Source organism: Kribbella speibonae, from assembly GCF_004331375.1.
GTDB lineage: Bacteria > Actinomycetota > Actinomycetes > Propionibacteriales > Kribbellaceae > Kribbella > Kribbella sindirgiensis.
Window position 1 is genome coordinate 112,468 of record NZ_SJKC01000007.1, and the last position, 114,618, is coordinate 227,085.

The 114,618-nt window shown below is 68.8% G+C and carries 103 protein-coding genes (1 of these 103 only partly in view); 43 read left to right on the plus strand and 60 right to left on the minus strand.

Annotated features, from left to right (window positions below):
- The 3 genes in view from E0H92_RS37305 to E0H92_RS37315 are tightly spaced (each overlapping or abutting the next) and all read left to right on the plus strand, a layout consistent with a single transcriptional unit that may run on beyond the window.
- A protein-coding gene (locus tag E0H92_RS37305) for a neutral/alkaline non-lysosomal ceramidase N-terminal domain-containing protein (protein ID WP_131499598.1) crosses the window boundary here: on the plus strand, positions 1-452 show its end. It extends 1,495 nt beyond the left edge of the window; only the last 452 of its 1,947 coding nucleotides appear in the window; the start codon falls outside the window, past its left edge; it ends in the stop codon at positions 450-452.
- The gene (locus E0H92_RS37310) at positions 427-1,302 is read left to right on the plus strand and encodes a 2-oxo acid dehydrogenase subunit E2 (protein ID WP_131499599.1); all 876 of its coding nucleotides are present in this window, start codon (positions 427-429) and stop codon (positions 1,300-1,302) included. Before E0H92_RS37305 ends, E0H92_RS37310 begins: the two co-directional genes overlap by 26 nt.
- Positions 1,299-2,738 carry a wax ester/triacylglycerol synthase family O-acyltransferase gene (locus tag E0H92_RS37315; protein ID WP_131499600.1) on the plus strand — a complete coding sequence of 480 codons (1,440 nt, stop codon included), beginning with the start codon at positions 1,299-1,301 and terminating at the stop codon, positions 2,736-2,738. The genes E0H92_RS37310 and E0H92_RS37315 overlap by 4 nt, the downstream gene beginning before the upstream one ends.
- Positions 2,739-2,760: 22 nt before the next feature.
- On the opposite strand, the gene E0H92_RS37320 is transcribed toward E0H92_RS37315, so the two are convergent.
- The 4 genes from E0H92_RS37320 to E0H92_RS37335 are packed head-to-tail and all read right to left on the minus strand — an operon-like array spanning position 2,761 to position 5,291.
- Positions 2,761-3,279: a DsrE/DsrF/DrsH-like family protein gene (locus E0H92_RS37320; RefSeq protein ID WP_238173762.1), complete on the minus strand. Its 519-nt coding sequence runs from the start codon at positions 3,277-3,279 to the stop codon at positions 2,761-2,763.
- Between the two features lie 14 nt (positions 3,280-3,293).
- Positions 3,294-3,587 (minus strand): TusE/DsrC/DsvC family sulfur relay protein, encoded by a 294-nt coding sequence (locus tag E0H92_RS37325; RefSeq protein ID WP_131499601.1) that lies wholly within the window; start codon positions 3,585-3,587, stop codon positions 3,294-3,296.
- Positions 3,584-4,813 carry a type III sulfide quinone reductase, selenoprotein subtype gene (gene sqr / locus E0H92_RS37330; RefSeq protein ID WP_131499602.1) on the minus strand — a complete coding sequence of 410 codons (1,230 nt, stop codon included), beginning with the start codon at positions 4,811-4,813 and terminating at the stop codon, positions 3,584-3,586. Before sqr ends, E0H92_RS37325 begins: the two co-directional genes overlap by 4 nt.
- A gap of 52 nt (positions 4,814-4,865) precedes the next feature.
- Complete coding sequence (locus tag E0H92_RS37335) at positions 4,866-5,291, minus strand: Hsp20/alpha crystallin family protein (RefSeq protein ID WP_202874015.1); 426 nt, start codon at positions 5,289-5,291, stop codon at positions 4,866-4,868.
- A 167-nt stretch (positions 5,292-5,458) separates the two neighbouring features.
- On the opposite strand from E0H92_RS37335, the gene E0H92_RS37340 reads away from it, so the two are divergent.
- From E0H92_RS37340 to E0H92_RS37365, 6 genes are all read left to right on the plus strand, one after another.
- The gene (locus tag E0H92_RS37340; RefSeq protein ID WP_131499603.1) at positions 5,459-6,469 is read left to right on the plus strand and encodes a lysylphosphatidylglycerol synthase transmembrane domain-containing protein; all 1,011 of its coding nucleotides are present in this window, start codon (positions 5,459-5,461) and stop codon (positions 6,467-6,469) included.
- A gap of 65 nt (positions 6,470-6,534) precedes the next feature.
- Positions 6,535-7,434, plus strand: a complete 900-nt coding sequence (locus tag E0H92_RS37345) for a lysylphosphatidylglycerol synthase domain-containing protein (RefSeq protein WP_131499604.1) — start codon at positions 6,535-6,537, stop codon at positions 7,432-7,434.
- A gap of 5 nt (positions 7,435-7,439) precedes the next feature.
- The gene (locus E0H92_RS37350; RefSeq protein WP_131499605.1) at positions 7,440-8,048 is read left to right on the plus strand and encodes a glycerophosphodiester phosphodiesterase; all 609 of its coding nucleotides are present in this window, start codon (positions 7,440-7,442) and stop codon (positions 8,046-8,048) included.
- A 101-nt stretch (positions 8,049-8,149) separates the two neighbouring features.
- The gene (locus E0H92_RS37355) at positions 8,150-8,467 is read left to right on the plus strand and encodes a hypothetical protein (protein WP_131499606.1); all 318 of its coding nucleotides are present in this window, start codon (positions 8,150-8,152) and stop codon (positions 8,465-8,467) included.
- 5 nt (positions 8,468-8,472) lie between these two features.
- Positions 8,473-8,826, plus strand: coding sequence for a hypothetical protein (locus tag E0H92_RS37360; protein WP_131499607.1), 354 nt, complete (start codon positions 8,473-8,475; stop codon positions 8,824-8,826).
- Positions 8,823-11,408 (plus strand): cation-translocating P-type ATPase, encoded by a 2,586-nt coding sequence (locus tag E0H92_RS37365; protein WP_131499608.1) that lies wholly within the window; start codon positions 8,823-8,825, stop codon positions 11,406-11,408. Before E0H92_RS37360 ends, E0H92_RS37365 begins: the two co-directional genes overlap by 4 nt.
- Here E0H92_RS37365 and E0H92_RS44480 read toward each other — a convergent pair.
- Positions 11,350-11,586, minus strand: coding sequence for a hypothetical protein (locus tag E0H92_RS44480; protein WP_165550198.1), 237 nt, complete (start codon positions 11,584-11,586; stop codon positions 11,350-11,352). The genes E0H92_RS37365 and E0H92_RS44480 overlap by 59 nt on opposite strands.
- Complete coding sequence (locus E0H92_RS45870; protein ID WP_131499610.1) at positions 11,528-12,511, minus strand: ATP-binding cassette domain-containing protein; 984 nt, start codon at positions 12,509-12,511, stop codon at positions 11,528-11,530. Before E0H92_RS45870 ends, E0H92_RS44480 begins: the two co-directional genes overlap by 59 nt.
- A gap of 290 nt (positions 12,512-12,801) precedes the next feature.
- On the opposite strand from E0H92_RS45870, the gene E0H92_RS37380 reads away from it, so the two are divergent.
- A complete protein-coding gene (locus tag E0H92_RS37380; protein WP_131499611.1) occupies positions 12,802-13,299 on the plus strand; it encodes a flavodoxin domain-containing protein in 498 nt (165 codons plus the stop codon).
- Positions 13,300-13,308: 9 nt separating this feature from the next.
- On the opposite strand, the gene E0H92_RS37385 is transcribed toward E0H92_RS37380, so the two are convergent.
- The 5 genes from E0H92_RS37385 to E0H92_RS37405 all read right to left on the minus strand — a co-directional run bounded on the left by E0H92_RS37385 (position 13,309) and on the right by E0H92_RS37405 (position 18,259).
- A complete protein-coding gene (locus E0H92_RS37385; RefSeq protein WP_131499612.1) occupies positions 13,309-14,034 on the minus strand; it encodes a hypothetical protein in 726 nt (241 codons plus the stop codon).
- Positions 14,035-14,175: 141 nt separating this feature from the next.
- Positions 14,176-14,937, minus strand: coding sequence for an esterase/lipase family protein (locus tag E0H92_RS37390; protein WP_131499613.1), 762 nt, complete (start codon positions 14,935-14,937; stop codon positions 14,176-14,178).
- Positions 14,938-14,988: 51 nt separating this feature from the next.
- Positions 14,989-16,152 carry an ABC transporter permease gene (locus E0H92_RS37395; protein WP_131499614.1) on the minus strand — a complete coding sequence of 388 codons (1,164 nt, stop codon included), beginning with the start codon at positions 16,150-16,152 and terminating at the stop codon, positions 14,989-14,991.
- Positions 16,149-17,312 (minus strand): ABC transporter permease, encoded by a 1,164-nt coding sequence (locus tag E0H92_RS37400; RefSeq protein ID WP_131499615.1) that lies wholly within the window; start codon positions 17,310-17,312, stop codon positions 16,149-16,151. The genes E0H92_RS37395 and E0H92_RS37400 overlap by 4 nt, the downstream gene beginning before the upstream one ends.
- 2 nt (positions 17,313-17,314) lie before the next feature.
- Positions 17,315-18,259 (minus strand): ABC transporter ATP-binding protein, encoded by a 945-nt coding sequence (locus E0H92_RS37405; protein ID WP_202874016.1) that lies wholly within the window; start codon positions 18,257-18,259, stop codon positions 17,315-17,317.
- A 175-nt stretch (positions 18,260-18,434) separates the two neighbouring features.
- Here E0H92_RS37405 and E0H92_RS37410 point away from each other — a divergent pair, with 175 nt between their 5' ends.
- Positions 18,435-18,725: a DUF2188 domain-containing protein gene (locus E0H92_RS37410; protein ID WP_131499617.1), complete on the plus strand. Its 291-nt coding sequence runs from the start codon at positions 18,435-18,437 to the stop codon at positions 18,723-18,725.
- Positions 18,726-19,008: 283 nt separating this feature from the next.
- On the opposite strand, the gene E0H92_RS37415 is transcribed toward E0H92_RS37410, so the two are convergent.
- Complete coding sequence (locus E0H92_RS37415) at positions 19,009-19,602, minus strand: DUF4118 domain-containing protein (RefSeq protein ID WP_131499618.1); 594 nt, start codon at positions 19,600-19,602, stop codon at positions 19,009-19,011.
- Positions 19,603-19,767: 165 nt separating this feature from the next.
- Between E0H92_RS37415 and E0H92_RS37420 the strand changes: the two genes are divergently transcribed.
- The 3 genes from E0H92_RS37420 (at position 19,768) to E0H92_RS37430 (ending at position 23,045) form a co-directional block, all read left to right on the plus strand.
- The gene (locus tag E0H92_RS37420; protein WP_131499619.1) at positions 19,768-20,214 is read left to right on the plus strand and encodes a pyridoxamine 5'-phosphate oxidase family protein; all 447 of its coding nucleotides are present in this window, start codon (positions 19,768-19,770) and stop codon (positions 20,212-20,214) included.
- 33 nt (positions 20,215-20,247) lie between these two features.
- A complete protein-coding gene (locus E0H92_RS37425; protein ID WP_202874017.1) occupies positions 20,248-21,993 on the plus strand; it encodes a GAF domain-containing sensor histidine kinase in 1,746 nt (581 codons plus the stop codon).
- A gap of 77 nt (positions 21,994-22,070) precedes the next feature.
- Positions 22,071-23,045 (plus strand): Acg family FMN-binding oxidoreductase, encoded by a 975-nt coding sequence (locus E0H92_RS37430; protein ID WP_131499620.1) that lies wholly within the window; start codon positions 22,071-22,073, stop codon positions 23,043-23,045.
- 81 nt (positions 23,046-23,126) lie between these two features.
- On the opposite strand, the gene ppdK is transcribed toward E0H92_RS37430, so the two are convergent.
- Positions 23,127-25,841 carry a pyruvate, phosphate dikinase gene (gene ppdK, locus E0H92_RS37435; protein WP_131499621.1) on the minus strand — a complete coding sequence of 905 codons (2,715 nt, stop codon included), beginning with the start codon at positions 25,839-25,841 and terminating at the stop codon, positions 23,127-23,129.
- A 166-nt stretch (positions 25,842-26,007) separates the two neighbouring features.
- On the opposite strand from ppdK, the gene E0H92_RS37440 reads away from it, so the two are divergent.
- Positions 26,008-26,586, plus strand: coding sequence for a flavodoxin domain-containing protein (locus E0H92_RS37440; RefSeq protein ID WP_131499622.1), 579 nt, complete (start codon positions 26,008-26,010; stop codon positions 26,584-26,586).
- A 24-nt stretch (positions 26,587-26,610) separates the two neighbouring features.
- On the opposite strand, the gene E0H92_RS37445 is transcribed toward E0H92_RS37440, so the two are convergent.
- Entirely contained in the window at positions 26,611-27,264 is a 654-nt protein-coding gene (locus tag E0H92_RS37445) for a response regulator (protein ID WP_131499623.1), read from the minus strand.
- A 215-nt stretch (positions 27,265-27,479) separates the two neighbouring features.
- On the opposite strand from E0H92_RS37445, the gene E0H92_RS37450 reads away from it, so the two are divergent.
- Positions 27,480-28,121: a helix-turn-helix domain-containing protein gene (locus E0H92_RS37450; RefSeq protein WP_131499624.1), complete on the plus strand. Its 642-nt coding sequence runs from the start codon at positions 27,480-27,482 to the stop codon at positions 28,119-28,121.
- Positions 28,122-28,173: 52 nt separating this feature from the next.
- Here the strand turns inward: E0H92_RS37450 and E0H92_RS37455 are convergent, their stop codons facing one another.
- From E0H92_RS37455 to E0H92_RS37475, 5 genes are read right to left on the minus strand one after another with little or no spacing between them, the layout of a single operon-like run.
- The gene (locus E0H92_RS37455; RefSeq protein ID WP_131499625.1) at positions 28,174-28,413 is read right to left on the minus strand and encodes an SHOCT domain-containing protein; all 240 of its coding nucleotides are present in this window, start codon (positions 28,411-28,413) and stop codon (positions 28,174-28,176) included.
- A gap of 13 nt (positions 28,414-28,426) precedes the next feature.
- The gene (locus E0H92_RS37460) at positions 28,427-28,969 is read right to left on the minus strand and encodes a flavodoxin family protein (RefSeq protein ID WP_165550214.1); all 543 of its coding nucleotides are present in this window, start codon (positions 28,967-28,969) and stop codon (positions 28,427-28,429) included.
- Positions 28,970-28,982: 13 nt separating this feature from the next.
- Positions 28,983-29,903 carry a universal stress protein gene (locus E0H92_RS37465; protein WP_131499626.1) on the minus strand — a complete coding sequence of 307 codons (921 nt, stop codon included), beginning with the start codon at positions 29,901-29,903 and terminating at the stop codon, positions 28,983-28,985.
- Positions 29,904-29,913: 10 nt separating this feature from the next.
- On the minus strand, positions 29,914-30,792 hold the full coding sequence (locus E0H92_RS37470) for a universal stress protein (protein WP_131499627.1): 879 nt from the start codon (positions 30,790-30,792) through the stop codon (positions 29,914-29,916).
- Between the two features lie 17 nt (positions 30,793-30,809).
- Positions 30,810-31,370, minus strand: a complete 561-nt coding sequence (locus E0H92_RS37475; RefSeq protein WP_131499628.1) for a hypothetical protein — start codon at positions 31,368-31,370, stop codon at positions 30,810-30,812.
- Between the two features lie 184 nt (positions 31,371-31,554).
- Between E0H92_RS37475 and E0H92_RS44485 the strand changes: the two genes are divergently transcribed.
- A complete protein-coding gene (locus tag E0H92_RS44485; protein ID WP_165550215.1) occupies positions 31,555-31,794 on the plus strand; it encodes a hypothetical protein in 240 nt (79 codons plus the stop codon).
- A 75-nt stretch (positions 31,795-31,869) separates the two neighbouring features.
- On the opposite strand, the gene E0H92_RS37485 is transcribed toward E0H92_RS44485, so the two are convergent.
- Complete coding sequence (locus E0H92_RS37485) at positions 31,870-32,919, minus strand: zinc-dependent alcohol dehydrogenase family protein (RefSeq protein ID WP_131461260.1); 1,050 nt, start codon at positions 32,917-32,919, stop codon at positions 31,870-31,872.
- A 162-nt stretch (positions 32,920-33,081) separates the two neighbouring features.
- Here E0H92_RS37485 and E0H92_RS37490 point away from each other — a divergent pair, with 162 nt between their 5' ends.
- Genes E0H92_RS37490 through E0H92_RS37500 form a run of 3 tightly spaced genes read left to right on the plus strand, consistent with a single transcriptional unit; the run spans position 33,082 to position 35,122 of the window.
- A complete protein-coding gene (locus tag E0H92_RS37490) occupies positions 33,082-33,996 on the plus strand; it encodes an ABC transporter ATP-binding protein (RefSeq protein WP_131499630.1) in 915 nt (304 codons plus the stop codon).
- Entirely contained in the window at positions 33,975-34,778 is an 804-nt protein-coding gene (locus E0H92_RS37495) for an ABC transporter permease subunit (protein ID WP_131499631.1), read from the plus strand. The genes E0H92_RS37490 and E0H92_RS37495 overlap by 22 nt, the downstream gene beginning before the upstream one ends.
- 2 nt (positions 34,779-34,780) lie before the next feature.
- The gene (locus E0H92_RS37500) at positions 34,781-35,122 is read left to right on the plus strand and encodes a hypothetical protein (RefSeq protein ID WP_131499632.1); all 342 of its coding nucleotides are present in this window, start codon (positions 34,781-34,783) and stop codon (positions 35,120-35,122) included.
- A 52-nt stretch (positions 35,123-35,174) separates the two neighbouring features.
- On the opposite strand, the gene E0H92_RS37505 is transcribed toward E0H92_RS37500, so the two are convergent.
- The 11 genes from E0H92_RS37505 to E0H92_RS37555 all read right to left on the minus strand — a co-directional run bounded on the left by E0H92_RS37505 (position 35,175) and on the right by E0H92_RS37555 (position 45,592).
- Positions 35,175-35,843, minus strand: coding sequence for a CBS domain-containing protein (locus E0H92_RS37505; protein ID WP_238173763.1), 669 nt, complete (start codon positions 35,841-35,843; stop codon positions 35,175-35,177).
- Complete coding sequence (locus tag E0H92_RS37510; RefSeq protein ID WP_131499633.1) at positions 35,840-36,400, minus strand: universal stress protein; 561 nt, start codon at positions 36,398-36,400, stop codon at positions 35,840-35,842. Before E0H92_RS37510 ends, E0H92_RS37505 begins: the two co-directional genes overlap by 4 nt.
- Positions 36,394-36,690 (minus strand): universal stress protein, encoded by a 297-nt coding sequence (locus tag E0H92_RS37515; RefSeq protein WP_131499634.1) that lies wholly within the window; start codon positions 36,688-36,690, stop codon positions 36,394-36,396. Before E0H92_RS37515 ends, E0H92_RS37510 begins: the two co-directional genes overlap by 7 nt.
- A 103-nt stretch (positions 36,691-36,793) precedes the next feature.
- The gene (locus tag E0H92_RS37520; protein WP_202874019.1) at positions 36,794-37,693 is read right to left on the minus strand and encodes a universal stress protein; all 900 of its coding nucleotides are present in this window, start codon (positions 37,691-37,693) and stop codon (positions 36,794-36,796) included.
- Between the two features lie 29 nt (positions 37,694-37,722).
- Positions 37,723-39,351: an NAD(P)-binding protein gene (locus E0H92_RS37525; RefSeq protein WP_131499636.1), complete on the minus strand. Its 1,629-nt coding sequence runs from the start codon at positions 39,349-39,351 to the stop codon at positions 37,723-37,725.
- Complete coding sequence (locus E0H92_RS37530) at positions 39,352-40,341, minus strand: thiamine pyrophosphate-dependent enzyme (RefSeq protein WP_131499637.1); 990 nt, start codon at positions 40,339-40,341, stop codon at positions 39,352-39,354.
- A gap of 9 nt (positions 40,342-40,350) precedes the next feature.
- Complete coding sequence (locus E0H92_RS37535) at positions 40,351-41,526, minus strand: transketolase C-terminal domain-containing protein (protein WP_131499638.1); 1,176 nt, start codon at positions 41,524-41,526, stop codon at positions 40,351-40,353.
- Positions 41,510-42,100, minus strand: a complete 591-nt coding sequence (locus E0H92_RS37540; RefSeq protein ID WP_131499639.1) for a 2-oxoacid:acceptor oxidoreductase family protein — start codon at positions 42,098-42,100, stop codon at positions 41,510-41,512. The genes E0H92_RS37535 and E0H92_RS37540 overlap by 17 nt, the downstream gene beginning before the upstream one ends.
- Positions 42,101-42,105: 5 nt before the next feature.
- Positions 42,106-43,080, minus strand: a complete 975-nt coding sequence (locus E0H92_RS37545) for a PEP/pyruvate-binding domain-containing protein (protein WP_131499640.1) — start codon at positions 43,078-43,080, stop codon at positions 42,106-42,108.
- Positions 43,081-43,102: 22 nt separating this feature from the next.
- The gene (gap, locus tag E0H92_RS37550; RefSeq protein ID WP_131499641.1) at positions 43,103-44,110 is read right to left on the minus strand and encodes a type I glyceraldehyde-3-phosphate dehydrogenase; all 1,008 of its coding nucleotides are present in this window, start codon (positions 44,108-44,110) and stop codon (positions 43,103-43,105) included.
- A gap of 33 nt (positions 44,111-44,143) precedes the next feature.
- Complete coding sequence (locus E0H92_RS37555; protein ID WP_131499642.1) at positions 44,144-45,592, minus strand: DUF4389 domain-containing protein; 1,449 nt, start codon at positions 45,590-45,592, stop codon at positions 44,144-44,146.
- A 152-nt stretch (positions 45,593-45,744) separates the two neighbouring features.
- On the opposite strand from E0H92_RS37555, the gene E0H92_RS37560 reads away from it, so the two are divergent.
- On the plus strand, positions 45,745-46,053 hold the full coding sequence (locus E0H92_RS37560; protein ID WP_131499643.1) for a 2TM domain-containing protein: 309 nt from the start codon (positions 45,745-45,747) through the stop codon (positions 46,051-46,053).
- A gap of 48 nt (positions 46,054-46,101) precedes the next feature.
- Here E0H92_RS37560 and E0H92_RS37565 read toward each other — a convergent pair whose 3' ends face one another.
- Together E0H92_RS37565 and E0H92_RS37570 are read right to left on the minus strand one after the other, a co-directional pair.
- Entirely contained in the window at positions 46,102-46,713 is a 612-nt protein-coding gene (locus tag E0H92_RS37565) for an Rv1733c family protein (RefSeq protein ID WP_131499644.1), read from the minus strand.
- 271 nt (positions 46,714-46,984) lie between these two features.
- Entirely contained in the window at positions 46,985-48,940 is a 1,956-nt protein-coding gene (locus tag E0H92_RS37570; protein ID WP_238173765.1) for a heparinase II/III domain-containing protein, read from the minus strand.
- Positions 48,941-49,203: 263 nt separating this feature from the next.
- On the opposite strand from E0H92_RS37570, the gene E0H92_RS37575 reads away from it, so the two are divergent.
- The gene (locus E0H92_RS37575; protein ID WP_131499645.1) at positions 49,204-49,401 is read left to right on the plus strand and encodes a hypothetical protein; all 198 of its coding nucleotides are present in this window, start codon (positions 49,204-49,206) and stop codon (positions 49,399-49,401) included.
- 462 nt (positions 49,402-49,863) lie between these two features.
- On the opposite strand, the gene E0H92_RS37580 is transcribed toward E0H92_RS37575, so the two are convergent.
- Positions 49,864-50,181, minus strand: coding sequence for a hypothetical protein (locus E0H92_RS37580; protein WP_131499646.1), 318 nt, complete (start codon positions 50,179-50,181; stop codon positions 49,864-49,866).
- 103 nt (positions 50,182-50,284) lie between these two features.
- Here E0H92_RS37580 and E0H92_RS37585 point away from each other — a divergent pair, with 103 nt between their 5' ends.
- Positions 50,285-50,758 (plus strand): anthrone oxygenase family protein, encoded by a 474-nt coding sequence (locus E0H92_RS37585; RefSeq protein ID WP_202874020.1) that lies wholly within the window; start codon positions 50,285-50,287, stop codon positions 50,756-50,758.
- Positions 50,759-50,902: 144 nt separating this feature from the next.
- Here E0H92_RS37585 and E0H92_RS37590 read toward each other — a convergent pair whose 3' ends face one another.
- The 4 genes from E0H92_RS37590 to E0H92_RS37605 all read right to left on the minus strand — a co-directional run bounded on the left by E0H92_RS37590 (position 50,903) and on the right by E0H92_RS37605 (position 54,638).
- Entirely contained in the window at positions 50,903-51,187 is a 285-nt protein-coding gene (locus E0H92_RS37590) for a hypothetical protein (RefSeq protein ID WP_131499647.1), read from the minus strand.
- A gap of 136 nt (positions 51,188-51,323) precedes the next feature.
- Entirely contained in the window at positions 51,324-53,612 is a 2,289-nt protein-coding gene (locus E0H92_RS37595) for a lanthionine synthetase LanC family protein (protein ID WP_165550216.1), read from the minus strand.
- The gene (locus tag E0H92_RS37600; RefSeq protein ID WP_131499649.1) at positions 53,612-54,370 is read right to left on the minus strand and encodes a carbon-nitrogen hydrolase family protein; all 759 of its coding nucleotides are present in this window, start codon (positions 54,368-54,370) and stop codon (positions 53,612-53,614) included. The genes E0H92_RS37595 and E0H92_RS37600 overlap by 1 nt, the downstream gene beginning before the upstream one ends.
- The gene (locus tag E0H92_RS37605) at positions 54,357-54,638 is read right to left on the minus strand and encodes a hypothetical protein (RefSeq protein WP_131499650.1); all 282 of its coding nucleotides are present in this window, start codon (positions 54,636-54,638) and stop codon (positions 54,357-54,359) included. Before E0H92_RS37605 ends, E0H92_RS37600 begins: the two co-directional genes overlap by 14 nt.
- Before the next feature lie 386 nt (positions 54,639-55,024).
- Between E0H92_RS37605 and E0H92_RS37610 the strand changes: the two genes are divergently transcribed.
- The 3 genes from E0H92_RS37610 (at position 55,025) to E0H92_RS37620 (ending at position 57,238) form a co-directional block, all read left to right on the plus strand.
- Positions 55,025-55,360, plus strand: coding sequence for a hypothetical protein (locus E0H92_RS37610; protein WP_131499651.1), 336 nt, complete (start codon positions 55,025-55,027; stop codon positions 55,358-55,360).
- 122 nt (positions 55,361-55,482) lie between these two features.
- On the plus strand, positions 55,483-56,013 hold the full coding sequence (locus E0H92_RS37615; protein WP_131461335.1) for a hypothetical protein: 531 nt from the start codon (positions 55,483-55,485) through the stop codon (positions 56,011-56,013).
- 280 nt (positions 56,014-56,293) lie between these two features.
- A complete protein-coding gene (locus E0H92_RS37620) occupies positions 56,294-57,238 on the plus strand; it encodes a hypothetical protein (protein ID WP_131499652.1) in 945 nt (314 codons plus the stop codon).
- Positions 57,239-57,358: 120 nt separating this feature from the next.
- Here the strand turns inward: E0H92_RS37620 and E0H92_RS37625 are convergent, their stop codons facing one another.
- Together E0H92_RS37625 and E0H92_RS37630 are read right to left on the minus strand one after the other, a co-directional pair.
- Entirely contained in the window at positions 57,359-59,935 is a 2,577-nt protein-coding gene (locus E0H92_RS37625) for a DUF4153 domain-containing protein (protein WP_131499653.1), read from the minus strand.
- Positions 59,932-60,630, minus strand: coding sequence for a response regulator transcription factor (locus E0H92_RS37630; RefSeq protein ID WP_238173766.1), 699 nt, complete (start codon positions 60,628-60,630; stop codon positions 59,932-59,934). Before E0H92_RS37630 ends, E0H92_RS37625 begins: the two co-directional genes overlap by 4 nt.
- Positions 60,631-60,777: 147 nt before the next feature.
- On the opposite strand from E0H92_RS37630, the gene E0H92_RS37635 reads away from it, so the two are divergent.
- Both E0H92_RS37635 and E0H92_RS37640 read left to right on the plus strand, forming a co-directional pair.
- Positions 60,778-62,115 (plus strand): type I glutamate--ammonia ligase, encoded by a 1,338-nt coding sequence (locus E0H92_RS37635; RefSeq protein ID WP_131499654.1) that lies wholly within the window; start codon positions 60,778-60,780, stop codon positions 62,113-62,115.
- Positions 62,112-63,251: an amidohydrolase family protein gene (locus tag E0H92_RS37640; protein ID WP_131499655.1), complete on the plus strand. Its 1,140-nt coding sequence runs from the start codon at positions 62,112-62,114 to the stop codon at positions 63,249-63,251. Before E0H92_RS37635 ends, E0H92_RS37640 begins: the two co-directional genes overlap by 4 nt.
- 1 nt (position 63,252) lies before the next feature.
- Here the strand turns inward: E0H92_RS37640 and E0H92_RS37645 are convergent, their stop codons facing one another.
- The 3 genes from E0H92_RS37645 to E0H92_RS37655 are packed head-to-tail and all read right to left on the minus strand — an operon-like array spanning position 63,253 to position 66,211.
- Positions 63,253-64,176 carry a TAXI family TRAP transporter solute-binding subunit gene (locus E0H92_RS37645; protein WP_202874022.1) on the minus strand — a complete coding sequence of 308 codons (924 nt, stop codon included), beginning with the start codon at positions 64,174-64,176 and terminating at the stop codon, positions 63,253-63,255.
- Between the two features lie 11 nt (positions 64,177-64,187).
- The gene (locus E0H92_RS37650) at positions 64,188-65,558 is read right to left on the minus strand and encodes a sensor histidine kinase (protein WP_131499656.1); all 1,371 of its coding nucleotides are present in this window, start codon (positions 65,556-65,558) and stop codon (positions 64,188-64,190) included.
- On the minus strand, positions 65,555-66,211 hold the full coding sequence (locus E0H92_RS37655) for a response regulator transcription factor (protein WP_131461240.1): 657 nt from the start codon (positions 66,209-66,211) through the stop codon (positions 65,555-65,557). Before E0H92_RS37655 ends, E0H92_RS37650 begins: the two co-directional genes overlap by 4 nt.
- A gap of 266 nt (positions 66,212-66,477) precedes the next feature.
- Here E0H92_RS37655 and E0H92_RS37660 point away from each other — a divergent pair, with 266 nt between their 5' ends.
- The 7 genes from E0H92_RS37660 to E0H92_RS37690 all read left to right on the plus strand — a co-directional run bounded on the left by E0H92_RS37660 (position 66,478) and on the right by E0H92_RS37690 (position 82,295).
- Positions 66,478-69,756, plus strand: coding sequence for a LamG-like jellyroll fold domain-containing protein (locus tag E0H92_RS37660; protein WP_131499657.1), 3,279 nt, complete (start codon positions 66,478-66,480; stop codon positions 69,754-69,756).
- Between the two features lie 52 nt (positions 69,757-69,808).
- Positions 69,809-75,940, plus strand: a complete 6,132-nt coding sequence (locus tag E0H92_RS37665) for an RHS repeat-associated core domain-containing protein (RefSeq protein WP_131499658.1) — start codon at positions 69,809-69,811, stop codon at positions 75,938-75,940.
- 309 nt (positions 75,941-76,249) lie between these two features.
- On the plus strand, positions 76,250-78,124 hold the full coding sequence (locus tag E0H92_RS37670) for a TRAP transporter permease (protein WP_238173767.1): 1,875 nt from the start codon (positions 76,250-76,252) through the stop codon (positions 78,122-78,124).
- 11 nt (positions 78,125-78,135) lie between these two features.
- The gene (locus tag E0H92_RS37675; protein WP_238173769.1) at positions 78,136-79,098 is read left to right on the plus strand and encodes a TAXI family TRAP transporter solute-binding subunit; all 963 of its coding nucleotides are present in this window, start codon (positions 78,136-78,138) and stop codon (positions 79,096-79,098) included.
- A 184-nt stretch (positions 79,099-79,282) separates the two neighbouring features.
- Positions 79,283-80,185: an AraC family transcriptional regulator gene (locus E0H92_RS37680; RefSeq protein WP_131499661.1), complete on the plus strand. Its 903-nt coding sequence runs from the start codon at positions 79,283-79,285 to the stop codon at positions 80,183-80,185.
- Positions 80,186-80,222: 37 nt separating this feature from the next.
- Positions 80,223-81,179: an NAD(P)-dependent alcohol dehydrogenase gene (locus tag E0H92_RS37685; RefSeq protein WP_131499662.1), complete on the plus strand. Its 957-nt coding sequence runs from the start codon at positions 80,223-80,225 to the stop codon at positions 81,177-81,179.
- A gap of 27 nt (positions 81,180-81,206) precedes the next feature.
- Positions 81,207-82,295: a Gfo/Idh/MocA family protein gene (locus tag E0H92_RS37690; RefSeq protein WP_131499663.1), complete on the plus strand. Its 1,089-nt coding sequence runs from the start codon at positions 81,207-81,209 to the stop codon at positions 82,293-82,295.
- Between the two features lie 51 nt (positions 82,296-82,346).
- On the opposite strand, the gene E0H92_RS37695 is transcribed toward E0H92_RS37690, so the two are convergent.
- The 6 genes from E0H92_RS37695 to E0H92_RS37720 form a co-directional block, all read right to left on the minus strand.
- The gene (locus tag E0H92_RS37695; protein WP_131499664.1) at positions 82,347-85,982 is read right to left on the minus strand and encodes an outer membrane protein assembly factor BamB family protein; all 3,636 of its coding nucleotides are present in this window, start codon (positions 85,980-85,982) and stop codon (positions 82,347-82,349) included.
- On the minus strand, positions 85,979-87,058 hold the full coding sequence (locus tag E0H92_RS37700; protein ID WP_131499665.1) for a HupE/UreJ family protein: 1,080 nt from the start codon (positions 87,056-87,058) through the stop codon (positions 85,979-85,981). Before E0H92_RS37700 ends, E0H92_RS37695 begins: the two co-directional genes overlap by 4 nt.
- A gap of 124 nt (positions 87,059-87,182) precedes the next feature.
- Positions 87,183-89,246 carry an elongation factor G gene (fusA, locus tag E0H92_RS37705; RefSeq protein WP_131499666.1) on the minus strand — a complete coding sequence of 688 codons (2,064 nt, stop codon included), beginning with the start codon at positions 89,244-89,246 and terminating at the stop codon, positions 87,183-87,185.
- A gap of 309 nt (positions 89,247-89,555) precedes the next feature.
- The gene (locus E0H92_RS45360; protein WP_238173770.1) at positions 89,556-89,984 is read right to left on the minus strand and encodes a hypothetical protein; all 429 of its coding nucleotides are present in this window, start codon (positions 89,982-89,984) and stop codon (positions 89,556-89,558) included.
- Positions 89,985-90,425: 441 nt separating this feature from the next.
- On the minus strand, positions 90,426-91,097 hold the full coding sequence (locus E0H92_RS37715; RefSeq protein ID WP_131461228.1) for a GAF and ANTAR domain-containing protein: 672 nt from the start codon (positions 91,095-91,097) through the stop codon (positions 90,426-90,428).
- Positions 91,098-91,219: 122 nt separating this feature from the next.
- Positions 91,220-91,858, minus strand: a complete 639-nt coding sequence (locus E0H92_RS37720) for a hypothetical protein (RefSeq protein ID WP_202874023.1) — start codon at positions 91,856-91,858, stop codon at positions 91,220-91,222.
- Between the two features lie 125 nt (positions 91,859-91,983).
- Here E0H92_RS37720 and E0H92_RS37725 point away from each other — a divergent pair, with 125 nt between their 5' ends.
- The 3 genes from E0H92_RS37725 (at position 91,984) to E0H92_RS37735 (ending at position 93,143) form a co-directional block, all read left to right on the plus strand.
- Positions 91,984-92,427 (plus strand): Hsp20/alpha crystallin family protein, encoded by a 444-nt coding sequence (locus E0H92_RS37725; protein ID WP_131338535.1) that lies wholly within the window; start codon positions 91,984-91,986, stop codon positions 92,425-92,427.
- A 46-nt stretch (positions 92,428-92,473) separates the two neighbouring features.
- Positions 92,474-92,746, plus strand: coding sequence for a hypothetical protein (locus E0H92_RS37730; RefSeq protein ID WP_131461227.1), 273 nt, complete (start codon positions 92,474-92,476; stop codon positions 92,744-92,746).
- A gap of 166 nt (positions 92,747-92,912) precedes the next feature.
- Positions 92,913-93,143, plus strand: a complete 231-nt coding sequence (locus E0H92_RS37735; protein WP_131499667.1) for a DUF2188 domain-containing protein — start codon at positions 92,913-92,915, stop codon at positions 93,141-93,143.
- A 49-nt stretch (positions 93,144-93,192) separates the two neighbouring features.
- Here the strand turns inward: E0H92_RS37735 and E0H92_RS44490 are convergent, their stop codons facing one another.
- The 5 genes from E0H92_RS44490 to E0H92_RS37755 form a co-directional block, all read right to left on the minus strand.
- Complete coding sequence (locus tag E0H92_RS44490) at positions 93,193-93,339, minus strand: hypothetical protein (RefSeq protein ID WP_165550217.1); 147 nt, start codon at positions 93,337-93,339, stop codon at positions 93,193-93,195.
- Between the two features lie 175 nt (positions 93,340-93,514).
- On the minus strand, positions 93,515-93,856 hold the full coding sequence (locus tag E0H92_RS37740) for a PRC-barrel domain-containing protein (protein ID WP_131499668.1): 342 nt from the start codon (positions 93,854-93,856) through the stop codon (positions 93,515-93,517).
- Entirely contained in the window at positions 93,843-94,136 is a 294-nt protein-coding gene (locus E0H92_RS37745) for a hypothetical protein (RefSeq protein WP_131499669.1), read from the minus strand. The genes E0H92_RS37740 and E0H92_RS37745 overlap by 14 nt, the downstream gene beginning before the upstream one ends.
- A gap of 2 nt (positions 94,137-94,138) precedes the next feature.
- Positions 94,139-95,368: an NRAMP family divalent metal transporter gene (locus E0H92_RS37750; protein WP_131499670.1), complete on the minus strand. Its 1,230-nt coding sequence runs from the start codon at positions 95,366-95,368 to the stop codon at positions 94,139-94,141.
- A complete protein-coding gene (locus E0H92_RS37755; RefSeq protein ID WP_131499671.1) occupies positions 95,365-95,802 on the minus strand; it encodes a hypothetical protein in 438 nt (145 codons plus the stop codon). The genes E0H92_RS37750 and E0H92_RS37755 overlap by 4 nt, the downstream gene beginning before the upstream one ends.
- A gap of 137 nt (positions 95,803-95,939) precedes the next feature.
- On the opposite strand from E0H92_RS37755, the gene E0H92_RS44495 reads away from it, so the two are divergent.
- Positions 95,940-96,086: a hypothetical protein gene (locus tag E0H92_RS44495; RefSeq protein ID WP_165550218.1), complete on the plus strand. Its 147-nt coding sequence runs from the start codon at positions 95,940-95,942 to the stop codon at positions 96,084-96,086.
- Positions 96,087-96,105: 19 nt separating this feature from the next.
- Here E0H92_RS44495 and E0H92_RS37760 read toward each other — a convergent pair whose 3' ends face one another.
- A complete protein-coding gene (locus tag E0H92_RS37760) occupies positions 96,106-96,834 on the minus strand; it encodes an endonuclease/exonuclease/phosphatase family protein (RefSeq protein ID WP_238173789.1) in 729 nt (242 codons plus the stop codon).
- A gap of 198 nt (positions 96,835-97,032) precedes the next feature.
- Between E0H92_RS37760 and E0H92_RS37765 the strand changes: the two genes are divergently transcribed.
- Entirely contained in the window at positions 97,033-98,526 is a 1,494-nt protein-coding gene (locus E0H92_RS37765; RefSeq protein WP_131499673.1) for an MFS transporter, read from the plus strand.
- Between the two features lie 114 nt (positions 98,527-98,640).
- Positions 98,641-105,078 (plus strand): glycoside hydrolase domain-containing protein, encoded by a 6,438-nt coding sequence (locus tag E0H92_RS37770; RefSeq protein ID WP_131499674.1) that lies wholly within the window; start codon positions 98,641-98,643, stop codon positions 105,076-105,078.
- A gap of 319 nt (positions 105,079-105,397) precedes the next feature.
- On the opposite strand, the gene E0H92_RS37775 is transcribed toward E0H92_RS37770, so the two are convergent.
- The 3 genes from E0H92_RS37775 to E0H92_RS37785 all read right to left on the minus strand — a co-directional run bounded on the left by E0H92_RS37775 (position 105,398) and on the right by E0H92_RS37785 (position 109,068).
- On the minus strand, positions 105,398-106,219 hold the full coding sequence (locus E0H92_RS37775) for a phosphotransferase enzyme family protein (RefSeq protein ID WP_165550219.1): 822 nt from the start codon (positions 106,217-106,219) through the stop codon (positions 105,398-105,400).
- 194 nt (positions 106,220-106,413) lie between these two features.
- A complete protein-coding gene (locus tag E0H92_RS37780) occupies positions 106,414-107,436 on the minus strand; it encodes a methyltransferase (RefSeq protein ID WP_202874024.1) in 1,023 nt (340 codons plus the stop codon).
- Positions 107,437-107,469: 33 nt separating this feature from the next.
- Positions 107,470-109,068 carry a GMC family oxidoreductase gene (locus tag E0H92_RS37785; protein ID WP_131461218.1) on the minus strand — a complete coding sequence of 533 codons (1,599 nt, stop codon included), beginning with the start codon at positions 109,066-109,068 and terminating at the stop codon, positions 107,470-107,472.
- Between the two features lie 343 nt (positions 109,069-109,411).
- Between E0H92_RS37785 and E0H92_RS37795 the strand changes: the two genes are divergently transcribed.
- Both E0H92_RS37795 and E0H92_RS37800 read left to right on the plus strand, forming a co-directional pair.
- Positions 109,412-111,892, plus strand: a complete 2,481-nt coding sequence (locus tag E0H92_RS37795; RefSeq protein ID WP_165550220.1) for an ATP-binding protein — start codon at positions 109,412-109,414, stop codon at positions 111,890-111,892.
- Positions 111,893-112,062: 170 nt separating this feature from the next.
- A complete protein-coding gene (locus E0H92_RS37800; RefSeq protein WP_131499677.1) occupies positions 112,063-112,890 on the plus strand; it encodes an SAM-dependent methyltransferase in 828 nt (275 codons plus the stop codon).
- Positions 112,891-112,958: 68 nt separating this feature from the next.
- Here E0H92_RS37800 and E0H92_RS37805 read toward each other — a convergent pair whose 3' ends face one another.
- Both E0H92_RS37805 and E0H92_RS37810 read right to left on the minus strand, forming a co-directional pair.
- On the minus strand, positions 112,959-113,666 hold the full coding sequence (locus tag E0H92_RS37805; protein ID WP_238173771.1) for a hypothetical protein: 708 nt from the start codon (positions 113,664-113,666) through the stop codon (positions 112,959-112,961).
- A 433-nt stretch (positions 113,667-114,099) separates the two neighbouring features.
- On the minus strand, positions 114,100-114,594 hold the full coding sequence (locus tag E0H92_RS37810; protein WP_131499679.1) for a hypothetical protein: 495 nt from the start codon (positions 114,592-114,594) through the stop codon (positions 114,100-114,102).
- Positions 114,595-114,618: the final 24 nt, after the last annotated feature.

A 114,618-nucleotide genomic window follows, 5' to 3' on the forward strand; every position in this document is an offset into this window, starting at 1 on the left:
CGCCGGATCTCAGCGGGCACGAGCGACCCGCCCGGCCACGGATCCCCCGCGACAAGCCTCCGGCCGCCCATGCCTTCGGCGACGTACTGGTCGAGCCACGACGCCGCTACCGACCCGGCGACGTGGTGACAGCGGTCTTCGTGGCGGCGTACCCGAACAACGACCTGCATCGCAACGGCAGCTACCTGGAGATCCAGCGCCGGATCGCCGACGGCTGGATGACCGTGGCCGACGACGGCGACTGGTCCACGACGTTCCGCTGGCGCCGGACCCGTTCCGGGCAGATCGCGGTCGTGACCTGGACCGTACCTGCGGACGCGGCCGGTCCGTTCCGCATCCGGCTTTACGGCAAGGCTCAACAGCAGGTACTTCGGCCCTACTCGGGAACCTCGAGGGTCTTCACCATCGAGAGCGAGGGAGGACATCATGCTGACCGGACCGCGACGCCGTGACGGCCGGCTCGTCACCGACATTCCGGACGAGCGAGCCATCATGCCGTTCATCATGCGCCGCCGGACCGAGTCGACGGTGTACTTCGAGCAACTCGTCGACATCGCCGCCGCACAGACCTGGATCGAGCGGTGGAACGCGGCCGGTGGGCCGCGGCTGAGCCTGTTCGTCCTCGTCCTGCACCAGCTCGCCGCGCTGCTGCACGACCGGCCGCGGATGAACCGCTTCGTCGCCGGCCGCCGGCTGTACGAGCGGGACGGTGTCTATCTCTCCTTCGGTGCGATGAAGGAGTTCGCCGACAACGCGCCGTTGGAGATGATCAAGCGGCGCTTCGCACCCGGCGAGAGCCTTGCCTCGGTGATCCGGAGCCTCGACACCGAGATCCGTACGGCACGCACGGCCGGCGTGGCCGAGGTCGACAAGGAAGTGAAGCTCTTCCTCGCGTTGCCCACGCCGCTACTCGATGTTGCGGTCTCCGTGTTCCGTTGGCTCGACGCCCGCGGCGTCCTGCCCTCCGCGCTGACCCGTTCGGATCCGATGTACGCGTCGGCCGTCGTCTCGAACCTGGGCAGTCTCAAGACCGACGCCGCCTTCCACCACCTCTACGAGCACGGCAATTGTCCGTTGTTCCTGGTCGTCGGCAGAATCCGGCCGACGCCGGTCGCCGACGACGGGCAGATCCGGATCCGGCAGGTCCTCCCACTGCGCTGGACGTTCGACGAGCGGATCGAGGACGGCCTGTACGCCGCGAGATCCGCGGAGCTCCTGCGCGGGCGGCTGGAGGATCCGCTCCGGTACCTCGGTCCGCCGGAGGACGCCGTACGCCACCAAGCGGTCCGGGAGGGCACATGACGATGCAGCAGGTCGACGACCTCGGCGCGACCTATCTGGCCGCGGAGAACGAGCGGGTGCGAACACACACGGCGGCCCTGGTCCTGCTCGACGCGACCGCCCTCCCCGGCGGCGCGCTGACAGTGGCCCAGCTCCGCGAACTGGTGCTCGAACGACTGGATCTCGTGCCGGCGTTCCGCCGCCGGCTCGCCGGCGTTCCGCTCGGGCTGGACCGGCCGTACTGGATCGAGAGCGACGTCGAGCTGGACTACCACGTGCGGGAGGTCGCGCTCCCGGCGCCGGGTAACGACGAACAGCTCCGCGAACAGGTGGCGCGGATCTTCTCCCGCCCGCTGGATCGTGGCCGGCCGCTCTGGGAGATGTACCTGATCCAGGGCCTCGCCGGCGGCCGGTCCGCCGTACTGACGAAGATTCATCACGCGATCGCCGACGCCCGGGCCGGTGTCCAGATCCTGACCGCGTTGACCGACGCCACCCCATGGCCTCGTCGTCGCGCGGCGTCACCGCCACGCCCCGCGCCGCCGCCACCGGCGTCCCTGACGATGCTGTTACGAGGCCTGCGCGGCGCCGTCCGCCAACCGGTCCGGGCCGTCTCTGGCCTGCCCGCGGCGCTGACCGGCATGGACGAGCTGCCCGTCTTCGGCACCATGCCCGGAGTACGCCTGCTCGGTGCCACCACCGCGTTCGTACGACGCAAGCGCCGGCACACCGCGATCGCGAGAGCGCCGCGGACGTCGTTCAACCGGCGAATCTCGCGGCAGCGACGGATCGGCTTCGCGACCGTGGCACTCGACGACGTGCGGCTGGTGAAGAATCACTTCGCGGTCAGCGTCAACGACGTGGTGATGGCGATGTCGGCCGGTGCCCTGCGTCGCTGGCTGCTCGAGCACGCGGAACTCCCCGCACAGTCCCTCACCGCCGTCGTGCCCGTTGCGCTCCGGGGTGCCAGCTCGACGGACCTCGGCAACGACCTCAGTGCCGTCGTCGTACCGATCCCGACCGATGTGGACGATCCGGCGGCCCGGCTGGCCGTCGCGCACCGCGCGATGCTCGCCGCGTTGCACGACCTCGGCACGACCGCCCCGGACGCGCTGGTCGACACCATCCGGATGGTCCCCCCGGCGTTCGCCATGCGGACCGTCCAGCTGCTCAGCCGCCTCAACACCTGGGCGCCGCGCACGCCGGCGATGAACGTGAACATCTCGAACGTCCGGGGACCGCAGGAACCGCTGTACCTGGCGGGCGCCGAGGTGAAGTCCATCGTGCCGCTGGCCGGCATCACCGACGGCCTCGGGCTGAACCTCACCGTGCTGAGCTATCGCGACCGGCTCGCCGTCGGAGTCGTCGCCGACCGGGACCAGATGCCCGACGTACAACGCATCGCCGACTGGATGGGCGACGAACTCGCCGCGCTGGTCAAGTTCGTCGCCCACTGACGCTTCCCGGTCCGCCGAGGCGTCAGATGAACAGCAGTTGCGCTCCTTCGGTCTTCTCGATGAAGTCGGCGGCGCTGATGATGCCTTCGACGTCCTCGGAGAGGTCGGACTCGTCGAGGTGCATCATGTCGGCGGACATCCGGCAGGCCCACAGGTGGCCGCCGGAGGCGACGATCTGCTCCAGGAATTCGGGTACGTCGGGAACGCCGATGTCGTGGATCTGCTTCTTCATCTGGTGGGTGGCCATCGCGGTCATCCCGGGCAGACCGCCGAGGCCCTGGGGCAGGTGTGTCGCGGTGTTGCCGAGCATCGTGAACTTCAGGTCGTGCGTCCGCGACTTGGTGATCATGTCGAAGCCCCAGAACGTGAAGAACAGATGCGTCTCCACGCCTTCGCCGAGCGCCGCGTTGGCCAGGATCAGGCCGGGGTAGGCCATGTCCAGGTTGCCCTTCGAGCAGATGATCGCCAGCTTGCGGCCTTCGGTGGCCGCGTCGCCGAAATCCGGGACGACCTGCGGGATCGTGGTCATGTCGGTGGTCATTTCAGGGCCTTCTCTCACACGCATCCGCGGGGTTTCGGCAGGCCGGCGACGTACGCCATCTTCTTGGCCGGCTTGCCCGGGAACAGGACGAACAGCTGCTTGATCGGGAGGCCGGCCAGCGTCGACACCCGGCGCAACGTGGCGGTCTCGCCGTGCGTCGGGTAGTCCGCCCGCAGGAACCGGATCGCCTTCCAGTGCTCGTCGGTGAGCTCGATGCCGATCCGGGCCGCGAGTTCCACCGCGAGTTCCTCGGTCCATTCGCCGTACTCGGTCAGGAAACCCTCGGCATCGACGTGGACTGTGGTCATGGCAGCTCCTCCTCCTTCGGTCGATGTTTCCCACTCATGGACATCCGGCTGGGCAGCGGCAGCCAACGGCCCCTGACCAGCAGGTGCCAGTAGATCCAGCGGAACGCGACCTTGCCCCAGTGGTTCGCCTTCGTCTCCCGCAGGAGACTCAGCGGACCGAAGCGCCCCGGCAGTGGTTCGGTGTCGTAGTTGAAGTCGATCAGCAGGGCCTTGCCGTCGCCGGTCTCGACGAAGCAGTTCGCGTGCCCGTCGAAGCGGTGCGTCATCGCGAGGCCCTCGACGTACTGACAGAAGTTCGCCACGAAGATTTCGCTCGAGAAGTGCGCCACCGAGCCGGCCTTCGACGTCGGCAGATCGTTGGCGTCACCCACGGCGAAGATGTCCGGATGTGCCTTCGACTGCAGGGTCGCCTTGTCCACCGGCACGTAGTTCAGCTCGTCGCCGAGCCCGGATGCCCCGACGAAGTCGGCGCCCATGTTCAGCGGCACGGTGACCAGCAGGTCGTAGCCGACCTCACGCTCGTCGTAGCTGACCAGGACCTTCCGGTCCGCGTCGACACGCTCGACCATGAAGTCGGTCTCGACCGCGATCTTGTGGTCATCGAGCAGCCGGCCCAGGTACCGGGACGCGATCGGCTTGGTGAATGCGCCGTCCAGCGGCGTCACGTAGACCAGCTCCACCTGGTCTCGCATCTCCCGCCGGCGGAAGAAGGCCTCGGCGAGGAAGGTGAACTCCAGCGGCGCGACCGGGCACTTGATCGGCTGTTCCACGACATGGACGACGAGGCGGCCGCCGGTGAAGCCCTGCAGCGCCTCGCGGAGCGCGAAGGCGCCGTCGTAGGTGTAGAAGTCATGGATCCTGCGCCGCCACTCGGTCCCCAGCATGCCCGGGGTCTGTTCCGGTCGCGAACTGGTGCCGGTGGCGATGACGAGGTAGTCGTACGAGACCGCGTCACCGTCGAACAGCCGGACCGTCTTTCGCTCCGCGTCGACCTTGGCGACCTCGCCGATCAGCAGCTGGATGCCGTCCCGCAGCACACGGCGGCGTGGTCTCAGCAGGTCTTCCCTGCCACCGAACGGGACGAACAGCAGCCCCGGCTGGTACAGGTGGTCGCGATCGCGGTCGACGACCGTGATCCGCCAGTCCTCGAGCGGCAGGCGGCGCCGCAGCTTGTTGGCCACGATGGTGCCGGCCGTACCGCCGCCGAGGATCACCAACCGTCTCATGATCAGGTCCTTTCAAGGCCCGGCCCGGCGCGCCGGGCCGGCCCAGTTGGGTTCAGTCGGTGTGCTCGATGGTGATCGTGCGCGCCTCGGCGGCCTTCGCCGAGATCGGCACGGTGACCTCGAGGATCCCGGCCGCGTACTTCGCGACGACAGCCTGCTCGTCGGCTCCGTCCGGCAGCAGCACCCGGCGGGTGAGCGTGCCGTAGTGGAACTCGGAGCGGCCACTGTCGTGCTCCTCCTGCTGACGAGTCGCGGAGATGGTCAGCATCCCGTTCGCGACCTCGACCTTGATGTCCTTCGCCGGGTCCAGGCCGGGCAGCTCCGCGCGCACGACGTACTTGTCGTCGTCGGCGAACTCCTCGATCCGGACGCCCCGCATCGCGGCCGGCATCGTGAACAGGTTCGGCAGGCCCTCGGCCCAGTCGAACAGGTCCACGAACTGCCGCCGGTTGTCCCGGTGCTGCAGCGTGGTCATCATCGTGTCTCCTTCCTGTCGTCCGTCCTTCCACTTCCACCTCACCGCGCGACGTGCTTCCGCAGCAGGGCCCTCCGCACCGGAACACGGTGGACCTTCGGCCCTGCCCGGCCGCCGGTCGGCGCGGGAAAGCTGGGAGGAAGTGCGGACCTATCCGAGAGGCGCGGCCTATGGACGGTTCGACCCGATCCGGGCCGGCTTGGTATCGCGGAGCCTGGTCGGCGGTGTCGTTGCTGATCGTCATCGCGCTGGTCGAGTACGTCGTACTCCCGAAGCTCGCGATCGCCGGCGAGTCCCTGGACCGCGTCACCCGTCTGCATCCGCTGTGGGTGATCGCCGCGGTCGCGCTCGAGGCGGCGAGCCTGGTCAGCTACTCGTTGTTCAGCCGCGTGCTGCTGAGCGGGAGCCGGGTGCGGTTCTCGTGGATCCTGCGCTCCGACATCACCGGGTACGGCGTGAGTCACGTCGTACCGGGAGGTGCCGCGACCGCGACCGCGCTCAGGTTCCGGCTGCTGGTCTCCGGCGGTGCGCTACCGACCGAGGTCACCGCGACCATCACGGCCGAGGCGATCGGCTCGTGGCTCGCGCTGGTCCTGATGGCCTGGCTGACCTCGATCCCTGCCCTCTTCCTGCAGCACGCCACCTCGTCGTACCTGCTCCTGTTCGTCATCGGGCTGGTCGCGTTGGCGGGCGGAGTCCTCGCCGTCCGTGAGCGATCCGCGCTCGAGCGCTTCGCCGCGCGGCTGCTGAGGTCATTGCTCCGGCACCTCCCCGGCCGCGTCCGTCCGTGGATCGCGTCGGTGGCGCTCCGGCTCCGCGACCTGCTCGCCGACCGCGCGGTCCGCAAGGCGTTCCTTGTCTGGGCGACACTCAACTGGTTCCTCGACGCCGCCGTCCTCTGGACGTTCCTCGCCGCCTACGGCGAACCGATCAGCCCGGTCCCGTTGCTGCTGGCCTACTGCGTCGCGAACCTCGCCTCCGCCCTCCCGCTCACTCCGGGTGGTATCGCTGTCGTCGAAGGCATCGCGATCTCGACCCTGATCGGATTCGGGGTCTCCGCTCAGACCGCCGTCCTCGCGGTGCTGTCCTGGCGCCTCCTCCAGTTCTGGGCCCCGGTGCCACTCGCCGGAGCGTGCTACCTGAGTCTCCGGGCCCAGAGCGGCCTCATGGCCCGGCAGTAACGATTGCCGCCCTTGAACCGGCCGGTTATGGTCTCGGCATCGGACCGGCCCCGGAAGGACCCCTCATGCACTTGGGCCGACAGCACCTCGTGCGCCTGGCGCGGGCGGTACAAAGACTCGTCTCCCACCGCGGCGTGCGCGTCGTCGCGTTGATCGCGGCGGTCGGCATCTCGCTGTGGAACGTCGACCGCGTGCCCCACACCGCCGTACTCCCGGCCCTGCTGGGGCTGCTCCCCTTCGCGATCGGCAAGTACATCCTGTGCCCGTTGCGCTGGCACGCGATCTCGACGAGTGGCCGCACCCGGCGTTGGCATCTGCGCGCGTACGCGGAGAGTGAGATTCTCGGGCTGATCTCCCCGTGGCATGCCGGTGCGGACCTGTGGCGGATACACCGGCTCGAGACCATCGGCGTACGGCGTTCCAGCGGGGTGGCCGAGGTTGCGCTCGACCGCTTCGTCGGCGCCGTCGGTCTGGTCGTCGCGGTGGCCGTCTGCGGAGTGACACTGCCGTGGGCCGTGCTGGCGATCGCTCTCGGGGCCGCGGCCGTCGTACTGGCCGTGGCACTCGTCGTACGTCGCCGGCGACCCGCGCTCACCGGTCGCTGGCCGTGGCCGTCGCCGAAGGTCTTCGCGCTCGGAGTCCTGTTGTCGATCGGCTACCAGGCAACCATTCTCGGTCTGCTGTTCGGAGCCATCCACGCGGTCGGCGGTCCGGCGCCGGGCCTGCAACTGGTCGCGGTGTTCGGCGCGAGTCAGATCGCCGGAGCGTTGCCCGGCGTCCACGGCGCGAGCCCACGCGAGGGAGCCCTGGTCGCCGGGCTCGCCTCGATCGGCATCGCCTGGCGGGAAGCGTTCGGCGCGGTCGCGCTGACCGCCTTGCTGTACTGGATCCCGGCCCTGCTGATCGGCGGTACCTTCCTGTTCCTGCGCTGGCGTGGCTGGTTCACGGAATCGCGGGCCACGTGACCCGCATGCTCGCCATCGCGCACCGGGCGGGCAACGACCTCGTCGCGCTCCGGACCGCGTTCGAGTACGGCGCGGACCTCGTCGAGGCCGACATCCACGCGTATCGCGGCCGCCTGGAAGTGCGGCACCGCAAAACGCTGGGCCCCTGGTGGCTCTGGGACCGTGGCGAACTCGTCCGGCGCCGCGACGTGCTCCAACTTCACGAACTGCTCGCGGCCGCCGACGGCGATCCGCGCCTGATGCTCGACCTCAAGGGCATCCATCCGCGACTCGCGCGCCGGCTCGCAGCCGAGCTGGCCGCAGCGCCGGACACGACGATCTGCACTCAGCACTGGTGGATGCTGCGAGCCTTCCGAGACGCCCCGAACGTACGGCTCGTCCTGTCCGCAGGCAGTCGGCGTGGACTCCGGCGACTGCGGTCCCGCCTGCGCCGCGAACCGGCGTACGGCGCCTGCGTCCACCGGCGACTGCTCACCCCCGAGACAGTCACGGAACTGCGCCGGGCCACAGACGTCGTCTTCACGTGGCCGGTCGACACCGCGGCCGACCTCGCCGACGCCCGCCGCCTCGGTGTCAGCGGCGCGATCGGCAAGAACCTCACCGTCCTGCTCTGACCGGCTCAACGGCCCGGCCGACGCGGGGCGAACGGCCCATGCGCTCAGGTGCGTACTGACACAGGCTCGAACTGAGGAACCTGCTTGTGGAAGGAGCCGTCATGTCCAAGTCAGCGATTGGCAGTACCGAGGTACGCCGGGCTCCGGCGTCCTCCAAGGGCTGGTTCGTGTGGATGACCGGGCTGTGGGTCATCTTCTTCGTCCTGATGCAGTCCGGTGAACTCGACGACCTGGCCGCCTGGATCCGTGACCTGCCGATCGTGGTCGAGCTCCTCGTCTGGCTCGTGTTCTTCCCCCAGGTCCTGGCTACCGCGGTGTGGACCAGCGACTGGTCCGAGGGACTCCGGGTCACGTTGGTGACCCTGTTCGCCGTCGTCTGGACCCTCGTCTCGGTCCCCCGTCCCAAGACCCGGAGGTGATTTCGGTGAGGCTGCGAGTTCGTGACATCGTCGCGACGCTGCTGCTTGCTGCCGTCGTCGTCCCCTACATCGGCTACCTCGTCAACGGCGAGATGCCGCTGATCTACGACGTTCAGGCGATGGCGTCCACGGGGTTCTTCCTCGGTGTCTTCGCCTTCTGGGTGATCCGTGGCGGGCAAGGGGTGCCCCGGCTCGGGCGCTTCGAGGGTGGGGTGGCTGTGCTCGCACTGGTGCTGTACGTCCTCACCGTCGCGTTCGACGCCGAAATTCTGCTCGCTGCCTTCGTGGGCAGCCTGCTGCTGGTGTTCGGCTTCGATCTGTTCGGCCGGCCGCGGCAACACCTCGATGGTCGCCGATGACGCTTCAGCAGACCTCGCCGCGCGGGCTCTCCACGGACCAGGCCGCGCTCGCGCTGGCCGAACACGGGCCGAACACGATTCCGGCGCCCCGCCCGCCGTCGGCCTGGCTGCGCGTCCTCGTGCAATTGCGGGATCCGATGATCCTGCTGCTCCTTGCCGCCGCGGTCCTCACGGCCGGCCTTCGTGACTACACCGATCTCGCAGTGATCCTGGTCGTTGTCGTCCTCAACACAACCGTCGGCGTCGTCCAGGAGATCCGGGCCGAACACGCACTGGCCGCCCTCAGCCGGCTGGCCGCACCGCATGCCACCGTACGGCGCGATGGGCGCGCGACCCTCATCGCATCGGCCGAAGTCGTCCCGAACGATGTCGTCCTGCTCCAGGCGGGCGACGTCGTACCGGCGGATCTTCAGCTCTTCGATGCGGCCCAACTGCAGGCCGACGAGTCCACGCTCACAGGCGAGTCCGTCCCCGTCGAGAAGGACACAGCGGACCAGCTGTACGCCGGAACCGTCGTGACCCGCGGCCGCGGATCAGGTCTCGCACTCCGCACGGGATCGCGCAGTGCGCTCGGCAAGATCGCGGCGCTCCTGTCCGGCCAACGACCGCGAGCCACCCCGCTGCAACGCCGGCTCGCCTCGCTCAGCCGGGTGCTGAGCATCGTCGCGGTCTCGCTGTCTGCGATCGTCGCCGTCGCCGGTCTGATCCGCGGGCTGCCGCTGCCGGACATGGTCGTCACCGCGGTCAGCCTGACCGTGGCCGCCGTACCCGAGTCCCTGCCCGCGGTCGTCACTCTCGCCCTCGCGATCGGCGCCCACCGGATGGCGCAGCGTGCCGCCGTCGTCCGCAAACTCCCGGCGGTCGAAACCCTGGGCGCCGTCACCGTCGTCGCCACCGACAAGACCGGCACCCTCACCCAAGGCATCATGCAGGCCGACCGCGTCTGGACCGAATCCGGTTGGTCCGTCGCCACCGGCACCGGCTACGACCCAGCGGGCGACCTGTGCCCACTTGCCACCTCGTCGGCGGCCGGCCCTGCCCCATCGCCGTCCTCCGATTCACCGGCTGCCCGCGATGCAGTGCGGCGGCTGCTGCGTGACGTTGCCTTGTGCAACGATGCCGCTCTGCGGCTGCCGACCGACGACGACCCGGTCTGGCGGGCCATCGGCGACCCGACCGAGGCCGCACTCCTCACCCTCGCGCACCGCGGAGCCGTCGACCCGGACGAGTACCGGGCCGCGTATCCGCGGACCCACGAAGTGCCCTTCGACAGCACCCGCAAGCGGATGACCACGTTCCACGAGCAGCCCGGCCGCGACGACATCCTCGTGATCGGCAAGGGTGCACCCGAAGTGATGCTCACCCCCGACGTCACGCCGTACGGCGATATCACCCGAGCGAAGGTGGTCGCCGCCGAGTTGTCGGAGGCGGGCTACCGCGTACTCGCCGTCGCCGAGAAGCTCATGTCGCCAGGCGGTCCCCACACCGAGGACCAGCTGCATCTAGCCGGCCTGATCGCGATCACCGACCCGCTCCGGCACAACGCCGCCGACGTGGTCGCCTCCTTCGGCAAGGCCGGCATCGGGCTGCTCCTGATCACCGGCGACGCACCGGGCACCGCGCTCGCGGTGGCCGACCGGATCGGCGTCCACGACGGCGACGTCGTCACCGGCGCGGACATCGACGACGGCAAGGACCCGACCACCGGCCACGTGTTCGCCCGCATCCGCCCGGAGCAGAAACTCGACATCGTGAGCGCCTGGCAGGACGCGGGCCACGTCGTCGCGATGACCGGCGACGGCGTCAACGACGCGCCGGCGTTGCGCCGCGCCGACATCGGCGTCGCGATGGGCCAGGGCGGCACCGAGGTCGCCCGCCAGGCCGCCGACCTCGTCCTCACCGACGACGACCTCGGCACCGTGGAGGCCGCGATCGAGGAGGGCCGGCGGATCTACACCAACATCCGCACCTTCCTGCGGTACGCCCTCAGCGGTGGTCTCGCCGAGGTCCTGGTAATGCTGATCGGTCCGCTGCTCGGCTTCGCCGTACCGCTGCTGCCCGCCCAGATCCTGTGGATCAACATGCTCACGCACGGCGTCCCCGGTGTGGCGATCGGCGCCGAGCCCGCCGACCCCGAGACGATGCGGCAACCGCCGCGCTCACCCCAGGAACAGGTCCTCGGTGCGGGCCTTTGGCAACGAATCGCCTGGACCGGGACCCTGATCGGGATCGTCACGCTCGTCGCCGCGTACTGGACTCGTCACGCCGGCGGGCCATGGCAGACGATGGCCTACCTCGTCCTCGGCCTCGCCCAGCTCGGCGTCGCCCTCGCCCTTCGCCGCCCCGGCCTCCCCGGCGCCCGCCGCCGGCCGCGCTTCCTGGACACCGCCGTCGCCGGCGCCCTGCTGCTCCAGATCCTCCCGCTCTTCGTCACCCCGCTCCGCAACCTGCTGGGACTGCAACTCCTGAGCGCACAGGAGTTCCTCGTCGCACTCGCACTGGCGGTCCTTCCCGCCCTCGCGATCATCGCCGGCCGGACAGCGGCCGGACGACGTCACGACCGAGGGAACGCCGCACGGTGACCTCGGCACCGGCCACCGGGTCGCGGAACTTCAGCAGCTTCATCAGCGAGGTGCCGATGCCGTAGGTGCGAAACTCGCCGTCCGGGACGATCTCCACGATCCGGCAGTTCGCCAGGAGATCAGCCGGGACGAGCCTGGCCAGCGCCGGTGCCGGCGGGTCGACGCCCGGCGGGTGCACGACCGCCCAGCCGTGGAAGCTGATGGTGGCCGGTGGGATCGGGAACAGCAGCGACAGCACCCCACCGCGGCGGACCGGTACGGTGACCGCGACCTGGCCGATCGCCGGGATCTGCAACGCTTTCCAGCTCTTCGGCGCGACCGCGACGTACAGCCGGTCCGAACCGGCTGCGTAGCCAACTCCGCTCGATCGCGGCCGGCCGCCCGGCGTCACGTAGCTCACCACGGCGAACGACGTCCGGGCGAGCTGCCTCCAGACCTCGGTCCGGCTCGGCTTGCTCCGCACCCGCTTGGTTGCTCCGACTGTCGATGTCATCATCCCTCCTCAACAGCACGATCCGGTCCGCGGACAGCCCCGCGCCGGACTCGGCCTGCGCGGTCACCAGCACGGCAGCACCCCGCTCGGCGGCTTCCCGCAGCAGGACGGAGAGCACGCGACGGGCCTCGTCGTCCAGCTCCGTCATCGGGTCGTCAAAGACAACCAGCTCAGGTTCGTGCATCAGCGCCTGGACGATGCCGAGCCGCCGGAGCTGACCGCGGCACAGCTGCGCCATCGGACGATCGAGCTCCAGGCCGATCCGGTCAGCGAGCAGGTGTGCGTACGCCGTGGTACAGCCTCGGACTGCCGCGCAGATGTCCAGCACGTCGCGCGAGGTCACCGAGCCCATGGTCTCCAGATCCTTCACCAGGTAGCCGATCCGGCCCTTCAGGTCGGCCATGACCGGATCCGAGCCCAGGACGTGGACCGAGCCGGTGGCTGTCAGCTCGCCGACGATCACGCGGCTGACAGTGCTCTTCCCGGACCCGTTCGGGCCGGTCAGCACAACCACCTCGCCGTACCGCACCACCAGATCCGTGAACCGCGCGCCGTACGCCGACACACCGGTCAATCGCACCGCCTCGTCCAAGCGCCCCATCGTGCTCATCACAGCCTCCTGTCGATTGCTTCGAGTCTCCGTCTCCCGCTGTGACTCGCACCACAGACGTCCGGCCCGACCCCGGCCGACAGAAGTCCCCGGACAAGCACGCCGCAGTGCGGCTGAACTCCCGACCGCTCACGGACCGTAGGACCTGCTCGATCCAGGCCGGTTGGCCCTGAAGACAATCACGCACCAGAGCGACGCTGAGGGTATGGGCGTCTGGTTCGCCGCCGACCTCGACTCGTACGACGAGTGGCGCGTGGAACTGTCCGCCTGCTGAACCCTAGGAGTGTCTGATGTCCAAGAAGGTACTTGTCACCTACGCAACGAAGATGGGCGCGACCGCCGGTATCGCGGCCGCCATCGGGTCCGAGCTCCGAGCAGCCGGACTACAGGTCGACGTCCAGGAACTGGGCGCGGTCCAGGCCGTGACGCCGTACGGTGCGGTCGTCCTGGGGAGCGCGATCTACCAGGGGCAGTGGCTCCCCGAAGCGGTCCGCTTCCTCCGGCGGCACGAACGCCAACTCCACAACCGGCCCGTCTGGCTCTTCCACTCCGGCCCGATCGGGCCGCGCCGGCACCAGGAGCAGCCCGTCCCGCCCGACGTCGCCCGTCTCGCTCGCCTCATCCAGGCGCCTCCGGTCAAGACCCTCGCCGGTGAACTCCAGGCAGACGCCGTGACGCACCACCGAGACCTCGAACGCCTGGTCGGCGACTCCCGCGACTGGCAGGAGATCCGCGCCTGGGCCCACCAGATCACCACAACACTCGAACCCACCCGGCAACCCACCTGACGACAGCAGTCACTCGCCGAAGAGTTCCTCGTCCGGGCGAGTCATGTGGAAGTAGACCGGGTCGGTATAGGTGGTGGCTACCTCGCCGCGGCTCTGGATGACCGTCGCGAGTCCGTTGGCGTGGCCAACGGCGTACAGGTAGCCCTTTCCCGTCTGCTTGTCGAGACCGAACAGCAGCGTTCCGTACCGGCCGCACTTGGCCGCGACCATCGTCTCGAAGTTCTGCCAGGTCGATCGGCGGACGAGCCTGACGACGGGCTTCATCGGTGCGGTCGTCGGGATGTGGATCGTGTACAGCGCCCCGCCACGGGTGTTGGCCAGGAACGTGTCGTACGTCCGCGTCTTGCTGATCAGAGCCATGGACTTGACCGCCGCGAACCCCGGGGCCGACGTCTTGTGCTGCCAGCCGCGGTCCCACCGGAACAGCGTGCCGTCGCCGCGCAGCCCGTAGGTCTCGGTACGCTCGAATCCGTCGGCCGCCCGGTAGTACGACTTCTCGAGCACCTTGAAGCTCGCCCAGCCGCCGCCGACGCGATCCAGGCCGCCCTCGACGACCTGCCCGCCTTCCATTCTGTAGGCGCTGTTGTACGCCGCGTCCCCCATGACCACCGCACTGGACGCCTCGGCGCTCCCGTAATCCGGATCGACGTACACGCTCACCGCGCTGCTGAGCCGTACCTGCCCGTCGGGAAACACATCCTCGGCCAGCACGGACGTCCCGCCGGTGGGAGGCACGGTCGCTCTGACTCCGCCATACGCCTGGTCACCGCCGGGCGTCACGGACCCAAGCCCCGCCGAACAGGTCTCCGTTGTCGTCTCCGGGCCGGCTGCCGCTGACCCACACCCAGGAGGACCTTGGTCCACCGCACTTGCCGGTCAGGTTCGCTGGGAACCGATCTCGCGCAGTGTGGCGGCGAGCAACCGGTGGACGTGCCGGTCCGTGCCCATCCCGTTGTGCGTGCCGCCGACCTCGACGTGCTCGGCGGCAGGGTCGAGGCACGAACGCCAGTCGACGACCGCGTCCTGCCGTGAGTACATCGACACGAACGGCAGACCGGCAGGCCACGGCGACTCGAGCAAGGCGCTGGTCCGTTCCGCGCAGCCACCGGTGAGGCAGTCCGCGGTCAGCAACCATGGCCAGGCACAGACGTTCAGACGAGCCATCAGCGTGACCTGGCTGACCAGCGCCTGCGTCGTCGCGAGCTGGTGCAGCAGCGGCGACGCCAACGTGACCACACCGGCCAGCAGATCCGGTCGCCGTACCGCCAGCATCCGGCACAACGTGCCGCCCCGGCTCTGCCCGACCAGCGCCACCGGGCGGCCCGCATCCTCGACGGCCTGCTGAAGGCGCCGTTCGAGCAGCTCGAGATGCATCTCGGTGCACCCCGAGTTCAGTGGCATCCCGCTCGTGAAGGTCGCGTGCCCGGAGCGGCGCAGGTGTCGCGCCAGCGGGATCATCGACCAATCGCCGGTCAAGAATCCGGGAACGGTCAGTACCGGAACCGGCGCCGACCGGCGGGCATCCACGGCCGGAACCCGCGGGCCCACGGCGTGGACATAGCCCAACCAGCCGAGCATCTCGCGCCGGCGCAGCGCGGCCGGCGGGTTGAACGGCTCCCAGCTACCGACAGTGGCCATAGCTCCCACACTCCTCTTCGCAGTGTAGGCACTCCTGGCCCCGATGGGCTGTCAGCTGGTGAGCCTGCGTTGGTGGACGATCGAGGCGAGGCCGAGCATCGCCGTCGCGAAGGCGGCGAGTACGGCGAGGTCGGTGGCGATGTCGGCGAGGCCGCCGTCCCGTGACAGCACGGTGATCCAGGCGTCGACCGCCCAGGCGTGCGGCGTGGCGTGCCCGAGCGTCTGGACAGCGTCGGGGACGATCTCCAGCGGCCACATGCACCCGCCGAGCATCGCGAACGCGATGCCGATCACCGGGCCGATCGCGGACGCCTGGTCCGGTGTCTTGAACAGCGCTCCGCTGAGCATGCCGGCACCGGTGCCGACCAGCGCCCAGGTGCCGATCAGCGCGATGGCCGCGAGCGGGTTGCCCCAACTGACACCGAACAGCAACGCCCCGACACCGACGATCAGGATCGACTGCAGCAACGCGAAGGCCAGGTAACACAGGGTCTCCCCCAGCACCAGGCTCCGGACCCGGATCGGTGCGGCCTGGGCCCGGGAGTAGATGCCCAGCTGCCGGGTCTGGATGATCGAAGCGCCGCCCGCCAGCGCGTTGATGAACACGAACAGCACGAGCATCGTCGGCGCGCTGTAGCTGAAGCCGAGCGGCAGGTAGTCGCTCCCGGTGGCGACGTTCTCGGTGCTGATCCCGATCCGTGGCGTCACCCGTTGCACCGCGGTTGCCCTAGGCAACTGCTCGGCCGTGGTCGTTCCCGTCGTCCGGGCCGCGAACGCCGCCGCCTGTACTCGTTCCGCATGCCGGGCCACCGCGGCCGCGACAGCGGAACGTACGGCGCTCTGCGTCGACTCCGCACCACCCGCGAGTACCGGGATCCGCACGTCCTCACCACCGAGCAGGTCCGCGTCCAAGCCGGCCGGGACAAGCACGACCGCGTCGATCTCCCCGCGGCGCAACGCCGTACGAGCCGTCGGCTCGTCGGCCATGGTGTGCAGCGGCCCGACCGCCTTCAGCTCGTCGACCAGGCCGTTGGTCAGCGGCGGACCTGAGATCTGGCTCTCCAGCATGCCGATCCGGAAGCCACCCGGGTTCTGGACGACGGTGCCGACGACGGTGATGATGACGACGGGCAGCACCACGATGAAGAACAGCGCGGTCCGGTCCCGCAGCATGCGGCGCAACGAGACGCCCGCAACAGCCAGCGCGGCTCTCATGCCGGCCTCCTTCGTCCGACGACCGCGGCGATCGTCCCCAGCAGCGCCGCCATACCGAGAATGACCAGCACCGGGACGATCGCGCTGGTCGCGCCGGCCCCCGTCGCGAGGTCGGTGAACCCGCGCAACGCCCAGCCGTTCGGCGTCAGCAAGGCGAGTCGGCGCAGCATCTCCGGCGCCTGGCTGAGCAGCACGAAGTTCCCGCCGTGCAGGAGCAGCACGAACGTGATGATCGTCGCCAGCCCGTCGGCCTGACGTTCCGTCCGCGCGACCGCGACCACCAGCGCTGTCAACGCCACCAGGACCGCCGAGAACGCGAGGATCAGCGCGAGCGCCGCGGCCGGCGGCCCCCACTCGGCATCGAACGCCAGCGACGACACGATCGCCAGCGTCCCCAGACTGACGACGCTGTAGACGAACGCGGCGAGCGACTTGCCGAGCAGTACGACGCCGCGCGTCAACGGCGCCGCGCCGATCCGCTCCAGCGTGCCGGTGCGTTGCTCGGTGAAGTAGTTCCGCGCCGTGAAGCCGATCGCGAACAGCACGAACATGATCCCCATCGCCGGCGCGTAGTAGCTCGCGGTCCGGAGCTGGCGATATCCGGTCGGCTGGGCCTGCACCGACTCGGGGAGCTGGAGGTTGGCCACGGCCGCGGCGAGCTCCGCGGCACGGCTCTGGGGGAACCCGGCGGCCAGCGCGACGTGGACCGACAACCGGTCCGCGTTGAGCTGGGCGACGTACGCGTCGGCGACGGCACGCGCCACCTGTGCCTGCAGCGGCTCGTCCGGTGTGCCCAGCACCCGGAGACCGATCGGCTGGTCACCGACCGCCGCCGCGCTGAAGCCCGCCGGAATGATCAGCCCCGCACCGGCGTCGCCGTCGTCCACCATTCGGCGCGCCTCGGCGTCGTCGGCAGCGTCCCGGATCGTCAGTACGCCGGACAGCTCCGGACCGGTCAGCGCCCCGCGCAGCGCGACGGCGATCTGGCCCCGGTCGTTGTCCACCAGCGCGATGTCGGCGTGGAAGGACTCCACACCGGAGAACGCGAAACTCATCAAAGCCGCGACCGCGACGGGCGCGACGAACCCGAGGACCAGTGCCGACCGGTCCCGGAAGCGCTGACGCAGATCCTTGGCCGCGATCACGAATGCCGCGAACATGCTCACTCCCGCAACGCCGTACCGGTCAGATGGAGGAAAACCGCCTCGAGATCGGGCTCGTCCACCTCCACCGACCGCAGGGACAGTCCGGACCTCTCGGCGGCCTCCAGTACGCCGGGCAGCAACCGCCGGCCGTCCGCGGCCAGCAACTGAACCTCTCCGTCCTTCACATCCGCGCGGTCGACGCCCGCCAGATCCCGGCAGCGGTCCGCGAGCACTCCCAGGTCACCGGCCGCGGCCAGCGTGATGCGGTCCCGTTCACCGAGCTTGGCGACCAGCTCCCGACGGGTGCCCTCGGCAACCAGTTTGCCGTGGTCGATGATGCCGACCCGGTCACACAGCCGCTCCGCTTCCTCCATGTAGTGCGTGGTGTAGAGGACGGCCATACCCGTCGCGCCGAACGACCGCACACTCTCCATCACGGCGTGCCGGCTCTGCGGATCGACTCCGACGGTCGGCTCGTCGAGGACCAGCAGGGTCGGCTCGTGCAGCAGTCCGGCGCCGATGTTCAGGCGGCGCTTCATCCCACCGGAGAAGGACTCCACCCGGTCGGTGGCCCGGTCCGACAGCCCGATCAGCTCGAGCACCTCGCCGACGCGCCGGTTCAGCGCCGTACCGCGCAGTCCGTAGAGCCGGCCGAAGAACCGCAGGTTCTCCCGTGCCGTCAGGTCCGGGTACAACGCGATCTCCTGGGGAACGTACCCGATGCGGCGCTTCGCCGCGGTCGACGTCGTACCCACCGGCGTACCCGAGATCCGGACCTCGCCGGAGTCCGCGCGCAGCAGGCCGCAGACCAGCCGGATCGTCGTCGTCTTCCCGGCACCGTTCGGCCCGAGCAGACCGTAGGTCTCCCCCGGCGCGACCTCGAAACTGACGTCGTCGACAGCAACCCGATCCCCGAACCGCTTCCCGAGACGGGACACCGCCAACACAGGAACAGTGTTCACAAGTCGAGCATCGCCGGGCAGCAGACCGGTGGATACCGACCAAAGCCCCAGCAGAGTGGGGGCTTTCGGCCCGCTGACACACCGAGACGGTGCGGCACAGTGCTGCTGAGACCCCCATCGATCCACTCTGGCCAGGTCTGGGGCGGTGCCAGGACTCCGGCTAGGAGAACAGGCCATGACCACGCGCGAAGCCCCCACCCCAGATGACAGCATCCTGCTCCACGCCGATGTAGAGACGTACTACGAGAACGGCGCCTGGCACACGCGCCGTTGCGACTCGCCGGACCCGTTCGCCTCCGGGCCGAGCCGCGTCCGGTTGATCGCCATCGGCGTCGAAGTGGCCCGCTGGAACGGGTTGTGTCACATCATCCGCGACGCCGACGGAACCATCGCCGAGGTCAACAGGTACGCCGCCGGCCCGTACCCGAGCCGCTCCCCCGTCGCCGGCGGCCGATCGCATTCCTGATCGTCCGCTTCCGGTTCGGGTTCGTCGTCAGATGCGGAGAGGGCGGCCGGACGGGGTCCGCAGGTCGAGTGTCATCGGACGTCGCGGCCGTTGCGGACGCTGGATCCTCACCTGTGTGCGCTTCATGACCGGCCCCTCTGCTCCCGTGGCTTCGGGCGGTCCCTCAGCCGACTGATGCAGCTCATCCTGTCGCTCCGGTCACGGGCGCTACCAGGTCCGGAAGACCCGGACCCGCGGGGCCGAAGCTCCTGGGAACAGGGCCCCTGCCACCCTCCGAAGGACCCTACTCGGCCCGGATCGACGGGCCAGGACCTGCCATGCCGGCCTGACGGATCAGGTCGGACACCAGGTCCTGCGCCTGGCCGATCGTCTCCTCGAGGATCTTGAGGCCGTCCTCGGTGCGGCCGGCTTCCATGGCCCAGCGCGCGGCCGCCATCCCCTGCACCAGCGAGTCGTTGATCTCGATCGCCTCGCGGTACAGCAGTGCCCCCGACTCCAGCCGGCGGCGCTCCTCGTCGGCGCTACGCAGCCGCTCCGACGCGTCACCGAGCAGGACTCCGAGCAGCAACTGAGGAAGGCACCGCGAGATCCAGCCCACCGGACTCAGGTCCGTGTCCGTCGCGACGCCCCAGGCCACCACCATCAGTACGGCGAACGCGCCCGCCGCGAGACCGGCGCGCAGCCCGAACGCGACAGCGATCAGTGCGACCGGAAGCGTGAACAGCAGTGTCGACGCGTCAGCGGCGTCGCCGTCGAGAAGGCGCAGGAGCCACACCGATCCGAAGAGCACCCCGGCCACGACCAGCACGACCGTCGGGTGGCGACGGAACCACGGCTCCCGCGGGATCACTGCCGATCCACTGCCCAACACGCCCATCTGTCCAGACTGCGCCGGACCGCGCCGCAGGCACAGGGGCCGAAGGTCACGTACTGCGAAGCCGGGTTCCCGATCACGAAGTCCCGGTGGTGCGGGACCTTCGGCCCTACTGTCCGCGGGCGGTCCCCCGCGACAGTGGCTTCACGCAGTCCGAAAGGCACCCCGATGACCACGACCCCTCAGTTCGACCACTCACGGCTCGAGATCGTCAGCCGGTCCGAGTGCCTCCGATTGCTGCGCTCCGTGCCCGTGGGACGACTCGTGTACACCAACGGCGGTCTGCCCGCGGTCCGGCTGGTCAACTTCCTCCTGGACGACGACACCGTCGTGTTCAGCTCCGGCCGCGGCGACAAGCTCCGGGCCGCGGAGCGCGGCGACGTGGTGGCGTTCGAGGCCGACGAGGTGGACCTCGAGCGGCACATCGGCTGGACGGTCACCGCGATCGGGCACCTGTCGGTGGTCACCCGCGAGGAGGCCGCCGAGCTGCGAAGGACGCTGCCGGTTCGCTCCTGGCTGCCGATCGAGGACGCGCAGCTGGTCCGGGTCGGCGTCGAATCCGTGCACGGGCGACGGCTGGTTCCGTGGGGCGAGCGGCGCCGCGCCGGTGCCTAGACCGGACCGGAACCGTTCCCCTACGCTGGGCGAGTGGCAGGCGACTCATCCGCTGGACGAGGAACCTGGGACGAGGGGGCGCTGGAATACGCCGGGTTGTCCCGGGTACGGCTCGACGCGCTGTTGCAGGAACTCCTCGGCCGGGTCGACGAGATCATGGAGTACCAGGAACGGCTGCGGGCGCTCCTCGACGCGGTCGTCGGCATCGGCGCGGATCTGGACCTGAACAGCACCCTGGACCGCATCGTCTCGGCAGCCTGTGAGCTGGCCGGCGCACGGTACGGCGCGCTCGGCGTGGTGGGATCTGACGGCAAACGGCTGGTCCGGTTCATCACCCATGGCGTGACCGACGATCAGATCGCCGCCATCGGCCCGTACCCGGAGGGCCACGGCATCCTCGGTCTGCTGATCGAGCACCCGGAGCCGCTGCGGATGCACGACCTCGCCGAGCACCCCCGGTCGTACGGCTTCCCGTCCAACCACCCGCCGATGAAGAGCTTCCTCGGTGTCCCGATCCGGACCCGGGAACATGCCTATGGCAACCTCTACCTGACCGAGAAGACCGGCGGCGCCGACTTTACCGAGGACGACGAGCGCACGGTCACGGCGCTGGCCGCGGCGGCCGGTGTGGTGATCGACAACGCCCGGCTGTACGCCGACACCGAGCAGCGCCGGCGCTGGCACGAGGTGAACGCCGAGATCACCCAGCTGATGCTCGGCGAGTTCGACGCCGACCAGGCGCTGCAGCTGATCGCGCAGCGCTGTCGCGAGATCTCCCGCGCGCAGGTCTCCGCGGTACTGATCGCCGAGGGCGACGAACTCGTCGTACGCGCAATCGACGGTCCGGCGGCCTACGGCCGCTACGTCGGTCACCGGGTTCCGGCCGGCCTCCCGGTCCTCGGCCAGGTCGTGGCCGAGGACGGCCAGGTCATCGTGCTCGAGGACCTCTCACAGGTCCTCAAGGACGCGGGCGGCACGACCGAGTTCCCGGAGGGCGCCACGCTCGGCCGGACGACCATCGCTCCGCTGCCGGCCGGCGGCGCGGACACCGGCGGACTGCTCGTCGTGGCGCTGGAACAAGGCGCGAACAACCGCGTGGCCGACGGCGCCGATCTGGTCCGGATGTTCGCCGGCCAGGCCACGCTCGCGCTCGAGCGGGCTCAGGCGCAACGCGACCGCGACATGCTCGCCGTCCTCGAGGACCGCGACCGGATCGCCCGGGATCTGCACGACCTCGTCATCCAGCGCCTGTTCGCGACCGGCCTGCAACTGCAGGGTATGCACCGGCTGGCCCGCCCCGAGCACCAGGAGCGCCTCGGCCGGGCGGTCGACGACATCGACACCACCATCCACGACCTGCGCGCAGCGATCTTCGAGCTGCAGCAGGCGCCCGACTCCAGTTCGCTGCGCAGCGACCTCCAGGCGCTCGTCTCGGAGTACGCCGATGGGCTCGGGTTCCGTCCTCAGCTGACCATCACCGGCCCGCTCGACACCGGCGTTCCGGCATCGGTCCGGCCGCAGATCCTCGCCGTCGTACGGGAGTCGCTGTCCAACGTCGTCCGCCACGCCCACGCGTCCCAGGTGAGCGTCGAGGTGACAGTCGGGTCGGGACGGGTGGTCGCGCGGGTCTCGGACGACGGCACCGGCATCGGGTCCAGCACCCGGCGCAGCGGCCTGCGCAACCTCACCGAACGCGCGCAGTCGCTCGGCGGCACGGTCCAGATCGGCGGCAACGACCCGCACGGCACCGTGGTGGAGTTCAGCGCACCGACTGACTAACGGCCCGCCAGGTCGGGACTCTTGCCCGCAGCGCGGCCCGCCCTCCTCCGGCGAATCTGGAATCGGAGGTGGACACCGTGTCCGATCAACTGCCGAAAGCGCACGTCGACGCACTGCTCGCGGCGGCCGTGGCCGCGCCGAGCATGCACAACACCCAACCGTGGCGGTTCGAGGTCGAGGGTCACGTGATCGACGTGTACCTGGACGGTTCGCGCACGCTGCCCGCCGAGGACCCGACCGGTCGCGCGATGCGGATCGCCGCCGGCGCCGCCACCTTCAACCTGCGGTGCGCGGCCGAAAGCCTCGGGTACGGCACCTGGTTCGGGCTGGCGCCGTACCCGGAGGACGAACCCGATCTGCTCGCCCGGGTCGTGCTCGAACCCACCGCCGCGCGGGACGAGGAGCTCCGCGACCTCGCCGTACAGATCCCCTACCGGCACACCGACCGCAACCCGTCCGACGCGATCCCGGTCACCGAGGACGTCCGCGTGCGGCTCCTGCGGGCGGCGTACGCCGAGGGCGCCGAGCTGACCTGGCTCGGCGAGGACGAGGTCCGCACCGTTCTCGACCTGGTCCTCGACACCGACCTGCGCGAGATCCACGACTGGCAGCGACGCGCCGAACGCGCGCACTGGGTCGGTGGCCAGCGCCCCGGCGACGGCGTTCCGAGTTCAGCACTGGGCCCGCGGTCCGCCGGCTATCCCGCCGCCGTCCGTGATCTCGGCACCCGGCCGAACGACCGGCTGCGGTCCGAGCGGGCCTTCGAGGAACACCCGGACCTGGCCGTTCTCTCCACCGACTACGACGAGCCCGCCGATCAGGTGGCGGCCGGAGCCGCGCTCGAGCGGGTCCTGCTCGCCGCGACCCGGGACGGGGTCAGCGCATCGTTCCTGAACCAGCCGCTCGAGTACGACGACCTGCGCCGCAAGGTCCAGCGTCTGACCGGGCACCCGGGTCACGCACACATGATCATCCGCTTCGGCCACAGCAGGTCCCACACCGGGACCGCCCGCCGCCCGGTCGCCGACTTCCTCCCGAAGGAACCGTCCTGATCGAGGCGCTCGCGGCCGGAGCGCTCCGCTTCGGCCGCACCGCCGTACGATCACCGCCCTCACCTTCCTCGACGACGCCCGTCAGCGGGTGTCGCTCGTCGCGCCCGTGGGTGCCACGGCGGCGCGGCCCGCCTCGAGGCGTGCCACTGGAACGCGGTACGGGGAGCACGAGACGTAGTCCAGGCCCGCCTCCGCGAAGAAGGCGATGGACGCCGGGTCGCCGCCGTGCTCGCCGCAGACGCCGATGACGAGGTCCGGATTGCCCGTGCGGCCTTCGGTGACGGCCAGGCGAACCAGCCTGCCGACACCCTCGACGTCCAGCGACTCGAACGGCGACACCGCGAAGATGCCCGCGTCGAGGTAGCGGGGGAAGATCGACGCCTCGACGTCGTCGCGACTGAACGCCCACGTCAGCTGGGTGAGGTCGTTGGTGCCGAAGGAGAAGAAGTCGGCCGAGTGGGCGATCCGTTCGGCACCCAGCGCCGCCCGTGGGACCTCGATCATCGCGCCGATCCGGGTCGGGACCGTGCGACCGGTGCGCGCGGCCACGTCGGCGAGAACGCCCTCAATCTCCCGCCGTACGAGCTGCAGCTCCGCCTCGCCGGCCACCAGAGGCACCATGATCTCCGGATGGACGGCCGTCCCTTCCGCCGTCACCTCGGCGGCGGCCTCGGCGATCGCCCTGGCCTGCATGGCGAAGAGGCCGGGGATGACGATGCCCAGCCGGACACCGCGCAGTCCGAGCATCGGGTTGCTCTCGTGCATCCGCTGCACCGCCGCGAGCAGCCGCTCGGCCTCAGGGTCGGGGGTGGCTGTGGCCTGTCCGACGGCCACCCGCACCGACAGGTCTGTCAGGTCCGGCAGGAACTCGTGCAGCGGCGGATCGATCAGCCGCACTGTCACCGGAAGCCCCGCCATCGCACGGAAGATCATCACGAAATCCGCACGTTGCAGCTGCAGCAGCTCCTCGAGCACCGCCTGCTGGTCGGCGCTGTTCGCGGCCAGCACCAGCCGCTCGACGAGCTGGCGCCGCTCACCGAGGAACATGTGCTCCGTACGGCAGAGCCCGATGCCCTCCGCCCCGAAGCGGCGTGCACGGGCAGCATCGGCGGGTGTGTCGGCATTCGCGTGAACCCCCAGGCGCCGGCGCGCGTCGGCGTGCCGCAGCAGCCGATCCACGGCACGAATCAGCTCATCCTCGTCCAGGAGATCCGTACGCCCGTCGAAGTACTCCACCACCGGCGACGCGACGACCGGAACTTCGCCCGCATACACGATGCCCGCGGTCCCGTCCAAGGACACCAGATCGCCTTCCTCGATCACGGCACCCGCCGCCGTCTCGGCGCGCCGGGCGACCGGATCCACGGTCAAGGTCTCCACCCCGCACACGCAGGTCTTTCCCAGTCCCCGGGCGACGACCGCGGCGTGCGAGGTCTTGCCGCCCCGGGTGGTGAGGATTCCCGCGGACGCCAGCATTCCGGGCAGATCGTCAGGGTTGGTCTCACGCCGTACGAGAATCACTCGTCGGCCATCCGCCGCGAAGCGCTGCGCGGCCGCCGAGTCGAAGGCCGCGTACCCCACAGCAGCGCCCGGCGAGGCCGCCACTCCATGCGCCAGCGCCGGTACGCCGTGCCGCTCGGCGAACCGCGGAAACATCAGCTGGCCGAGCTGGCCACCGGTGACTCGCAGCAGCGCCTCGTCGAGGGTGATGAGGCCCTCGTCGACCAGTTGCACGGCGATCCGGAACGCCGCTTCGGCGGTCCGCTTGCCGACCCGCGTCTGCAGGATCCACAACCGGCCGCGTTCGATCGTGAACTCGATGTCGCACAGGTCCCGGTAGCGCCGTTCCAGCGTCGACATCGCGGTCCGCAGCCCGGCATGGCTGACCGGATCGATCTCTGCCAGGCGCGCCAGCGGAACGGTGTTCCGGACGCCCGCGACGACGTCCTCGCCCTGAGCGTCCTGAAGGTAGTCGCCGTACACGCCGGGCTCGCCCGACGCCGGGTTCCGCGTGAACGCGACACCGGTGCCGCTGTCGGGCCCACGGTTGCCGAACACCATCGCCATCACGTTGACCGCTGTCCCGAGGTCGTCCGGAATCTGCTCCTGGCGGCGGTACAGCCGGGCCCGGGGCGTGGACCAGGAGCGGAAGACCGCGCGCACCGCCAGGTCGAGCTGCTCCAGCGGGTTCTGCGGGAACGGCCGGCCGGCGTGGTCGGCGATGGTCTGCTTCAGCGCGACACAGGCCCGTTCGATCGCAGCTGCCGGCAGTTCCTCGGGCGTCCCGACACCCCATTCGGCGTACTCCGTGGACACCGCTGCCTGCAGCAGGTCGTCCGGTACGTCGAGGACTGTGCGCGCGTACATCTGCAGGAGCCGCCGGTAGGAGTCCCAGGCGAAGTGGTCATCGCCTGAGTGCTTCGCCAGCCCGTGGACCGACTCGTCGGTCAGCCCGATGTCCAGGATCGTCTCCATCATGCCGGGCATCGAGAACTTCGAACCGGAGCGCACCGAGATCAGCAGCGGGTCGTTGGCGTCACCCAGCCGGCGGCCCATGGCCTGCTCCAGGTCGCGCAGATGCGCGGTGATCTCGTCGCCCAGGCCGGCCGGCAGATCACCGGTCTCGAGATAGGCACGGCAGGCTGCCGTCGTGATGGTGAAGCCGGGCGGGACCGGCAGACCCAGCCGGGTCATCTCGGCGAGATTGGCCCCCTTTCCCCCGAGCAGGTCCTTCTGCTCCATCCGCCCTTCGGCGAAGTCGAACACGTAGCGGCCGGTCGTCGGCAGTTCGGTCATCTGTGCCACCTCCGTGTTCCACGCTCCTTGCCGCAGCGACCGCGCCACAGGGCCAAAGGTCCCGGCTTCGGGAGCCGGCGATCGAAGGTCCCGCGCAGCCGGGTCGTTCGGCACTGCCGCCGCACCGGGACGGCTGATGTTGTTGGAGTGATCGAAGGAGGTCCCGATGTCCAGGAAGGTACTGATCGCCTACGCCAGCAAAGCGGGCGCGACCGCCGGCATCGCCGGCGCGATCGGCGCCGAGCTCACGGCGCGCGGGCACGACGTCGACGTCGTCGACGTGAACCGGGTGAAGGACCTCACGCGGTACGACGTGGTGATCCTGGGCAGCGCGCTGTACATGCGCCGGTGGCGCAAGGACGCCGTACGGTTCCTCCGCCACAACGTCGACGCGCTCCGCGACCGTCAGGTCTGGCTGTTCCACAGCGGTCCCGTCGGGCCGGACAAAGACCAGGCCCAGGACATGCCGCCGGCCGTACGTCGTCTCGCGCAAGAGATCGGGGCACCGCCCGCGGTGACGTTCGCGGGCAGCCTCGAACCGGACACTGCCAAAGGTTTCCTGGCTCGACGCCTCGCCACCGGCGACCTCGCCGGCGACTCCCGCGACTGGACCAAGATCCGCGCCTGGGCAACCAACATCAGCACCACCATCGAGCCCACCGAACACGGCACCAACCGTCGCCCCGCGACCAAGCCCTCCCGCAAGCACGCGACCCGGCCACCAGCCGGTCACTTCCTCGGCTGACGACCGCAGCGTCGTGAAAGAGCGTCAGCGTCGTTGCTGCTTCTTCGCGTGTTCGACGGCGAAGACGGCGGCTTCGGTGCGGCGTTCCAGGTCGAGTTTGCGCAGCAGGGACGAGACGTAGTTCTTCACGGTCTTCTCGGCCAGGAACAGGGACTGGGCGATCTGGCGGTTGGTCTTGCCTTCGGCGATCTCGGCGAGGATCCGGCGCTCCTGCTCGGTCAACGACGCGTACCTGGGGTCCTCGGCCTCGGCCGGGTGCCGGAGCCGTTCCAGGACCTTCGCCGTCATCGACGGGTCGAGCAGTGACTCCCCGGCCGCGAGCCGGCGTACGGCGTCGATCAGCGCACGACCGTTGATCTGCTTGAGCAGGTACCCCGCGGCACCGGCCATGATCGCGGTGAACAGCGCCTCGTCGTCGGAGAACGACGTCAGCATCAAGCAAGCCGGCGGCTCGTCCATCTGCGATCGCACCTCGCGGCAGACGCTGATGCCGTCGCCGTCCGGCAGCCGCACGTCCAGCACCGCGACATCCGGCCGTACGGCGGGGATCCGTGCGACCGCCTCTGCCGCGGTCGCCGCGTCACCGACGACCTCGATGTCGGGCTCCGCGTCGAGCAGCTGGTGCAGGCCCAGCCGCACCACCTCGTGGTCGTCGAGCAGGAACACCTTGATCGTCATCGCTGTCTCCTTGGCTTCACGCCGTACCCGCCCCAGCCGGGCGCTGGCTCCAGCATGCCCCTGCCATCACGGTACTGCCAGGGACCTCGGTCCCGACCGGTTCGGGACCTTCGGCGCGTGCCGTCCGGCCCGTCCGGGAGTGACCTCGGACCCTGCCCACGCGGCCGTCCGGCTGATTGGCTGGAAGCAAGAGTTCGAGAGGAAGGCAGACCCCGATGGACACCCAGACCGCACGCGGGCCGAGCAGCCTCGGCCACCGGATCCGGCACCGCCGGCAAGCCCTCGGTCTGAGGACCGCGGAGGTCGCCGAACGCGCCGGGCTGACCACGGACCGCATCGAGCACATCGAGAGCCGGCCCTTCGCGCTGACCGGGGCGGAGCTGCTCCGGCTGGCCCATGCCCTCGACCTCACCGTCGAGGAGCTCACCGGGCCGCGGCATCCGGCGAACCCGCCGCGGCCGCCGATGGCGCCTGTCCTCGAGCCGATGCGGCGCGAGGAGTGCATCGTCCTGATCCGCGCCGGCTCGATCGGCCGGATCGCGTACAGCGGGATCGACGAGGTGGTCGTGATCCCGGTCAACTACCGCTACCGCGACGAACTGATCGTCTTCCGCACCGCCGCCGACAGCGCGGTCGCGCAGTTCGACCTGGACCCGATCGCGTTCGAGCTCGACCTCTTCGACGAGGGCCTGCGGGACGGCTGGAGCGTCCTCGTCAACGGCCTGGTCCGTCCCGCGACCGACGCCGAGACCGAGGCCAACCGCGACCACCTCGACACCTGGGCCGGCGGCACCCGCGAGACCTACATGATCATCGAACCGCACCGCATCACCGGCCGCCGCATCCGCTCCTGGTGACGACACAACTGAGGGGCTCACCGACTGTCCGGTGAGCCCCTCGGTTGTGTCGTCACACGTCCAGCTCGTGTTCGCGGAGCCGGGCGCGGGCCTCGTCGAATTGGTCGTGGGTCATCTCGCCCGCGGCGAACCGGCGTTCGAGGATGTCCAGTGGAGAGGGCAGGGAGGGCGGCGGGCGTCGCGGCTGCCGGGTCATCCGGACCGCGGCCCACGCCGCACCGCCCACCGCCACGACCCACAGGACGAGCACGGTGATCGACCAGAACACCGCAGCGGCCGTCGAGTGCATCATCGCCGCTCGCCTCCTATCCGGCGGCCCGCGCGGAACCGGTCAGCAGCCGGCCGAGTTCCTCGCCCCAACGCTGCGCGCGGTCGATCTCGACGTCGCGGATCGGGCCGGTCGTCTCGTTCACGAAGAAGCTCTCGGACGTGCCGAGCATCCGGTAGCCCTTCCGGCGCAGCACCTTCGCCGCCGACCGTGCCGCCGAGCCCGGCAGCCGTCGCACCTTGGCGATCCGGGTGTCGAACGTCGTCACCCGCAGGCGACCGGTGTCCCCCGGCTGGAGCGCGCCGAGCCACTCGCGGATCCCGATCTCGATCGGCATCACCACATCGCCTTGCTGCCACGCGCCCTGGCGCGTCGACAGCCGGCTCATCGAGAACGCGTGCGTCGGCCCGCCGACCACGAGCAGCCGGACGTCGCCGGGCACCACGTCGGGCGCCCGGTTCACCGGCACCGTCTCGGCCGGAACGTACTGCCGCAGCCCGTCCCGGATCGCCCGCGCGATCCGCTCGGTATTGCCGAACATCGTCTCGAACACAATCAGCGCACGATCCGTCTCAGCCATGATCCTTCTCCTCTCAGGTCGCCGGGACGACGGACCTGGTCTTTCGGCCGGCGAGCAGGTGCTTCCGTTCCGGCTCGGTCAGGTGATGCGGGACGATCGCGACCGGGCAGGTCATCGCGGCCGTCGACCGGCGTGCCACCGGGTCGATCGGCAGCGGTCCGCTGTGCGCGCCGACGACCACGAGGCCGACCTCGGCGCTCTCGTGCACCAGCGCCGCGGCCGGCGGCCGGCTGCTCAGGAACCGGGTCACCTTCACGGTCGGGAACCGGCTGGTCCACGGTGCGAGCGTCTCCGACAACACGTACTCGGCCCGGCTGATCCAGGAAGATTCCGGGTCCTCGTCGACGAACGCGCGCTCGGCCGGCAGCCCGGCGTGCACCACGACCAGGTCGCCCTCCCGCGCAGCCGCCTCCCCGAAGGCGAACTCGAGCGCCTCGGCCGACAGCGCCGTACCGTCGATGCCGACGGCAACTCTCCGGTCGAGCAGCGACGGCTTCCAGGACAGCGGTACGACGACCACCGGGCAACCGGCCCGCGCGGTCAGTGTCAGGTTCGCCTGGGTGTGCACAAGCCGTTGCGGTCCACGGCTGCGGGATCGTCCGACGACCAGCATCCGCGCCTTCCGTGCCGCGTGTGCCAGCACCCGGGACCGCGATCCTTCGCCGGCGACCGCCGCCAGCTCCAGCGCGTACCCGTTCCGGTGCCGCAGATGGGCGACAGCAGTCCGTAACGCGGCGTCCGCCAGGTCAGCCGGCGGCTTCGGCGCGTACGCCGTCATCGGGGTGGCCGAGCCGTGCGCCGAGTAGGGCGCCACGAGCACCAGCTCGGCCCCGGACCGCAACGCCGCCGCGGCCGCGTAGTCCACCACACGGAGGTTCTCCGCGGTTCCGTCGACCTCGACCGCGACGGGCCCGGTCCGGTTCCAGGCATTCATCTCTCTCACCTCATACTTGAACGGGCACGACGGCCAGTGGGCACGTCGCGTGGTGCAGGGCACCGCGGGTCACCGAGCCGAGCAGGACGGACATCAGCCGAGTGCGGTTCCGGCTGCCGACGACCAGGAGCTGGGCGTCGATCTCCTCGGCGCCGGTGACGACACCGTCCACCGCGTGGCCGCGCCGGACCTCGAACTGGATCGGCGTCTCCTGGTACTTGTTCTGCCACTCGGCAGCAAGGTTCTCGAGGTGCCGCTGGGCGTTCTCGGCCCACTCGGCGCCGACACCGGCGGTGTTCATCGCGTCCCAGCTGTAGACGGCCGGCAGGTCCCACACGTGCAGCAGCCGGACCGGCAGCTTCCGCTCGGCGGCTGCCGCGATCGCGAACTCGATCACTGCGGTGTTGTCATCGGTGTCGTCGACGGCGACGACCACCGGGCCTGCGCCGTCGGTCGGCTTCCAGTGCTCGGGCACGATCACCACGGGCACCATCAGGTGCGCCGCGTGGGTCACGACCGCCTCCGAGGTGGAGCCGATCAGCAACCGCTTGAACGTGCCGAGCCCGCGGCGGCCGACCACCAGCATCCGGCTCCCGGCGGCTGCCTCGACCAGCGTGCGAGCCGGCGGCCCGACCATCAGGTCCGCCTCGCGGTCGAGCCTCCCCCGCCTGTCGTCGAGGTACGTCTGAACCTCGCCGACGAGCTGCATCGACGCGTCATCGACGGCGTCCGCCTCCCAGCCGGGGACGTGGCGCAGCCGCTCGTCGATCACGTGCACCGCCTGGAGGGGCTCCTGCAGGAGCAGCGACTCCTGCAGGGCCCACTCCAGAGCACCGGTGTCACGCCAGGAGCCGTCGACCCCTACGTAGATGACCGGCTTGACGGGCATCGAGCTCACTCCCTCACTTACCGGAGCCACGGGTACTTGCGAACGAAGTCCAGGCTGCTCCACCACTTGCCGAAGCCCCAGACGTTGCCAGCAGCAACCAGCGCGAGCGCGACGACCGTGACGGCGCCGATGATGTGGTCGTCCAGCACCGGGTTGTTCTCCGGCGGCAGGTTCGCCGTCCACATCAGCACGTACAGCAGCGCACCGCTGACAGCCGCGATCCGCATCCCGATGCCGAGCGTCAGCGCCAGACCGATACCGGCCAGGCCGACCATGAACAGCGGGGTCACCCACCAGTCACCGACCAGGCCCTGGTAGAAGTCCGCGAACGGACCGGAGGTTCCCTTGCCCAGGAAGCCCGCGGTCGGGTTGCCGCCGTCGATCCAGCCCTTGCCGGACGGGGTCGCGTAGCCGAGGCCGAACAGCTTGTCGAAGAAGGCCCACAGGAAGGTCAGGCCGAACAGGATCCGCAGCACGGCAAGTGCACGGCCGCCCGCGGTAGTGATGATCGGGTGCCGATCACCATCGGGCTCCATCGTGGGAGCCGGGAACTGACGCCGATGCGGCGTGGTGGTCATGATGTCGTCCTTTCACTCGATTCCGACACCTCGATCGTGCGGTTCGACGGCGTCTGACGGTCAGAGCCGTTGTCACCCATCCATCGGTGCCGAAGGGCCCACCGCCCCCGGGACGTATGCCGCTGCCGACCGCGCGCCGGCCGGCCGACGCTGGAATCCCGGAACCCCAGGCAGGAGAGACCCGATGCCGACCGACCGACTGACCGACGACGAGATCGTCGTCCTGAGCACACCCGACGAGGACGAGGACACCTGGGTCCGTGCCGGTCAGGCGTTGCAGCGGGTGCTGCTCGTGGCGACGTCGTACAAGCTCGCCGCGTCGTTCCTCGACCAGCTCCAGCGCCCGGCACCGCGTTCTCAGGTCCGCCGCGTGATCGGCGGCCGGTGCACTAAGCGTCAGCCTCACCTGAATTTCGCTGGCTGACCCAGCAGTTGAGGGGTTCCACACCCGCGTTCCGGGTGTGGAACCCCTCATTTCGTGGGTCAGCCAGCGAAATTGTCAGAAGCCCTGGTCGCCGAACAGGGCGACTTTGAGGGCTCCTGTGGTGGCCGGGTCGGCGAAGACGTCGTAGGCGTCCTGCATCTCGTCGAGGCCGAACCGGTGGGTGATCAGGCCGGGCAGCTGTAGCCGGCCGGCGGCCAGCATGGACAGCAGACGCGGTGTGGAGTACGTGTCGACCAGGCCGGTCACGATGGTGACGTTCTTGATCCACAGGTCTTCCAGGTGCAGCGTCGCCGGTGCGCCGTGCACGCCGACGTTCGCGACCGTGCCACCCGGACGGACGACGCGAGTGCAGAGCTCGAAGGTCTCCGGTACGCCGACCGCCTCGATCGCCACGTCGGCGCCCAGTCCACCGGTCAGCTCGCGGACCTTCGCCTCGACGTCCTCGTCCGGCCCGAGAGCCAGATCGGCGCCACGTTCGAGTGCGGCCTTGCGCCGTGAGTCGGCGGCGTCGACGACCACGACCCGCGACGGCGTGAACAGCTTGCTGGTGGCCAGCGCGGCCAGCCCGATCGGCCCCGCGCCGACGATCACGACGGTGTCACCCGGCGAGACCGTGCCGTTCAGTACGCCGACCTCGTACGACGTCGGCAGGATGTCGGCGAGCAGCACCGCTTCCTCGTTGCTGACGTTGTCCGGCAGCTTGTACACCGACCGGTCGGCGAACGGAACGCGGACCTGCTCGGCCTGGGTGCCGTCGATCAGGTGACCGAGAATCCAGCCGCCACCACCGAGGCACTGGCCGTAATGCCCCTGCCGGCAGTACTCGCACCGCCCGCAGGCCGTGATGCACGAGATCAGCACCCGGTCGCCGACCGCCACGCCGCGAACGCCGTCGCCGACGGCCGTGATCGTGCCGACCGCCTCGTGCCCGAGGATCCGCCCGGGCTCGACGCTCGGTACGTCACCTTTCAGGATGTGCAGATCGGTACCGCAGATCGTCACCGCGTCGACGCGGACGATCGCGTCCTCGGGATCCTGGATCACCGGATCCGGCACCTCGCGCCAGCTCCGCTGCCCCGGACCGTTGTAGACCAACGCCTTCATCACAGACCTCCCTGAACGAGACTTCCCACCCTCGACTCTGGCGCGCCGCAACGGCCGTCACACCGGCCGAACAACACCTCCCGACAGGACCTTCGGCCCTGCCCCGCACTGCGGCCCCGGGCTTGACTGGAACTGCGGGAGTGCGACCTCAGGAGACCTGGCATGGAGACCGTCATCAAGACGCGTGGGCTGACGAAACGCTTCGGGCGCCGGACCGCCCTCGACCGGCTCGACCTCGACGTACCGCCTGGCGTGATCGTCGGGTACCTCGGGCCGAACGGCGCCGGCAAGACCACCACGATCCGGCTGCTGGCCGGGCTCATCCGGCCGAGTGCCGGGTCCGCGATGGTGTTCGGCTTCGACGCTGCCGACCAGTACGACGCACTGCAGCGCCGGATCGGCTACCTGCCCGGCGACTTCGTGGCGTATCCCGATCTGACCGGCACGCAGTACCTGAACTACTTCGCCCATCTGTACGGCGGCGTCGACCGGAACCGCATCGAGCTGCTCGCGAAACGGTTCGACCTCGACCTCGGCGTCCGCATCGGGGCCCTGTCCCGCGGCAACCGGCAGAAGGTCGGCATCGTCCAGGCGTTCATGCACGACCCGGACCTGTTGATCCTCGACGAGCCGACGTCCGGCCTCGATCCCCTGATGCAGCGGGAGTTCCGGGCACTGCTCCGCGAGACCCGCGACGCCGGGCGGACCGTGTTCCTGTCCTCGCACATGCTCTCGGAAGTCGAGGCCGTCGCCGACACCGTCGCGATCCTGCGCGCCGGCCGGCTGGTCACCGTTCAGTCCGTGCAGGCCTTGAAGGACCGTGCCCGGCGCCGCCTCGACCTGACCTTCGCCGGCATCCCGCCGGCCGCACGCATCCACGCCGTACCCGGAGTCCACGACGTCACCGTGGACGGCCACACCGTTCGCGTCACCGTGACCGGGTCGACCGCCGAGCTGATCAAGGCGGTCGCGCCGTACGACGTCACCAACGTGCTCAGCCACGAAGCGGACCTCGAGGCCGCGTTCCTCGACTACTACGACGGGCAGGAGGAACCATGTTCCGCAACGTCTTCCTGAAATCGGTGTACGACGCCCGCCGCGGACTGATCGGCTGGTCGATCGCGATCGCCGTCCTGGTGCTGCTCGAATGCGCGCTGTGGCCCTCGGTCCGTGACATGCCGGACCTGAAGGAGCTGTACCAGTCGTTCCCGGAAGAACTGCGCAAGTTCTTCAACCTGGAGGCGATGACCACCGGCGCCGGCTTCCTCAATGCCGAGCTGTTCACGCTGCTGCTCCCGGCGCTCTTCCTGATCTACGGCATCGGGCACGGCGCCCGTGCACTCGCCGGTGAAGAGGAACGCGGCACGCTCGAACTGTTGCTCGTGACACCGGTCTCGGGCTCGCGGATCGTTCTCGAAAAGGCCCTTGCGCTGGCCGTGTCGGTCACCGCGCTCGGCTGCGCGTTGTTCGCGGCAACGAGTATCGGCAGCCTGGTCTTCGGCCTCGGGATCTCGGTACCGGAGGCAGCCGGCGGTGCGCTCGCGTTGACGCTGCTCGGTATCGAGTTCGGCGTCCTCGCCCTCGCGGCCGGTGCGGTCACGGGCCGGCGCGCCACCGCGATCGCGCTGACTGCGAGCGCGGCGACAGCGGCGTACGTCGTCTACGCGATGGGCCTCATCCTCCCGCGGTTCGAGTCCTGGCAGCCGTACTCCCCCATCCACCAGGCCTTCCACGACGGGCCCCTGGGCGCTGGTCTCCAGCTCGGTTATCTGTGGCTGATCGCCGGCACCGTTGCCGTCGTCCTGTGCGCCCTTCCGGCGCTCGATGGCCGCGACATCTCGACCGCACACGCAGGCTGACCATGCCTACCGTTCCCCGTCGCGAGCTCGTCGCCTCACTGCTGATCGTCGTACTGCTTGCGATCCAGCTGCCGTTCGTTGCGCTGGGCAACCGCGCCGGCAGCTGCGTCTCGCTGGTCCTGATCGGCGCCGTCGTCCTGTTGCTCGCCGGCTCGTTGAGCCCTGACCCCGCAGGCTGGCTCGCTGCCGGCCTGGCTGTGGCCTCCGCGAGCACGGGCGCCGTGGCGATCGCGCTGCCGTCGGCTCTCCTGTCCACGATCTCCATCGGCACGCTACTCGTTCTCTGGTCCGTCGACGTCAGCGAGCACCTGACCTTCCGGTCATCCGAGCAGGCCCGGACATGAAAGAGGGCGGGTGAGCTGCCCCCAACTCACCCGCCCCCGCTTGCGGGTGTTCTCAGTAGAACGGTCCTGCGGCACGGGCCGTGTCGTCGAACGCCCAGGTCAGCTCGTTGTGCACGCCGACCACACCGTCCACGCCGGCGACCAGACTTCCGGCCAGTGCGACGGTGCTGCGCTGCGGTACCTGCCCGGTCAGCGTCACGACGCCTTCGAGTACGTCGATCTGTACGGCGAGCGGCTCGTCCCACAGGTGCCCGTCGACGACGTCCCGCCGGATCCGGGCCAGGATCTCCTGGTCGGGGGCGAGAAAGACGCGCAGCAGATCAGACCGCGTCACGATGCCGGTGACCTTGTCGCCGTCCGTCACGACCAGCCGGGTGATGCGGCGGGCGGCCATCAGCCGGGCGGCCTCGTCGAGCGTGCAGCCACCTTCGATGGTGACCGCGGGACTCGACATGAGCATCTGGGCCGTGATCGCGTCGGCCTTGGTCCGGATCGCGCCGCGCTGCCAGGGCCGGCGCGGCCTGCGCTGGAACTCCTCCTTGCGCAGCAGGTCGGTCTCGGAGACGACACCGACGATCCCTCCGAAGGCGCTACGAACGGGGACGGCGCTGATGTGGTGCTCGGCCAGGACGGCGGCGACCGCCTTGAAAGGTGTGTCCTCGGCGACGGTGACGACGTTCTTGGTCATCACATCGGACACAGTCAGGAAGTGACGCATCATGACTCCTTGGACCGGCGGACGATCGCCACCGGCGAGTCCGCGTGATGCAGAAGGCTCTGGCTGACCGATCCGAGCAGCAGGCCGGTGACGCCGCCACGACCACGGGAGCCGACGACGACGAGCGAGGCCTTCGCAGACCTCTTGATCAAGCGAGTGCTGGCCCGGCCCTCCGCTACGGAGGCGCGCACAGGCACCGTGGGGAACTTCTCCCTATAGGGCGCGAGGCTCTCGGCGAGCCAGTTCTGCAGCAGTTGCTCGGTGCTGTCGATCGGCGCGGCGTGTTCCGCCTGGGGCTGCCAGCAGTAGACGACGTCCAGCCTCTGACCGGTGCGAGCCGCCTCCTCGAAAGCGAAGGCGATCGCGTCCTCCGAGTCCGGCGACCCATCGGTGCCCACGACAACAGGTCCGGTACGGCGTTCGCCGCGCACCACGACCACCGGGCACGGCGCCTTCGCGGACACCGCCGTCGCCACCGACCCCAGAACCGCCGCCGACACCTTGTTCCGCGACCTGGTCCCGACAACCACCATCTCGGCGTTGTCCGCCTCGATCAGCAACGCGTTCGCCGGATCGGAGCTCGCCAGCCACCCGGAGCCGCCGTCATACCCGAGCCTGTCGCGCGCGCGTACTGCACAGCGGCGTCCAGCTCGTGCTGGAACTTGTCGAGCGGCATCGGCGGCGGCACATAACCCTCGACCCCGAGCGCCGGCCACCGGCTGACCTCGTTCAGATACGCACGGATCACCCGCACCGGCAACTCCCGCGCGGCCGCCGCATCCACCGCCCACCGCAACGCGATCTGCGCCTCGGGCGAGTCGTCGACCCCGACGAGAATGTACTTCGTCATGTCCGGAATTCCTTTCAACGGCCGGGATGCTTACCTCCACTCTCGTTCCGCCGCCGCCCCTCGGGGCAGGGCCGAACGTCCTGTGCCGGGTAGGGCTGACGGTTCAGCGCACGACGGCCACCGGGCAGGTCGCGTGGTGCAGGACGGCGCGGCTGACCGAGCCGAGCAGGAACCCGCGGATCCGGCCTCTGCCGCGGGATCCGACGACCAGCAGGTCGGCCTCGCGGGACGCCTCCTCCAGAGCCTTCGCCGGCGTGCCGTGAACGAGTTTCTCGGTGACCTTCACATCCGGATGGTCGACCGCCTGGCCGGCCACGGCCTCGCTCAGCACGACAGCACTGTCCTCCGCCAGTACGTCGAGATCGTGGACGGGAAACAGCATGTCGCCAGGTCCGGTGCTCGTCGGGTCGTGCCATGCGAGGACGGCGGTGACCGCCGCACCGGTCTGCTCGGCGAACTCGAAGCCGAAGGCGATCGCGTTCCAGCTCTCCACCGACCCGTCGACGCCGACGACCACCTGCCGCGGTCGATCCGGTTGCGGCCGCCAGTCCGCCGGTACGACGATGACCGGGCTGGTCGCGTGCGTCGCGATGTGCGCCATCACCGATCCCACGGCGACCTCACGCAGCTCGCCCAGACCGCGGGAACCGAGCACCAGCAACGAGCCGCCGGCCGCTTCCCGCAGGAGCACCGGCACCGGGTCGCCGATCAGCACCTCGGCATCGATCTCCACCTCGGGATGCCGGCGGCGAATGTCGCGGCAGGCCTTGTCCAGCAGCCGTTCGGCCGCCCGCCCGAGCGCATCCGCGCCGAGCGCCACCGCTGCGCTACCGCTGCCGCGCAGCGCCGGCCAGGGAATCACCTGGACCATCCGCATCCCGCGGCCGAGGCGTTGCGCCGCCCCCGCGGCCCAGCGCGCGGCCGCATCGCTCGCCGGTGTCCCGTCGTACCCGACCACGATCGGCCGTACGCCGAACCGCCGTACCTTGCCGGACCTGTCCACGGAAACTCCTCTCGTCGAAGCCGTCGCACTCAGGACCGCTCGCGGAACATGGTGATGGCTCCGCTCGGGCATTCGGTGGCGCAGAGGCCGCAGCCCTTGCAGAAGTCCAGGTCGATCTCGTAGCCCTTGCCGGGGCCCAGTTTGATGATCGCGTTGTCGGGACAGACGCCGAAGCAGTTGTCGCACTCGAGGCAGTTGCCGCAGGACATGCACCGCCGGGCCTCGAACAGCGCGGTCTCGGCGGTCAGCCCACCGGTCACCTCGTCGAACGTCGTGATCCGGCGCGCGACGTCCAGCTGCGGCCGGACGGTCGCCGGCGCGTCCGAGTAGTACCAGGTGTTCAGCCGGTCGTACGTCGCGAGCTCCGGCCGGTCCGGATGCGTGTACGCCGTACCCCGCAGCCACGCGTCGATGTTCCGCGCGGCCTGCTTCCCGTGGCCGACGGCAACCGTGACGGTCCGTTCGCCCGGCACCATGTCGCCACCCGCGAACAGGCCGGCGCGGCCCGTCATCATCGCGCCGTCGACCTGGACGACGCCGTCGGCGACGGTCACGTCGGGAAGATCCCGGACCAGCACGAGGTCCGCCTGCTGCCCGAGTGCGAGCACGACCGAGTCCGCGTCCAGCTCCTCGAACTCGCCGGTCGGCTGCGGGAACCCGGTCTCGTCCAGGCGCATCTTCTCGATCCGGACCCGGTCGCCACCGGCGTACACAATGGTCGACAGCCAGCGCATCCGGACGCCTTCCTCGAGCGCCTCCTGGACCTCGATGTCGTGCGCCGGCATCCGGTCACGCGTCCGCCGGTACACCACGACCGCGTCCGCGGCTCCGAGCCGCCGCGCGGTCCGGGCGACATCCATCGCGGTGTTGCCGCCGCCGTACACCGCCACGCGGCGGCCCAGCAGCGGCTGTTCGCCCTTCTCGAGGCCGGCCAGCATCGACACCGCGTCGACGATCCGCGCCGAGTCGCCGGCCGGGATGTCGGCCCGGCGCCCGATGTGCGCGCCGACCGCCAGGAACACGGCGTCGAACTCGTCCAGCGCACCACCCAGATCGGTCACCGGCGTACCGAGCTCGAGCTGCACTCCCAGGTCGGAGATCCGCTGGATCTCGCCGTCGACGACGTCCCGCGGCAGCCGGTACGACGGGATGCCGTACCGCATCATGCCGCCGGCTTCCGGCGAGTCGTCCCGCACGGTGACCTCGTGGCCGAGCCGCGCCAAGTGGTACGCCGCTGACAAGCCGGACGGACCCGCACCGACGACCAGTACACGCTTGCCGCTCGGCGGTGCCTCGACCGTCACCGCCCAGCCCTGCTTCAGCGCCTCGTCGCCCAGGAACCGTTCGACCGAGTTGATACCGACCGGCTCGTCCAGCGTCGCCCGGTTGCACGCGGTCTCGCACGGCCGGTAGCAGACCCGGCCCATGATCGCCGGGAACGGGTTGTCGACCATGATCTGCCGCCAGGCGGCCTCGTAGTCGCCCTCCTCGGCCTTCGAGAGCCATTCCTGGACGTTCTCCCCCGCAGGACAGGCGTCGTTGCACGGCGGCATCCTGTCCAGGTAGACGGGACGCTCGGTTCGCCACGAGCCGGTCTTGTTCGCCAAGCTCGAACCCACGTCGAGGGTGATCGCAAACGGGTGTGGACTGTTGGGCATCTAAACCACCTCGTCGGGTTCGGTCAGGCCGAAGACGCGGACGGTGCGGTCCGCCTCGGCCTGGATCCGGCTGATCACGTCGTCGCGCGGGACCTCGCCGAACAGGTGCGCGAACCGTCCCTGCGGCCGCAGGTAGTCGACGACCGGCCGGCGCCGGCGGATCCGCGTCACCTCCGTCACCTCGCCGTCGACGGCCTCGAACACCGGGAAGACACCGGTCTCGGTGGCCAGCCTGGCGATCCGGATCGTCTCGTCCGAGGCCGTCCGCCAGCCGAGCGGGCACGGCACCAGGACATGCAGGTAGCGCGCGCCGTGGTACTCCATCGCCTTGGTCACCTTGTATTCGAGGTCACGCAGATCGGCGACGGTCGCGGTGGCGACGTACGGGATCCGGTGCGCCATCGCGATCAGCGGGAGGCTCTTGCCCTGGCCGAACGAGTTCCCGGCCGGTGTCGTGGTCGTCACGGCGCCGTGCGGAGTGGCCCCGGACCGCTGTACGCCGGTGTTCATGTAGCCGCCGTTGTCGTAGCAGACGTACAACACGTCGTCGTTGCGCTCGAACATCCCCGACAGGCACGCCAGCCCGATGTCCACCGTGCCGCCGTCACCGCCCTGGCCGACCACGCGGACGTCGGTCCGGCCCTTCGCCTTCAGCGCGGCGGCGACACCGGTCGCCACCGCGGGCGCGTTGCCGAACAGCGAGTGCAGCCAGGCGACCCGCCACGACGACTCCGGGTACGGCGTGGAGAAGACCTCCAGGCAGCCGGTGGCGTTGACGGTCACCGCCCGGTTGCCGGCGGCACGCATCACCGCGTCCAGCACGTACCGGGCGCCGAGCGCCTCACCGCAGCCCTGGCAGGCGCGATGGCCCATGGTCAGCGAGTTCGCCCGATCGGCGCCGGCCTGCACCGAGCGCTGCTCGGGATCGAGCAGGCGGTTCCCGACCGCGAAGCTGCCGGTCTGGTAGAACTTGATCCGTTGCGCAGGCATGGTGCCTCCTCAGCCCGTCCGCCGGAGCTCGCGCTCGACTACGTCGTCCTTCAGATCCAGGAAGGTCAACGGCTTCAGGCGATCTGCCGCGGCCTCGGTCAGCATCGCCCGCAGCGACGCCTTGGTCACCGGGCGGCCGCCGAGGCCGGCGATCACCGTCGCGATCGACGCCTCCGGCACACTCCCCCGAACGTCCGCGGACACGATCCCGCCCATCCCGACCGCGAGCGCCCGCTCGAGGACGACCACTCGGCGCGCACCGCGCAGCGCGGCCCGCACCGCTTTTGACGGGAACGGGCGGAACGTGGTCACGCCGAGCACGCCGATACTTACGCCTTCCGCACGGAGCTCGTCGACGGTGTCCTTCAGCGTGCCGAGCACCGAGCCGAGCGCGACGACGACCGTCTCCGCACCCAAACATCCGTACGGCCGGACGAGCCCACCGGAGCTCCGCCAGAACTCCCGCGCGAACTCGTCGGCCACCCGCGGAATCACCGTGAGTGCTTCCCGGTGCCGCAGGTGCGCGAGGTACCGGACCTCCGTGAACGCGTCCGGGCCGACCATCGCCCCGATGGTCATCGGGTCGTCGGGGTCCAGTACCTGACGCGGACGGTACGGCGGCAGCATCGCGTCCACCTGTTCCTGCGACGGTACGTCGACACCCTCCACCGCGTGTGTCAGTACGAATCCGTCCATGCAGACCATCACCGGCAGCGAGAGCTCCTCGGCGATCCGGAACGCCTGGACGTGCAGGTCGGCCGCCTCCTGGTTGCTCTCGGCGTACAGCTGGATCCAGCCGGAGTCGCGCTGCGACATCGCGTCGCTGTGGTCGTTCCAGATGTTGATCGGGGCACCGATCGCCCGGTTCGCGACCGTCATCACGATCGGCAGGCCGAGCCCCGCGGCGTTGAACAGTGCCTCCGTCATGTACAGCAGGCCCTGGCTGGCGGTCGCCGTGTACGCCCGGGCGCCGGTCGCCGACGCCCCGATCGCCACGGACATCGCGGCGAACTCGGACTCGACGTTCACGAACTCGCACGGCGCGAGCTCACCGGAGGCGACCAGCCGGCTCAGTGCCTCGACGATATGGGTCTGCGGCGAGATCGGGTACGCGCAGACCACCTCGGGACGGCAGCGCGCGACCGTTTCCGCGACCGCGCGCGATCCCTCAATCTGTGAGCGCATCAGCTGCCTCCTCGAGTGTCCGCCGGGCCAGCTCGAAGGCTGCCCGGACCGCCGCGACGTTGCCTTCGGCAATCTGTCCGGCGAAGCGGTCCCGGACGACGGTGACCACCGACTCGGCCTGCACCTGTCCGGTCAGCGCGGCGAAGGCGCCCAGCAGTACGGCACCGGGCAGCGGCCGGCCCAGGTGGGTCAGCGCCAGCTCGGTCGCCGGGACCGTCAGTACGCGTCCGGACCTGAACCGGCGCACGAACGCGTCCAGTCCGAGTTCGGCGAGCGACCATGACGTGTTGATCAGCAGATAACCGTCGTTGCCGAGACCACCGAACACGTCGGTGTGATGAATCAAGGTGGCGTCCTGCACGATCACCGCGTCCGGCTCCGCGATCGGCTCGTGGGTCCGGATCGGCCGGTCGCCGATCCGGCAGAAACCGACCACCGGTGCGCCGGTTCGCTCCGACCCGAAGGTCGGGAACGCCTGCGCGTGCCGCCCTTCGGCGAACGCGGCGACCGACAGCAACTCGGCCGTCGTCACCACTCCTTGGCCACCGCGGCCGTGGATCCGCACCTCGAACATCGGGCTCACCCGAGCTGCGGTACGGCGACACCGCGGCCGCGGGCTGTGATGGTCACCGCGGGAACCATCCACGGGCGGACCTCGACGACGTAGAGAGTCCCGGACATCCCGTCCTTCGCCCATTCCAGCGTCATCGGGCGGCGGAAGTGTTTGTCGGCGGCCTCGGACCATTCGGCGAGTTGCCGGAGTTCGTCGTCGGACAGCACCAGGGCCATCCGCTCGTCGTACGTCGTGGGGATCCTTTGGGTGCCGCGCGGATCGGCGTACACGGACTTGGTCAGCTTGGCGCCGCGGTGCCGCACGATCAGTGGCCTGCTACCGGGGTGAACGGAGTACTGGTCGGCGTCGCCGACGGGCGGCTCCCCCAGACCCCACGCGGCGCGGACCCGAACGAACGTGCTCTCGCCACGCGCCGAACCGGAGGCGCCGACATCGGCGCGCACCATCGACTGGACGGTCACCGGCATCACGGCCTTCAGGTGGTCGCCGCCCATCGCCTCACGGTTGCCGACAGCAACCGCATTGAACAGCGACGCGAAGCACCGCCGGCAGGCCGCGACCACGTCGGCGCCGGACCGCAGGTGCAGAAACACGTCGTCCTGTATGCCGTCCGCCGGCTCAACCGGGCTGCACCGTACGGCGACATCGGTACCGTCGCCGCCCAACTCGTCGTACGCGGCCATGATCTCGTCGGTCAGCCCCGTCGGCACCGGCGCATCCCGGAACGCCGACCGGATCTCGGCGGCCGCGACGACCAGGTCGCGGCCGGCGCGGAACCGGCGGATCGCCTGCGCTATCGACGGACCGAGGCGGCCCTCCCGGACGAACTCCCGGTACGCCGCCGCGGTCACCGCGAACCCCTCGGGAACGCGGATGCCGTCGCGGGCCAGCCCCGCCAGCCGGGAGGCCTTCACCCCGATCTGCTCCACGCGCGCGGGCTCGGCGTCGCCGTCGAGCCGTACGACGTACTCGGTGTTCATCTCTCCTCCAGAGCTGCTGAGGTCAGAGCGAGGAGGCGACGAGCTCGGTCAGGTCGACCAGGCGGCTCGTGTAGCCCCACTCGTTGTCGTACCAACCGAAGACCTTGACCAGGTGGTCCTGGACCTGCGTGAGCTGCGCGTCGAAGATGCACGACGCCGGGTCGCCGACGATGTCGCGCGACACGATCGGGTCCGTGGTGTAGCGCAGGATGCCCTTCAGTGGACCGGCCGCCGCGTCGGCGAACGCCTGGTTCACCTCCTCGACCGTGACCGGCCGGGACAGCTCGACCGAGAGGTCGGTGAGCGAGCCGTCCTCGATCGGGACCCGCACCGCGACGCCGTCGATCTTGCCGGCCAGCTCCGGGATCACCAGGCCGACCGCACGGGCCGCGCCGGTACTGGTCGGGATCAGGTTGGCGGCCCCGGACCGTCCGCGCCGCAGGTCCTTGTGCGGGGAGTCGAGCAGCACCTGGTCGTTGGTGTAGCTGTGGATCGTCGTCATCAGCCCGCGCTCGATCCCGAACGCCCGGTGCAGCACCGACACCATCGGCGCCACGCAGTTCGTCGTACAGGAAGCGTTCGAGATGACGTCGTGGGTCGCCGGGTCGTAGTCGTCCTCGTTGACGCCGAGCACGACGGTCGCGTCGACGTCCTTGCCCGGCACCGACAGGATCACCTTGCGGGCGCCGGCGGTGAGGTGTGCACCGGCGCCCTCCCGGGTGCGGAACTTCCCGGTCGACTCGATCACGATGTCGGCGCCGACCGCGGCCCAGTCCAGCCGGGCAGGATCACGCTCGGCGGTGGCCCGCAGGGTCCGGCCGCCGACCGTGATCGTCTTCTCGGTGTGACCGACCTCCTCCTTCAGAGGGCCGTACGTCGAGTCGTAGCGGAGCAGGTGCGCCAGCGTCCCCGGCGCGGTGACGTCGTTGATCGCCACCACCTCGATGCCACTGGATCCGCGCTCGAGTACGCAGCGCAGGTAGTCCCGCCCGATGCGCCCGAACCCGTTGATCCCCACTCGTACGCTCATGATCGGCCCTTCAGTCGGTCTCTTCCGTTGTTCTCATTCCATCGGCGCGGGCGGCGGTCCTGGCAGGGCCGAAGGTCCCGGCTGCGGCCGCCGGACGACCGCCACCACGACGAGGGCGACACCGAGCAGCAGCGTCAGACCGGCGCTCGCGAGCACGGCGATCCAGGCCCACTCCAAGGACGGAGCGGTGGCCCCGACGTCCGCGCGGACACCGATGTTCGCGCTGCCGTCGGCCGCCATCACGACGAGCGTCCAGTCGCCGTTCTCGACCGGCCACGTGATCGTCTGCTCACCCGGACCGGAGGACTGGACCCGCCAGATCTCCAGCTCGGCCGGCGAAGACGACGGCGCGCCACCCGCGTGGTCGTCGTACGTCGTCCGGTTCGTGCCGATCGACCTGACGGTGGCGTAACCGACGCCGGTCAGGTACGTCGCCACATCGGTCGACCTCGCCAGGCCGACGAACACCGGTACGCCGTCGGTCGAGGTCACGCGGATCCGGACGTCACCGAACCAGTCGCGTGGGATCGTCGTGGCGCCGACGTCGATCGTGAAGTTCTCACTCGTCAGCGCGTAGCCGGTCGTGCTCAGCGTCACCTGACCCGAGGTGACGAAGCCGGCCGAGTCCCGGCGTCCCTCGTCGAGCCAGGCCAGCGCGCCGCCGACGGCCAGGCCGGCGACCGAGGCCAACGTCACGACGATGCCGACGACGAGCGCGATCACCCGGCCGGCGGTCATCCGGGGCGGTGCCTGCCCTGGCAGCTGTGACGCCCTGTTGGGCGTTCCCGGGCCCGCGGGCGGCGGCTCGTGCAACTTCGTCGTACCGGGATCGTCGCCGCCCAGGTCCAGCCGGAACGGCGGGTACTCGTCGACCATCAGTCCGGCGTACGCCGCCACGCGCAGCGCCCAGCGGTTCATCCCCAGCACGAAGTCGAAGACCGACCGCGGATACCGTCCGGTGAACAGCAGCACGATCGCGGCCACCAGAACGAGCAGGCCGACCAGCCCACCGCCCCAGGCCCAGGCCCGGTCGTCCGCCTGCGTCGCGAACCAGGTCCCGCTGCCGACGAAGAACGCGACCACGAGGTAGTGCGGGATCGCCAGCAACCACCACTTGACCAGCACCAGTCCGCGGGACAGGTGCTCCGGGTACTTCACCTCGAGGTGCGCCGGATAGTCCGGTACGTCGTGCAGCGTGAACGGCGGGTACTTGTCGGTGCCCAGCGCGCCGTACGCGTAGAACTGCACCCGCCAGCTCCACCGCAGTACCCCGACGTTGAAGTCGAAGATTCCCCGCGGGTAGCGGCCGGTGAACAGGATCGCGAAGAACGCCACGAAGCTCAGCAGTGCGAACGCGATCCACAACACCGCCAGCACGAACAGGTGCGGAATCACCAGCACCCATTTCACCAACCACAACCAGCGATTCAGCCGGTCGTCGAGCGCCCCGTCCACCCGGACCGGGTACGTCGTCGTACTCATCACGTCCTCCCGTCGCTTGTCCGTTTCCTCCAGCGTCGAACCGGAAAACGCCGGACCAGCAGAGCCGAAGGTCCTGCCCGAGGCACGTCTTGCTGCCCTGACCGGCCGGCCCGCACCGGCACACGCTGGAGACGAGGAGCAAGGAGGCAGTGATGGAAGTCAAGGACGAGAAGGTCGTCGATCGGCCGCTGCGGGCCGACCCCGACGAGAAGTTGCGCGAGCAGGCGGTCGAGGAACTGCGCAAGCGGCGTGACCTGGCCGGTCACGTCCTCGCCTACCTGACGGTGAACACCTTCCTGATGGTCATCTGGTACCTCACCGGCGCCGGGTTCTTCTGGCCGGCCTTTCCGCTGTTCGGCTGGGGCATCGGCCTGATCTTCCACGCCTGGGACGTGTTCTGGCCGCAGCCCAGTGAGGCCGCGGTGCAGTCCGCGATGGAGCGGATCGTCCGGCGTCGTTGACGGAAACGAGCCGGTTCCTCTTCAGGGACCGGCTCTACTTCTGGCCGCCTACTTCTGGCCGCGGAGCCAGCGGGGTGCGATCGTGTTCCATTCGGCGTCCCAGGTACGCAGCCGGCGCCGGTCCAGCGGCACCCGCGCGAGGCGGAACAGTCCCCACAGCACGAGCCACGACCCGAACACGGTGAAGATCCCCGCGGTGATCCCGAACGCCGCATCGTCGGCCGTGGAGCGCGGCGCGGCCACGATGGTCCCGGAGTTGTCCAGCCAGACGGTCACCTCCGCGCCGGTCTTGGTGCCCCTGACCACGCTCGTGTACCCCTGGCGGTCGACTCCCTGCGTGTCGACGTACCCGACCTGAATGATGGTCAGCACGTCACCGGGCACACTCGGCACCTCGTGTTCCGCGCTTTCCAGCGTCCGCGCCTGCACCTGGTGCAGGGCGGCCCGCTGCCGGTCCGACGACGCGTCGAGCGAGTTCCGTACGCCGCTGCCGATTGCCGCCCCGACCGGGATCATCAGCAGCGCGACGGTCAGCGCGCACCAGAGCAGCACGGTTTCGAACCGGTCCGACTGACGGCGCAACGGGTTGCGGCCAATTCCCAGCCGACGGGCCTGCATGAGCACCCACAGCTCCCCAGAACGTTGCTTCGCGGCACTCATGACAACCTCCCCTGATCCGGCTTGGACGCAGGGGACCGGCTCCCCGGACCGTGGTCCGTCTTGGCGACGGTGGGTCTCGTGGCTCTCGGCCACCCCTTGTCGGTTCGGTTCCGGCGAGCCGGTCTTTCCCCTGCACTTCCAGATTCGGCGGTCCGGCGCGCTGGGGTCAGGGCCCAAGGTCCTGAGCTGCGCCGGACCCTCGTCACTCACGGATCAGGACCTCCACGAGCGGTCACCTCCAGCAGTACGTGCTCCGGTCTCGCGGCCGGGGTCAGCCGGCTCGGTAGAGCGAACCGCCGCCGGAGATCGCGATGGACGCTGCCTTTCCACCCACGTTCAGGGAGACCATGAACGTCGTCCCCGACCAGTAGGACTTGTAGGTCACCGCGCCCGACGCACGGACCGGGACGACGAACGACAGGATCGACGCCGTCGTGCCGGAGCGAGCCATCATGATCGTCGGCGCCGACTTGCGGACGTAGCTGCTCGGGTAGGTCCACCCTTGGATCGGGCTGGTCTGTCCCTGCTTCACCAGGGTTGCTCCGGCCGGCAGTGCCTGCCTGAACGGGAGCTGGAAGAGGACCGTCCTCGTGCTGTCACCCGGCGCCATCGCCGTGGCGGTCGTCCGCGAGTACACGGTCGCCCGCTGATCGGCCGGCAGATGCCACAGCGTCTGGAACGCCTGGGCTGTCCGCGCCGAGGCCGTGTCCCAGGTGACGATCAGATCCGGGTCCTTCAGCACCAGCACCCGCCGTACTCGGCTGATTCCGCTGCCCGGCGCGTCTGTGAGCACGTACGACTCCGAGTTGGTCTTCACCGTGTACGACGTCAGCTTCGTGACCGGGTTCAGGTACGTCGACATCGGTGTCGACAGCACGCTGTGCGCGGTCTGACCGAGCGTCCACGTGCGCCACACACCGGCGTTGTACGCCGCGTACCCACCATTGATGACGATGTCGCGCCCACGCGCTGTGTAAGTGATTCCCGTGTGGTCGAACTGCCCGTGGAACGCCCGCGCCGGCCCGAACCGGATGCTGTACGCCGACTCGCCCGCGAACCCGCGTGCGGGATCGGTGCCCCAGCCGGTGCGCCCGAACACGTACCCGGCCGAGTAGACCCCGACCCGCCACGGCGGCGCGGTGCCCCGCGTACCCAGCGATCCGGCGTACTCCATCGGCGTCCCCGGCCACGGATAGGTCGCCTGCAGCTCGGTGTCGCCGATCTGCGGCAGCTTGCCCAGCGAGTTCGTTGCCAACGTCAACCATTTGCCCAGCAGCGCCCGCCGGGTCACCATCGTCGTACCGGGATCGACTCCCCCGTTCTGCAGCACGGTGATCGCCCGGCCCCACAGCGAGTAGTTGAACGACGCGTAGCCCGTCGACTGCTCATTGGTCGACCCCTGCGCGTCGATCGACGTGGTGATCGCCGCCGCCAGCCGCTGCACCGCGAGGTTCTTGTAGTCGCTGCGGCTCAAGGTGACCCCGACACCGAACAGCGCGATGCTCTCGTCGGTGCCGTGGTTCCAGGCGCCGCTCCAGTAGTTCGTGAGGAACCGCGCGTGGCTGAGCAGCGCCGCGTCGACCCACGCATAGCGAGCGGGGACTGTTGTGACCTTCAGTCCGGACAGGATCGCCTGGCGCAGGCAGATCAGCACGTTGGTGCGGTGCATGGTGGACTCCCACGCGCCGACGTTCGCCTTCCACGAGTACGGGTTGTCGCGGTACCAGTCGTACGCGATCGTGTTCACCCTGGTGAGCGCCGTCAGGTCACCCTTGCTCCCGGCAATGATCCCTTGGCCGAGCCAGCGCAGCGAGTGGAACCACATGTACCAGCTGGCGTTCTTGTACGGATTCAGCGCCCAGTTGATGTTTCCGCCGCCGTTGCCGACCTTGTACGCCGCGTACGGCTGCCACGTGAACTTGTCGGCGTACAGATTCGCCAACGGGTTCTGTGCATCCAGCCCGCTGAACCCTGAGCACGCGTAGAACGGTGCCGCGAGAGTCTGTACCGCTTGCTTTCCGACATCCGTGGCCGGCGCGGACGTCGCGGGCACAAAGTTGCTCGCACCGGGCACGAACTGGGCCTGTCCCGGAGCCGCCGGTGCCGGCGCGATCGTGATCCCGGGCGTCGCCGTCGGTGCTCGCATGCTGCCGGTGGCGGTTCCCGCCGCCCCCACCAGCAGAACGGCGATCCCTGCTATCACGCCGTAGGTCCGTGTGAATCTCATCGGTCCTTCCCCCTCCTGCGTCGCCGCCGGCCGGCGGCGATGCAATCGAGGGTCAGGCGGGTCGTCGACGCTCCCCAGGGGCCAAGGTCCCCATCGGACTAGGCCGGTCAGCGTCAGCTGTGCGCAGATCTCCACCGTCGCGGCCATCGCCGGAATTCCGCCGGCGACCTACCAGGGCCGTCCGGTCCACCCGCACGGGAACTTTTGCCCTGCCGGGCGTGCGCGGTCAGGCGTGTGCTGGAGATGTGAGAAGGGAGTCAGTCATGAGCGACGTCGAGAAGCACCGCACGCAGTCCGATGCGCAACGCACCGTGGCCAGCCGGCGCACCGGCTCGGCCATGGCCGAGCAAGCAATCCTGCGGCACCTGGGAATCGAGCTCTACAAGGAACAGCACCGGGCAGAACGCTCGAACGACGAACCCACGGAAGAAGGTCCGTCGGAAGGCCCCACGGATCGATGACTTGGACGGTCGCGGGACGACCATCCGGGTGATCACGATCTCAATGGTTGCTGTCGTCGTCACGCTGACGGCCGTGCGGCTGCTGGCCTGATCCCCGGCCGGCCGATACGTAGCTCAGCCGGCACGAGCCTGAGCGGCGTCGGCACGTCGCCGCTCACGTCGTCCTGCGCCACGTGCGATCAGCAGTTCTCCGGGCGTGCCCCGTACAGACGCTGTCCCCGGGCGCCTCGTCGTCCTCCAAGGACCCTACGGTCACCTCGTGCGTGCTGTTCATCTCGAACACCCGAGGTCGCCCATCTGGGTGCTACTGCCGTCGAAGCGAAACTCGCCCTGGACCCAGCGACCGTCACGCGTGCTGCGGGCCCCGATCCGAGCTGGGCGGGTCAGCCTCGCCGGTGAGCTACAGCCGCGCTCCTTCCTCGCGCTACCGATGGCTGACCGGGGAGAGCCTGGCAGGAGCGCCTACAGAGTTCGACCAGGGACATCGGGCTCAAGGTCCAGGCGTGTGGTTAAGGTGCGTGTCCGTCCTCGGACACAGACCTTATCCACACGGTCGCCCATCGGGTCGACCTCCACGTCAACACTCTTCTCGACGTGGTGGTACGTCAGCACCGATCGCAGCGAGGCGTAGAGCTCTTTCAGATGCTCGGGACTCGGTCGGTCGAGTGCCCTAGCAACGTTGCCAAGCTGGTCGATGTATGAGTCGTCGGCCTCCAAGAGCCTCGTCACAGTCTCGTCACGATGCATCGGATCGAACAGCGACCCTATCCACCTGTTCACCGCCGGCGCCCCAAATGCACGCGGGAGTAGGCGGACTGATGTCACACGTCGACCGATTCTGACGTCAACTCGAGGAGACGATGTCAGCGGGAGAGGAGTGGCGATGAAGACTGCGATGTTCGGCAGGAACGTACGATGCGCGAGCCAGATCAGCTGCGGGATCCTTGTCGGCGTCGCCCTGACTGTGCTCGCGCTCGAGCTTGCTCTGCGCTCACTCGATGGCCCGCACTACATCCTCGTCCGTCAGGCTGAGTACGAGTCCTTCACCTGGTTCATCGGCGCCGTGTTCGCGGTCACGCTCATCGCCGTCGTGATGGCCGTCATCCAGGCGTACAACACCGACCGGTCACAACTGCGACCAACCGTCATCGCGCTGGCTCTGATCCTGGCGGCCGTGGTCGTCACCCTCGTGGTCAACGGTCCGATCAACCTCGAGCAGCGGGGATGGAGCGCGCAGAGTCCGCCGACCGACTGGGCGCGCCTCCGCGATCGCTGGCAGATCGCACACGCCATACGAACAGCCGCGCTCTGCGCGGCACTCGGGTATCTCACAATTGGCCAGCGACGCGAGAGGTGAGCCCGGCCACCCACCAGGACGCGGCAGTGGGAGAACCACCGTGCCGAGTTCGCGGCCGCAGCACGGAACAACTGGTTGCCTACAGCAACTTCGGGTCGCTCGCAGTCGGCTGACGCGATCCTGGCGGACTGCAGCCGCTCAGCGTCAAACCCGACGTACCGCGCGAGCTGGAGGTACCACCGGGTCTTGGGAGCTGCTGTTGGGTAGCGCCGGTGTCGATCGACGCGTCATCCACTCGTACCAGTTGGTGAACTTGACGTCGTCGCGGACGAGTTCCGCGTACAGGGCGAGGGCCTGGCGCCGCAACGGTTCGGCGTCCCAGCGCTGGGCGAGCGTGGCCAGCGGGGCCTCCTGCACACTCCCGAGCGCGTAGTCGCGGCCAAAACCGTAGGACAGCGGGACCACAGTCCCATCGGTCTCCAGGACCAACGGAGTCAGCCAACTGGAGGACGGACCCGTCCCATGACACTTTCCCTCCCTCGTGAGCCTGAGCATCAGGTCTAGTCGAGGCTGACCCGGGTCACATTTCCCCGGAAGGTGTTGTGCCGACCGGACCCGACCAGCGTCAGGGGTCGACCAGGGGCATCCGGGCGTCGGCGGGGTGGGCCAGATCCGCGGCGAGGGTCGCGACGCCGGGTTCTCCAGCGAAGAGGCTGTCGCGAACATCCGGGCGAACCCGGGAGATGACCTCGGCGGCACCTTCGGCGAGCCGACGGCTGGATTCCAGCCATCGCGCCTCGCCGCCGGCCCGGTACAGAGCGAGCAGCGCGTAGGCCTGCCCAGCGAGACCGCAACAGAGGTCGCCGGACGTCGGGCCTGCGCCGGGCTCAACCGCCCTACCTGTCTGCTCAGCAAGGCGGATCCATCGGTCGTCGCCCAGCACTCGGTACGCCGCGAGCCAGACATGTACGAGTCCGGCAGCGCCGTTGCACCAGCTGGCGACGAGGGATTGCCGTGCATCCCGTACGGCGCCCGGGTAGACCGACTGCTGACGCCGCGCCGCGCCGGCGACTGCACCGGCCAAGGTGTCCAGTCGCTCCGCCACTCTCTCGGCAGGGGGAACTCCCGTCGCCTCCGACCACCGGAGAAGGGCGAGCAACCGGCCCGCGGTGCCGTGCGCGACGCCGTACGAGGCATTGCCATCTGCCTCGAGGCCGTCGGCGAGCCGTACCCCCAGCGCGGTCAGTCTGCGGCGTTCCTCGGGCAGGGCGTCGTGGAGCAAGGCGCAGCACCCGAGCAGGAGGCCCGCACGCCCGTGCGTGACGTCCGCGCCTTCCGACGGCTCGGACGCCGCGTCGACGAACGCAGCCAACGCGTCTGCTCGCTCGGCCTCGTCGGCGCGCGCCCGCGCCACAGCGAGACGTACGACGTGCACTCCGGCGGCTCCGTGCAGCAAGGAGACCTTGCCCCGAAGGTCGGCGACTGCAACGGCCGCTTCGGTCGACCAGACATCCGCCACGGCCAGCAACCCGGGGTCGCCGCGTGACTCCGCACACCGCAACATCGCCCACGCCCTCCCCGCTAGGCCATGCATCACCATGGGATCAGCAACCGAAGGCGGATCGAACCAGGCACCCTTCGGTGCCAGGCGGTCGAGGACAGTCGCCATCAAGCGGTCCGAAGCCGCCGGTCGGGACCTCGGGCCGCTCGCCGGACGGGCACTGGGCCGTGCCGCGACGGCCGCGCGGAACGCGTCGAGCAGGGCAGCCGTGGACGCGTAGCGATCCACTGGACGAGGCTGCAGCGCGCGGCGGATCACGTGCTCGATTCCTGCCAGGCCGGACAGTCGGTCGTCGAACGACGGCGGCCGGTCCAGGATACGGCGGAGCAACTCGCGAGGGTCCGCCGTGAAGCCGTAGGGATGGTCCCCCGTCAGGAGCACGAACACAAGCACGCCCAACGCGAACTGTTCGCCGGCGGGCATCGGTGCGGGCAACGGTGCGCCCGCCAGTGCCGCCTCGGCTACCTCCGGCTCCGCATAGAGATCGACGCCGGGGCGGCCATCCGCGTGGTCATCCGCGCGGCCGCCATCCAGCACGGATGTCCCGAAGTCGAGCACCGTGACGATGCCGGTGCCGTCGACAACGAGGTTGCGTGGATGCACGTCACCGTGGACAACGCCGTGGGCGTGAAGTCGGCAATACGCCTCCAGGACCGCCTCGGCGAGGCGGAGCAGGGCGCCCGGCACTGCGTCGGCGTCGGCGCCACGCAGAGCCGCCGCAGCGGTGGCGGCGTCCACACCCTCGCACCACCGGGTTGCGATCCAGGGGCGACCGTCCAGATCGCCGGACGCCATCAGCTCGGGCGCTACGTCTCCCCCAAGCCAGTCAAGGACCCGGGCCTCGTGCGCAAGCGCCGTTCGGGCACTCGCGTCGGCGGCCCGGCGCGCGAGCTTGACCGCGACCGGAGTACCGTCGGCCGCCCGGCCCCGGTGCACCTCGACATCGACGAGCACCTGCACCGGCTCGAGCACCTCGATCGCGCCGAGTCGGTCCCCCAGGGCAAGCTCGGCGACGATCGGCGCGGCGAGCGGACTGTCCGCGGGAGCGAGCACGCCCTGGTCAGCGAAGCGCCGGACCATCTGCGCGGCGTCATCAAGGATCGCGCGCGGGTCCAGGCCCTCGGCCAGGCTGAGCTCGACCACCGCGTCGACGATCGTCCTCGGTTGCCGGAATCGCTCCAACAGCGCTGCTGTCGATGCGTCGACCACAGTCGAGGCAAGCCGTGACCTGGGCCGCGTAACGGCGTACTCGTCGGCCTCGGCGTGGATCTGCTCTCGGTACGTCGCCGGCAACCCGGACAACGGTGTGATGAGGACATCCGCAGGCAGCACGTACAAGTCGAGATAGCCCATCAGATCGCCACCGGCGTCCACTGCACCGGGTCGACACCATCGAGCCGGAGGCAGTCGAGGGCAACGCATCCGGGATCAGGTGCCCCCGCATCGACGGCGGCGTGCAGGTGACGGGCCAACCGGGCAGTCAGCCACTGTCGCCAACTTGCCCCCTCCGGACGGTCAACCGCCCACGACAACATGCCGTCCGGCGTCACCGCAGCGGTGAACGGAACGCCGTCCGCCGGACACCCTGCGAGCCGCCCGCGCAGGAGCGCGCCCAGGGCCGGGAGATCCTCGAACGCCGACACGTACACGACGAGCCGGTCCGGACGGCAGATGCCGGCAGCATCGGCACCGACCTTGAAGGCGGCGATGCTCGACGCCCGGGCCAGCGCCGCAACCATCGCGACCGCCTCGGGCAGTGCTTCGGGAACGACACTGACATAGAGCTTGCCCGCGACCCGGCCCGAGGTGCCTACTGCCGCCCAACGCCGCCAGTGCGGCGTGCCGGGGAGCTCGTGCCAGTCCCGGCGCAGAACCGGTCCGCACGAGGACTCGACAAAGGCAGCCACCGCGGCAGCATCCGGGAACTGACGGCGGAGCCGCGCAGCGAGCGGCCGACCTCCGAAGGAGTAGATCCGCGCCGCAAGCAGGGCCTCCGGGAGCACCACGAGCCGCTCGCCGTAACGCACGGCGGAGCGGGACAACTCAGCGATCCGGCCGCCGCCCGCGGCGTCCAGGTCGTTGAATGTCGGTGACGGCTCAGCCGCGGTCACTGCCCGGGGCCAGATTCCCCCGCTCGGCCTCGTCGAGCTGGGACAGCCGCTCCTCGAGCTGTGCTCGCATCGCCGGGATCTGTCCAGCGTCGAACGCGAATGCCCCCTTCACCAGCAGCGCGGTCGTGAAGAAGTCCAGACAGCTACCGACGACGTTGCTCGCCCAGTCCAGGCACTGACCCTTGATGATGGGTTCGTCGGCAGCGGCCAACTCCCCATCTCCCTCCCACGGAACCTCAACGCGCAACCGTTTTGCCTCGAAGGACATGGCCCCCACCGCTTCCCGAGTTGTAGCGCGTGCGTTTGATCGAGCGTACGACTCCGACGGGGTGCGAGAACAGATGCAAGAGCCCGCCCGATCGAACGCGCAGAGCTTCCTGCTCGATGGCTCCGAGCGAACCACCCAGTGTGGACAGCATCCGCTGATTGCCTGGCGCAACTGGTTGTCATCTGCGCCACAGCGGAACCGGGCAACCGGCCGGAGGTCGAGGTCGCGCTGACCACGGCCGGGGGCGGCGTAGCTACTCACCGCCACTGTCCCGGTCAGTCACCCCACGGGCAGCCTCGCGGATCGGACGCAGGTGCGGCTGAGGTCTTCCCCCGCTGCCAGTTGCAGAACAGGATGCGAACAAGGGTGGGGAGGAAGTCGTTCTGATGGCGAGCTTGGCAAGCTACACAACGCTGTACGTGACGGCGATCCGAGTGGACGACGCGGTCGATGTCAGGAACATCGCTGCTGTCCGGTGGGAAGGCGACCTGGGACCGGAGGAGTCTTCGGTTGCCGACTTCGTTGCATGGCTGGATCACGGGGATGCGCGAGCATACGTTCGCCGCTCCGACGGCCGCCGCGGACCGCGGATTCATGTCGACCACGACGGAGTCCAGCGGTACCTACGTAGCCGGAGTGAAGACGATTCGCTGCCCGACGCGCTCCTGCTGCTGCCACAGTGGCATGTCAGCAAGACCAAGAAACACATGAGCCGGCGGTAACCGGAATCGAGAGCTGTCTTGCGCGCGCATGCAACCCGGACATCCACGGACCGACTGCCGGGACCGGCCTCGGAGTGCGCTCGCGAGGCGAACGGGGTACTGGTTCAGAGGAGGTGACTCGGATGTACGACGTGGTGGTCTTGGTCGAAGAAGAGCTGAGCGTGGCCGATGCGGAACGGCTCGTGGAGCTGTACGCCGACGCGCCAGGCCGTGTCAGGTTCCACCTGGTGCTTCCCTGCGAGGACGCCAGAGCCCAGGTCGAGGCGTCGCTGACGAACCTTGCCGGGTCGGAGTTGTTCGGTATCACAACCCAGCGGTACGCCGTCGGCGCGGACGACGAGGTGCGTGCGGCGGCGGACGCTGCGCAGCTGGCGATCGACGCCCAGGCGACCGATGCACTTCAGCGCAGCGTCGGACGACTGCGATCCTTTGATCGCGAGGCCGAAGGCCTGGTAACCCGCAGACACCCGGTCGACGAGCTCGTCGCCTACATCGAACAGGTGAACGGGCAGGAAGTCGTCGTACTGACCCGACGGCACGTCATCGCCGAGCTGCTCCACATCGACTGGTCGGCACAGGCCCGCCGGCACCTGGGCGTACCCGTGCTTCACCTGCTCGAACTACATCAAGACAGCATCGAGCACGAGACCTGAGATCCTGACCTACCCACGCTCCAAGCCCACCGCCGGCAACGCGAACGAAACCAGCACCGCTGGGCAAGCGCCGGCTATATCGCCACCCCAACAAAAGCGTTGCTGAGTAAATTCTCAGCAATTCCCGAACCATTCATCCTGAGAATTCTCTCAGGAAATGCCAATACGAAGAAATCGAAATTCGCACTCAACCAAACCATCCGGTCCGCACGTCTAACTCGCGTACGGGCCACTCGCCCGTGGGGGTTATGCATAACGAGAGGGAACTTCTGTGTTGAGCATGCGACGTGTTGCGCTGACGATGGCCGGTCTGAGCCTGGCCGCGGCAGCGGCGGTCCCTCTGACCGCGGGCGCGACCGCGCCGGGGCCGGACTCGTTCCGGGCCGCCGGTAAGGCCGCCGCCACCCTTCCGACCACCGCCGCCCAGGCCGCCACCACTGCCTGCGGCGTCGCGGTCGGTGCCGTCAACGCCACCGGCACCGCCGGCGGGTACCACATCACCGCCACCAAGCCACCCACGGTGGCCAACCTGAGCCAGTACAAGCTGTTCGGCGTCCGGGCGAGCTCCACCTGGTACGAAGAGTCCGACCGATCCACCGACGCCTACTACGGGATGATCCTGCAAGGCGCGAACCTGTACGCCGCAGCCACGATCTACACCGGCACCGCAACCACACCGACCGTCCGCGCCACCAAGCTCGGCACCGGCTGGAGCGGCTTCAGCCACATCACCGACTCCAACTACGTGTACGGCGCCAACCAGCACTACTTCCTGTACGGCCTGCACGCCAACGGATCGATCTACCGCTACAAGATGTCGCCCACGCCCAAGGCCTATGGCTCGGCGCCGGGCTTCAGCTCGGTCCGGGCGATGACGCTGATCGCCGAGACCGCGACGTACGACACGCTGCTCGTCACCACTCGCGGCGGCCAGCTGTACACGGTGCGGATCCCCGTGACCGCGCCGATGAAGCCGATCGTGACACAGGTCCGCGCCAGCGGGTTCGGTGGCTACGACGAACTGGTCGCCCAGCGCTGCGGCGCCAACAGCACACTGCTGACCGCCTTCGACCACGACACCAACCTCGGCACCGTGTTCGCCGTTGGCCACACCACCGGCCCGACCACCCCGATCCGCAGCTTCGGCAGCTTCAAGGCGACCTTCGGCGCAAACGTCAACTTCCTCCTCACCGGCGCATACGGCCCACAACGCCTCGGCGACTGATCCCACCGTGTGGTTAAGGTGCGGGTCCGTCCTCAGACACTGAAACAACTGTTGTAGTCCATCAGGCGGCGCGATTCTCGCGCCGCCTGATTTGTGTGGTGTGGTTGCTGGGGGCAACTGCTATCCCGCTGGTTCGCTTCTGCAGGTGGCTGGGGTGGGGCCGGCGTGGGTGCGGATGAGGGGGTTGGCGCGGTGACGGCCGAGGTTCCACTCGAGCCAGTCGTTCTTGCTGGGCTCACGAGCGGTCAGTGCGCAGTAGACGACGTCGTCCGGCAGAGTGGTGAGTACTGGTACGGCGTCGTCGGACAGGCTTTGCAGGTAGTACCAATCGACTTTGCCGGTCGCGGTGTAGCGGTCGACGTTGCGCTGGGCGATCCATGCGTCGGGGTTGATGGCCGCGATCCCGAGGAGGAGGCCGGCGCCGCTGAGCAGTGCGGCCCGCGGCAACCAGGCAGCCTTCATGGTCACGCCGGCCACCATCACGCCGAACACGAGCAGACCCAGCCAACCCTCGAACACGTCGACGAGCAGCCGGAGCTGGGTGAAGCCGTACGCCTCCTGGTAGACGTGCATCCGGTAGAGCGCGGACGCGACCACCACCAAGGTCAGCAAGCAGAGCAGACCGAGCGACCCGCGCAGCCAGGCCACGTCAGCAGGCGTGGCACGCGGTGCCTTGCGAGCGGCGGCCCACACCACGAGCAGAGTGAGCGCAGTGGCCACAGTGAGCTGGCCGAAGCCCTGGTGCACGTACTCCGCGTAGGTCAGCCCAGTGATGCGCTCCAGGTACTCGTGCCCACCGAAGTTCGCAGTCGCCTGCGCTGCCAGGAAGACGAGGAACACCGCATCCACAAGCAGCACCGGCACCAGCCACTCGTACCGGCGTGCGACCGGCCGCACCGGAGCGCCCGCGGGTTCGACCCTGGGCGGATTCAGCCCGAGGTACGTCGCTGCCAGTACGACGCCACCTACTGCCACGGTGATGAACGAACGCAGTACGAACGTGTCGAGCTTCAGATCAGGTAGGACGACGCCCGCCCACTCAGCGAAGACCGCATCGGCCGAGGCGAACAGCAGTCCGAAGACCAAGACCGCCAGGAACGACCACACCGCAGTCCGCAGCGCCGCAGCGCTCGTCCGTAGACCTCTCACGGCCTGTGCAGAGCGACCCAGCCACGGCAGTCCCCGGAGCGCAGCGAGCGGCCAGGCCAAACCGGCCAGCACGAAGCTCGGTAGAGAGCGGCCGTTGACCAGTCCGGCCATGCAGACCGCTCCGCCCGCCAGCAGACACAGGACAACGATCCATTCCGCGTCCCGGAGTACAGCTGTTACGGCCAAGAGCGCGCAGAGAGCAGCACAGGCTTGCGTGAAGCGAGACCGGCGGTTGACGCTGAAGCCGAGGATCACTCCCCCGGCTGCCAGCAGTACGACGAGCGTGCCGACACCGAGGTCGCGGAACGGCAGGACGATGCCGGCCAGCAGGCCGACTGCCAAGCAGGACAAGACCGCACGGACGTTGCCGGGCAGGCCGGTCTCCGGCCAGAACCTGCCGAACAGCGTATCCATCCCTGGCTCCGACACTCTCACTGGCGCTGCAGCGGGTGCGGGCGTCTCGACCTGCATGGGCATGGCGGGCTCCCTCTCGATGACCTGCGTGTGTTGCCGTTGGACGTGCTTGACGACCTGAATGTGTTGACGTGGTTCGTGCGGTAGGTCGACGCGGACGCGGGCACCCGTGCTGCCCGGCGCAGGGTCGACGAAGTGGATCGTGCCGCCGTGGAGATCGGTCACCCAGCGGGCGATCGCGAGACCCAGACCTGTGCCACCGCCACCGCCCGCCTCCGTCAGCGTCCCGAACCGCTCGAAGACTCGGTCCCGGTCGGCGGCAGGGACACCCGGCCCGTCATCCGCCACTTCCAAGTGCCACCCGGTGGCCGTGGCCTCGGCGGTGATGCGGACGACTCCACCGGCAGGACTGTGCCTGGACGCGTTGTCGAGCAGGTTGGCAATCAGCTGGTGCAGCCGTCCTGGGTCTGCCGGGACACTGAGGTCCTGTGGCGCAACGCGTACGTCGTACCACACCTCACGACCGGTCACTCGAGCCTCGGCGACGGCCTGCTCCAGCAACTCCGCGACCGCGACCTGTGTGGTGGACAGTGGAGCCGCACCGGCGTCCACGCGGGCCAGATCCAACAGATCCGAGGCGAGTGCCGAGAGCCGCTCTGCCTGGTCGAGCGCTGTCCGTAATGCGACGGGGTCCGGCTCGGCGACCCCGTCGACCAAGTTCTCGAGTACGGCACACAGCGCGGCAAGCGGCGTACGCAACTCATGGCTCACGTTCGCGACCAGCTCACGGCGTTGGCGGTCGACGGCCTCCAAGTCCTCAGCCATCCGGTTGAAGGCCCGCGCCAGCTCTCCCACCTCGTCGCTCGAGGTCGCGGTGACTCGGCCGGAGTAGTCGCCACGCGCCATCCGCCGGGCCGCAGCGGTCATCTCGCGGAGGGGCGAGGTCATGCCGACTGCCAGCAACTGGGTGACGCCGAGGGCCAGGGCCACCGTGACCGGGATGCTGAGCCAGGCAGGTACGTCGCCGACGGCCCCCACCGCGGCGACGACCGAAGCCACCGTCACACTGATCGCGACCAGCAGACCGAGCTTGACCTTGACCGACGTGACCTGATCCATCAGCGGGCCACTCACGTCGTACTCCCGGGCTCGAGGGCATAGCCGACGCCGTGGACCGTTCGCACGCGGTCGGCGCCGATCTTGGCTCGCAACGCCTTCACGTGGCTGTCGACCGTGCGAGTCCCGGACGCACCCGGCCAGCCCCAGACTTCGGCGTACAGGTTCTCCCGGGTCAAGACGTCACCCGGCTTCGCCGCCAGACAGAGCAGCAGATCGAACTCGGTCGGCGTCAGATGGACCTCGGCCCCGGCGGCCCAGACCCGGCGCGCCGCCGAGTCGATCCGCAGGTTGCCCACCTCGGCAGCTGGTCGGGCAGCCAACTCGGCAGCCCGTTCGACCCGCCGCAGCAGAGCCGCCATGCGGGCCACCAACTCCCGCATCCGGAACGGCTTGGTGAGGTAGTCGTCCGCCCCCAGCCCGAGCCCGACCAGGATGTCCGCCTCGTCGTCGCGCGCGGTCAGCATCAGTACCGGCACCGGCCGCTCAGCCTGGATCCGCCGGCACACCTCATGCCCGTCGAGCCCAGGAAGCATCACGTCCAGCAGCACCAGATCCGGCGCGCTCGCCGCGAACTGCTCGACCGCTCCTGGCCCGTCCCAAGCCTGCACAACGTCGTACCCGGACCCACGCAGCCGGTCAGTCACCGCCTGGTTGATCACCGGCTCGTCCTCGACCACCAGAATCCGGCGGCCCACTCCGTCAACTACCACGCTCCGACCATAGGAGCCAACCTGGTCAGACAGGCACGCCGACTCGTGAAGGTTCTGTGCAGGTTGCGGGTCGGCGGTACGAAATGCGCGGGCCGTTTCGTTGGGTCGTGCGAGGCAGCCGGTGGGTGAGGTGAGACGGTTTCTTGTATGGCTTCGGATTTGGTTCCTGTTCTCGGTGAGGGTGCGCTGGTTGAGCTCGATGCTGAGCTTGGGCGGGGTGCGGTCGGCGCGCTCGCGGTGACTGCTGTTGATCCCGGTGGTGTGGTTCGGGCGAAGTTTGTGCCGCGGGAGAGGGTTGCGGAGACGCATCGTGCCGGGCTGGGGGCGGCGCCGAGTTGGCATGTGTTCTGTGTCGACAACGGCATTGCGTTCACGCCTGAGCTGGGCGTGGTCGGTGATCAGCGGCTGCGGCCCGATCTGCGCGCGCTGCGCGTGCTCGGCGGCGGCCTGGCCTGGGCGCCGGCGGAGTTCCAGGAACAGTCCGGATCGCCCTCGGCGCTGTGTACACGCGGGCGGCTACGGGAGACCGTGGGCGAGTTGGCGTCCCTCGGCGTGACCGCGACCGTCGGCTGCGAGGTCGAGTTCGTACTCACCGCCGCCGACGGCAGCGCACTGACCGAACGCCCGTGGAGCTGCTACGGCCTGAGCGCAGGGCTGGACCGGGAGGACTTCCTTCTGCGGCTGCTCGACGACTGCCGAACCGCCGGGCTCGACGTCGTGCAATGTCATGCGGAGTACGGCGACAACCAGTACGAAATCTCCTTCTCCCCCAGCGATCCGGTCGCCGCGGCCGACATGGCTGTTCTGGCGCGCGTCGTGATCGGCCGCGCGGCGCGGCGTGCGGGGCTTGCCGCTTCGTTCTCGCCGGTGCCGTTCGCGGGTGGTAGCGGCAACGGGGCCCACATCCATGTCTCGCTCGATCGCGATGGTACGCCGATGCTGTCCGGCGGGCCCGGTCCGCATGGGCTGACCGTGGAGGGCGAGTCCGCGATCGGCGGCATCGTCGACGGGCTGCCTGGCGTGGTCGGCGTACTCGCCGGGTCCGTACTGTCGGGTCAGCGGCTGCTTCCCGGGCACTGGTCGGGCGCGTTCGCCTGCTGGGGACTGGAGAATCGCGAGGCCGCGGTGCGCTTGTGCGCGGTCGAGGCAGGGAGCGCGAACATCGAGGTCAAATGTATTGATCCGTCCGCGAACCCCTACCTCGCGACCGCGGTCGTGCTCGGCTTGATCGTGGACGGACTGCGGCGCAGGACCCCGCTGCCGGCCGAGGTCACCACTCATCCGGCCGACGTGCAGCACCGGACGCTGCCTACCGATCAGACCGCGGCGCTGGATGCGCTCCAGGATTCGGCCCAGGCCAAACACATCCTCGGCGCAGATCTGCTGTCCGCGCTGCTGGCTGTACGACGGTACGAGGTGACCGCCTTCGAAGGTCAGGACCCGTCCGCGGTGGCCGACCGGTTGCGGTTCGCGTGGTCGGCATGAGCGATCAAGGACCGATCCTGGAGCTGGTCGCCGAGTTGCCGCTGATCGACCACCACTGCCACGGCGTACTGACCGGCACCGCGACCGGTGCGGAGGTGGAGCTGCTGGCCACCGAATCGGACTGGCCCGCCCCACCCGGTACGTCGGTGTTCGACAACCCGTTCGGGATCACGGTGCGCTCGGTGTGCGCGCCCTTGCTCGACCTGCCACGACATTGCACCGCGGAGGAATATCTGCAGCGCCGCGACGAGCTGGGCGGTACGGAGGTCAGCGCGCGGCTACTGGCGTCGAGCGGAACCGAGCGATACCTGCTCGACACCGGCTTCCGGGCCGGGACGATCATGACGCCGGACGAGATGGCGACCCTGACCGGCGCGGCTACCGAGGAGATCGTGCGTCTAGAGGCGCTCGCGGAGTCGATCGCGCCAAGCTGTACTGCCGCCGGTTTCGCCGGCGCGTTCGACGACGCGCTGGAGGCAGCCGCCGCACATGCCGTTGGCGTCAAGTCGATCATCGCCTACCGGTACGGTCTCGACTTCGACCCGGCCCCACCGGAACCTGCTCAGGTCACCGCGGCCGCGGACCGCTGGCTGACGGCGATCGAGGCAGGCGCACCGACGCATCTCGCGGACCCGGTACTGCTGCGGCATCTGCTGTGGCGGGCGGTGGAACTCCGTCAACCGATCCAATTGCACGTCGGGTACGGCGACCCGGACATCGTGTTGCACCGCTGCGATCCGTCCCACCTCACGGCGTTCGCGCACGCGACACGGACGACCGGCGCTCAGCTGATGCTGTTGCACTGCTACCCGTACATCCGTCAGGCCGGCATTCTCGCGCAGCTCTTCCCGCACGTTTGGCTGGATACCAGTTGCGCAGTCAGCCATAGCGGGCCGTCCAGCCAGACGTTGGTGCGGGAGTCGCTGGAGATGGCGCCGATGCACAAGCTGCTCTACGCCTCGGACGCGTTCGGCCTGCCCGAGCTGTACGCGTGCGGATCGTGGCTCTGGCGCCGGGCCGTCGGCCGGGTGCTCGACGAGTGGCTGGCCGACGATCTGATCGGCGCGGCCGACGCCCGCCGCTACGTCGAAATGCTCGGCCGCGACAACGCCGTTCGAGCCTACGGTCTGGAGTAGATCAGCCGTGGACGGTGCGGTAGCGGTCGGCTGCGCCTGGGTGGAGTTTCAGCGGGCTGGTGCCGATGAGCGAGTTCGGGTCGAGGTAGTGCGCGCCGACCGCGGCGGCCGGTACGAGGCCCGCTGCGCGGTTGACGAGGACGTCGACGATCTTCGAAGCGACCGCGCGCGGGACTTCGGGTCGGCAGATCAGCAGGTTCGGTACGCCGATTGTGCTGACCTGTTCGGCACCGCTGTAGGTACCGGCCGGGATCTGCGCCCGCTGGTAGACCACGCCGTACGTCGTGCGCAGTGGGGCCAGCCACCGATCAAGAGGCAGCAGGCGGATCGGTACCTGAGCGGAGAGATCTGACAGCCGTCGGGTCGGTACCCCACCGGACCAGAACATCGCGTCGATCCGTCCTGCGGCCAGCGCGTCAGCGGCGTCCGACAGATGGAGGTTGGCGACCACGGGGGCACGGTCGGCGTGCATGCCGGCTGCGCTGAGGAGCCGGCTCGTGGTCAGCGCGGCACCGGCGCCTGGTGGCCCGGCGGACACCCGCTTGCCGACGAGGTCGGGCAACTGGCGGGCGGGTCCGGCCGCGGGGACCACGCACTGCAAGTAGTTCTCGTAAACCCTGCCCAGGGCAACAACCTCGCGAGACTGCGCCGTGGCGTCGGCGAGGCAGATTGCCAAGTCTGCTTGCCGGAGACGCAGGAGCTCCAGGTTCTGCAGGCTGCCCTCGGTCGACCGCACCTCGACGGTCCGGGCGACCTTCGCAGCCGTCAGCTGGGTGGCGAGGAGCTGCGCGAACTCCAGGTAGAACCCGCCGCGCTCACCGCCGGCCACGACCAGCCGGTCCACGAGAGGGCGGTCAGAGCTGCAACCACCGACGAACGACGCCAGTCCGGCACCCAGCAGAGTCCGCCGAGACAAGCGAAGCATGCCTCCGGAGCTCATGTCGCCGTCCGCAGGTCGACGTGAACCGCCAGACCGTGTGGCGTCACCGGCTCGATCGTGAGCGTCCCGCCCACAGCGCTCACCAGTTGGTCGACGATCGCCAGACCGAGGCCGCTGCCTCGCGACGACTGGTGCTGGTCGGCGCGCCAGAACCGCTGCGAGGCCAACTCGCGTTGCTCTTCGGGAAGCCCTGGTCCGTCGTCGACGACACTCAGCCGGACACCGTCCGACTCGACGATCCGGACCGTCACCCGTGCTCCATAGCCGGCGTACTTGATCGCGTTGTCGACGAGAGCGCCGACGATCTGCCGCAGGTCGATTTCGCTGATCGCCACCGGCGGTACGGCGGCGATTTCGGCTGACAGGTCGACGCCGTTCTCGGCAGCGAGCAGCCGCCACGCTCCCACTTCACCGGGCAGCACCTCGGACACCACCGACTGCCCGGCCACGGCATCAGGCCGCCGGCTCTCGGCCTCAGCGAGCCTGAGCAGATCGTTGAGCAGCGCTTCGAGCCGATCAAGGTCCTGCTGGATGCCGGCGAACCGCGGGCTGGACGGATCGCGGAGCTCCGAGGCCAGGGCGTCGAGCCGGAGACGGACAGCCGCCAGCGGGTTCCGTAGCTGGTGCGACGAATCGGCCACCATCCGGCGCTGCATCTCCAGGGATCGTGTGACCGTGGCCGCCATGTCCGCGAACGATCGGGTCAGATGGCGCAGCTCAGGCGGGCCGGACAGCATGACAGCCGGACCCGCCGTCGGCGTCTCGGCAAGGCCGACGACCGCTTCCTCGAGCCGCCGGACCGGACGGACCACCCAGCGGGTGAGGAGGATCGCCAGCTCGAGGAGCAGCAGCTCGGCGGCGATCGCCCCGGTAACGATCAGCGCCCAGTCGCGACGTACGCCGGAGATCGCCCGGCCGGCGTCGACGCGCAGCACGACCGCGCCGGCCAATTCGTGCGGGGTGCCGACGGGACGAGCCAGCAGATGGTGCGGATCGCTCCACGGCCGAACCGGGTCGAGGGACGTCTGCGCAAGGTTCCGCGACGCGGAGGCCAGGGTCTCCCGCACACCCGGATCGTCGAGGTCCAGCGAGCCGGTGGACACGAGAGGATGTCCGCTCGCGCCCACCAGCAGCAGGTCTTCGCCGTACAGTTCGGTCACCCGGTCTGCTTCTGCCTGCACCGTGGCCAGGTCGCCGGCATCCTTCACCTCCCTGGCGAGTGCAGCGAGCCGGTCGAGGGTTGCGACGCGGCTGAGCAAGAGCGCCTGTGTGCGGGTCTGAGAAGTGGTTGCGAGGAGCGGCAGAACCAACCCGGCCACCGCGAGGAGGGAGAAGATCGTCAGTACGATCAGAACTCGCGTCCTCATGAGCCGAGTCTGTATCCGAAACCGCGGATGGTGGTGATCAGGCCGGGAGTGCCGAGTTTGACGCGTAGCTGAGCAAGGTGGACGTCGAGCGCCCGCGAACTCGCCAGGAACGCGTCGCCCCACAACTCGTCGAGGATCACCTCGCGACTCACCGCGGCACCTACTCGGCGCGCCAGTGCCCCGAGCAGGTCGAACTCCTTCGGAGTGAGCGCGATCTCCCGGTCGCTGACCCTGACGCGTCGAGCGGTCAGGTCGATCACGACGTCATCCACCTCGACCACCCCGGCCGGCAGTGAGCTCCTGGCGCGACGGGTGACCACCACGTCGATCCGGGCCAGCAGCTCGCCCAACCGCACGGGCTTCACCAGATAGTCGTCCGCCCCGAGGCGCAGGCCGCGCACGACGGACCGCTCGTCACCGCGCGCGGTGACCACCAGCAGCGGTACCTCGCTGACCTGACGCAGCTTACGCAGCACGTCCAGCCCGTCTCCGTCGGGCAGGCCGAGGTCCAGCAACACGACATCGGCCGAGCTGTGCCGAAGCAGTACGTCGGCGCCTCTGGAGACCCGCTCCGGTTGGTGACCATGCGCGCCGAGGACGTCGACCAGCGCCTCACCGACGCTGTCGTCGTCCTCGGCGATCAGTATCCGCACGACGTCAATGTCGTGACAACCGCCGCACTGCGCAACCCCGGGGGCCGAATCCTTACGTGGCCTTGAGCACAACTCTGAGGTGCCGGTGTGCACGCGCACGCCTGTTGTCGCTACGCGCAGGATCGCGAGGGTCCTCGTGGACGCGACGATGCCGGACCGTGTTCCTTGACACCGAGGATTCAGTTCTCCTACGTCGCCCCGTGGAGGCCGTCATGCCGTCTCGTACTCTTCAACGCCCGCACAAAGCCGGTTGGTTGGCCGTGGCGATGAGCACGGTCCTCGCCCTCCTCGGAAGTCTGCTGGTCGTCATCGCCTCGACGCCGGCTGAAGCCGCGACGGTATTTGACGAAGCAACGGCGCGCGATGCCGCTGCCAGGACAGGACACCAGGTCGAGGTCGACACGCTGACCACCGAGACCGGGCAGGTGTTCGCCAATCCGGACGGTTCGTTCACCCGGCACGAGTCGGCGTTGCCGACCCGGGTCCGCGGGTCGTCCGGGTGGGTGCCGGTGGACATGACGTTGCGGGCCAGAGCGGACGGAACGGTGGCGCCTGTCGCCGGCCCGCTCGATCTGGCGTTCTCCGGGGGCGGCGATACGCCACTGGTGCGGCTTCGCCGGGACGGCCGTGAGCTCGCTGTCGGCTGGCCGGGCAGACTCCCCCAACCGGTGCTGTCCGGCGACACCGCGACGTACCAGGAGGTCCTGCCCGGTGTCGACCTCGTCCTGACAGCCTCGACTGCCGGTCTGTCGCAGATCCTCGTGGTCAAGAACGCGGCGGCCGCGGCGAACCCGGCGCTAGGAGCGCTGCCGTATCGCCTGACGGCCAAGGGTTTGGTGGTTCGTTCCACGGCGGCCGGTCTGACCGCGACCGATCCGGCCGGCGAGGTCGTGTTCAGTGGACCCGCGCCGTACATGTGGGATTCCTCCGGCCACGGGTCCGCCGTACAGCCCGGTGGCCGGGTCACGGCAGTCGGTGCCCGGGTCACCGGGGATCAGCTGTCACTCGTGCCTGACCGAACGTTGCTGACCGCCAAGACCACCCGGTTCCCGGTCTACATCGACCCGTCGTGGTCCGGCGCCAAGCAGGCCTGGACCCAGGTGTGGAGCAACTACCCGACCACGTCGTTCTACAACGGCGCGAACCTCGGTACGTCGGAGAAGGTCGCGCGCGTGGGCTACGACGGCACGGACCAGAAGCGCACGCGCTCGTTCTTCCAGTTCGACACCAGCGGCGTGAAGTACAAGCACATCCTCAAGGCCACGCTGCAAACCTTCGAGAACTGGTCGTGGTCCTGCACGGTGCGCGAGGTGCAGGTGTGGGCGACCAACCCGATCTCCTCGGCGACGACCTGGAAGAACCAGCCGACCTGGGCGTACCAGATGGAGAAGAAGAGCTTCGCGAAGGGCTTCTCGTCGTCCAGTTGCCCGGCCGCCGGGGTGGAGTTCAACGTGACCAGCCAGGTCACCAACGCCGCGGCCAACGGCTGGTCCAACGTCACGCAGGGACTCCGGGCGTCGACGAAGGCGGAGACCGGCAACGACTCGTACTCGTGGAAGAAGTTCGCCAACAACCCGAGCATCACCATCGACTACAACACGATCCCCGACAACCCCGCCAACCTCACCACGGAAGGCTCGGCGTCGTGTGTGACGGGTGCCGACCGGTTGGTCGTGTCCACGGTGACGCCGACGCTTCGAGCAACTCTCCAGGACGCTGACAACTCGGTCCAGGCGCACTTCGAGTGGTGGGCGGTCGACGGTTCGGCTCCTGTCGGGGAGTACGTCTCGCCAACAGTCGCGGGCGCGACGCCGACGGTCGTGGCGACCACTGTTCCGTCGGGTGCCTTCGGCAACGGTGCGGTCGGCAAGTGGCGGGTGCGGGCCGAGGACGGCATCGACGTCAGCGCGTGGAGTCCGTGGTGTGAGTTCGCCGTGGACGACGCGGCGCCTGAGGCGCCCACGGCGGTGTCGTCGGGGTTCCCGGACAACGGGACCGGCAACGCGGTCATGGGGACAGGCCTGCCGGTCACGTTCGGCGCGAACGGCGAGTCCGACGTGGTCAAGTACGAGTACACCGTGAACGGTCCGTCGGCAGCACTGAACCTGACCGCGACGCCGTCGCAAGCGGGTGGCGAGGCGGCGATCTCGGTCGTACCGGATCGATACGTGAACTGGCTGCACGTCCGGTCGGTCGATGCCGGAGGCAACCGCTCCGCGGTGGTGACGGCGGTGTTCTACGCCGGCGCGGCCCCAGGACCGGTCGCAGACTGGCGACTGGACGAGACCGGCGACGGCACGGTGGCGGTCGACTCCGCGCCGGGTAAGTACAGCGCCACCTTGGGTGGCGGCGCATCGTGGGGCGACGGCCGGCAAGGCGGTGCCCTGACGCTCAACGGTACGACGGGGTACGCCGCGACGACCGGGTCTGTGGTCAACACCCTGAACTCGTTGTCCGTGTCGGGCTGGGTGCGGCTGACCGGTACCTCGCACAACGCGGTGGTGGCCACCCAACTCGGAAGCCAGGCCGGCGCCTTCACGTTGTCCTACTCGAGCTCCGCCCGGCGGTGGGTCTTCAGCCGAACCTCGGCCGATGTCGCCTCGCCGACCTACACCAGCGCGGTCTCCACCACGGTGCCCGCGGCGGACGGCAGATGGGTGCACCTGACCGGCGTGTACGACGCGCCGAACGCCCAGATCCGGCTCTACGTCAACGGTGTTCTCGAGGCCACGACGGCGTACACCACGCCGTGGAGCGCGGCCGGCTCGTTCCAGATCGGGCGGTCGAAGGTCAACGGCGTGTACGGCGAGTACTGGCCGGGTGATCTGGACCAGCTGCAGGTGCACAACCGGGTACTGCTGCCGGGCGAGATCCAGCAGGTGGCCCGGCGCGACGGTCTCTGGCTGATGGACGAGAGCTCCGGCACGACGTCCGGGGACACCGCCGGGACGCATCCGGCCACTTGGTCGGCCGGTGGTGTGTCACGCGTGGCCGGCAAGAGCGGCAACGCGGTGCAACTGAACGGCAGCACCGGTGTGTTGACGGCGTCGGGGCCGGCGGTCCGCACCGACGGCAGCTTCACGGTGGCCGCCTGGGTGAAGCCGTCCGCGGTCGGCAAGAACGAGGTCGTGATCAGTCAGGACGGCTCGCAGGTCAGCGGTTTCCGCCTGGGATACGCCTGGGACGACCTGTACGGCGGCTACCGCTGGTCGGTGGCGATGCCGGTCGCGGACTCGGCGTCGGCGGAGGTGCACACGGCGGTCGGCCCGTTCGACGAGCCGGTGACCGGTGGCTGGACACACGTCGCGGGCGTGTACGACGCGAAGGATCAGATGCTGCGGCTGTACGTCGGCGGCCAGTTCGTGGCCGAGACATACCACCGCAGTGCGTGGAACGCGGCCGGATCGTCCCGCTTCGGAGCCGGGTGGACGTCGACGGCCGGACTCGGAGACTTCTTCACCGGCGCCATCGACGACGTACAGCTGTACTCCGGTGTGCTCACGGACCAGCAGATCGCCGACCTGTACTTGCCGTCCCAGCTGTGACCCACCCGCTCGTGGGGACAGTTCCGCCTCGCTGTATGAAAGGAGTGGCGCCATGCTGGTGCCGTTCACCGGAATAGTCACGGCCATCGCGCTCGCCGCCGGCGGCCTGGTCGAGATGCCCGCCGCACGGGCCGATGTCGGTACGTCGAACGCCTGGCGGCCCGCGGCGCAGACCGAGTTCTCGGTACCCGGGCGCGACGCCGCGCCCAAAGCGCGGCCGGCCGATCCGAAGGCGGCGTCCGTGCTGCAACAACCTCCACAGGTGCGTCGACCGGAGCCGAGTGAGGCGGAGGTGTCGCTCCCCCGCGACGGCACCACTACGCAGGCCGGCGAGTTGCCGGTACGGGTCGGCGCAGGACGGGTCCAAGGAGCTGCGCTGACACCCGTGAACCGGGTACGCGTTCGGGTTCACGACCGCGCTGCTGCCGAAAAGGTGGGCGCTTCGGGGATGTTGATCAGCCTTGGTGCGAGCAGCAGTGGCCAGGTGAAGGTCGAGGTGGACTACTCGGCGTTCCGCTCGGCGTACGGCGGTGACTGGGCAAGCCGGCTGCGACTGGTGCGGCTGCCGGCGTGTGCGCTGACCACACCGGACAAGGCAGGGTGCTCGGACGGGCAGGTGCTGACCTCCAAGGTCACCGCCGACAACCGGATCGCTACCGAGATCACCGCGTCGAGTGCGGAGACGGTGATGGCGTTGGCGTCGGCGCCGGCGGGCAGCGCGGGTAGCTACAAGGCGACCGCATTGTCGGCGTCGGCGTCGTGGAACGCGGGCGGCTCGTCGGGGGCGTTCACGTGGGCCTATCCGATGGACGGCCCGGAGGGTTTCGGCGGCCCGGAGCCGGATCTGAATCTGGGCTATTCGTCGGGCGACATCGACGGTCGCGTCGCGTCGACGAACAACCAGTCGTCGTGGGTCGGCGAGGGCTGGGGCCTGGACGAGGGCTTCGTCGAGCGGCGGTACAAGTCGTGCGCGGATGAGGTGTCGACGACACCGAAGCCGCAGGACCTGTGCTGGGAGACTGACAACGCCTACCTGGTGCTGGGTGGGAGAGCGTCCGAACTGGTCCGTGACGACGCCACCGGGGTCTGGAAACTGCGCGATGACGACGGTTCGCGGCTGGATCGGTTGACCGGTGGAGCGAACGGCGACAACGACGGCGAGCACTGGCGGCTGACGTCTCTGGACGGCACGCAGTACTACTTCGGTCTGAACCGGCTGCCGGGGTGGGCCGCAGGCAACGAGGAGACCGGTTCGGTCTGGACGGCGCCAGTGTTCGGCAACGACGCGGGCGAGCCGTGTCGCGGGACGACGTTCGCGACGTCGTACTGCACGCAGGCGTGGCGCTGGAACCTGGACTACGTGGTCGACCCGAACGGCAACGCGATGTCGTACTTCTACGGCAGCGAGACCAACTACTACGGCCGGAACCTGACCGCGACCGCGGGCACCAAGTACGTACGCGGCGGGTACCTGAAGCGGATCGACTACGGCCAGCGGTCCACATCGATGTACTCGGCGGCGGCTCCGATGCGGGTGTCGTTCACGGTGGACGAGCGCTGCGCGGCGGGTGCGACCTGCGGCACCGACGACATCACGTCGGCCAACGCAACGAACTGGCCGGATGTGCCGTACGACCAAAACTGTTCGGCCGGCAAGTCGTGTACGAACTTGTATTCGCCGACGTTCTGGACGCGCAAGCGGTTGGCGTCGGTGACGACCCAGCTGTGGGTGTCCGGGACGACGTACCGCGATGTCACGTCGTGGGCGCTGGGCTATCAGTTCCGTGACCCGGGTGACGGAACGTCGCCGGCGTTGTGGCTCGCGTCGATCACCACGACCGGCAAGGTCGGCGGGACCGCGTCGCTTCCTTCGGTGTCGTTCCAGGGCGTGCAGCTGGCCAACCGGGTCGACGCCGTGGAGGGGATTCCGCCGATGTACAAGTGGCGGATGACCGACGTGTACGACGAGGCCGGTGGGCACGTCCACGTGAACTACTCGGCGCCGGAGTGTACGGCGGGTTCGTTGCCGGCTCCGGACCAGAACACCAAGCGGTGTTTCCCGCAGTACTGGCAGGCCACCGGGTCGGAGACGTTGACGCTGGACTGGTTCCACAAGTACGTGCCGGTCACGGTGCTCGAGGACGACCAGTCCGGCGTGGCCGGGATCGAGCGCACCGACTACGAGTACGTCGGCGGCGGCGCGTGGCACTACGACGACAACGAGCTGACCCCGACGAAGTACCGCACCTGGGGAGAGTGGCGCGGCTACAGCCGGGTCCGGGAGCTGCACGGCAACCCCGGCGAGACCCGGTCCCAGGAGGAGAGCCTGTACCTGCGCGGCATGGACGGCGACAAGCTCGCGGCCGGCGGCACCCGCGCGGTGACCGTCACCGACTCCCTCGGCGGGACGATCGCCGATCACCCCGCACTGGCCGGGTTCGAACGCGAGTCCCTCACCTACACCGAGGCCGGCGGCAGCGTACTGGAGGGCGTGATCACCGACCCGGTGATCTCCACCCCCACCGCCACCCGGGTCACCGTCAACGGCACGATCAAGGCCTACATGGTCGACAACGCCGCCGAACGGTCCCGCGAGGCGCTGTCGTCCGGTGGATGGCGCAACACCGAGGTCCGCACCACCTACGATTCGTACGGACTCGAGATCGAGGAGAACGACCTCGGCGACACGGCCAAGACCGGCGACGAGGAATGCACCCGCACCACGTACGCGCGCAACACCTCGTCGTGGCTGATCGACTTCGAGGCCCGCGAACAGACCGTGTCCGTGGCCTGCACCGCGACGCCGTCGTACCCGTCCGACGCGGTGTCGGACGACCTGACCTACTACGACGGATCCACCACTCTGGGTGCGGCGCCGACCAAGGGCGACCAGACCCTCACGAAGGAACTCGCCTCCTACTCGGGCACCACGCCGGTCTACACCCAGGAGGGACGCACGACGTACGACTCCTACGGTCGGCCGATCGAGACCTACGACCAACTGGACCGCAAGACGTCGGCCACCTACACCCCGGCCAGTGGCGCGGCCGTCACCGCGATCACCGTGACCAACCCGGCCGGGCATGCGACCACGACGACTATCGAGCCTGGGTACGGTGAGTCTGTCGCCGAGGTCGACCAGAACGGACGGCGTACCGACACGACGCGGGATCCGCTCGGCCGGATCACCGCGGTGTGGCTGCCGGACCGGTCGAAGGCGGCCGGGAAGACCCCGAACACCAAGTACTCCTACCTGATCCGCCAGGACGCGCCGTCGGTGATCACCACCGAGGAGGTCCGCGACGACGGCACGTACGAGGCAAGCTACGACCTGTACGACGGGCAGTTGCGCGAACGGCAGACCCAGGACCCCGCGGCTGACGGCGGCCGGGTCGTGACCGACACGTTCTACGACTCACGCGGCCTGGAAGTGAAGTCCAACGTCGCGTACTGGAACAACGGCGCCGCCGGTACGACGCTGCTGACCGGGGTGACCGACGCGGCCGTGCCCGGCCAGGACGTGACTGTCTACGACGGCGCCGAACGCGAAACGGTGGAGATCTTCCGCTCGCACGGGTTCGAGAAGTGGCGAACCACCACCACCTACGGCGGAGACCGCACCAGCGTGGACCCGCCGGACGGCGACACGGCCACCACGTCCATCACCGATGCCGACGACGCGGTGGTGGAGCTGCGCCAATACACCGGCGGCTCACCGACCGGTTCCTACGACGCGACCAAGTACACCTACAACAACCGCGGCGACGTGGTCACCACGACCGACCCGGCGGGCAACACCTGGGACACCACCTACGATCTGCGCGGCCGGGTCACCCAACGCGAAGACCCCGACACCGGGACGAGCAGTTTCACCTACGACAACGCCGGCCAGCTGCTCACCAGCACCGACGCGCGCGGCACCACCCTCGCCTACACCTACGATGCCCTGGGCCGCCGTACCGGCATGTACGACGGATCGACCTCCGGCACCAAACGCGCTCAATGGACCTACGACACGCTCGTCTCGGGCACGAGCCTCAAGGGCGCGCTCGCGAGCTCGACCCGCTTCGTCAACGGCAACGCCTACACCAAATCGGTTGACGCCTACGACATCCGGTACCGGCCGCTGACCAGTACAGTCACGCTTCCCGCGTCCGAGGGCGCGTTGGCCGGGTCGTACAAGACCAACACCGGCTACACCGCCACCGGGTTGCCGTCGCTGGTGTCGTACCCGGCAGCGGGTGGGCTCGCGGCGGAGACGCTGCGGTACGGCTACGACGCGGCCGGCCGGTTGCAGACCGCGAGCAGTGGTCTCGGCACGATGCTCACCGCGGCGACCTACACGCCGTACGACGAGGTCGCCCAGTCGACCCTGTCCGCCACGGCCGGCAAGCAGCTCGTCCACACCGCGTTCTACGACGACGCGACCCGGAACCTGGACCGGGTCCTGGTCGACCGCTCCACGGCCCCCGAACACCTGGCGGACGTGAAGTACACCTACGACCCGGCCGGCAACATCACCAAGATCGCCGACACACCCCAAGACGGTGTGAGCGATGTCCAGTGCTTCAGCTACGACTACCTGCGCCGGCTGACCGAGGCCTGGACCCCTGCTGCCGACTGCGCCACCCAACCCAGCGCGGGCGCACTGGCCGGACCCGCGCCGTACTGGCAGGGCTGGAGCTACGACAAGACCGGCAACCGGCTCAGTGAGACCAACCACGATCCGGTCACCGGTGCCGCCACCACCTCCAACTACTCCTACCCCGCCGCCGGAGCATCCCGGCCGCACGCACTGGCCAGCGTCGCCACCGGCTCCCGGACCGACACCTTCACCTACGATGCCCAGGGCAACACCACCGGCCGCAACGTCGCCGGGAAGGCCCAGACCCTCACCTGGGACGCCGAAGGCAATCTGGCCACCCTCACCGAGAACGGCCAGACGACCAGCTACCTGTACGACGCCGACGGTGATCGGCTCATCGCCCGCGACGCCAAGGGCACCACCCTCTATCTCGACAACTCCGAACTCAACCTCAGCCCCACCGGCACGGTGACGGCCACTCGCTACTACGACCTCGGCACCACGAGCGCCGTCCGGAACGGGTCGGCTCTCACCTTCACCGTTGCCGATCGCAACGGCACCAACACCCTTTCGGTCAACGCCGCCGACCTCAGCCAGGAGAATCGCCGCTTCACCCCGTTCGGCGTTGCCCGCGGGGCCACGCCCGCGACCTGGCCCGACCAGCACGGCTACGTCGACGGCGTCGACGATCCCACCGGACTCACCCACCTCGGCGCCCGCGAGTACGACTCCGCCCGCGGACGCTTCATCTCCACCGACCCGATCGCCGACTTCGACAACCCGCAACAGCTCAACGGGTACGCGTACGCCGACAACACCCCGATCACGGCCAGCGACCCCGACGGCGAATGGCGCGTCCTGCCCGGCGGCCACTACTGCGACGGCTGCGGCGGCTACAACAAGGCGCCCAAGAAAAAGAAGAAGGCCGCGAAGCACAAGAAGGCTGCCAAGAAGGCCAAGCACTACTGCGACGGCTGCGACTACCAGCGCTACCTCGCGAAGAAGAAGAAGCAGCAGAAGATCGCGGCGGCCAAGCGGGCCGCCGCCAAGAAGGCGGCCAAGAAGGCGCGCGAGAAGGCGGCCAAACTCAAGAAGAAGAAGGCCAAGAAGGCCGCCAAGAAGCCCAAGAAGAAGGAACAGCGCAAGCGGCCGAAGAAGGGTAAGAGTTCGATCCTCGGCGGTGAGAACTACACGCTGGTGAAGGTGGCCGGCGCCGGCTACGCGATCTGCCGGTTCATCAGGGGCACGCCGGCCAACACCTGCGCGGTCCTCGGCACGGCGGTCGCGAAGGGGAAGACCGACGGCGGCGGGTGGTACTACGTCAAGTGGTACGTCGTCGCCCGTGGCAGCTGGACCCTCTACCGGGCCGGCGAGATCTGGAAGAAGGGCGGCGTCACCCCGAGGGGCCAACTAGGCAAGGTCAAGGGCGAGTTCAGAGCCGACGGAAAGGCCTTCAGACGAGGCGTCGGCCTGTGGTTCCTCTACGACATGCTCAGCGGAGACACCCGCTCTCCCCATCGCAACGACAAGCCGAAGCAGAAGACGAAGTGCGTGGTCTCGTGGAAGGTCTGGGGCCACAACGTCTTCAGCATCTGCTGACCCGCCGAGCCCCGACCAGCGTCGACGACACTTTGTCGTCGGCGCTGGTCGTTTGTTGTCCAGCGATTCTTCTTAAGGCGAGGTAAGGATACGGGAGTGGGGGTTGTGGGGCCGCTGCGAACTGGAGATTCTTTGCGGAAGATCATTCACAGGAGGCCCTTAATGACAGCCAGCACCATATCGGTTGACACCGGCCCCAGCGCAGAGGAACTGGCTGCTTTCGAGCAGGAAAGGCCGGCGCGGAGGCTGAGCCCGGTCCTGGACCGCGGTATTTCTGTGTGCTGCGCATTGGTCAGTGTCGGCGTTCTGGTGCAGGTATTCTTTCCGATTCCCGCAGGCACGCAGTTCTACCTGATGCTGTTTCTCGCCGCGGTGTTGCCAGGTGCACTGCTGTGTTACCGCGGTTGGCGCGTGCCGGCGTTCCTGAACCCGTTCCGCGGAGATCGACGCAGCGACGATCCGCCGGTGGCGGACTGGGTTCTGGCATCGGTAGCGCTGGTGGTCTCCCTGTATCCGCTGCTGGACTTCGACGCGTTTCTGGAGCGGCGGCAGGCTCCGACGCAGCTCGATCTGCTGGCCGGATCGTTGCTCCTGGTGCTGGCGCTGGAGGCCTGCCGGCGGACGACGGGCTGGGTTCTGCCGGTGGTGAGCCTGTTGTTCATCGGATACGCCTATTACGGCGGCTATTTGCCGTACACGTGGTCCTTGGCGCACCAGGGTTTCGACTTCTCGGCGATCGTGGCGCAGTTGTTCATGGGTACGGCGGGCTTTTACGGGACGCCGTTGGCGGTCGCGGCAAGTTACATCGTCCTGTTCACGATCTACGGCGCCGTACTGGACGCCTCGGGTGCCGGCAAGTTCTTCATCGACGTGTCGTTCGCGGCGTTCAAACGCAGCCGCACGGCACCTGGGCGGACCGTCACGCTCGCGGGTTTCTTGCTGGGCACGGTGTCGGGTTCCGGTACGGCGACGGCGGTGTCGCTGGGCACGGTCGCCTGGCCGATCCTGCGCCGCGCGGGATATCCGTCCGAGCCGGCGGGCGGCATGCTGGCAGCGGCCGGTATCGGGGCGATCCTGTCGCCGCCCACGCTCGGCGCGGCGGCGTTCATCATCGCCGAGTATCTCCAGGTCAGCTATCTCGTGGTGCTCGGCTACGCGACGGTCCCGACCGTCCTGTACTACCTCGGCATCTTGCTGGCGATCGAGATGGACGCCCGGCGGCACGGCACCGAAGCGGCCGAGCCGTCGACCCGGTCGGCGCGCCGGCTGCTGCTCCGGTTCGGATACCACTTCGTGTCCCTGTTTCTCATCATCGGCTTCATGGCGATGGACATTCCGCCGTTCAAGGCCGTCGTCTACGCGACCTTGCTGCAGATCGGGCTGTCGTTCCTGGACCGTGAGCACCGGTTGACGCCACGCCGCCTCGGTATGGCGCTCGCGCAGGGCACCCGCTCGGTGCTCCCCGTCGTGGCGACCTGCGCCGTGGCCGGCATCATCGTCGCCGTCGTCACCCAGACCGGTCTCGGTCTGAACCTGGCCGAGATCATCGTGTCCGCGGCCTCTGCGATCTCCGAGAACCCCACCGTGGTGCTGATCATGACCGTCACGCTGTCGGCGTTCGCGGTCATGGTGCTCGGGTTGGCGGTGCCCGTCACCGCGTCGTTCATCATCGCCGCTGTGGTGATCGCGCCCGCCCTGTTCCAGCTCGGCGTGGCCCCGGCGGAGGCGTACATGTTCATCTTCTACTACGCCGTCCTCTCGGAGGTCTCGCCGCCCACCGCTCTCGCAGCCGTCGCGACGGCGGCCATCACCGGTGGGCGGGCGATCCCGACGATGTGGCAGGCGTGGAAGTACACGCTGCCTGCGTTCCTGGTCCCCTTCGCGTTCGTACTGACGCCGAACGGGGCCAACCTGCTGGGCCTTCAGGGTCTGGGAGGTGCGGCGTGGACGCTGGCGGTCTCGGCACTCGCCGTCGCCGCGCTCGCGGTGGTCACCGGTGGATGGATCGCCGTCCGGACCGGCTGGCTGGAGCGTCTGCTCTGCTTCCCCGCCGCGTTGTTGCTGCTGTATCTCGCACCCACCACCATCGGCGTCGGTCTGGGCCTGCTCGGAGCCGCCGTCGTCATCAACCTCGTACGGCGTCAACGCCTGCGGAACACCACGGAAGGGCCGTTACCCTCATGAGATTCCGTTCTTTGTCCACTCTGGTGGTCGCACTCGCGCTGACGGTCTCGATGGCCGCCTGCGGCGGGCAACGCAAGGCCGAGAAGGGTGACGGCGCGGCAGGTGGTCGCCTCACCATCGCCACCGGTAACACCACCGGCGTGTACTACCAGCTCGGCGGTGCCCTGGCCGGACTGATCTCGGACAACCTCGAGGGGTACCGCGCCACCGCCAGCGAGACCGGCGCCTCCGTGCAGAACATCCAAGGACTGACCGCCGGGAACTACGACATCGCCTTCTCCCTGGCCGACTCCGCCGCCGACGCGGTCGCGGGCAAGAACAGCTTCTCCACGCCGCAGGACGTCGTCGCGCTGAGCCGGCTGTACTCGAACTACACCCAGGTCGTCGTGCGAGCGGCGTCCGGCATCACGAAAATGTCCGATCTGAAGGGCAAACGAGTGTCCACCGGTTCGCCGAACTCCGGCACCGAGGTGATCGCGCGACGCCTGCTCACCGCCGCCGGCGTCGACCCGGTGAAGGACGTCACGGCCCAGCGTCTCGGCCTGCCCGAGTCGGTGGACGCGATGAAGAGCGGACAGATCGACGCCTTGGTCTGGTCCGGCGGCCTGCCCACCAGCGGCATCACCGACCTCACCACGTCGATGGGCGCCAAGGTGCGGTTCATCCCGCTCGACGACGTACTGCCCGCCCTGCAGAAGCAGCACGGCAAGGTGTACGCCGCGGGCGTGATCCCGGCCGCGGCGTACAAGCAGCCGGCCGAGACCCAGACGATCATCGTGCCGAACCTGCTGCTGGTCCGCAAAGACATGCCCGACGACCTGGCCGAGAAACTCACCAGCCTGCTCCTCCAGAACAAGGAAGCCCTCGTGCAGGTCAACCCCGCGGCCAAGGGGATCGACCTCAAGAACGCCGCACTGACCGAACCGGTGCCGTTGCACGCCGGCGCGAAGAAGGCCATCGACGCACTCGACTGAGCGTCGCCGACGCGTCGCACTCGCTACAGTAATTTTCTACCGTCGATTGACGAGCCATTGGAAAGTAACCGCCCCCAAGGATGGTGCCGTGATGATGGTGATGCGTGGTACCCCGAGTTCGTCCTATTCGATCGAGTCATGGACGACGGACGACGTCAGACCACCGGAACGTGTCGAGTACTGGATGAGCGTCATCAGCGCGGCCACCCGCTACCGGGTGGATCCGACCTGTGCGCCAGGGACGTTCCGGGGCCGGCTGCTGCGGATCGGCACGGTCGCCTACACGCTCGGCCGGGCGTCGGCCGACTGTGCGCAGGGACATCGGACCGCCGCCATGGCGTCCGAGGATCCGCACGACATCCGCACGCTGATGGTGACGATCCGCGGTCAGTTGCTGGTCCGCCAAGACGATCAGGAGTTCCGCGTCGGACCGGGTGAGGCGTTCCTGGCGTCGTCGAATTCGTCGTTCGAAGCGAAGCTCGACCACGCCGACATCGCGCTGCTGACGATTCCCGGGGCGGAGATGGACAACCGTCTGCGCCCCGGGACGCGCCGGTCGGCACCCCGGACGCTCGACATCAACCGCGGCCTGGGCCGGGTCCTCGTGGGCATGCTGGGCGAACTGTTCGCTCAGCGGGCGCACCTGTCGGCTGCCGATTTCGATGCGGTCTGCGATCGGCTGGTCGATCTGCTGTGCATGCTCGCCGTCGGTGATGACCGGCCGGACAGCGAGGGCGGCCTGGGCGAGGTCGAAGCGATGGTCCGACGCTATGTGCGAGAGCACGCCACCGAACCGGGGCTGACCGGCGCCACGGTGGCACGTGCCCTCGGCTGGTCGTTGCGGCAGGTTCAGCTGGCAATGCAACAGGCAGGTACGACGCCCCGGGACCTGATCCGGGAAGAACGACTCGCGCTGGTGCACGAACGCCTGCGCAGCCCTGTTCACATCGTCATCGGCGAGCTCGCCCACAGCTGCGGCTTCTCCTCCAACAGCGTCCTGAGTGCGGCCTTCCGTCAGCGCTACGGCATGAGCCCTCGGGAGTTCAGGGCGCAGTACCTGCTCACGCACCGAGTTGGAGCGGCCTGAGGAGGCCTCGCGCCGTTCGGGTTGCTATGTTGCGGGCGTGAAGGCGGTTGTGTACGACCGGCACGGAGGGCCCGGCGTGCTGCGGGTCGAGGATGTTCCGATGCCCTCGCCCGCCGCCGGTCAGGTGCGGGTCAGGATCGTCGCGACCTCTCTCAACCTGAGCGACTGGGAATGCCTGCGCGGCTCGCCTGCCTACGCGCGGATCGGCGGACTGCGGGCACCCGCGCGCCGTACGCTCGGATCGGATATCGCCGGCGTGGTGGACGAGGTGGGCGAGGGCGTCACCCGGTTCCGGCCCGGCGACGAGGTGTACGGCGACAACCTCGCGCTGAAGGGTGGTTTCGCGGAGTACGCCGTCGCGCCGGAGCACGCGCTGGCGCACAAACCTGCCGAGCTCACCTTCGCGGAGGCCTCCACCATCCCGCAGGCGGGAGCGATCGCGCTCCAGGGCACCAAGGGCGCCGCAGTTGACCGTCGGATCCTGATCAACGGCGCCGGCGGCGGCTCAGGTTCGTTCGCGATTCAGCTCGCCAAACGGCTCGGCGCGCATGTCACCGGCGTCGACAACGCCGCCAAGCTCGACTTCATGCGATCGGTCGGCGCCGACGACGTGATCGACTACCAGCGCCACGACTTCACCCGCACCTCCCGTCCGTACGACGTGATCCTGGACCTGGTCGCACACCGGTCGGTCTTCGCCTACCGCCGTTCGCTGGCACGCGGCGGCACTTACCGCTGCGTGGGCGGGTCGGTGCCGACGTTGCTCCGACTCCTCACCGGGGGCTGGCTGATCGGCCGCCTGACCGGACGCACCATCGGCGTACTCGCCGTCAAAGAAGGCCCAGCTCATTTCGAGCCACTCGCCGACCTCTGCGCGACCGGCCAGCTAACCATCCACATCGACAGCACGTTCACCCTCGACGAGGTCCCCGCCGCGCTCGCCCGAGTCGGCGCGGGCCAGGCCCTCGGCAAAGTAGTCATCACCCTCGCCTGATCGCGCTGACCGGACTGAAAGGTTGATATGAGCATCGACGTGATCGTCGTCGGCCTCGGCTTCGGAGCGGACTTCGCCCCGATCTACCAGGCCCACCCCGATGTGGGCCGGGTCGCCGTCGTCGACACGGACCCCGCACGGACGGCGGCAGTCGCGGACCGGCTCGGGATCACCGAGCGCTTCGCGAGTCTGGACGAAGCGTTGGCGGCGCCCGGCTGGGACGCGGTTCATCTGCTCACGCCGGTGCGCTTCCACGCCGAGCAGGTCCAGCAGGTTCTCAAGTCCGGCCGGCACTGCGCGTCCGCGGTGCCCATGGCGACGACGCTGGCCGACCTCGATGCGTTGATCTCGGCCCAGGAAGATGCCCAGCGCAACTACATGATGATGGAGACCGCGGTGTACTCCCGCGAGTTCTTCCACGCCGCGCAGTTGCTGGACACCGGGAAGCTCGGCCGGCTCACGTACTTCAAGGGTGACCATCTGCAGAACCTCGACGGGTTTCCGGACTACTGGCGCGGTTACCCGCCGATGCACTACGTCACGCACGCCCTCTCCCCCGCGCTCGCGTTGGCCGGCACCCGCGTCGAGTCTGTCCGCTGCGTGGGCTCCAGCCGGCTCACCCCGGACCACATCGGCGTCGCCGGTGAAGGCTTCGGCACCGAGGCCGCACTGTTCAAGCTCGCCGGCGACGACCTGGTCGCGAACGTGACGATGTCGTTCTTCCAGCTCGGCCGCAGCTACCTCGAAGGATTCTCGGTGTACGGCGACGAAGGCGCACTGGAGTGGCCGCAGCTCGAGGGCGGACCGATGAAGGAGTTCCGGATGGCGCCGTTGACGCAGAACCAGCGCGGACGGGCCGTCAGCGAGATCGACGTGGAGCCGGCCGGCGCACCGGAGCTGCTTCCGGCCGAGCTGCGAAAGTTCACGAACGGCGGACACGGCGGGTCGCATCCGCACCTGGTGCACGAGTTCGTGTCGAGCATCGTCGAAGACCGGCAGCCCCGGGTAGATGCACGGACCGCAGCGACCTGGACCGCACCAGGCATCTGCGCCCACGAGTCCGCACTACAGGGCGGCACCGAGATCCAGGTCCCGGACTACGGGGCTCGGAGATGACGTGGCACACCCGGCGCCGGGGTGCGCGCCGGGTGTGCCGTTCGGTTCAGCTCAGAACGCGAACTGGTTCAGTACGGCGAACTTGTCGGTTGCTCCGCCGTTCGAGGCTGCGACGATCCGCCGGGTGATGGTGTGGGAACCGTCAACCGGGAGGTCGAGCTTGAACTTCGACATGGTCCAGATCGACTGCGAGTACCCGGTAAAGGGACCACTCGCGGTGCCGTAGACGAGGCCGTAGGTCTGGTTGTCGGTGCCCGTTCCGGACTGGCCGATCCAGCGCTTGGCGTCCGGAGTCTGGGCGAACGGACCGCCACTGGTGACGGGCGCATTACCCGAGACGGCCGAGCGAGAGCCCGCGCCGTCGTGGTCGAGCGCGTCGCCGGCCCACACCGTCAGCGGCGCACCGGTCGCGTTGGTGAAGGTCGTCGCCGCGGTGATGAACTGCTCGTCCGCGGTCGCGGTGTACGTCGTGACCACCTTGAGGTTCGGGTTCTCCGCCGAGGTCCCGGTGGCCTGGACGACCGCCCGGTCGCCGGTGTTCTCGACGATCCGTACGTCGGTCGACCGAACCTGCAACTGTTGCCAGGCGCTGCCGCCCGTCGGCTCGGTGGTGCTGACATACGGCAGATTGATCCAGTCCAACTGGTCGGGCTGTCCGGTGATCGCCATGTCGACGACCTTGCCGGGCGTGGACGGTGTCATCTGCGGGTCCTGGAACACCTTCGCGATCGCCATCGCAAGGTGCTTGTTCTCGATCACGATGTCACCCACACCGCCCTCGACCAGCCCGCTCGGCAGCCGCTTGCCGATGCTCGCGTCGACGTTGACCGGCGACACCTCCAGGTCGGCCTGATACGTGCCGCTCTCCCCCGCTTCGACAGCGCGCGCCGCGGTCGCGTACCCGAGCTGGGCGACCTGCACGGTGTACGTACCCGCGCCCTTCGGCAGACCGATCTGGTAGTTGCCAGCGGCATCGGTCGTCGTACGGCCGACCGCCGTACCGTCCTGGACGACCAGCACGGTCCCGTTGGCAACTGCTGCGCCAGTGGTCTTGTTGGTGACCTTGCCGGACACCAGCGGCCACGGCTTGGCGACGGGCCCACCTGGTGTGAACGCGTACAGGTTGCCGTCGAACGCACCCGTGACCACGGTGTTACCGCTGACCGCCGGACCCGCCGACACCCAGGTACCGATGTCCTGCGACCACAGCGGCTGACCGGTCCGCGCGTCCAGCGCGTAGAACCCACCACTGTTGGCGCCGACGAACAGCGTGGTCCCGGACAGCGCCGGCGAGGTGAAGGAGCCACCCCGGTACTGCGAACCCGGCAGCAACTGGTCCCAGATCACCGCACCTGTCGTCGCGTTCAGCGCGGTGACCGCGCCGCTCGGGAAGGACATGTAGACCGTGTTGCCCTTGATCGCCGCCGCGGACGGGGTCGCGCCGCTGCTCACCAGTGACGGGTGCGAACTGGTGTACGACCACAACACCGCGCCGGTCGCGCCGTCCCGGGCGACGATGCCGTTGTTCGAGCCCATGTAGACCTTGCCGTCGGCCGCGGACGGGATGCCGTCCTGCCAGCCGCCGAGGGTGTCGGTGCCCTGCCAGAGTTTGGCGCCGGTCTTCAGGTCGTAGGCGATGACCACGCTGCCGTCCTGGTTGCCGACGTAGACGCGGCCGTCCGCGACCGCCGGCGTACCGTCGCTCATCGTGTTGCCGGCCATCGGCGACGCCCACACCCGCTGACCGGTCTTCGCGTCCAGCGCGAGCAGCAGACCGGTGGCCGCCTCACCGAAGCGGGTCTGATACGGGAACAGCACCTTGCCGTCAGCAACAGTCACGCCGTAGTAGCCGTAGGTGCGCTGGTTGTTGCCTTCCGGCGCCGGCCCTGGGTCGTTGCGCCACTTCAGCTTGCCGGTCTCGGCGTCCACCGCGAACAGCGAGCCGCGCAACGTCGGGACGTAGACGAGACCGTCCGAGACCGCGACGCTGCCATGAACCGACGACGGCACGCTGTAGCTCCACAGCTTCTTGCCGGTCGCCAGCGAGACGGCGTGTACGGCGCTGGTCCCGTCACCGTTCTCGTCCCGCGTTCCGGCGTACACGACGCCGTTGACGATCACCGGCGAGCCGGTGACGAAGGTGCCCTTCGTCCGGTACGACCAGGCCAGGCGCTGCCCCGCCGCGATCGCGTCCGTCGCGACACCACTGTGCATGGCGTCGCCGTGGTGCTGCGACCAGTTCGCTCCGGCGACCGGCTGGACTGCCTTCTCACCGGTGAAGGTGAAGTCGGAGGTCCGTGTCCAGGTCGCGCCCGTCTTGTCCGCGGCCTCCACGACGATCCGGTGCTTGCCGGTGCGGACTCCGCGCGGAAGATCGGCGTACCAGGTGAACTCGCCGGTCGACTGCAGTGAGCGCCAGTCGCTCTTGTCGAGCTTGTAGCGGACCCGGACCGGCTGATCGGTGGTGTCGTACGCGTTCACCTGGATGCCGGGGAACCGGTCGAGCGGGATCGCGCTGCCCTGTGCCGGCGAGACGACGGTCAGGTCCTTCTCCGCGCCGTAGATCCGGAACGGGTTGTCGAAGGCCTTGTTGTTCATGTGCACGAACCGGAACCCGCGCGGCGCGTTGTCGATCGTGTACGAACTCGACACCGTCTGGATGTGCTTCGCGGTACCGGCGAAGTCGCTCTTGACCTCCACGTCGTTGGAGTGCTCGTGGCCGACCAGGATCAGCTCGGCGCCGTACTGCTCGAGCACCTTGCCGTACTCGTCGTACACCGACGGCGAACCGAACGGCACGTTCATCGGCTGATGAGTCAGTACGACGAGGTGCTTGCCCGGCCGCATGTTCTTCGCGAGGTCGGCCTTCACCCACTCCAGCTGCTCGGCGAACGGCGCGGCGCCGTTGTTCTCCAGGACCAGGAAATGCCGGTCGCTGTAGTCGAACGAGTACCACTCCGGGCCGACGTGCTTGCGGTAGTTGTTGATCCGGATCGCGTACGTCGTACCCGCCGAGTACTCGTGGTTGCCGACGGCCGGCCAGACCGGGACCTTCGAGTTCGCGGTCCCGCGCTTGTAGGTCTCGAACTCCGCGTCGGTCGCGTTGTTCGTCAGGTCACCGCTGACCTGGATGAAGGCGAGATCCTGCTTGGTGGAGTTGATCTCGGTGATCTGCTCCGGCAGCTGGGCGTTCACGTGCGGGTCGGCGACGTTGCCGAAGGTGAACCCGCCGTTCGCCGACTTCTTGTTCTTGCGGAGGCCGAAGTTGGCTTCCTTGGTGTCGCCGTCGGCGAGCTGCCCGAGGTTGCGGAAGAACTCGGGCGTCATGTTGTCGTCGGTACCGACGTCGTACCCGGCCGGCTGGGTGACGAAGACCAGGTCGACGTCGCGGCGCTCGACGTTCGTGGTGAACGTGTAGCGGCCTTGCGCGTCGGTGGTGACGATCTGCTGACCGTCGGACACGGCGACGCCGGCGAGGCCTGCCTCACCGGCGTCGATCCGGTTGTCGGCGTCCCGGTCCTCGAAGACCGTGCCGGTGATGGTGGCGCTGGGCCCGTCAACGGCGTCCGCGACCACGCCGGTGAGCGGTACGGCGATCACCAGTACGGCCAGGCCGCCGGTCACGCCGTACAGAAGCTTGTGCCACTTGGTTGTCTGATCGCGAGACGAGCGGGTCAGGCGAATCATGCGAGAAAGAACCTTTCTACGAACCAGTAAAGGCCGAAGACGGCGACGACCCCGGTCGCCGAGCGGACAACCGGAACCGCGACGCGGGTCCGGCGGATCAGCAGAACCAGAGGGAACACGGCGAGGAGCAGGAGCGCCTGGCCGACCTCGATGCCGACGTTGAAGCTCAGCAGGGACACGAGGAGTTCCGGACTGACCCGATCGGTGATCCGCAGCGACCCGGCGAAGCCGAGGCCGTGCAGAAGACCGAAACCGAAGACCACCGGGAGTCGATGGCGGGTGGAGCCGAGCAGATTCTCGACCGCGACGAACGCGATCGACAGCGCGATCAGCGGCTCGACGATCACCGCCGGCACGGACACGCCGCCCAGCAGGGTGGAGACAAGGGTGACGCTGTGCGCCACGGTGAACATCGAGATGACCTGCACCAGGCCGCGCAGGTTCGCCGCGCCGAGGATCAGCGCGACCACGAACAGCACATGATCGAGGCCGAGCAGGATGTGCTCGACGCCCATCTTCCCGAACTGCAGGCTGGAGCTGGCCACGGTGTTGTCGCCGACTCTGAAGTCGTGGTGCGACCTGTCGAACACCGTCCGGCCGGAGCCGTCCCCGAAGCCGTACTCGACGAGGTTGGTGTGGTCGTCGGCGACTGCTTCCTCGGCCGCGAACACGTCGTACCTCAGGCTGAAGGCGCCGGTCGAGCCGGGGCATTCGAAGACAAGGCCCAGGTCGGCGTACGCCTTCGTGGCGCGTGTACCGACGGCAGTCGTCTCGAGCGCGGGCTCACAGGCCGCACCGTCGACCGAGACGATCACACGGTCGTGCAGGTACTCACCGATCTCGTTCTTCGCGGTGTCCAGGGCCTGCGACCGTTGCCCGTCGTCGCTCGCCGGTCCGCCTAGGGCGATGGCGCGCGAGAGTACGTCGTACTCGAGGCTGAGGAGCCAGGTCACCCGGTTGCCCTCTTGGTGGACGCTCGAGTAGCCGGTCGACGCGATGACGTGGGCCGAGGCAGACGAGGCACCAGTCAGGAACAACAGGACCGTAAGCCCGGTGAGCACCAGCAGACGTCGCATGAGGTCTCATCCCACGCGACTCCGGCAACGTCTCAGTGACCGCTCAGCAAACAAGCCGCCAACGCTGGCCGCTGTTGGGACTGAGCAGCCCCGCCCGCGGGCGGGCGGGGCTGCTCATTTGGGGCTACTCCTCGGACCTCGTGGCTGGTGCCGGGGCGTAGCCGGTGGTTCGGGTGGTGAACGTTCCCCGGCCTTGCGTCCGGCTGCGCAACTGCGTTGCATAACCGAACAACTCGGCCAGCGGGACGGTGGCGACGATCACCATGCTGCCCGGCCGCGCCGTCGTACCCGTGATCCGGCCACGTCGTGCCGCGAGGTCCCCGAGTACGCCGCCCATGGCATCCTCAGGCACTGTCGCCGTGACCTCGGCGACCGGTTCCAGGAGCACCATCGCACTGGCACGCAACGCTTCACGCAGCCCGAGCCGGCCGGCCGTACGGAACGCCAGCTCCGAGGAGTCCTTCGAATGGGTGGCCCCATCCGTCAGCGTGACCCGCACACCGGTCACCCGGTGCCCGCCGAGTGGCCCGTCAGCCAGAGCATCCCGGCAGCCGGCTTCGACTGCGCGGACATACTCCTGCGGCACCCGTCCACCGACGACGACCGACCGGAACGCGAACACCTCCGAGCTGTCGGTCACCTCCAACGGTTCCACATCGAGGGTGATCTGGGCGAACTGACCTGCCCCGCCGTCCTGCTTGACGTGCCGGTACACCAGCCCGGACACGCCGCGCGCGACCGTCTCGCGGTAGGTCACCTGCGGCCGGCCGACACCGACCTCCAGCCCGTGAGCGCGACGTACCTTCTCCACCGCAACCTCGAGGTGCAGCTCACCCATGCCCGACAACAGCGTCTGACCGGTCTCGGAATCGGTCCGGACCGTCAGCGAGAGGTCCTCGTCGACCAGTCGCGCCAGCGCCGACGCCAGCCGGTCGGTGTCGGCGCTCCTGCGGGCCTCGACCGCCACGGAGACGACCGGGTCCGCCACGGCTGGAGGTTCGAGAACCAACGGTGCCGCCGGCGCGCACAGGGTAGCGCCGCTTCGTGCCGACTTCGGCCCGACGACCGCGACGATGTCGCCGGCGAACGCCTGCTGGACCTCCGCGTGCTGGTCAGCCTGCACACGCAGAATCCGGCTGATCCGCTCAGTGCGTCCCGCGCCCGCGTCCACGACTGTTTCTCCCTTCCGAATCGTTCCCGAATACACCCGCAGATACGTGAGCCGTCCAGTGGCGGTCGAGTTCACCTTGAACACCAGCGCCGCGAACGGTGCCGTCGGGTCGGCGACACGCTCCTGTACGGCGCCGTCCGACAGGCCGCGCACCGGGGGCACTTCCTGGGGCGAAGGCAGATAGGCGACGACAGCGTCCAGCAGCGGCTCGATCCCGCGGTTGCGGTACGCCGACCCGCACAGCACCACCACGCCGGTACCGGACCGCGTCAGGTCCCGCAGCGCCGCAGCCAGCGTCTCCGCCGAGACCGTTGACCGCGCCGAGAACTCGTCCAGCGCAACCGGGTGCAGCTCGGCGACGGCCTCCTCGAGCAGCCGGCGTCGTCGGATCGCCTGTTCCCGAAGGGCTTCGGGTACCACGCGCTCCGCAAAGGTGTCGTCCCTCCAGACATACGCCCGCATCGTGATCAGGTCGATCACTCCGCTGAACTCGGCCTCCGTCCCGATCGGCATCTGGACCACCAGCGGGGTCACGTGCAACCGCTCGCGGATCGAGGCCACCGCTGCGTCGAGGTCAGCGCCCGGACGGTCCATCTTATTGACGAACGCGATCCGCGGCACCCCGTGCCGGTCGGCCTGCCGCCAGACCGACTCGCTCTGCGGTTCGACACCCGCGACGGCGTCGAACAGCGCGACAGCGCCGTCGAGCACCCGCAGCGAGCGCTCCACCTCGTCGGAGAAGTCGACGTGGCCCGGGGTGTCGATCAGGTTGATCGAGTGCCCGTCCCAGTCGCAGCTCACCGCCGCGGCGAAGATCGTGATCCCGCGATCGCGTTCTTGGGAGTCGAAGTCGGTGACGGTCGTGCCGTCGTGGACCTCACCGCGCTTGTGAGTGGTGCCGGTGAGATACAGGATCCGTTCGGTGACGGTGGTCTTGCCCGCATCGACATGGGCGAGAATGCCGACGTTGCGCAGGCCGGACAGGTTCTGTTGACGGTGGTCGAGGTTCGTACGCATGGCCGATGGCCTTTCGGAGGATCCGGATCAGGACAGCGCGATTCCCGGACGAAGCGGCGTACCACGATCCGGCGGCTGCTCAGAATGCAGCCGCCTGCAGGACAGGCTCGGTCAGTTCGTCAGGGACAGGAGCCGACCGCGCAGTCGGCACCTGACACACGAAGACACCAGGATCACGTCGTACCGTGACCGGGGAACGCGCGCAGCGATGCGGTAACGCACGGCCGGGCTCCCCTCACTCGTCAAAGCAGTTCCAGCCAAGCGTAAGGCGACCGGCGAGACCGGACCACCGGATTTCACCGCGGCCCTCTACCGGGGAACGATCCCGCTCCTCCCCTGCCACGAGCCGTGCTCCGACAGCGGCCGGAACCGCAGGGTGGCGAACTCGTGGTGGAAGTCCCTGCGTCGGCGTTCGACCATCGCGGCGGCATGACGATCGGGTTCCGGCACCGTGCTGTGGCCGTGCACCATCTCCTCCATCTCCCGCACGGACCGCCAGACCGAGAACGTGGAGATCGTCCGGGGCGGGCGCATCGCGGCCAGCGCCAGCGTTGTCCCCGGATGGTCGCGAACCAGCCGCTCCACGGGCTTGCCCCACTTGAGAAACCTCGGCACCTCCAGAAGGCGCATCCGTGCCAGCGTGACCGCCACGACAGGTTCGGCAGCGTCCCACTCGCCCGCTCGCGCGGGGAGGTCAGGCAACGCCGCAAGCCGCGACCAGCGACGCAGGAACTGCATGCGCACATGCCATCCCGCCGCCAACTGCCTACCCAATGAGTTCTCCGCCAGGAAGGCCTCAACCGCCGCCTCGTCCTCCCACCGCGCAAACATCGCCATCCGCCGCAACTGCATACGAGCAGGCGAAACAGTCGGCGCCCCGAGCCGCATCAACGCCAGACACTCGGCATACCACAACCCGTCCGCGGGTGCCGGCGCCTTCCACAAAGCCCCGGCTGTCACGGCCGGCGGAACCTCCGCAAGATGAAACGTAAAGATCGTCATCGCGGGCAACTATCCCACGAGTCACGCCTGGAAAACCGTGGCTCGCGTCGTTCAGGTGCAGGCGGTCGCGCGCGCTGGTTCCAGAACGCGCGCGGCCTGGTCAGCCCCCCGATCTCGAGCCCGGCGACTGACCTGCCCCCGCAGTTCCCGCACAGCCGAACTTCACACCTGCACGCGTCATCCCTGGGTGGCGGCGATCAGGCGTCGGGCGATCTCTCGGAGTTTGATGTTGCCGTCCTGGGACAGGCGGGTGAGGAAGGCGAAAGCGCGGTCGTCGGTCAGGTGGTAGCGCTCCATCACGATGCCGACCGCCGTACCGATCATGGTCCGGGTCTGGACCGCTTCGCGCAGATCATGGATCTCGCGGGCGTAGTCGATCGCCATCGCGGCCTGGTGCCGGAACAGTTCTCCGAGCGCCCCCAGATCGCTGAAGGCGCCGACGGTCTCGGCGTACAGGTTGAGAGCCCCTCGGGACTTCGGAGCGTCGAAGAGCCGGATCCCGGCCTGCGCGCGGAGACCTGCGGCGACCGCGCTCACGGCGTACCGCGGAAAGCGTTCGTCCCGGGCAAGATCGGGCGACACGACGTGCACCGCATCCGCGGCTGCCTGGTAGCACGGCCCTTCGCGCAACTCGTACTGCGCCGCATCGACGCCCCACAACACGTCGTTCGTCGGCGCGACCGTCTCGAGCCGCCCGTCGGCATGCAGGATCGTGATGCTCGCGTAATCGGTCTCCGGCAGCGCTTCGACCGCCGCAGCCGTGATGCGACTGAGCGTGTGGTCGAGGTCGCCCGGAGTCAGCGTCGTCATCAGACTCTGAGCCACGGCCAGGAGCTTGTCATCGTTCACGACTCCACCGGTACCCGCGTCCTCGCCTCCCCGCACGGAGAAATCACAGTTCTGCGGGACAACTCTGAGGCCGGCACACCGGCGACGACGGCCGGGAAGCCGGTGGACTGCGGCCGTTGGGGTTACTGCGCTCGGGTCCTGTGTTCGTCGCGTAGCTGGTCGGTGGTCAGGTTGATGTCGGCGACCTGCCCGGCCAAGGCGGGGTTGCTGTTCTCGAGCTGGGCTCCGGCCTCGGCCAACGGCGCGAGCAACGTCGCGGTGTCGTTGTCGCCGAGCGCGTGCATCAGGCGATCGACACTTTCCTGGGTGGCGGCGTCGAGGTCGTCGAGCGCTGTGATCTGCGCGGCGAGCCGACGCAACTGGGCCGCGTTGTCCCGGGCCCAGTGTGTGACAGCGCGTTCACCGGCGCGGCGGTCGCGAGCTGCCTGCACTCGCTGTTCGCCCGTCATGTCGGCATGGTCGGTGCTGTGGGGGTTGAGTCGCAGGTAGCGTCGCTCGGCGGCCTGGCGGCTGGCAACGCCGAGCGCCGGCGCAAGGTCGGCCCAGCTGATGCCTTGTTCGCGCGCCGCACTGATGAGTAGCGGCTCCCAGGTCGCGAGCCGATCTTGCAGGGACCGCAGTTCGGCCAGCGCGGCGAGAACGTCCGCCGAGCCGACGCCGGGCTCCGGGACTTCGTCGAGCTGCCGAACAACCTGTTCCACGGCGGCGAGCGCGGCCGCGACCGGAGACCGCGCATCGTCGGTTCGGTTGTCGGCAGCCACTCCATCACCTCATCTCGATGTCAGCGATTGGACGACATTCCTACTTGTCATCGCTTCGATGACATGTTATATCAGAAGTGCGTATTGACACCACAGTTGACTTGAGGCCACAGGAGGTGCAGACGATGTTGATGCGCACAGACCCGTTCCGGGAGTTCGACCGGCTGGCCCAGCAGGTGCTCGGGAGCCAGGCGCCGGGCACCTGGTCCCGGCCGACCGCGATGCCGATGGACGCCTACCGGCAAGGCGATCAGTACGTCGTTTCGTTCGATCTTCCCGGTGTCTCACCGGACGCGATCGAGCTGGACGTCGAACGCAACGTACTCACCGTGAAGGCCGAGCGCAGGCCGCTCGAGCTCGGTGAGGACGTGGAGATGCAGGTTGCCGAGCGCCCACTCGGGGTGTTCTCCCGGCAACTGTTCCTGGGTGACACGCTGGACGCCGACCGGATCGTGGCTCGCTACGAGGGCGGCGTACTGACGCTGAGGATCCCGATCGCCGAACAGGCCAAGCCCCGCAAGATCTCGATCGCGAGCACCGACGGCGATCGCAAGGAGATCAACGCCTGACCGGGCGCCGGTGACAGGGCTTGTTGTTGTCGACGGAGTGAGATCGATGACGGTGGACACACAGCAACTCGACGAGGCGTTCCTCGACCTGATGCTCGCCGACGACGAGCTGGTACACGCAGAGTTCGACGCCTTGATCGCTGCCTGCTGGGAGTCGCCGAGCGAGCCGCCGCTCGACAAGCCCTGTCCACCCGGCGGTGGGCAGACGGCACGGCCACCGTCGCGACGGGCGCGCCGGGGCGCGGCAGGCCCCGGGCGGCTGCTGCCGCGGCGGCCTGATGGCCGTGCCCGCGGCCCTCCGCGGCGCCGAAGCTGCTGACAGATCTCGATCCCTGCGTGTGAAGGAGGTGAACACAAAGACACTCGAGAGAACTCCTGACCGACGATGCGGCCGCCCGCCGAGTCACCCCCTCGACCAGGCGGGCCGCCGCATCATCCCGGCCCAGCCCAGACCCATCAAGGTTCAGCCTGCGGAGGCGTTCACCATGGCCGTTGACGACATCGAGACCTATTGCGAAAACGGAATCTGGAAGACCCGCTGGCGCAACAGCGAGATACCCTTCGCGGCCGGCGGCGGAAGACAACGCCAAACCAGCCAAGGTGCGATCGTGGCCTGCTGGTACGGCGTCGACCACATCATCACCGACCCCGACGGAACGATCGCGGAACACAACTCCTACCGCTACCGACGTGAGTACGAACCGTCCGCCCGTTAGCCGCGGCGCAACGTCGTACGTCGTGGGGCGCTACGCGTGCGGCTGCTGGTCAGCGAGGCTCGCCGGACTCGTTCTGTTCCGCCGATGGCAGGACCTTGTCGCCGTCGGATTCCTCGTCGACCCGGAGCGTCTCCCCGGCCGAGTCGACGATCTCGCTCTCGGACGGGTCGGCAGACGTGCGCACGTTGTCGTCCACGGAGTCACCACCATCGCGCTCGGGTCAACTCGTCGATCGTCGGACGATAGTCGTCGGCACGTTCGCCGGGCTCCTGGTACTCACCTGGGTTCTCGGTCATGAAACGGCCGGTGCCCGCTGACAAGGCGTCCTACTCATCGTCCACCTGACTGCCCGGGCGACGGAGCGAGGTGTTTCAGTAGCGGGGCATTTGGTGTAGTGGTTTCAGGTTGGTTCGGGGAGAGCGGGTGGTGACCGCTTGGTCTGTGATTTGCTCGATTTCTTGCCATGGTAGGTACCTGACGTCGCCGAGGCGGCGGTGGACCAGCCAGCGGAGGAGGGCCGGTCCGACGTGGCGCTCGTAGCCGAAGAGTCTGGTGGCGTGGTGTTCGACCACGATCAGGCCGTCGATCCGCAGGGCGCTCTGCATCGACGGCAGCAAGGGGCCGTCCTGTACCAGCCGTACGTCGGCGACGCCGCCGATGTCGTCGCCGTCGCGGTCGACCACGCGACGGCCGAGCAGGTCATTCAGTCGCATCGCCGGCTCCTGGGATCTTGTCGATGATGTGCTGCTCGGTCCAGTCGTCGTGGTGTTCGAGGTCGAGGTCGCGGTTGACGATCCGGACCGCGGTGTCGATATCCGCGACCTGCCCGGCAGGGATCCGTTCGCGGCCCGAGATCAGCGCGGCGACCACCGGCGGATCCGCGTCCAGGTCGAGTTCGACGTCGTCGACCTTGCCCAGCAGCCGGCCGGTGGCGTGGTCGATCAGCTGCCGGTCGAGGAGGTGGAGCTGTGCGTGCAGAACCCGTCCGGACATGGTCATTGCCCTGCTTTCGTCGCGATCATCAAGGGAATGGCGGCGACCGAGGCGATCACCAGGAGGGTCAGGTACAGCAGACCGAGGAAGTTCCGGATCCGCCCGTTCGTCTGCCGGCCGACATAGTCCGGATCATTGGCGATGATCAGGATCGGCAGATAGGTCAACGGCAGCGCCATCGCCGCGAACACCACGGAGTACTCCGTCACCAGCACCGGATCGACACCGGTCAGCAGGGTCAGGACCGCCAGGATCATGCAGACGATCATCACCACGTGGAAGCGCGACGCGTCCCGCGGCCGGACGAACTTCCCCCACTGCCAGCCGCGGTACTGCGCGATCGTGTAACCGCAGGACAACGCCGTCTCCAGTGCCGCGCCGAAGGTCGCCGCGAACACCCCGATGAGCACGACCGCCAGCCCGAGCTTGCCCAAGGCAACGGCCGCGGGCAGGGTCACTTGGCCCAGGGTCGACACCTCGATGCCGGCCGGCAGGTAGACCACGGCCGCACATCCGGCGATGGCCAGCGACAACAGCCCACCCAACGGGAACCCCACGAAGACATTGGTCCGTGCCGTGCGCAGATCCCGACGGGTCCACTTCTCCTCGACCCCTCCGGACGAGAAGAAGAAGACCTCGTACGGCGTCATCGCGGCGCCGAACAATGCGATCCCGTAGTACGCGTACGTCGCCCACGTCTCGTGGCCCGACGGACGCGGAGACCTCGCCTGGTGCAGCAGCTGCCCCCAGTCCGGCCCGAGCTTGAACAGTGCGACCGCGAACGCGATCAGCAGCAACCCCAGCAGACCGAACACCTGCTCCAGCCGGGAGAACTTCACCCGCCAGATCACCAGCCAGACCGCGAGTGCCGCCAGCGGCATCCAGAGCAGGTAGTTCACGCCGCTGGCCAGCTCGAACGCCAGCGCGACACCGCCGATCTCCGCGATCAGCGTCAGCAACGTGACCAGGAACGACGCGATCAGCGTGACCATCCCGGTCCGCGGACCGAGTCGTTCGCGAATCAGGTCGAACACCGGCCGGCCCGACAGCGCCACGATCCGCCCGGACATCTCGGCGTACAGGCAGATGCCGACCACGCCGACCACCACGACCCAGGCCATCCGCATCCCGAACCGGGCGCCGACCAGGGCGTTGGTCACCAGGTCGCCGATATCGACGAACCCGCCGATCGCGGTCAGGATTCCGAGCGTGACGCCGAGGAGCTTCTTCATCCGGACGACGCCGCGATCCGGCTCAGCTCCACGCCTGTCCGCCGCAGTACGCCGAGTTCGCGCGCCGCGGCCGCGAGGTCATCGTTGCCGAGGGCAATGCGGGTCGCCGTGACAGCTTGCTGGGCGTCGCCGAGCGCCCTGGTGACGTCCGCGTAGACGCGCCGCGACGCATCCGTTGACGGCTGCTGCGCCGCGAACGATCCGACCGCCCGTTCGACGCCCTTCTCGGCGTCGGCGACTAGCTGCCCGGCCGCCTGCGGCCACACCCGGGACGCCCGCAACTGCTCGACGGCCAATGCCGCCGTACCGACGTCCGACGCCGCCTCGCGAGCGGCCTGCGCAGCGGCATCACGCAGCTGCTGGTCCGGATTCCCGCAACCGCCGAGCAGCAGCACGAGCATCACCCCGCACCCTGTCCACAGCCGCCTCGACATACTCACATCCCCGGATCCGATAGTCGTACGAGCCCGGTACCCGCTCCGCAAACAGGCACCGAGCAGCGCGTGCGCGAATGAACGATGGGTGCCGCGGGCACCGGTCTGTGATCACGTTGGCTCGCAAGGAGGCAGACATGACTACCATTCCCACACCTCCAGGCCCGGTACCCCCGCTCCCCGACCCGGATCGCCCAGGCGGCGACGACCCCGACCTGACGCCGAACCCCGAGCCCGAGCCCGAACCGGACGAGGACCCGGACGAGCAACTCCCCCGCGAATAGCTACACATCAACCGAACGCTCAGCCGACCAGTACGTCGGTGACGACCGCGTAGTGGTCCGACGGAGGGCGGCCGTGGTCTTCGTCGAGTCCGACCAGGCGGGATCCGCGTGAGGGCAGCCTGTCGTTGGCCAGGATGTAGTCGATGCGGTGGTCCTCGAGCCACTCGCCGTGACCCAGGTACGGGTTGCGCGAGCTGTACGTCGCGCCGTCGTACCCGTTCGGCTGCCAGCAGTCGTCTAGTACTTCGAGCAGTGGCTTCAGCTCGGGCCGGTCGGGTGGCGTGTTCAGATCGCCCGCTACGACCACCTCGTCGCCGCCGGCCCTGAGCTCGGACACGAGTGCGGCCAGTGATTCGGCCTGCGTGAAGCGCTCACGTTCGTGGTTCTCTTCCCAGTCCAGGCAGCTCGTGATGAAGTGCAGACTGTGCGTGCCCAGGCGGATCTCCGCCCGGAGCGCGACAGTACCGGCCGACAGACTGTGCTGCTCGACCTGCCGCAGCGGAAAGCGGCTCAGGATCCCCAGTCCCAGGTGTACCTCGGGGTTCGGATCCCGCGGCATCCGGGACGGCGCGAACACCGGCGTCATCCCCAGTTCGAACCCGAGCAGATCGGTCTGCGACTGCCCGTCCGTACGCCAGGTCTCCTGCAGTGCGACGAACTCCGGCCGTTGCGCCCGGACCGTATCGGCGATCGCACGCTGCCGCCGCACCCACTCGCCACCGAACCGTCCCCAGACGTTCCACGTCATGAACCTCACGACTTTCTCACCCTCTCTTCCTTACACCTGGCAGGTACCCAGCACCGCCGGGTGGACACCCATTAGTGACCACTGGTCATAAATAGGTTAGGCTCCCCTAAGTTGAGTCATCGACTGGGAGGAGACCCCCGTGCAGCAGACCGCCCGAACACCCATGGACGACGCGCTGAAGTCTGTCGGTGATGCGTGATGTGGATCGCCGCAGCGCTCGCAGCCACGGCTCTGCTCCTCGCTCGCAAGCTCGGACTCCGTGGCCCGAACGGCGAAGCGACGAGCCGAACCGCGGCCGTGGTCCCGCCAGTTGTTCTGGTCGCCGCGCTCGCCGTCGCGCTCGCGCAGACAGTCGTCGTCGGTGTGTTGTCCCTGTTCGCACACGACCTGCAGGTCGACGCCGTCGGGGCGACCTGGTTGCTCACCGCCTTCATGCTCGCGTCCGCCGTCACCACCCCGATCGCCGGCCGCCTCGGCGATCAGTACGGCCACCATCGGCTGATCCTCGTCGGGCTCCTGCTGCTGTTGGCCGGTAGCGTGGTTGCCGCCATCAGCACGGACCACGGCTGGTACGCCGGCGCGCTCTCCGGCCGCGTTCTGCAAGGACTCGCCGGCGGAGTCTTCCCTTGTACGTTCGGCCTGGCCCGGCAGCTGGTACCGAGTCGCCGACTCCCGGGCGTCGTCGCGGGACTCAGCGCCATGTTCGGTGTCGGCGGAGCGGCGGGAATGGTCGCAGCCGGCCCCTTGGTCGACGCGAGCAACCTGGCGGCCGTGTTCTGGCTGGTTGCCGGGCTGGCCGTCGTCGCATTGATCGGCACCCTGCTCCTGCCTGCGCCCCGTCCAACCGCATCCCGAACAGCTCGCCCAGACCTTCTCGGCGGCGTTCTGCTCGCCGCGACGTTGGTCGCGCTCCTTCTCGCGGTCAGTCAGGGACGCACCTGGGGTTGGTCATCGCTCCCCGTCCTGGGTCTCGCCTGCGCGGCGGTCGTCCTCGGTGCACTCTTCGTTCTCGTGGAACAACGAGCCGCCGCACCGCTTGTCGACCTGCGCCTCCTCGTCGGCCGGCAGCTCCTGGCGATCAACGCGGTGACCGTTGTGATCGGCGTCGGCATGTTCGCCGCGGTCACCCTGCTGCCGTTGTTCGCGCAGACGCCTGCGCACCTCGGCTACGGCTTCGGGTACAGCCCGTCCCGCAGCGGCCTACTGATCGCACCGATCGGGCTCTTCATGGTGATCGCAGCCCCGCTGACGCCCCGGCTGGCCCGTGGGATCGGCGCGCGTGCGGTGTTCCAGGTCGGTGCGATGCTGGCGGCCGTCGGCCTTGCAGGACTCGCGTTCCTCCACGATCAGCCGATGACAGTCGCCCTCAGCGGAGCTGTACTCGGTCTGGCCTACGGATTCGCGTTCGGAAGTCTCGGATCACTCGTTGTCGACGCCGCCGCCGTCCAGGACACCGGCACAGCGACTGGGATCAACACCATCCTGCGCACCGTCGGTGGTGCGATCGGCAGCGCGATCGCCGTGTCCATCGTCGCCGGCAGCGCGAAGCCCGGTACCACTGCCCCGACCGAATCCGGCTACACGACCGCCTTCGCGGCGTCAGCGCTCGTCGCGCTGACCGCTGTCGCACTGGCCGCCGCGGTCCGATCCAGCTCCAGTTCAGGGCGCGCCTCAGCCGACCTCAGTGCCTAGCGCCCTGGGTATTGGAGGAACTCTGCATTAACAGGTGACGATGGGGTGGCGCGGAGGGAACCGCCGTACCTAGTGTTCTGCCGTTTGGCTGTTCCGCTCTCTGCTCGGAGTGACATGTCTCCCGTCTGCGCCGCCTCCCGCCAGCCCGTCGCACGCATCCGAACCGCGACGGCTCTCTTGCTCGCCTTCCTGCTCATACTGGCGAGCATCGTCGCGGTCGAACAACCGCACGCCGCGGCGCAGCCATCGGGCACCACCCCGGACCTCACCTCCCTGGTCGACCCGTTCGTCTCGACCTCCGGCGACCACGGCAACGACCTGCCCGGGGCCCAGGCTCCGAACAGCCTGGTAAAGGTGAACCCGATGACCTCGCCGGGCCGGAGCCATTCCGGTTACGACTACGCGCAGACGAACATCAACGGTTTCACCCAGACCAACCTCGACGGCGTCGGCGGGTCGGGTGCCGGCGGCGACTTCTTGGTCGTGCCGACCTCCGTGGCGTACGACGCGCGCCCGAGCGTCGCGTCGTACGCGCACCCGTTCACCCACGACGACGAGCACGCCTCGCCGGGCTACTACCAGGTCGGCCTCGGCGCCATCGCCGGCAAGGACGGCGCGATCACCCACCCGGACGGGAAGATCGCTGCCGAAATGACCGCCACCACGCGGACGGCCCTGCACCGGTACACGTTCCCGGCCGGCCAGACCCCGTCGCTGGTGATCGACCTCGCGAACAACTTCACCCAGCGCAACGCCTCCGACCTGACCACGACACCACTCGGCGACGGACGGCTCGTGCTCGCCGGGTCGTTCACGGGCTTCTTCAACGGTGCGACGTACAAGCTGTACTACTACGCGGAGACCGAGCAGAAGGTCGTCAAGAAGCAGACCTGGGCCGACGGTACGACGCTCGCCGACACAGCCACCCGTCGCGGTCGCGACACGGGCGCCGTACTGACGTTCGACCAAGCGGACCAAACCGTCGGGCTGCGCGTCACACTGTCACCGATCAGCACCGAGCAGGCCAAGGTCGATCAGGCAGCGGAGCTCGGCAGCAAGACCTTCGACCAAGTACGCCAGGACACCGGGCAGGCCTGGAACCGGATGCTGCAGCGGGTCAACATCACCGCGTCCGACCGCAGCGACCCGACCGGGGACCTCCGCAAGCTCTTCTACACGCACCTGTATCGCATGTTCGCGCTCCCGATCAACGCCACCAGTACGTCGGGGACCTACCGGGGCGTCGACGGCTCGGTGCACAAGGTCGACAACTACACGTACTACGACGGCTGGTCGTCGTGGGACGACTTCCGCAAGTACTCCGTGATCGCGTACGTCGCTCCCGATATCTACAAGGACATCATCCAGTCGCTCATCACGCGGATGGCCGACCAAGCGACCACAGGCAGCTCCGACGTCTTCGCCCCGACCCAGGGCGTGCCCAACGTCCGGTACGAGCGCTCCGCCGTCATCGTCGCGGACGCACTGTCGAAGGGGTACACCGGCTTCTCCCGGCTGGCGCAGGCGTACCCGGTGCTGCGGGATCTCACCGGCTACTACACGGGTCAGCAGCTGCGGCAAGGCTTCATCGCGGATCGCCCGGGCGACATGGCACAGCGCGGGTACGACCAGTGGGCGCTCGCGATCATCGCCGACGCCGTTGGACGCACCAACGACGCCGCAACGCTGCGCAAGCAGGCACTGCTTCCACTGGCAAACCAGTACAAACCGGGCGCATGGACGGCCGCCGACGGCACCAAGGTCGGTCTGCTGACTCCGCGCGACAGCAGTGGCAACTGGACGAACGTCGACTACGAGCAGTTCCAGGCCGCGAACCTCTACCAGGGCACGTTGTGGCAGTACAACTGGTACCCGGCGTACGACATGGCCGGCCTGATCAAGGCGACCGGCGGTCAGCACGCGACCGAGCTCGCGCTCCGTGAGCTGTTCGGTGAGGACGAGCCGGACAACGGGCGGGCGATGCTGCACTCGAACGCGAACGAGATCGACCTGCAGGCGCCGTACCTGTTCAACTACGTCAACGAGCCCGCACTGACGCAGAAATGGGTCCGCGCGATCTACACCAAGCAGACCTGGAACCGCTACATCGCCACCGGGCAGACCGACGGCAACAATCCGCCGTCGGGCAACGGCGAGTTCACCCCTCCGGTCAAGACCAAGGTCTATCAACTGGCGCCGGAGGGCTTCCTGCCCACGATGGACAACGACGCGGGAACCATGTCGACGATGTTCGTCGCCGCCGCGCTGGGCATGTTCCCGGTCACCGCGGGGTCGTCGCAGTACCAGATCGGTACGCCGTTCTTCGACTCGGCGACGATCGCGTACCCCAGCGGGCGCAACTTCACCGTGTCGGCCGCCAACGTGACGCCCGACAACTTCTACGTACAGTCGGCCAAGCTCAACGGCCGCGGGTTCCACAACACCTGGATCGACTTCTCCACCATCACCGGCGGCGGGTCCCTCGACTTCAGCATGGGCGCCCGGCCGAGCACCTGGGGATCCGACTCCGCGCCGGCGTACTCGCTCAGCAACCCGGCGACCGGCAAGCCGCAGACCTACCAGGTGACGGCTGACCGCACCACGGTTGCCGCGGGGGCGGACGGCAAACTCGCGGGCGGGGTCAAGCTGACGTTCGACCGCAGGGTGAAGCTCGCGGCCCGTGTCGGCACCGACCTGCTGAGGCAAGGAAGCGCCCGCGTGATCGGTCTGCCCGACGGGACCAAAGCATCCGTGACAGTGACCGGCGCGTCGACCGTGGCACTCGGGCTGAGCGGGCGGGTCAGCACCGAGGCGCAGGTCTGGATCGAGTTCACCGACGCGGCGTTCCGCGGCGGTGTGAAGGTCCGGCAGATCACGGGGCACGGCGTTTCGGCCACGTCGCCGATCACGCTCTCGGTCGCCGCCGCCGACCGCGCGGCAATGCAAGCGCTCGTGGGCGAAGGGTTGCTCGAGCGGCAGGGGAACTACTCGGTGACGTCGTACCGCGCGTTCACCGCCGCCCTCGCCCGCGCCAGGGCCGTGCTCGACGATCCGGCCGCGGCAGGAGCTGACCTACGCGCCGCGAAGGAGTACCTGCAGAGCGCCGCTGACACTCTGACGCTCAACGAAGGCGGCTACCGGGTTCTTCAGGCCGAGCAGAGCGACGAGTGGTCAGGACCTCCGCTGAACAACCAGGCCTACATGTCGGCCGGCAACCTGGGCGGCGTAACGGACGGATCCTGGATCCGCTATCTCGACCTCGACTTCACCGGCACGACTCCGAAGTACTTGCTGGTGCGCTACGCCAGCTCCCGCGATCCCAGCACCACACCGGCCCGTCTGCAGGTGCACGCCGGCAACCAGTCCGGTCCGGTGATCGGTCAAGCGGATCTGCCCGGCACCGGGGGCTGGGGCAACTACCAGACGATCGTCGTCAACCTGACCGACGCGGCGGAGCTCGTCGACGCGAAGACGGTCAGCTTCACGTTCAGTACGCCGCCGGGCGAGCAGTGGGTGTCGAACTTCGACTGGTTCCAGTTCACCCAGTCGCTGCAGTCGGACCCGAACGCGCCGTACGTCCTCGAAGCCGAGAGCTGGAGCAGCAACAGCGGCGGCAACCTCAAGAACGAGACCAGCACCTGGAGCTCAGGTAACGTCGTCGACGTCGGCGGAGTCAACAACGACAGCTGGCTGGACTACCGCACGGTCGACTTCGGTACGACGCCGGTCACCGACCTGTCGGTGCACTACGTGAACAACACCGCCCGCTGCGGGACGAACTCGCGCCTCGACGTCTACCTCGACGCGGCCGACCCCGCGAACCCAGGTACGCCGTTCGTGACGGTCCCGCTGGCGGCTACGGGCGACAACTGGGCCGCCGACGGCGCGACGAGCATCGCGCTGCCCAAGGCGCTGACCGGCAGCCACCGGGTGACGATCGTCAACCGGTCGACCACCGATGCCAGTCATCCGTACGTCGCCAACCTCGACAACTTCACGTTCACGCGGGCGGTCCAGAACACGCTCGACGTACAGGCCGAGACCTGGCAGTCCACCAGCGGCGATCCGCTCAAGGTCGAGAACAGCAACTGGGACGACGGCCCGGTCGCCAACGTTGGTGGCACCTATGACGGCGCCTGGATCGACTACGGCACCGTCGACTTCGGCGTCACCGGCCGGAACCAGGTCAGCGTGCACTACGCCGGAAACTCCGGTCGCGTCGGCGGCAACCCGCGCCTGGAGTTCTACCTCGACGCCGCCGACCCGGCCCATCCGAGCAACCCGATCGCCACCGTCGCGCTGCCCGCCACCGCGGCCAACTGGAACACCTCCGGTCTGGCAACAACCAAGATTCCGACCGCTGTGACCGGAAACCACCGGCTGTCCGTGGTCATGCGCGCCACGACGAGTGCGGCCTTGCCGTACGTCGCGAACCTCGACAAGTACACGTTCAGCACCGAGCAAGCTCCCGAGACCGTCGACAAGTCGAAGCTGGAGCAGGCGATCGCGACCGACGTACCCGGTCTCGACAGGTACCCCGTGATCGACGCGGCGGCGTACCGGCGCGAGCTCGCGGCCGCCAAGGTCCTGCTGGCCGACGACGCCGCTACACAGAGCATGGTCGACGCGCAGACGCGGAGCCTGCTGCTCGCTGCCGGCCAACTGGTGCCGAAGGTCCGGCGGCAGCTCGAGAACCTGGTCGCCGACGCGCAGTCGCGCACGAACCAGCGCTACACCGACGCGTCCTGGCAGACCCTGCAGAATGCGATCGCCCAGGCCAACCAGGTGCTGGCGGACAAGACCGCCACCGACGCGGCCCTCACCCAGCAGTTGCAGCGCCTCCAGACCGCGATCGACGGCCTGCGCGTCAAGGCGAAGACCGCGCCATCAGTCCCGCTCAACGTGTCCGCGGGCGGACAGGATTCGGCGCTCACGGTGAGCTGGCAAGCGCCGGCCGACGACGGCGGCAGTCCCCTGACCGGGTACGTCGTACGCCTGGCCGACGGCCACCTGCTGCGCGTCGACGACCCGGCGCAGCATGTGGCGACGTTCAGCGGGCTCAAGCCGGGTCAGACGTACGTCGCCGCGGTGAGCGCGGTGAACGCTCTTGGCACGTCACCGGCGTCGGCGTGGACAGCGCCGTACAGGGCCGCTTCCGTAGCTGCTGCTCCCGCGACCGCCACCTCGGCCGGCGTGAACCTGGCGGACGGCTTCCCATCGGACGCGTGGCCGAGCGACCAGTACCTCAACGAGCTGCTCGGCGCCTTCCCCGGCCTGCCTGCCAGTGTGAAGGGCGCCAACACCAAGGTTGATCGCGACCAGGTCGTGTCCATCAACGACAAGACCGCCCTGGCGATCAACAACGCCGCCACCACCGCAGAGATGAACCGCGCCCAGACCGACGCGGACCACTCCCTGCGGGAGACCGGGACCGACGCGCTGGGCTCCCGGCTCGGCCCGATCTACGCGCAGGCACTCGCCGCCGGAGAACTCCCGCAGACCAAGGCCGTCCTCGACCGCGTCGGCCAGAACATCCCCGGCGCCGACGCCGCCAAGGGCATCTGGGCCTACGACCGGCCGTTCCTGCGGCTCGGCCTGGCCAGCAACGGCGGCCTGATCATGGACTCTCCCGCCGGCGGGTACGACGGCTACACCACCAGCCCGTCGTTCCCGAGCGGCCACACGTACGGCGGCTATGTCGAGGGCACCACGCTGGCGACCCTGCTGCCGGAGATGGCGCCGACGATCCTCGCGCGATCCTCGGAGTACGGCAACAACCGCATCGTCAACGGCTTCCACTACCCGCTCGACGTCATGGGCGGCCGAATGATCGCGCAATCCGTCGTCGCCCACCGCTGGGCAGACCCGGCCTTCGCGCCCGCACTCGAGCTAGCCCACAAGGAACTCGAAACGGTCCTCTCCTCCAAGTGTGAGGCCGCCGGGTACACCACCATCAAGCTGTGCGCCGGCGACCCCTACGCGGGCCTGACCGACCCTGCCGCAACCCAGCTCTACACCTACCGCCTCGACTACGGCTTCCCCCGCGTCACCTCCGCCGGCCAACCCGAGATCGTCCCCGCTGAGGCGGCCGAACTCCTGACCACGACGTTCCCCGAACTGACCGACGAGCAGCGAACGCAGATCCTGCAGCAGACCGCCCTGGACTCCGGCACCGGCCTCGACCGCACCGCCGACGACCAGTCCAGCTGGATGCGCGTCAACCTCTCGAAGGCGATGACCGCCACATACCGCCTCAACCCGGACGGCACTCTCACCGTCACCAACTACTCCGACGCCACCGCCGCCAGCATCGCGACCCTCACCCGAATCACCGCCAACGGCAGCCCCATCGACGGCTTCGACCCAGCCACCAAGACCTACATGCTCGACTGGCCCTGCCGCGCCCCACGCATCACCGGCACCCCGTCAATCCCCGGCGCAACAACAACCATCACCACCACCGCCGACCGCACGATCATCACCGTGACATCCGCCAACAGGTCAGTCACAACAAAGTACGCCGTACAACTCCACCGCACGCCACGCTGCTGAGCCGCCGAGCGGCCGGGGTTAGAGCCAGCCTCTGCTAAGGGCCTCTGCGCCGGCCTGGAAACGGCTGTGCACTCCTAGGATCTTGAGCAACTCCGCGACGCGCCGGCTGTAGGTGCGGGGCGAGAGACCGAACCGTGACGCCGCGACTTCGTCGGGCGCGCCCGATGTCAATGCGGGCAGGATCGCAGCGAGGTGCGGCGGTGGCTGAGGACCTCACGGCGGGTCTGGCCGAACACCTCATCGCCACGACGATGGAGGCCTACCACGAAGGCACCACGTCCTTCGGCGGAGCCTGGTGGATCGTCCCCTGCTGACCACCTCACATTCCCGGAACCACGGTCGGATCCAGTCGAACGTGGCGCAGGGTCTCGAAGGCTGTGGTCATTGCCTGGTCTTCGGCGGGGTCGGCGGCATGGACTCGTCGCCAGAACGCGATACCGCTGCGGAGGCGTGCTCGAATCAGCGGGATTAGGGCGGTCGATGTGCGGACCGGGCCGCCGGCCTGCTGGTACTCGGTCAGGAACTCCTGCGCGTGGTCCAGGTCCAACGCATCGCCGGCGGGAGACTTGCCGAATTCCCAGACCGACCATGCCAGTTCGTTGATCAGTGGGCCCCATTCAACCTCGTCCCAATCAACCACGCCGACGATGCGACCGTCTCGGCACAGCACGTTGCCCGGAAAGAAGTCCCGATGCATCCACCCGACCGGCTCGTCGCCGTTGTGGCCGGCCCACCACCGCAGCCACTGATCCAGCTCACAATCGGGAAAGAGCCGCTCAGCCTCGGAGTCCTCAACCTCTGGCGGTACGCCCTCGCCCAGGCTCGGGAAGACGCGCGCAGAAGCGTGCAGCCGCGCCAACAGACGAGCGGCCCGCCGACGCTCAACAGGCTTCTGTCTGTCCAGCGGCGCACCTGTCACGAACGGCCAGACGGTGATCGGCCAGCCTTGCCAGAGGAACACCGCGGCACCATCACCCGCCACTAGTGGCGCGATCACCTCCGGGACCTTGCCAGCGAACTCGGCGGCAACCCTGCACGACCATTGCTGCTCCGGCAGCCCGTAGTACCGCGATAGCCGGACCACCACAGACGGCACCGAATCAAGACGCCACAGCTTGCTCGCAGTCCCGCCGCCGATCACCTCGGCGTGCTCGGCTACGACACCGTACCGGTCACGAACCTCCGCCATCAGCGCCTCAGGAACAGCCTGCATCACGCCAACTCCACCCGTCTCGACCGCACACATGTCAGCCAAGTCCATCACTCCGCGCACGTCGCCGCAAAGGCTCCAGAAAGGCGTCCCGTAGTAGCGGACGGAGTGTCCGGCTGGCGTGGCTAAGGTTTTTGGGCGGTTACTGCGCCGTTGGCGCCGGGGGCTTCGAAGGTTGTGGTTTGGGGGTTTTGGAAGCCGGCGGTGCGTAGCCAGTGTTCGTATTCTGCTGCGGTGTAGTTTCGGCCGCCTACCGTTTCCACGAGCATGTTCAGGCTCATCAGGGTGGCGGCGGGTGGGCCGGTTTTCTCGTCGTTGACGAGTAGTTCGCTGATCACGATCCGGCCGCCGGACGGTAAGGCCGCGAAGCATTTGCGCAGGATCTCCAGGTTCTGTTCCGGTGCCCAGTCGTGCATGATCATCGACAGCAGTACGACGTCGTGGCCGGCTGGGAGTTCGGGATCGGTGAGGAAGTCGCCCGGCGCGACCGTGATGCGGTCCTCGTAGCCTGCTGCCTTGAGTTTCCCCGCCGCGATGTCGCAGACCGGCGGTAGATCGAACACCGTGGCGCGCAGGTTCGGGTAGCGCCGGCACAACTCGATGTCGTACGCGCCGGAGCCGCCGCCGACGTCCAGCAGAGCGGTCGAGTCAGAAAGATCGACGTGTACGCCGAGTTCGCGCGCGGTGAGCGTCGACAGCGAATGCATCGCCTCCCAGAACAGGGCCAGCAACTCGGGATCCTCGCTGGCGAACAAGTGCGGCTGCTCGTCGGGGTTCCAGCTCGTCGGCCGGTTGGTTCGCACGGCGTCGGTCAGTTTGCCCCACGCCGGGTAGAGCCTGCGGTCCAGCATCTGCACCCAGCCGCCGAAGTGGTGATCCTTGCCGGGGACAAGGAACGCTTCAGCGAGCTCACTGTTGACGTAGCGGCCGTCCCGTCGCTCGAGCAAGCCGAGAGACGCACACGCGGTCACCAGCATCTCGGTGGGTCGCTGGTCGAGATCCAGCAGCTTGGCCAGTTCATCGACCGTACGCCCGTCTGTGCCGGACAGACGGGCGAACAGGCCCAGTTCGTCCGCGGTCGCGAGCGCCTTGAACGACCAGAAACCGATGGACAGTTGCATCAAGGGCAGGGGTGAAACCGTGTGCATGAGTTCTCCTGAGTACGTCGTACAAAGCTTGAGTCAGCCTGCGAGGATGAGGTCGGCCGCTCGCCAGGCGACCGCGGTGACCGGGCCGTTGAGGTTGCCGGAGACCATGGTCGGCAGGACGGAGGCATCCACCACGCGCAGACCCGTGACGCCTCGCACGCGCAGCTCGGGGTCGACCACGTCGTCGTCATTCGGCCCCATCGCGCACGTTCCGACCGTGTGATAGCCACAACCGCCGAGGTCCAGCCCGGCGTCGATGATTTCCTGATCCCCTTGGACGCCGGGCCCGGGAACCGTCTCGTGCTGGATCCGGTTCGCGAGCGGCTCGGTGCCGAACAGGCGGCGTAGCCCGCGGACGAGTCCGACCGATGTCGTACGGTCGTGCTCGGTGGCGAGGTAGTTGGGATCGATGTCGAGTGCTGCGTCGGGATCCGCCGAGGTGATGCGGATGCTGCCCTCGCTGTCCGGTCGGAGGGCATAGGCGACGCACATCATGCCCGGCTCCCGCTCGAGCTCGAGGGGCTTGGCGGGTTCGAGCTGCTGGATCGAGAACGACGCCAGCTGGAACTGCGCGTCGGGACGCTCGAGGTCAGGGCGGGTCTTGAAGAACCCGACGATGTCGAACGGCGGCCGCGCGAGCACCCCGCCGCGGCTCGCACCGTACTCCGCTGCCGCGGCCTGCTGGCCGGTCTGAGTACCGAGAACCTTGTTGTAACCAAGGTCTTCCGTGAGCCGGAACTGCAGCCGGAACGCTCGATGCTCGTGCAGCCGACCACCGACGTACGGGCTGTCCACCGCCACGTCGACGCCCGCCGACCGCAGCGTGTCCGCGGGACCGATACCGGAGAGCTGGAGGATCTTGGGTGTGACGATCGCTCCCGTTGCGAGGATCACCTCGCGCGCCGCCCGGGCCTCGAACGCCTGGCCGTTCTGACGCCCCTGTACGCCGACAGCGCGGCCGCCCTCGAGCAGGACGCGATCGACGACCGTGTGCACAGCAACCGTCAAGTTTGGACGGTCCATCACCGGGTGCAGGAACGCACTGGCTGCGCTGGAGCGCCGGCCGTCGCGGATCGTCGCCATCGTGTAGCCGAGCCGCTCCTCGTCGGACTCGTTGAAGTCGCGCGTCCGTCGCCAGCCGAGCGCGGTGCCAGCGCCGATGGCGTCCTCGAGCAACGGCTCGGCCGCATCGACCGTCGAGACGTGCAGTGGGCCGCCGGCGCCACGGACGTCGGAGGCGCCCAACGCGTTGTCCTCGATCGTCCGGAAGACCGGCAGCATGTCGTCCCAGCCCCATCCAGGGTTGCCACGACTCTCGAGCTCGTCGTAGTCCGCGCGGTTGCCGCGGTTGTACGTCATACCGTTGACCGAACTGGACCCGCCGAGCGTCTTGCCGCGCACCCAGTACTCGACCTGCTGCGACGGTCCGAACGGCCGCGTGGGGTAGTGCCATGCGTACGCCGGATCGCCCATCAGCTCGGTCGCGCCTCCGGGCATGGCGATGAGCGGGGTGGTGTCCTGACCGCCTGCCTCGACCAGCAGCACGCTGACGCCTGGATTCGCGGACAGGCGGTTGGCGAGCACACATCCAGCTGAGCCTGCTCCGGCGATGATGTAGTCGAACCTCGTCACGGGATTCCTTCAGTTGGGGCGGCCGACGTGACGGCCAGTGTCTGCTCGACCTGGGCTGTCGTGGCACGGTCGACGCGCCACCGGCCGCAGGCACAGTGGCCGTACGCGACCACGCCTTGGCTGGTTCGGTGCCGTGACCTCGTCGTCCAGCGGTGGGTGTGGGCCGAAGTACCCATCGGTAGAGAAACCATGAGTGCGTTCCTTCCGTCCCGATCAACTCTTCGCCTGGTGCACACACCGATCCCAGGTCGTCGACCGGACATTTGGCGGACACTTCCGTACGTCCGGCAGCAGCCACGCCTGTCGCGCCCCTCGCCGCCTAAACTTCGACGAGGAGGCAGGAGTGACCGAACCTGGACCGTCGACCTTCGGTGAACTGCTGCGCGGATGGCGCGAGCGCGCGCTACTCACGCAGGAAGAGCTCGCTGAGCGTGCCGGCGTCGATCCACGGACCTTGCGGCGCTGGGAGACCGGCCAGTCCGCCCGCCCGCGCGGCAGCTCGCTTCGGCAGGTCGCGGAGGTTCTCGGGCTGACCGACGACGAGTCGCTCGAGATGGCAGCTGCCGCGCGCGGACCTGCCCTGCCGACCTCCGATCGGCCGCATCAACTGCCGCCCGCACCGTCGCATTTCGTCGGCCGCGAGGCGGAACTGGCCGCCCTGTCCGAGCACGTCGCGGAGGGCCGGGCCGTCATCGCCGTCGAAGGCATGGCAGGCGTCGGCAAAACGGCCTTCGCGGTCGAGGCGGGCCGCATGCTCGCGCCGGACTTTCCCGACGGCCAGATCTTCATCGACCTGCACGGCTTCAGCGACCGCACCCGGCCGCTCGAACCGGACGAGGCGCTGGCCCGCATGCTGCGGGCGCTGGGCGTGCCGGGTGACCAGTTCCCGGTCGACGTCGAGGAACGCGCGAGCCTGTTCCGCAGCCTGATCGCCGATCGGCGGCTGCTCTTCGTCTACGACAACGTGGCCCGCGCGAGTCAGGTCGCTCCCCTGCTGCCGGCCAATCCGGCCTGCCAGGTTCTCACCACCAGCCGAAACACGCTCGCGAGCCTCGACCGCGGCGCCACCATCCGACTCGGCACGCTGCCGCAATCGGCGGCCATCGACCTCTTCACCCGCGCCTCGGAGTCCCTTGGACTGCCCGCGAGCGATCTCGACCGGCTGACCGAGGTGGTCGAGCTGTGCGGCTGTCTGCCGCTCGCGCTCCGGATCGCCGCCGCCCGGCTGCGCACCCGGCCCTCATGGCAGCTCGCCGAACTGGTACTGCGGTTGCAGGACCAGCGAGGCGCCGTACTGGACCGGCTCGACGACGAAACCCTCGGAGTGTCCGCCGCCCTCGACCTGTCGTACGCCGCACTGGACGAGCCGACCAGGCGGGCGTACCGGCTGACCGGTGTGATCCCCGGCCCGGATATCGATCTCGGCGCAGCCGCAGCGCTGTTCGGCACCAATGAAGTCGCAACCCGGTCGGCGTTGGAGACCCTCCAGGACCTGCACCTGCTCAGCGAGGGGCCGGCCGGGCGGTACAGCATGCACGACCTCACCAGAACCCACGCCGCCTGGTACGCCGGTTCCACCGAGACCGCGCAGGACCGATCGGACGCGCTGATCAGACTGTTCGACCACTACTGCGCATGGGCCAGCGCTGCGATGGATCTGGCGCATCCCTACACCCGCAGCCGGCGCCCGGATCCGCCGTACGTCGTGAAACCCAACTGGACTGTCGACGAGGCGAATGGATGGCTCGACACCGAACTGCCGAACCTGCTGGCGATTGCCCAGACAGCCGGCGAACTTGAAATGCCGCGGTATGTCGTCGACTTGGCCGGTGTCGTGCACCGGCGACTGATCATGCGCAACCTGCTCCGCGAGGCCGAGGTTCTGCACCGGTCCGCGCTGCAGGCCGCGGAAGAGCTCGGGGATCGGGCCGCCGTGGCCCGCGCACACGGAGACCTCGGCCGGGTGCTGCGACGCCAGTACGACTACCCGGCAGCCGCCGCCCATTTCGCCCGGGCGCTTTCTCTCGCCACGGCGGAAGGACTGACTCTGGTCGAGGTCGAGGCGCACTTCGGGCTCGCCGCGACGGTGCAGTACGGCGGAAGCTCCGTGGATCCCGATGAGCATCTCGCCCGTGCGCTGCGGCTGGCCGAGGACGTCGGGGACGACCTGGGCCAACTCGAGTCACATTCCACGATCGCTCATGCCCGGTTGAGCGAGGGCGCCTATCAATCGGCCGTTACGCACTTCGACCAGGCACTGGCCATGGCCCGGCGAGTTGGCTACCGGGCACGGGAGGTCGACGCCTTGGTCGGCCGGGGCCGGGCCGATGCGGAACTCGGACGAACGGCCGCCGCTGTGGACGGGTTCCGTCGTGCTGTCGAACTGTCGCGCCAGGAAGGTCTGCCGATCGGCGAGCTGGCCGGCATGTACAACCTGGGCAACGCCGTACGCCGCAGCGGCGACCCGTCGGCCGCCCTGGACTCCTATCGCGAGGTACTCGAGGTAGCGCTCCGGATCGGGAGCGAGAACTGGCAGTACGAGGCGCACCAGGGACTGGGACGCGCCTCTGTCGACCTCGGCGACGGCCATTCCGCGATCGAGCACCACCGGCAGGCCCGTCTCCTGGCCGAGCGGAGTTGGCTGCGCCCCGATCTGGCGCGGGCCGAGGACGGCCTCGCTGCGGCGTACGCCGTCCTCGGGGATCAGGCGCGCGCCAGGCAGCACTGGCAGACCGCACTCGCCCTTCTCGAAGAGGCGGGCGTCGATCACACCGACGATCCGGAGACCAGCCAGGAGGCGATCGGAGAAAAGCTCAGAGGTTAGCGTCGGAGGGGTTTCGAAATGTGGTGTCGATATGTCAGAACCTGGGTTCCTCGAACACCTTTATCCGTTGAGGAATCAGGTATCTCCGACAGGCCGCACCCGGGTGTCAATTGACTTCGGGCTCCCCTAGGATGACGAGTGGTTCCTTTCCCGACATGAAGGCTGCGCCAATGGCCCCATCAGACGGCTCGGATTACGATCCGGGTTTCGACACTTCCCAGCCGACCATCGCCCGCGTCTACGACGCTCTGCTCGGTGGTAAGGACAACTTCGCAGCCGACCGCGAGGGCGCCGCACTGTACTTGAAGTACGTGCCGGACGCCGGGCGCTGTGCGATCGAGAACCGTGAGGCCCTGGTCCGAGGGGTCCACTACCTCGTGCGTACGGCGGGGATCGACCAGTTCCTCGACATCGGCAGTGGCCTGCCGACGCAGAAGAACACCCACCAGGCGGCGCAGGAGATCAACCCTGACGCGAAGGCCGCCTACGTCGACAACGACCCGATCGTGCTCGCCCACGGCCGGGCGCTGCTGGCCACCAACAACAGCACGATCGTCGTCACCGCCGACCTGCGTGAGCCGCAGTCCATCCTCGACAACGAGGAGATCAGGAACCACCTGGACTTCTCGCGGCCGATCGCGCTGATGGTCGTCGGGCTGCACATGCACTTCCACGACGACGAGAAGCCCGACGAGTGGGTCCGCACGATCATGGACGCGCTGGCCCCGGGCAGCTACCTGTTCATCACCGACTTCGTCGACACGGGCGAGCCGCTGCAGAAGCAGATGGAGCGGGCCGGCCTCGAGAGCCTCGGCAACGGCTGGATCCGGACCCCGGAGCGCATCACCCAGCACTTCCTCGGGATGCCGCTGGTTGCACCTGGCCTGGACTTCCTGGCCCGTTGGTTCCCGGAGGACCCGGACGCCGACGTACCGGCCGCGGAGGACCTCGCGGCGTATCAGCGGATCCTGATGGCAGGTCTCGCGAAGAAGGCCTGATCGGCGAACGGCGCGCATCCTCACCGGGATGCGCGCCGTTGCCTCGTCGGCAGTGGTGGTGCAAGCGCCTACTCGCCCACGAGTGGGTCGATGGGCGGGACCCAGCGGAAGTAGGCCGGGTCGCTGAAGGTGCCAGGAACCTTGCCGAGGCCCTGGATGACCGTCGCGGTGCCATTGGCGTGTCCGACGGCGTACAGATGGGCCGACTGGGTGTCCTTGTCGATGCCGAGCAGCAAGGTGCCCTGCTGGCCGCACTTGCGCGCGAGCAGGAACTCGAAGCCCTGCCAGGTACGGGTGCGTACCGGTTTGACCACCGGTTTCATCGGTGACGTCGTCGGGATGTGAATCGTGTAGAGCGCGCCGCCCCGGGTGTTCGCGAGGAACGTGTCGTAGGTCCGGGTCTTGCTGATCGGCACCATCGCCTTCACCGACGCGAAGCCCGGGGCTACGCCGGTGATGTCTCGACCCGCGCTGCTGGTGGTCCATCTGAGCAGCAGACCGTCGCTCCGGAGCCCGTACGTCGTGGTTCGCGGGACGGTGCCCTCCCGATAGCGGACCTCCTCCAACGCGACGATGTCGCTGTAGTCGCCGAGGTTGTCCGGCAGGAGGCGGATCGAGGCCGTATCGAGTCTGCCCTCGATGAACGTGTAGACGCTGCGGAAAAGAGCCGCGCCGATGATCACCTGGCTCTCGACCACATCATCTCCGCCCGAGTCCGGCACGGCGAACGCCGAACCGCTGAGCCGCACCGGTGCGTCGAACAGACCGGGTGCCACCACACGGTCGTTCGTTCTCGTCGGAGGCGAGGTGGCAGTGATGCGCTGCGACCTGTGATCACCTCCGGCCGTGACCGACCCCAGATCCATCGTGCATTTGCCGGCGGTTGCAGCCCCGGCGGTTGTCGTTACAGCGTCCGCGGCTCCGGGAAACAATCCGGCGGCCAGCAGTGCAGCCGCGCTGAGTACTACCGAACTTCGACGGACGAACCTTTCCTTACCGTGCATGTCGCAGCCTCTCGTGACCTGACCCCCCAGGTTGCGGGCTCCATGCCAGCATTGTCGTTACCCAGCTCGATGCTGCCGCGCCGATGAAAGTTGCTCAGTCGTGGCACCGCCACCGGGTTGAACAGGTTCTGGTGGCGGCGGAGAGGGAATAGCCTGTTCAGCGGACCCGGTTGGGGTGCACTGCCGCGGCAGGCCGCCAGTTGTTCTAGCTTCTCGGGCGGCAGACCTCGCCCTCGATGTGGGTGACGAAGTGGTCGGTCTCCCAGTGCTGGCTGAGGTAGGCGTAGCCGGTTGCGCCGGCGTAGCGGCCGGTGCCGCCGGTGAATTCCTGGGTGCCGCCGGCGTGGCCCTCGCCCGTGGTGGTGTCGACGTTGCCGATGCTGGTCTCGAGCGCGGTGAGCGTCGACCCGTCGTCGAACGTGAGCGTGATCGTCCCGCTGACCGGGCGGTACGCGGGCGCGGTCGCGGGCGGCACGCCCCGAGAGCCGAGCACGAACACGTCCGTCCCGTTGAAGCCGTGCTTGCCGCGGAACGTGCCGGCGACGCACACCGGGACGCCCGTCGGGCAGCCGACGTCGACGACCCGGTCGATGATCGTCGCCTCGACCGGCTGGCAGTGCGGGCGGGCGTACGCGAAGGACGAGCCGGCCACCGTCACCACACTGGCGACGGCGAACGCGATGACGCGCAAGGATCTCATCGTGCCTCCTGTCGTGGATGTTCG

Coding starts and splice junctions, on each gene's coding strand:
- E0H92_RS37310 (WP_131499599.1), top strand. CDS start 427: ATGCTGACCGGACCGCGACGCCGTGACGGCCGGCTCGTCACCGACATT.
- E0H92_RS37315 (WP_131499600.1), top strand. CDS start 1,299: ATGACGATGCAGCAGGTCGACGACCTCGGCGCGACCTATCTGGCCGCG.
- E0H92_RS37320 (WP_238173762.1), bottom strand. CDS start 3,279: ATGACCACCGACATGACCACGATCCCGCAGGTCGTCCCGGATTTCGGC.
- E0H92_RS37325 (WP_131499601.1), bottom strand. CDS start 3,587: ATGACCACAGTCCACGTCGATGCCGAGGGTTTCCTGACCGAGTACGGC.
- sqr (WP_131499602.1), bottom strand. CDS start 4,813: ATGAGACGGTTGGTGATCCTCGGCGGCGGTACGGCCGGCACCATCGTG.
- E0H92_RS37335 (WP_202874015.1), bottom strand. CDS start 5,291: ATGATGACCACGCTGCAGCACCGGGACAACCGGCGGCAGTTCGTGGAC.
- E0H92_RS37340 (WP_131499603.1), top strand. CDS start 5,459: ATGGACGGTTCGACCCGATCCGGGCCGGCTTGGTATCGCGGAGCCTGG.
- E0H92_RS37345 (WP_131499604.1), top strand. CDS start 6,535: ATGCACTTGGGCCGACAGCACCTCGTGCGCCTGGCGCGGGCGGTACAA.
- E0H92_RS37350 (WP_131499605.1), top strand. CDS start 7,440: ATGCTCGCCATCGCGCACCGGGCGGGCAACGACCTCGTCGCGCTCCGG.
- E0H92_RS37355 (WP_131499606.1), top strand. CDS start 8,150: ATGTCCAAGTCAGCGATTGGCAGTACCGAGGTACGCCGGGCTCCGGCG.
- E0H92_RS37365 (WP_131499608.1), top strand. CDS start 8,823: ATGACGCTTCAGCAGACCTCGCCGCGCGGGCTCTCCACGGACCAGGCC.
- E0H92_RS45870 (WP_131499610.1), bottom strand. CDS start 12,511: ATGAGCACGATGGGGCGCTTGGACGAGGCGGTGCGATTGACCGGTGTG.
- E0H92_RS37380 (WP_131499611.1), top strand. CDS start 12,802: ATGTCCAAGAAGGTACTTGTCACCTACGCAACGAAGATGGGCGCGACC.
- E0H92_RS37390 (WP_131499613.1), bottom strand. CDS start 14,937: ATGGCCACTGTCGGTAGCTGGGAGCCGTTCAACCCGCCGGCCGCGCTG.
- E0H92_RS37395 (WP_131499614.1), bottom strand. CDS start 16,152: ATGAGAGCCGCGCTGGCTGTTGCGGGCGTCTCGTTGCGCCGCATGCTG.
- E0H92_RS37400 (WP_131499615.1), bottom strand. CDS start 17,312: ATGTTCGCGGCATTCGTGATCGCGGCCAAGGATCTGCGTCAGCGCTTC.
- E0H92_RS37410 (WP_131499617.1), top strand. CDS start 18,435: ATGACCACGCGCGAAGCCCCCACCCCAGATGACAGCATCCTGCTCCAC.
- E0H92_RS37415 (WP_131499618.1), bottom strand. CDS start 19,602: ATGGGCGTGTTGGGCAGTGGATCGGCAGTGATCCCGCGGGAGCCGTGG.
- E0H92_RS37420 (WP_131499619.1), top strand. CDS start 19,768: ATGACCACGACCCCTCAGTTCGACCACTCACGGCTCGAGATCGTCAGC.
- ppdK (WP_131499621.1), bottom strand. CDS start 25,841: ATGACCGAACTGCCGACGACCGGCCGCTACGTGTTCGACTTCGCCGAA.
- E0H92_RS37440 (WP_131499622.1), top strand. CDS start 26,008: ATGTCCAGGAAGGTACTGATCGCCTACGCCAGCAAAGCGGGCGCGACC.
- E0H92_RS37445 (WP_131499623.1), bottom strand. CDS start 27,264: ATGACGATCAAGGTGTTCCTGCTCGACGACCACGAGGTGGTGCGGCTG.
- E0H92_RS37450 (WP_131499624.1), top strand. CDS start 27,480: ATGGACACCCAGACCGCACGCGGGCCGAGCAGCCTCGGCCACCGGATC.
- E0H92_RS37455 (WP_131499625.1), bottom strand. CDS start 28,413: ATGATGCACTCGACGGCCGCTGCGGTGTTCTGGTCGATCACCGTGCTC.
- E0H92_RS37460 (WP_165550214.1), bottom strand. CDS start 28,969: ATGGCTGAGACGGATCGTGCGCTGATTGTGTTCGAGACGATGTTCGGC.
- E0H92_RS37465 (WP_131499626.1), bottom strand. CDS start 29,903: ATGAATGCCTGGAACCGGACCGGGCCCGTCGCGGTCGAGGTCGACGGA.
- E0H92_RS37470 (WP_131499627.1), bottom strand. CDS start 30,792: ATGCCCGTCAAGCCGGTCATCTACGTAGGGGTCGACGGCTCCTGGCGT.
- E0H92_RS37475 (WP_131499628.1), bottom strand. CDS start 31,370: ATGACCACCACGCCGCATCGGCGTCAGTTCCCGGCTCCCACGATGGAG.
- E0H92_RS44485 (WP_165550215.1), top strand. CDS start 31,555: ATGCCGACCGACCGACTGACCGACGACGAGATCGTCGTCCTGAGCACA.
- E0H92_RS37485 (WP_131461260.1), bottom strand. CDS start 32,919: ATGAAGGCGTTGGTCTACAACGGTCCGGGGCAGCGGAGCTGGCGCGAG.
- E0H92_RS37490 (WP_131499630.1), top strand. CDS start 33,082: ATGGAGACCGTCATCAAGACGCGTGGGCTGACGAAACGCTTCGGGCGC.
- E0H92_RS37495 (WP_131499631.1), top strand. CDS start 33,975: ATGTTCCGCAACGTCTTCCTGAAATCGGTGTACGACGCCCGCCGCGGA.
- E0H92_RS37500 (WP_131499632.1), top strand. CDS start 34,781: ATGCCTACCGTTCCCCGTCGCGAGCTCGTCGCCTCACTGCTGATCGTC.
- E0H92_RS37505 (WP_238173763.1), bottom strand. CDS start 35,843: ATGATGCGTCACTTCCTGACTGTGTCCGATGTGATGACCAAGAACGTC.
- E0H92_RS37515 (WP_131499634.1), bottom strand. CDS start 36,690: ATGACGAAGTACATTCTCGTCGGGGTCGACGACTCGCCCGAGGCGCAG.
- E0H92_RS37525 (WP_131499636.1), bottom strand. CDS start 39,351: ATGCCCAACAGTCCACACCCGTTTGCGATCACCCTCGACGTGGGTTCG.
- E0H92_RS37530 (WP_131499637.1), bottom strand. CDS start 40,341: ATGCCTGCGCAACGGATCAAGTTCTACCAGACCGGCAGCTTCGCGGTC.
- E0H92_RS37535 (WP_131499638.1), bottom strand. CDS start 41,526: ATGCGCTCACAGATTGAGGGATCGCGCGCGGTCGCGGAAACGGTCGCG.
- E0H92_RS37540 (WP_131499639.1), bottom strand. CDS start 42,100: ATGTTCGAGGTGCGGATCCACGGCCGCGGTGGCCAAGGAGTGGTGACG.
- E0H92_RS37545 (WP_131499640.1), bottom strand. CDS start 43,080: ATGAACACCGAGTACGTCGTACGGCTCGACGGCGACGCCGAGCCCGCG.
- gap (WP_131499641.1), bottom strand. CDS start 44,110: ATGAGCGTACGAGTGGGGATCAACGGGTTCGGGCGCATCGGGCGGGAC.
- E0H92_RS37555 (WP_131499642.1), bottom strand. CDS start 45,592: ATGAGTACGACGACGTACCCGGTCCGGGTGGACGGGGCGCTCGACGAC.
- E0H92_RS37560 (WP_131499643.1), top strand. CDS start 45,745: ATGGAAGTCAAGGACGAGAAGGTCGTCGATCGGCCGCTGCGGGCCGAC.
- E0H92_RS37565 (WP_131499644.1), bottom strand. CDS start 46,713: ATGAGTGCCGCGAAGCAACGTTCTGGGGAGCTGTGGGTGCTCATGCAG.
- E0H92_RS37570 (WP_238173765.1), bottom strand. CDS start 48,940: ATGAGATTCACACGGACCTACGGCGTGATAGCAGGGATCGCCGTTCTG.
- E0H92_RS37575 (WP_131499645.1), top strand. CDS start 49,204: ATGAGCGACGTCGAGAAGCACCGCACGCAGTCCGATGCGCAACGCACC.
- E0H92_RS37585 (WP_202874020.1), top strand. CDS start 50,285: ATGAAGACTGCGATGTTCGGCAGGAACGTACGATGCGCGAGCCAGATC.
- E0H92_RS37595 (WP_165550216.1), bottom strand. CDS start 53,612: ATGGGCTATCTCGACTTGTACGTGCTGCCTGCGGATGTCCTCATCACA.
- E0H92_RS37605 (WP_131499650.1), bottom strand. CDS start 54,638: ATGTCCTTCGAGGCAAAACGGTTGCGCGTTGAGGTTCCGTGGGAGGGA.
- E0H92_RS37610 (WP_131499651.1), top strand. CDS start 55,025: ATGGCGAGCTTGGCAAGCTACACAACGCTGTACGTGACGGCGATCCGA.
- E0H92_RS37615 (WP_131461335.1), top strand. CDS start 55,483: ATGTACGACGTGGTGGTCTTGGTCGAAGAAGAGCTGAGCGTGGCCGAT.
- E0H92_RS37620 (WP_131499652.1), top strand. CDS start 56,294: ATGCGACGTGTTGCGCTGACGATGGCCGGTCTGAGCCTGGCCGCGGCA.
- E0H92_RS37635 (WP_131499654.1), top strand. CDS start 60,778: ATGGCTTCGGATTTGGTTCCTGTTCTCGGTGAGGGTGCGCTGGTTGAG.
- E0H92_RS37640 (WP_131499655.1), top strand. CDS start 62,112: ATGAGCGATCAAGGACCGATCCTGGAGCTGGTCGCCGAGTTGCCGCTG.
- E0H92_RS37645 (WP_202874022.1), bottom strand. CDS start 64,176: ATGCTTCGCTTGTCTCGGCGGACTCTGCTGGGTGCCGGACTGGCGTCG.
- E0H92_RS37650 (WP_131499656.1), bottom strand. CDS start 65,558: ATGAGGACGCGAGTTCTGATCGTACTGACGATCTTCTCCCTCCTCGCG.
- E0H92_RS37660 (WP_131499657.1), top strand. CDS start 66,478: ATGAGCACGGTCCTCGCCCTCCTCGGAAGTCTGCTGGTCGTCATCGCC.
- E0H92_RS37665 (WP_131499658.1), top strand. CDS start 69,809: ATGCTGGTGCCGTTCACCGGAATAGTCACGGCCATCGCGCTCGCCGCC.
- E0H92_RS37680 (WP_131499661.1), top strand. CDS start 79,283: ATGAGCGTCATCAGCGCGGCCACCCGCTACCGGGTGGATCCGACCTGT.
- E0H92_RS37690 (WP_131499663.1), top strand. CDS start 81,207: ATGAGCATCGACGTGATCGTCGTCGGCCTCGGCTTCGGAGCGGACTTC.
- E0H92_RS37695 (WP_131499664.1), bottom strand. CDS start 85,982: ATGATTCGCCTGACCCGCTCGTCTCGCGATCAGACAACCAAGTGGCAC.
- E0H92_RS37700 (WP_131499665.1), bottom strand. CDS start 87,058: ATGCGACGTCTGCTGGTGCTCACCGGGCTTACGGTCCTGTTGTTCCTG.
- fusA (WP_131499666.1), bottom strand. CDS start 89,246: ATGCGTACGAACCTCGACCACCGTCAACAGAACCTGTCCGGCCTGCGC.
- E0H92_RS45360 (WP_238173770.1), bottom strand. CDS start 89,984: ATGCAGTTCCTGCGTCGCTGGTCGCGGCTTGCGGCGTTGCCTGACCTC.
- E0H92_RS37725 (WP_131338535.1), top strand. CDS start 91,984: ATGTTGATGCGCACAGACCCGTTCCGGGAGTTCGACCGGCTGGCCCAG.
- E0H92_RS37730 (WP_131461227.1), top strand. CDS start 92,474: ATGACGGTGGACACACAGCAACTCGACGAGGCGTTCCTCGACCTGATG.
- E0H92_RS37735 (WP_131499667.1), top strand. CDS start 92,913: ATGGCCGTTGACGACATCGAGACCTATTGCGAAAACGGAATCTGGAAG.
- E0H92_RS37740 (WP_131499668.1), bottom strand. CDS start 93,856: ATGCGACTGAATGACCTGCTCGGCCGTCGCGTGGTCGACCGCGACGGC.
- E0H92_RS37745 (WP_131499669.1), bottom strand. CDS start 94,136: ATGTCCGGACGGGTTCTGCACGCACAGCTCCACCTCCTCGACCGGCAG.
- E0H92_RS37750 (WP_131499670.1), bottom strand. CDS start 95,368: ATGAAGAAGCTCCTCGGCGTCACGCTCGGAATCCTGACCGCGATCGGC.
- E0H92_RS37755 (WP_131499671.1), bottom strand. CDS start 95,802: ATGTCGAGGCGGCTGTGGACAGGGTGCGGGGTGATGCTCGTGCTGCTG.
- E0H92_RS44495 (WP_165550218.1), top strand. CDS start 95,940: ATGACTACCATTCCCACACCTCCAGGCCCGGTACCCCCGCTCCCCGAC.
- E0H92_RS37760 (WP_238173789.1), bottom strand. CDS start 96,834: ATGACGTGGAACGTCTGGGGACGGTTCGGTGGCGAGTGGGTGCGGCGG.
- E0H92_RS37765 (WP_131499673.1), top strand. CDS start 97,033: ATGTGGATCGCCGCAGCGCTCGCAGCCACGGCTCTGCTCCTCGCTCGC.
- E0H92_RS37770 (WP_131499674.1), top strand. CDS start 98,641: ATGTCTCCCGTCTGCGCCGCCTCCCGCCAGCCCGTCGCACGCATCCGA.
- E0H92_RS37780 (WP_202874024.1), bottom strand. CDS start 107,436: ATGCACACGGTTTCACCCCTGCCCTTGATGCAACTGTCCATCGGTTTC.
- E0H92_RS37800 (WP_131499677.1), top strand. CDS start 112,063: ATGGCCCCATCAGACGGCTCGGATTACGATCCGGGTTTCGACACTTCC.
- E0H92_RS37810 (WP_131499679.1), bottom strand. CDS start 114,594: ATGAGATCCTTGCGCGTCATCGCGTTCGCCGTCGCCAGTGTGGTGACG.